Raw genomic sequence first — 115,343 nt, 5'->3', positions numbered from 1 at the left:
GGTGCCGTCCGGCAGGTGCCTGGTGTAGGTGTAGGCGGGCGGGGTCGGGCAGGCCGTCCTGGTCGCGGTGGCCTTCAGGACCGTCTCCACCACGGCGGGCGCGAGCTTCTTGCCGCCGTGCGCCCGGTCGGGCAGGCCGAACCTGCTGACGATCAGCGCGGCCACGCCCGCGGCGCGCGGTGAGGCCATCGAGGTGCCCTGCAGGTACTGGTAGTAGGCGCAGACGTCACCGCGGCAGCTCCGGACCACGTGGGCGACGTTGGGCGTGCCGTCGGCGTTGAGCTCGCCACGCTCCTCGGCCAGGGCCCTGGGGTAGGCCGACAGGGTGCCCTTGGTCACGTCACGGGTGTTCGCCGGGGTGTCGTAGACGTCACCGCCCGGGGAGGCGACGTCGATGTAGCCGTTGCCGTAGTTGGAGTAGTACGCCTTGCGCTTGCTGATGCCGGTCGAGGAGACCGAGACGACGTGCTTGCCCTCGGCCGGCATGGAGACGCAGCTCGGGGGGATCGTGCGGGTGTAGGGGCGCTCGCCGGGCACGCTGGCGAAGTCGGGGCTGGAGGAGTCGATGAGCTCCTTGGTGTAGTCGCTGGCGCCGTTGCCCGCGGCCGCCACCAGGGTCACGCCCTTGGCGTGCGCGTAGTTCAGCGCCCGCTGGGTGGCCTTGATGACGGTGGCCTGCTCCAGCTGGTCGGCCGGGGAGTCGGCGGGGTTGTCGACGCAGTTGAACAGCCACGGGTCGAGGTAGTAGCTCATGTTGACCACGTCGATGCCGTTGTCGGCGGCGTAGGTCAGCGCGTCGACGCTGGGCTGCAGGAAGAAGTAGCCGGAGTCCTGGCCCGCCCGCAGGTTCACGATCGAGACCTTGGGGGCCACGCCCGCGATGCCCAGCCCGTTGATGGGCGAGGCGATCGACGACGCCACGTGCGTGCCGTGGTCGTTCTCGTCGACGTCCGCGGCGTCGTTGCAGGAACGGTCGGCCTCGGCCTCGCAGGGACCGTCGACCTCGGCGCCGTTCGCGTCCACGGGGACGTCGACGGTGAAGTTGCGGCTCAGCCGGCTGTTGAAGTTCGGCGCGATGTCGGGGTGGGACCCGTCCACGCCGGTGTCGAGGATGCCGACCAGGACGCCGCGGTCACCCTGCTGGTAGCGGTAGGAGCCTTCCACGGTCGCGCGGATCTGCTTCATGTCCCACTGCAGGTCGGCCAGGGGCTCGGCGGCGGGGGCGGACTTGCCGGTGGCGGCGGCGGAGGTGGAGGCGGGCGCGCCGTGACCGTCCTTCTCCACGGCCTTGGCCTCGTTGGCCGTCCGGGTCGCGACACCCTTCCTGGCGGTGGGCACGCTGCCGATGGAGCGGTTGTGGGCGGCGCCCTCGATCGAGGCCGCACCGCGCATCGCCTCGGCGAAGCCGGTGTTCGTCGTGGTGACGGTGGCCAGGCCGACCGCGGTGTTCTCCTTGACGATGCTTCCGCCGGCCGCCTTGATGGCCTGCTGGGCGTCCGCGGGGTTCGCCCCCTCGCTGTACAGGACCACGTACTCGGTCTCCGCGCCCTGTGCGGCGACGGCCTGCCGAGCCTGCGCCGGTGGCACCAGCGCGGTCGCCGCGAGGGTGGCGACGGCCGCGGTGATGATGAAGCGTTTCACATATACCTCCGTATATCCGAAGTGCTCCTGGTTAATCTGATTTCAAACGCGCCAATTATCCAGGCGTAACAACAATCGCCGCCAAGGTGTAATAAAGGAGGGGATCCGGGGCCGCCCGCGCGGGGTGGGCCGCGCACCGGTCTCCGTCGGCCCGATTCACCGGCACGTTCCCACCGGAACCGTTGACGGTACGGAGTATCAGGTGGTCAGGGACGTGCGGCGGGGCGGACGGGCGAGGGACGCGGGCGGACGACGCGGGCGGGGCAGGGGGCCGGCCCGGTGGGCGAGGGACGCGGGATGGTGGCGGGGGCCGACCGAGCGGGGGCCGACCGGGCGGGGGTGACGAGGGCGGAAGGTCAGCCGGGCGGGCCGATCCGCTGCTGCCGGCCAGGGAGCGAGGTCACGTACGAGATGAGCGAGCGCAGCGGCGCCGACAGGGTGCCCTCGCTCGCGCGCACCGTGTGCACGCCGCTCTCGTCCTCGACGGTCAGCTCGTAGTCGAAACGGTCCGGGCGGGCGGTGACCGGGGGCGGCGGGGGCGGCTCGCCGGTCAGCCCGGCCCGCTCCACCCGGGCGCGCAGCTCGGCGACCTCCGGCCGCGACAGGGACGCGGAGTCGGCCGTGACGACCGTGACGAGGCCGGCGATGCCGCCGCCACGGACGATCGAGACCTTCATGGGCACGATCCTAGACGGCCCCGGACCGGTGCGGCCGGGCGCGGGGAGCCGTTCCCGGTCAGAGGACCCCGACCTGCCGCCACGCGTCGCGCACCTTCGCCTGCTCGTCCCCGCCCTCGCCGAACAGTTCCCCGGCGACCTCCACCGTCGCCTGGGCCGCCTCGGGGAAGTCCGAGCGCGAGCGGAGCCGTTCGGTGAGCGTGACGTACCAGATCCGGCCGGCGCGTTCCCAGGCGTGCCCGCCGATGGCGGTGGCGGCCAGGTAGAAGGCGTGGTTGGGGATGCCCGAGTTGATGTGCACGCCGCCGTGGTCGTTGGCGGGGTCGCCGTCGTCGGGCAGGTCCACGTAGTCGCGCATGTGCGCGGGCTGGCGGTCACGCCCCCCGCCGGAGGTGGACCAGGCGGTCCCGGGCGCCTTCATCGACCGCAGGGCCGTCCCGCGCAGGGCGCTGCCCAGGATGCCGTCACCGATCAGCCAGTCGGCCTGCTCGGCGGTCTGGCCCCGGCCGTACTGCTTGACGAGGGAGCCGAACACGTCGGAGAAGGACTCGTTGAGCGCCCCGGACTGCTTGCTGTAGAGCAGGTGCGCGGTGAACTGGGTGATGCCGTGGGTCAGCTCGTGGGCGACGATGTCGACGGCCCTGGTGAGCGACCCCCTGGTGAAGATCTGCCCGCTGCCGTCACCGTAGATCATCTGGAAGCCGGTCCAGGCGGCGTTGTCGTAGTCGGTCCCGTAGTGGACGGACGAGACGATCTCCAGCCCCCGCCCGTCGATGCCGTCGCGGCCCAGGACCGTCCGGTAGAAGTCGTAGGTGACGCCCGCGCCGTCGTAGGCGTCGTCGACCGCCGGGTCCCCCGAGGGCGGGTCGCCCTCCCCGCGGCGCCTGCGGCCGGGAAGGTCGAAGTCCCCGCCGTTCTCCACGTCGTAGACGGTGCGCACCATGCCGGGCGCGGGCGCGACGTCGGAGATGGTGAGGCCGAGCTGGCGCAGCACGCCGGCGACCGAGGCGCGCTGCGCCCGGGCCCTCTCCGACGTGGCCAGGGTCCTGAGCGCGGCCCGGCGCTCGGAGGGGTCGCCCTGCCCGGCCACCGCCTCCAGCAGGTCGGGAGGCGCGATGTGACAGGGCGGCGGGGGGTGGGGGACGGTCGTCCGTGCGGTGGTCATGGGTCCAGAATCGCCGCTCCGCCCGGCGGACGCACGGGTATCGTGCACTCGTACGCCGACCGGTATGGGTCACCTCGCGGGCCGTCTCCCGGGTCGTCCCGCGGGTGGTTCCGCAGCTGGTTCCGCGGCCGGTTCCAGAGGTCGTTCCACGGGTGGTTCCGCGGCGGGGCGGGGTGGGGCGGGGTGTGCCGCCGGGGGGCGGTCATGAGAGGGTTCCTTTGCCGGTGGATCGCTGATCCGTGACCGGCCCGGGGAAGTCGGGGAAGCGCGCTGGACGGAGGCGACGGTGCTCGTGGACGAGGGAACGCGCGGGGCGGGCGGGGCATGACGTCACTGCTGGCCATAAGCGACCTGCACATCGGCTACCAGGAGAACCGCCGCATCGTCGAGGAGCTGCGGCCCGTCTCCGCCTCCGACTGGTTGCTGGTCGCCGGCGACGTGTCCGAGAAGGTCTCCGACGTCGAGTGGGCCCTCGGCCTGCTCGCCGAGCGGTTCGAGAAGGTGGTGTGGGCGCCCGGCAACCACGAGCTGTGGACCCATCCCAGCGACCCGGTCCAGCTCCGCGGCGAGGAGCGCTACCGGCACCTGGTCGAGCTGTGCCGCGGCCTGGGGGTGACGACGCCCGAGGACCCGTACCTCACCTGGACCGGCCCCGAGGGCCCGGTCACCGTCGCCCCGCTGTTCGTGCTGTACGACTACACCTTCCGCATGCCCGGGGTGGCGACCAAGGAGGAGGCGCTGGCCATCGCCTACGACAAGGGCGTGGTCTGCACCGACGAGATGCTGCTGCACCCCGACCCCTACCCGACCCGCGACGCGTGGTGCGAGGCCAGGGTCGCCGAGACCGAGCGGCGCCTGGAGGCCAGGACGCCCGGCGTGCCGACGGTGCTGGTCAACCACTACCCGCTGGTCCGCGACCCCACGCTGGTGCTGTACCACCCCGAGTTCGCGATCTGGTGCGGCACCGAGCGCACCGCCGACTGGCACCTGCGCTTCGACGTCCACACGATGGTCTACGGCCACCTGCACATCCCCCGCACCACCTGGTACGACGGTGTCCGCTTCGAGGAGGTCTCCTTGGGCTACCCACGCGAATGGCGTCCCCGCTCCACCCCGCCCGGCAGGCTGCGGCACATCCTGCCCACCCCGCAGCCCGTCGCATGATCGAGAAGATCCTGCCGCCGTGGGTGGTGAGCGCGGAGGCGTTCGAGGACCCGCCGGACGTCGTGCTGTTCCCCGAGGAGGAGGCGGTCATCGCCCGCGCGGTGGAGAAGCGGCGGCGCGAGTTCGCCACCGCCCGCCACTGCGCCCGCCAGGCGCTGGCACGCCTCGGGGTGCCGCCGGCACCGATCCTGCCCGGTGAGCGCGGCGCCCCCGGCTGGCCGGACGGGGTCGCGGGCACCATGACCCACTGCGCCGGTTACCGCGCCGCGGCCGTCTCCCTCGAGGCGCTGACCGTCGGCATCGACGCCGAGCCCCACGAACCGCTCCCCGACGGCATCCTGCCCTCGATCTCGCTGGACGAGGAGCGGGCCGAGCTGGCGGGTCTCGGTGGCGGCGTGCACTGGGACAGATTGCTGTTCAGCGCCAAGGAGAGCGTCTACAAGGCGTGGTTCCCGCTGGCCAGGCGCTGGCTGGGGTTCGAGGAGGCCCGGCTGTCCTTCTCGCCGGACGGCACGTTCACCGCCCGCCTGCTGGTGCCCGGTCCCCGGGTGGACGGCCGGGAGGTGACCGGCTTCACGGGCCGCTGGCTGGTGGCCGACGGCCTGCTCGTCACCGCGATCGCCGTACCGGGAACGGGCGGGTCCGGGAACCCCGGGTAGCGCGGCACGACGGGGACCGGGGACCGGCCGCGATCGGGCGGCGGGCCCGGACACCGGACGGTGATCCCGAACGGCGGGCACCGGGGACCGCGCGGTGATCCCGACCGCCGGACACCGGACGGTGATCCCGGCGGGCACCGGCCGGTCGCCGGCGGGTCTCGTGAGCACCGGCCGGCGGCGGGTCTCAGTCCGGGTGGGTGAGGACGAGGTGCCGGGAGGGGACGAGCCCGGCGATCGGTTCCCTGCCGGTGACGATGATCCCGGTGAACCCGAGTGCCAGCAGCGGCTGCACCCGGCCGGTCGCCGATCCGTCCCAGCGGCCGTCCGCGTCGTCGGCCAGCAGCAGACACCGCCCGCCCGAGGCCGGGGACGCCGCCAGGCCGAGGCGTGCCAGCCGCAGGGCCGCGCGCAGCTCGCGGGGGTCGCGTCGGTCACGGCCCAGGTCGACGAAGAGCGCGTCCAGGCCCATCCGCTGGCGCAGCACGTGGGCGCACTGGGTGGCCAGGGTGGTCTTGCCGGTCCCGGCCGGGCCGGTGACGGTCACCACCGCGGGCCCTCCGCTGCAGGAGGCGATCATCACCGCGTCCTCGATCTCGCGCAGCAGCGGGAGGCGGCTCAGCGCGACGCTGTCGCTCACCGCGGGCAGCGCCCATTCCTCCGTCCTCTCCACTGCGACCCGCCCGGGGAACGAGGCCCGCTCCGGGAACGGAGCCCGCTCCGGAGCCGGGGTCCGGCCCGGGACCGGGAGCCGCTCCGGGGTCGGGGTCCGGCCCGGGACCGGGAGCCGCTCCGGGGTCGGGGTCCGGCCCGGGACCGGGAGCCGCTCCGGGAAGGAGGCCGGGACCGGCCGCCGCTCCGCGAAGCGACCGCGCCCCGGGAAGGGGACGCGCTCGGGGGACGGACCGCGTTCCGGAGAGAGGCCGCGTTCCGGGGACGGGGCGCGGTCCGGAAAGGAGCCGCGCTCCAAGGAGGGACCGCGCCCAGGGAAGGAACCGCGCTCGGGGAAGGAACCACGTTCCGGGGAGAGGCCGCGCTCGGGGAAGGGGACGACGCGCTCGGGGAAGGCGAGCACGTCCCGTTCCCCGAAGGGGAGCGCCGCGGGCGCTCCGGAGGGCGGCCCGGTCATCCCGGGAAGCGGCGCGAGCGGGCGGGGCTGCGGGGCCGCCTCGAAGGTCAGCCGATCCTCACCGGTCAGCTCCAGGGCGGTCGCCAGGCGGCGCACCGAGGTGCGGTGCGGGTAGCGGGTGCGGCCCCGTTCGAGATCGCGCAGGGTGCGCACGCTCAGGCGGGCGCGTTCGGCCAGCTCCTCCTGGGTCAGCCGGACCCGGCCGCGATGGGTGCGCAGCAACTGGGCGAACACCAGGCCCTCAGACGGCGATACAGACCTCACGTGAACCCCCCGGCGGCGACCAGATGCCGTCACGGTAGGAAAAGTCGGTCATCTCCCGCTCTCGTGTTGGTATCGCGCGGATATCGCCGGTCATTCCTCCTGGTCACCCCCGGTGGGCACGGGCAGCGTGGGACCCATGGCTGCCACCGGACGGACACGGCGGGCCCTGACGCGCCCGCTCCACGACCTCGACGACCTCGGGCCCCTCGGGGACCTCGGCGGTCCCGGTGACGCGGTCCCGGCCCGCCCGCACGGCGGGGAACCGCACCCCCTGCTGCGCCACCACCGCTGGATCGAGCTGGCCAGGATCGGTGAGTACGCCCGCATGGGGCTGCTCGGCCCGCAGACCGCGGAGCGGATCCGGCGCGCCGTGCTGGCCCTGTCCCTCGAACCGGCTACCGGTCCCGGGACGGCCGTGCTCCCCGATCCGCTGCCGGCCCTGGAGGCGTGCGTCCGGTCGCGCCTTCCCGACGACGCACGCGTATGGCACGCCGACCCGGTCCGTGACGACGTGCGGGCGTGCGCGCGGCTCATGCGGGGCAGGGAGCGGCTGCTGGCGACGGTGGCGGCGGTGAGCCGCCTGTCACGTACCTCGATGGAGGTCGCGGCCCGGCACAGCGGGTCGGTGATGCCGGGAAGCCCGCGGCGCGGGGACCGGCCCGCGCAGGCCATGACCTTCGGCTTCTACCTGGCCGCGCTCGCCGAGGCCACGGCCGGGGCCGCGGAGTCGCTGCAGGCGCTGTTCGACGCGGTCAACCTCTGCCCGCTGGGATCCGGCGCGATGACCGGGCTGGAGGCGCCGTGGGACCGGCACCGGCTCGCCGTCGCGCTGGGGTTCGACGGGCCGCAGCCGCACGCGCTGACCTCGGCCGCCTCCGGTGCCTGGGTGCTGCGCCCGGCCGGGGAGCTGTCGGTGCTCGGCACCACGCTGAACCGCTTCCTGAACGACCTGGTCCGGTGGAGCGGTCCCGGCCGCCGGTTCGTCGGCCTGCCGGACGAGCTCTCCGGCCCCTCCCCCGCCGGGACGCGCGCGCCGGTCCCGATGGTCCTGGAGGGCATCCGCGACATGACCCGCCACCTGGCCGGTCTCTCGTACGAGATCATGGCCGCCCAGCGCGACATCGGGTACGCCGACCCCGACGGGGCCGGCCGGGAGGGCGGCCACGACGGCCACGCGGCGGAGGAGCTGTTCTCGACCTGCGGCACGATGCTCGCGCTGCTCGACCGGGTGGTGGCGAACCTACGCTTCCACCCGGAGCGGGCGAGCCGCGCGGTACGGGAGGAACCGGTGGCCGTCCCGGTCGTCGCCGCGCACCTCACGCTGGAACACGGCGTACCGGACGGGACGGCGCGGGCCGTCGTCGACGCGTGGGCCTCGGCGTCCGGGGGTAAGGGCGGCCCGGCCGGGGCGCTCACCCCCGCCCGGCTCTCGGCGTCGGGCCTGGCCGCCGCCGGCGAGCGGTTCGGGATCGCGCTGAACGTCGGGGAGGCCGAGGTCCGCGAGCTGCTGGACCCGGAGGTGGGCGTGCGGCGCAAGAGGACCGCGGGCTCTACCGGCCCGGAACAGGTCCTCCTCCTCCTGGAGCAGGTCGGCGACCGGCTCGCCGCTGTCGACCGGGGCACCGCGCAGCGGTCCGGGTGGCTGCGGGAGGCCTGGGAGCACACCACCGGCACGAGGACGGGCGAGGCGTCGTGACCGTTCCGCCCCCGGAACCCGCCCTCGCGGCGAAGACGACCGAATCGCCTCCGGAACCCGCCCTCATGGCGGGGACGACCGATCCGTCTCCTGCATCCGCCCTCATGGCGAAGACGACCGATCCGGGCCCCGGAGCCGTCCCCGCACCGGCCGTGACCGGCCCGGACCCGGAATCCGCACGCGTACGCGCATCGGAGCGGGCATGAACCTGGTCTTCATCGGGTCCGGCGCCGACGGCCTCGGGACCCCGGCCTTCGCGAGGGCCGCCGCGCTGGGGTTCACCCCGGTGCTGGTCACCGCCGATCCGGCCCGCCGTACCGGGGCGCGGGCCGCCGGCGTGCGGGTCCTGGCCTGCGACCTCGACTCCCCCGCCGCCCTGGCCGGACGGCTGCGCCACGCCCTGGGGGAGATCGCCGGGGTCACCGCGGCCGACAGGGCGCACGCCGTCACGGCCGCCCGGGTCGCCGCCCGTCTCGGGCTGCCCGGCAACCCACCGGAGGCCGTCGCCACCTGCGCGGACAGGGTGCTGACGCGCCGCGCGCTGGTGGCGGCCCGGCTGCCCTCCCCCGCCTTCGAACCGGTCGGCCCGGACGACGACCTCGACGCGCGGGTGGTGGCCGCGCTCTCGCGCATCGCGCTGCCCTGCGTCGTCAGGCCCGCCCTCGACCTCACCGCCCTCGACCTCACCGGCCCCGCCCTCAGCGTCCCCGGCGTCCCCGGCTTTCTCGGCACCCCCGCCGCCCCCGGCACTCTCGGGCCCGGCACCGGATCCGGTGGGGCGCCCGGCCTCGTGCTCTGCTCCACCTACGGCGAGGTGACCGCGCACTGCCGCCGGATCGTCTCCCCCGCCGCCGGTACGGGGATCCCGGCCGGGACCGCCGTCATCGAGGGCCGCCTGCCGGGGCCGGGGTTCGGCGTCGAGACCGTCGGCGCCGGGGGGTTCCACCGGTGCGCCGGGATCACCGCCGGGCGGGTGACCGCCCCGCCGCATCTGGTGGAACGCGGACACGTCCCCGCGATGCCGCTGCCGCCCGACCGGGTCCGGACGCTCACCGCGACCGCGACGCGGGCCCTGGCCGCCGTGGGCCTCACCCACGGCGCCGCCCACGTCGAGATGAGGCTCGCCGGCGACCACGCCTACGTCGTGCGGATCGACGCCCACCCCGCGGACGGCGCGGTCCGTGCGTCCTTCGCGCGGGAGTGCGGGTTCGACCTGCTCGACGCCCACCTGAGGGCCGTGACCGGCCTGGACCAGCTCCCCCTGCCCGGCAGGCCCGTCACGGCGGGGAACCCCTTCCCGGGCGCGCACCCGTTCCCCGCTGCCTCACGCGCCCGCCGGGTGCGCCGCCTCGGGGCACCCGGCGCGGGAGCGGGGATACCGGCCGGGGATGCCGGTCGATGACCGATGCGATGCCGATGCGATTCCGCCTCGCCCTACGTTCGTCGCCGAAAGCAGCCGACACGAACGAACGAGGTGGAAAAGATGTCCCGGTGGATCACCTGGGCCGCGAAGGTCACCGCCACTGCCGCGCTCCTCACGCTCCCCATGGCCGCGAGCCACGCCGCGCTCGGCATGGCCTCGTCAGTCGCCTACACCGCCGGCGACAGCACGTGGACCTGACGCGTCCGCGGACACCCGCGACAGGACCGCCAGCCGGGCCCTGATCCGCCGGTCGTCCTCGGGGCCGGTGCCGGTACGGCAGTCCAGTGCACGGCTCAGCGCGTCGAAGGCCGCGGCCTCGTCCCCCTTGAGGAGGAACACCTCCCCCAGGGCGGACAGGGCCCGGAACCGCCACAGCCGGGTGTCCAGCTCGGTCGATATCTCCAGGGCCTGCAGCAGGTGGGTCACCGCCTCGTCGAACCGGCCGCACCGGGCGTGGAGCTGACCGAAGGCCAGGTGGATGCGCGCCTCCACGAAACGTTCGCGCACCCCCCGGGCGATGACGAGCGCCTCGCCGAGGCTCTCCGCCGCGGCCTCCTGCCGGTCCTGCCGGAGCTGGGCCTCCCCCAGCCCGCACAGGATGTACGCCTGCCCGATACCGTCCTGCCGGTCCCTGACCAGGGTGAGCGCGGTCCGGGCGATCTCCTCGGCCTCCTGTGGCCGGTCCTGACGCAGCAGGACCTCTCCCAGCCTGTTGAGGATCTGCGCCTGCCCCCGCTCGCTGCCGAGCTCGCGGAAGACCCCGAGGGCCTGCCTGAGCAGCGGTTCGGCGAGGTCGGTCCTGCCGCGGTCGGTGTGGACCTGCGCGATCCCGCCGAGCACGTGGGCCTCGGCGAAACGGTCCCCGAACTCCACGAAGATGCCCTTCGCGGTGTGGAACCTGTCGAGGGCCAGGTCGAAGCGGCCCGCGAGCCGGTCCAGCAGGGAGAGGTTGCGCAGCGTCAGCGCCAGCCCGTAGGAGTCCCCGAGCCGCTCGAACAGCTCGTGGGCCGCCCGCAGGCGCTCACCGGCCCTGTCCGGTTCCTGCTGGAAGAGGTACATGCTCCCCAGGGAGCACAGGACGGCGGCCTCCCCGCGCTCGTCGCCGCTCTCGCGGGCGAGGGTCAGGGCCGTCTCGTGGGTGGCGCGCCAGTCGTCGAAGTGGCTGCGCGCCTCGAACAGGGTGGTGGCGGTGACGGCGAGGTCCCAGCACAGCTCGGACGCGCCGAGGTGGGCGGCCTGGGAGATCGCGGCGACGAGGGCACCGCGCTCGGCCTCCAGCCAGTCGAGCGGCCGTTCCAGGAGCTCGTCCGCGTCCTCGGGCCGCCACCGGGGCACCGTGCCGTGCAGCTGGGTGAAGGCGCCGCCGTACTCCCGCTGGTGCGCCTCCTCGGCCAGCGCGAGCCAGCAGCCCAGCGCGCGGGCGACCGCGGCGTGGCGCTCCTCGGCCGTCTCCTCGGCGTGGGCCCGCTCCCTGGCGTACAACCGGACCAGGTCGTGGAAGCGGTAGCGGATCTGGTCGGCACCGTCGCGTCCCAGCACCTCGACGAGCTGTGCGTCCACCAGCCGGTCGATCAGGTCCTCGGCGTCGAGGGCGTCGATGCCGAGCAGCGCCGCGCCCGCCCAGGAGGCGAAGTCGGGCGCCTCCAGCAGGCCCAGCCTGCGGAACATCAGCGCCGCCTCCGGGCTCAGGTCGCGGTAACTCAGGGCGAAACCGGCCCGTACGGTCAGCTGGCCGTAGCTCAGCTCGTCCAGGCGGCGCCGTTCGTCGGCGAGCCGCCGGGCCAGCCGGGCCGGGGTCCAGTACGAGCGGGCGGTGAGGCGGGCGCCCACGATCCGCAGGGCCAGCGGCAGCCCGTCGCACAGCTCGCCCAGCAGTGCCGTGGACCCGGGGTCCTCCCCCATGACCACGGGGTCGGCCACCCCGCGCAGCAGGGCCGCGGAGTCGTCCGGCCCCAGCACCTCCAGGTGCATGACGCTGGCGCCCAGCGAGGGGGCCAGGTCCCCCAGCGGGTCCCTGCTGGTCACGATGACGCAGCAGGTGCCGGAACCCGGGAGCAGCGGCCTGACCTGCTCGACGGCGCGGGCGTTGTCCAGCACGAGCAGCAGCCTGCGCCTGCCGATGACGGTGCGCAGCAGGCCCGCGCGCTCGTCCAGGTCCTCGGGGATGCGCTCGCCGCCGATGCCGAAGGCGCGCAGGAAGCGGTCCATGACCGCGCCGGGGGCCAGGGGCGGCGCGTTGAGGTCGTACCCGCGCAGGTTCACGAAGAGCTGCCCGTCGGGGAAGCGGGAGGCGACCCGGTGCGCCCAGTGCACGGCCAGCCCCGACTTGCCGACCCCGGCGACCCCGGTGATGAGCGCGATGGTCAGCAGGCCCTGTCCGGTCCGCTCGTCCAGCAGGGCGTCCAGCTGGGCGATCTCGGCGGTCCTGCCGACGAAGTGCGGCACGTCCGCGGGAAGCTGCGCGGGGACCACCCCGTGCTCGCCCGGCGTCGAGGGTCCGGCGGGCGCGCGTCCCGCGGGTCCGGGGCCGGCCGGTGCCGGGGCACCGTTCCCGGGAACGGCCGGGGCGGGCGCGACGGGTGCGAGGACGAGGGACGCGGGACCCGCGGCTCCGGGTCCCGCGCCTCCGGGATTCGCGGGCACGGGCGGCGCGGGCGGTACGGGACCGGCGGGCGGGTGCGCGGCGGTCGCGAGGCCACCGGGTACGGGTCCGCCGGGCGCGTACCCGGCGGGCGGGGATCCGGTGGGCACGGGTCCGGTGAGTGCGGATTCTGCGGGCGCGTACCCGCCGGGCACGGATCCGGCGGGTGCGGGTGCGGGTGCGGTGGGCGCGGATCCGGTGAGCGCGGGTGCGGCGGGTGCGGGTGCCGCAGGCGGGTGATCCGCGGCCGGCCGCTCCGTCTCCGTGGCGCTCCCCCGGGCGGGGGGCGCGGACGGCGTGGCCAGCTCCGGGTCGTCGCGGAGGATGGCGTCGTGCAGGGCCTGCAGCTCGGTACCGGGCTCGATACCGAGCTCGTCGACCATCTGGGCCCGCCCGATCCGGTAGGTGTCGAGCGCCTCGGCCCGCCGCCCGCACCGGTATCGGGCCAGCATCAGCTGGGCGCGCAGCCGCTCGCGCAGCGGGTTGGCGTCGACGAAGACGGCGAGGTCGTCGATGAGTTCGCGGTGACGGCCCAGGGCCAGCTCCAGCTGGACGCGCTCCTCGGTCAGCGTCAGGTGCCGGTCGTCCAGCCGCCGCGCCTCGGCCTCGGCGAACGTGCTCTCGATACCGGCCAGGGCCGGGCCGCGCCACAGGCCGCACGCCTCGGCGAACCATCGGGCCGCACCGGTCAGGTCGCCCTCGGCCTCGGCGGCCCGCGCCTTCGCGGCGAGCCGCTCGGCGAGCAGGACGTCCACGTCGTCCGGACCGGCCTGCAGGACGTACCCGGGCGGGGACGTGACGAGCAGGTCCGGGGACGCGCCCGCCTCCTGGAAGGCACGGCGGAGCCCGGACACGCAGATGATCACCTGGCGGCGGGCGGTGGGTGGCGGATGCTCGCCCCAGATCGCCTCGGCGATCAGGTCGACGGGGACGACGCGTCCCGCGCGCAGGACGAGGGTGGCGAGGGTGATCCGCTGGCGCGCCCCTCCGATCGAGACTCGTCGCTCACCTACCAGGACTTCGAGTGGGCCGAGAACTCGAAACGACAGAGCAGTGTCCATGCGCCACCATCAGAAAGTGTTCGACTGCCCTCACGCAGGATTAATTGTTTTCACTAAAAACACCATTTGAGCAGTATTTAACGTGGCATGTCCAGTGCTAATTCGCGGGTCCGTGGGACGGCAGGTCACGCACGGGTTTTCCGGGACGCCCGGTGACCGGAGTCCGTATTCCCGTCTCACCGTACGGCATGTCGCGCTACGGCATGGCGTATCGGGAGGCGTCCGGGAAGGGCCGGGAGCGGGTCCGGCCCGGACCGGGGCGTGACCCGGCGCGCTCGTGCCCCCGGCCGGTTCGCCGCCGACCGGGGCGTGTCCCGGCCGGGCGGTGAACCGGCCGGGAAGCGCCTCCCGGCCGGGACGTGACCGGCCGGAAGGCGACGTGACCGGCCGGAAGGCGACGCGGCCTCTCGGGAGAACGCGCGGCCTGCCGGAAGGCGACGCGGCCGGAAAGGCGACCCTGGACCGGTCAGGGGATTCCCGGGACCGTCATCGGGTGATGGTGAAGGTGTCGACGTCGAACAGGAAGCCCGAGCCGCCGGTGAAGACCAGGAACACCGGGCCGCCGCCACTGCCGCTCAACGGGGCCGAGACGTTCTGGAAGGTGTCCCAGCTCCCGGTCACCGGCACGCTCACCGACCCCAGCAACGCCCCCGTCGCCGACCCGGCCCGCACCTGGATCGTGCCGCCCGAGCCCGCAGAGGAGACCCGCGCCGCGAACGTCCGCGCACCCGCCGCGCTCGTCGACGCATACCCCGCCCAGTCCCCGTTCTCGATGTAACCCGCCGTCGTCCCCCCGCTCGCCCCGGCATGACCGGCCGGCTGCACCCCCGAGGTCGAGGAGTACGCCTCCGCCTCCACCGTCGCCGGACCGGAGGTGGTGAAGGTGAAGGCGTCCAGGTCGAAGAGGTTGCCCTGGCCCGTCGGCCCGGTGAAGACGAAGTAGAGGGTGGTGGCTCCCGCCGGGGCGCCGGTCAGGGGGGCCGAGACCTCGACGAAGGTGTCCCAGCTTCCGGTGACCGGGACGGTCGCCGACCCGAGCAGCGTCCCGGTGGCCGATCCCGCGCGCACCTGGATCGTGCCGCCCGCACCGGCCGAGGAGACGCGCAGGGCGACCGAGGTCGCGTCGCGCAGCGCGTACGGCCGGAAGGAGATCCAGTCGCCGTTGTCGACGAACCCGACGGTCCTGGCCCCCTCCGCCGGGCCGTGCTCGGCGATCTGGACACCGGACTGGGCGCCGAAGTGCTCGGCCTGGCGGTGGCGGGGCTGCAGGGTGCGCCTGCTCTCGCCTGCCAGCCCGCCGGCGTCGGTGTAGCGGGCGACGAAGACGCCGTAGATGTTGGCGGCCTCGTCGTGCTCGCCGTCGCGGGGCACGGTCAGGGTGCCGGAGCAGCCGCTCCTGGCGGTGATCTCGTGCGCGTGGCTGTCGTGACCCAGCATGTAGACGACCCTGACCCTGGTGCAGTCGATCGAGGAGTCCTCGGGGTCGGTGACGGTCACCTGGAAGGGCACGGTGTCGCCGAAGGAGAACAGCTGCCCGTCCGCGGGCAGGGTGAGGTTCACCACGGGCGCGGTGTTGCCGACGGTGACGGTGACGTCGGCCGTGCCGGTCAGGCCGCCGGCGTCCCTGACGGTGAGCGTGGCGGTGTAGGTGCCGTTGGACGTGTAGGTGTGGGTGGGGTCGGCCGCGGTGGAGGTGGCGCCGTCACCGAAGGTCCAGCCGTAGGTCAGGGCCCCGCCCTCGGGGTCGGAGCTGCCGGCCGAGGAGAAGGTGACGGCCAGCGGCGCGGGTCCGGAGGTCCTGTTCGCGGCGGCCTTGGCGACGGGGTTGCGGTTGCCGCCGCCGATGTACTCGATCCGGAACAGCGTCTGGTTGCCCGAGCCGGTGCCGTAGTCGAGCACGTACAGGGCGCCGTCGGGCCCGAAGGTCAGGTCCATCACCTGGGTCCCGGTCCACGGGAAGGCGGCGATCTCGCCGGGCGCGCCGGAGGAGGTGACCTCGATGGCCTTGATCCAGCGGCGGCCGTACTCGGCGGCGAAGAACCGGCCGTTGAGCGAGGCGGGGAACTTGACCGAGGAGTTCAGGTCCGCGTCGTAGCGGTAGACCGGGCCGCCCATGGGCGACTCGGAGCCGCCGCCGAACTCCGGTGGCGAGCCGGCCTCCCCGCCGTAGCGGATCCAGCTGGGCTTGGCCGGGGGCAGGGTGGGCAGGCCGGTGTTGCGGAAGGAGTCGTTGGCCGGGCCGCCGGCGCAGTCGTACCTCGCCCCGGACGGGCCCGAGGGGAAGGTGTACTCGTTGTAGGTCTCGGCGGCGGTGTTGGTGCCGGTGCAGTACGGCCAGCCGTAGTTGCCCGGCCCGGTGACGCGGTTGAACTCCACCTGCCCGCCGGGGCCGCGCGCGGGGTCGGGCCCGCCCGCGTCGGGGCCGTAGTCGCCGAGGTAGACGATGCCGGTGGCCTTGTCGACCGACATGCGGAACGGGTTGCGGAAGCCCATCGCGTAGATCTCCGGACGTGTCCTGGCCGTCCCCGGGGCGAACATGTTGCCCGGCGGGATCGTGTAGGTGCCGTTCGCCTGGGGCTTGATGCGGAGGATCTTGCCGCGCAGGTCGTTGGTGTTGCCCGAGGAGCGCTGGGCGTCGAACTGCGGGTTGCGGTCGGCGCGCTCGTCGATGGGGGTGTAGGCGCCGGACTCGAACGGGTTGGTGTCGTCGCCGGTGGTCAGGTACAGGTTGCCGGAGGCGTCGAAGTCGATGTCGCCGCCCACGTGGCAGCACTGGCCCCGGTCGTTGGGCACCTGCAGCACGACCTTCTCGCTCGCCGTGTCCAGGGTGCCGTCCGCCCTGAGGGTGAACCTGGACAGGTTCAGGTGGCCCTTCCACTGCTCGAAGGTGGCCGCGGTGCCGGTCGTGGGGGCGTCGCCGGCCGGGGTGGACAGCCGGGGCGAGTAGTACACGTAGACGTACCGGTTGGTGGCGAAGCCCGGGTCGGCGGCGATGCCCTGCAGGCCCTCCTCGTCGTGGGTGTAGACGTCCAGCCTGCCCGCGACCGCGGTGTCACCGGCGGCGGTCGTACGGCGGATCGTGCCGTCGCGCGCGGTGTGCAGCACCGACCTGTCGGGCAGCACCGTCAGGGACATGGGCTCGCCCAGCTCGGCCGGGCCGGTGGCCAGGGAGACCTGCTGGTAGTCGGAGGGCGGGATGTCGGCCGCCGTACCGGAAGCGGTGGCACCCGCGGCGTTGGTCGTCGCGGTGGTCGTCGCGGTGGCCGTCGCGGTGGTGGGGAGGGCGGCGGCGTGGGCCGTGGCGGCCGGGGGCGCGGCACCGGCGAGGAGGAGCAGGACGGCGGCGAGCGGGCCGGCCCATGGGCGAGGACGGGGGGACATGGGGTCCTTTCCTGACATGGGGGAGGTCAGAGAAGACCGGGGAGGAGAAGGGGCCGGAAAGGGCGGGAACGGTGGATGGGAGCGGCCCCGGAGAACGAACAGTCCACTTTTTTCATGACTTGATCGTTCTTTTACTGGTTTTTAACACGCGGGTAACATGGTGTAAATGCCCTGTCAGGATTTCCCTGTCCGGTGTGGCCGCCCCCATGACGCCCCGTCCCGCCCCCCGTGACGCCTCGTTCTGTCGCCCGTGACAGCTCTCGTCATCCCCCTAGGAGCGGTCCGGAGCCTCCGGTCTCTCACCTCCCGTCCGCGGCTGGACGGCGCGGCCCGTTCCGGTCTCACGCCCGCCTCCCGGCGCCGAGTGGGCTCCGACCTCCCCGGGAGCGCCTGGCGGCCCGGGTGAGATCACGTAAAAACCGGGTAGATCCAGGCCGATGACGGAAGACAAGTGGTTTCTCGCCCCCGAGGAGCGCGGCAACCCGGCGTCCCGGATCGACACCCGGCGCGACGACGGGCTCGCCTGGTCGCGCGGCAACACCGTGCGCCCCATCCTGCACGGAGCCCCCTACTTCGCCGAGTTGCTCACCCGCGTCCGTGAACTGCGCGCCGGGGACCTGCTGCTGTTCACCGACTGGCGCGGCGACCCCGGGGAGCGGCTCGACGGCCCCGGCACCGAGGTCGCGCACGTGTTCGCGGACGCCGCCCGGCGCGGCGTCGTGGTCAAGGGCCTGCTCTGGCGCTCGCACTGGGACCGCCTGTTCTTCAGCGCCGAGGAGAACCGCCACCTCGGCGACGCCATCGAGGCCGCCGGCGGGGAGTGCCTGCGCGACATGCGCGTCCCGGTCGGAGGTTCGCACCACCAGAAGCTCGTGGTGCTGCGCCACCGCGACGACCCCCGGCGCGACATCGCGTTCGTCGGCGGCATCGACCTGTGCTGGAGCCGCCGCGACGACGCCTCCCACAGCGGTGACGTCCAGGCCGCGCCCATGGCCAAGGTCTACGGCGACCGCCCGCCCTGGCACGACGTGCAGGCCGCGATCCAGGGCCCGGCCGTCGGCGACGTCGAGGCCGTCTTCCGCGAGCGCTGGGACGACCCGCAGCCACTGACCCGCAACCCCGTGCACCGCGTCGCCGACCTGATACGGCACGAGGACACCCTGGCCGACCCGATGCCCCCGCAGACCGCCGACCCGCCCGCCTGCGGCCCGCACGCCGTACAGCTGCTGCGCACCTACGCCCACCGCAGGACCCGTTACGCGTTCGCGCCGCAGGGGGAGCGCAGCATCGCCCGCGGCTACCTCAAGGCGCTGCGCCGCGCCCGCGGCCTGATCTACATCGAGGACCAGTACCTGTGGTCACCGGAGGTCGCCAAGTCCTTCGCCGAGGCGCTGACGGCCAACCCCGACCTGAGAATGATCAGCGTGCTGCCGCTCCACCCCGACCAGGACGGCCCGATCGGCGGCGTCCCGCAGATCCTGGGGCGCAACCAGGCCCTGGACGTCCTCAAGCGCGCGGGCGGCGACCGGGTCGCGGTCTACGGGCTGGAGAACCGGGAGGGCACGCCGGTCTACGTGCACGCGAAGGTGTGCGTCGTCGACGACGTGTGGGCGACCATCGGCTCGGACAACTTCAACCGGCGCTCGTGGACCTACGACTCCGAGCTGACCTGCGCGATCCTGGACGAGACCCGCGACGACCGGGAGCCGGCCGACCCCGGCGGCCTGGGGGACGGCGCCCGCCGCCTGGCCCGGGACCTGCGGCTGACGCTGGCCCGCGAGCACCTGGAACGGACCGGCGACTCCGACGTGGACCTGCTCGACCCGGTCTCCTTCTTCGACGCCTTCGCCTCCTGCGCCGCCGCCCTGGAACGCTGGCACGCCGGGGGCCGCCGCGGTCCGCGTCCACCGGGACGGCTGCGCACGTACCGGCCGGCACCGATGTCCCCCTGGACCGCGGCCTGGGCCACGCCCTTCTACCGCATCGTCTGCGACCCCGACGGGCGCCCCCGCACGATGCGGCGGGCCGGGCGCTACTGAGCCGTCCCCCTGCCCCGGCCCTTCCCCGCCCCTGTCCGGGACCGTCCCGGTCCCGGCCCGTGCGGGCCTCCTCTCAGCTCGACCCGGTGGACGCGAACGGGATCGACGCGGGCTCGTGCGCGCCCGCCGCCGCGGGGTGCTCCCACAGGCCGCGCCCGCGCAGGATCGGCAGCACCCCCTCGCCGAACCAGTACGCCTCCTCCACGTGCGGGTGACCGGACATGACGAACTCGGTGATGCCGCGGCCGCCCGAGTGACGCTGGAAGGTGGCGCCCATCTGCGCGGCCAGGGTCGGCGTGACGAGGCCGGGCCGGAACGCGACCAGGAACTTCAGCCGTTCGGTGGTCTCGGTGAGCATGGCCGTGGTCAGCCAGGCGTCCTCGCACCACGCGCCGGTCGGCGTCAGCGCGCCGACGAAACCGAGGTGCTCGGCGGCGTGCACGATCTGCCGCAGGTAGGCCGGCGTGGCCGGGCGCGCGCCACCGGCCGCGCCCGGGGGCAGGCCGTGACCGCCGCCGACGATGTCGCGGCTGTCGCCGTAGGTGGGCAGGAACCAGTGGAACGTCAGGTGTGTCATGGCACTTCCGTGGTCGGTCGCCGGTCGGTCACCGGCCGGTCGTCGGTCGCCGCCGGCCGGTCGTTCCGGCGGGTCGCCGGCCGGTCGTCGGGGCGGCGGGATGCGTTAGAGCAGGCCGTGGCGCGGTGGGAGTCGCCCGTTGAGCGCGTAGCGGCCGATGTGCTGGACCTTCCAGCGGGCCGGGTCGTGCAGCGTGTGCGTCCTGGCATTGCGCCAGTGACGGTGGAGGTTGAGCCCGTCCAGGGCGGCGCGGGTGCCGCCCAGCTCGAAGATCGCGCCGCCCAGCTCGACCGCGACCGGATCGACGTAGGCCTTCGCGGTGGCCACCGCGATGGAGGCCGCGGCCGCGGACTCCTCCGTCAGGTCCGCCGCCGCCGCGTCCACCTGGCGGCCCGCCACGGCCAGCAGCGCCTCCGCGGCCCGCACCTTGATCGTCAGCTCGCCCGCCCGCTGGACGGTCAGCGGGTCCTCCGCAGCGCTGTCCAGCCCGCTCTCGAACCAGGGCCTGGCCCGGGTGCGGACGAAGTCCAGCGCCTCGGCCAGTGCCCCGCCGGCGATGCCCACGTCGATCGCGGCGTGCAGGAGCTGGGCGACGGCGCCGTGGAGCTGCGGCCCGGTGAACGTCAGGTGGTGCGGCACCACGCGGTCGGCGGGCACGCGCACGTCGTCGAGGCGCACGGTGCCGCTGGCCGTGGTCCGCCGGCCCATCCCGGCCCAGTCGTCGACCACCGTCAGTCCGTCGGCACGTACGCCACGTGCAACGTCTCGTCCTCGCGCCGGGCCAGCACCGGGATCCAGTGCGCGAACAGCGCGCCGGTGCTGTAGTGCTTGACCCCGCGCAGCAGGAAGCCGTCCTCGCCGTCGGGCACCAGCCGGGTGCGGTAGTCCTGCACGTGCCTGGTTCCGGCCTCGGACTGCGCGTTGCCGAGCCTGGCACCGGCGAGCACCTCGCCGAAGAAGAACTTCTGCTGCTCGGGGGGGCCCTGGCGGCGCAGCACGTTGACGTAGACGAAGTGGCTCTGCGGGATCTGCGCGATGTTCGGGTCGGCGGCGGCCAGCAGGCGTACCACCTCGGCAAGGGTCTCCGCGCGCACGTCGGCGCCGCCGAACGCGCACGGCACCGTGATCGCGAGCAGCCCGCTCACGGAGAGCCGGTCCAGCTCGGCGACGGGCAGCAGCCGTTCGGCGTCCCGCTCGGCGGCGCCGGTCGCGAACTCGGCCGCCAGCGCGCCGGCCGTGGCGATCGCCTCCGCGTCGTCGGCGATCACGTGCGCCCCGGGCCGGTCGGGGATCTGGGACGCCGTGCCGATGATGCTCATGCCGGTGTCCGTTCTCCCTGTCGCATGAGATCACCCTAATCCCTATATAAACAGTAGGCAATACCTGATTTACGACATTCCTGCCGAACCGGACGGTCGGCGCGGGGGCGTACGGCGCGGTGGCGTACGGCACGGCCCACCGCTCGGGCCCGTGCGACGGGGCCCGAAGCGGCTCAGGCCGCGCGGGACGGGAGCGGTCAGCGCATCAGGTCGGGCCTGTTGGTGATGATGCCGTCCACCCGGTAGGAGGTCATGCGCCGCATGACCGCCGGATCGTCCACCGTCCAGGTGAAGACCTCCATGCCGTGGCGGTGGACGCGTCCGACGTACTCCGGGGTGACGTCGCGGTACGGCGGGTTGATCTGGTCGGCGAACCTCGCCAGCGCCGGGAGCTCCGCGACCGCCGGTGTGCCGAGCAGGCCGATCGCGACCTGGGGCATGGCCCGGTGGAACGTGCGCATCGAGTTCCAGTCGAACGACTGCACCGCGAGCCTGCCGGGAGCCAGCCACGAAGGATGGCGCCGCAGCTCGGCGGCGACACGGGCCTCGATGCCCGGGTAGAGCCGTGGCGCCTTGATCTCCAGCAACAGGCCGAGCCTGCTCTCCCCCATCGCGCGCAGCGCCTCCCCGAGCGTGGGCACCGGCTCGCCCCTGTACTCCGCGTCGAACCACGAGCCCGCGTCCAGCCTGCGGATCTCCGCGAGTGTGAGGTCGCCGACCCTCCAGGGGGCCCGGTCCGGGAAGACCCTCTCGGCGTCGGTGGTGCGGGCCAGGGTCGTGTCGTGCATCAGGACCAGCCTGTGGTCCCTCGTCTCCTGGACGTCGAGCTCGAACATGTCGGCGCCCTGCTCGCGCGCCAGCTCGAAGGCCGCGACGGTGTTCTCCGGCGCGTACGCGGACGCCCCGCGGTGGGCGACGTTGAGGGGTGTCGAGGACTGCGCCGCGGCGGCCGGGGAGACGGGCACCACCGGCGTGGCCAGCATCGCCAGCGCGGTCGTGAGCGCGATACCGAGTCGTCGGAACATGGGTCTCCTCAGAGGTGGAGAATGTTCTGTGACCCGAACCTGACAGGTCTTCATGACATCCGGTCGACGGTTCAGTGGTTCGCCGATGCCCGGCAGGTGAGCAATCGCCGCGACACCGCCGTACCGCGATCGCGGCCGACGTGGCCGACCCGGCGAGCGGCCGGACGTCGCCCCGGCCGCCCCCGCGTCCCGGCAGGCGGGCTCGGCTAGGGCAGGCCGTTCCTGCGCTTGTAGTCGTTCCAGACCCGCACGCAGTAGGCGTACCGCCAGTCACCCGGGGGCAGGTGGCGGCACGCGTAGGCGGCGCTGATACCCGTGGCCGGTCGCCCGCCACCGGTGGCCTGCGGGGACGGCGACCTGGGCGCGCGGGACCGCGCCCCGTCCCCCGCCGGTCCGCTTCCCGGCGGCCCGGTCCGCGGCCGTCCCGTCCTGGTGGTCCGTGGTCTCTCGCCCCCGTTCCGGCCGGAACCCGCGCTCTCCGGCGCACCCGCCCCCTTCCGCGGCCCGGCACCCCCGCCTCCCCCGGAGGCGCCGTCCGGACGGCTCGTCCCGCCGCTCCGCGAACCGGCATCACCCCGCGAACCGGCGTCGCTCCGCGGACCGGCGTCGCTTCGCGGACCGGCGTCACCCCGCGGACCGGTGCCGCCCCGCGGACCGGTGCCGCCCCGCGGACCGTTCGTCGCGGAACCGGCCCCCGGGGGACCGTGTCCCCCGCCGGAGCGTCCGGCCCGCTCGTTCGCCCCCATCCGCCGGACCCACCCGTTCCCGTCGGGTTCCGCGGCCCGGGAGCCGGCCCGGGAGCCGGCACCGGACAGGGCGCGCCCGGACGGCAGCGCCCGGTCCCGTGGTGAGGCCTCGTCCCGGCCCGCTCGCCCCTCCCCCGCGCCGGGCTCGCCGTCCGCTGCGGGTTCCCCCTCCTTCGCGGGAGGCGCCTGCGGCCCGCCGGTCGTGGCCGGGGCCGACGGCGGGACGGTCCGCGTTTCGTGACCTGCCAGGACACGCCCCCCGGTGGGCGCGGACGTCGTACCGGAGAGCGGCGTCCCGGTCCACGGTGACCAGCCGGAGGACCAGACGCCGACCCCCGCGGCGGCGAGGAACCCGGCGATCAGCGCCGGTCGCAGCAGCCGGTCGCGGGAGAACCGCGACCAGGGCCGGTGCCACGGGCCGGGCGGCGGGGGCATGGAGAACGGCCGGCTGTCGAGATACGTCCAGGCGCGCGCCGCCGCACGCTCGTCGGCCGCCACCTCCTCCGCGACCTCTCCCCCGCCCGGAAGGACCTCCGGGGACGGGGACGGCCGCGGGGACGGGGGCGGCTGTGGGGACGGGGGCGGCTGTGGGGACGGGGACGAGGGCCGTCCGGGCGGCGGGTCGCCGTACGGCATGCGACCCCGCGGCCTTCTCGGGCCGTGGCCGTGGGTCCGGTCGTGCCCATCGAGCATCTCGCCTCCCGTATCGCGTCCGACCACCCCAGCCTGGCAAAAGTCACCCAGTGTATGCGGGCCATGACAGTACGGTCTTACCGATCTGTTATCAGCACCGGCCCGCAAAGAGGGGGAAATGAGGGGAAGACCGGCTTCATCCGGTGCGGACAGGAGCCACGAAGCCCGGGATGCCTGGAACACCCTCCCGCCGCACGGTCACGTCTCCATGGGTCCCGCGTTCTCGGTGCGCGGGCGCCCTTCCTCATCGTGAGTCTCATAGACCATGCCCTTTACATTGTAGATTCACTATGTCGTCCTTTCCCGTCACGGGCTTCCGCGAGCCGGAATCGGAACGCTCTGATCAGCACCGGGAGCGCTCCCAGCGATGATCGATGGTTAGGCAGGTCAGCGAGGGTAGTTACCTGGACGTAATACTTCAGCGACCGTTCGGATCCTGGTCGACGTACCGGTAGCCCCCCGGCGACGACATGGACGCACATGGGGGGATCGACGTGAGAACCAGCAGCCGAGCACAGTGGCCGATCACGAGCGACCTGACCGGCCTGCGCAGGCGGCTCGCTCGCTACGCCGACCAGGTGGGGCTGACCGGCAGGCGACGCGACGACCTGCTGCTGGCCGCTCACGAGGCCACCATCAACGTCCTGGAGCACGGTGGCGCGTCGGGCACGGTGAGCGTCTGGCAGGACGAGGAGACCCTGACCGTCGACGTCGCCGACGACGTCGGCCGCCTCGCCCCCGGCGACGCCCGCCGCGACCGCCCCTCGCCCCGCGCGACCCGCGGGTTCGGGTTGTGGCTGATGGGCCAGATATGCGATGAGTTCACCATCCGCCAGGCCGACGGGCGCTCCCACGTGCGGCTGCGGATGAAGCTGACCAGCGGCGCCCGCTGACCGGCCCCGGCACGCCGATCCCCGGTCGCCGGTCGGCCGAGCAGGGGCCCTGATCTCGTCGTCCCGGCCCGGGGCGTCGGCCGGGCCGACGCGCCCGGCGGCGTGGCACCCCAGAGCCGGTCCTGCCCTCGGGGCCGGTCCTCACCCCCGGTCGGGGACGGCCAGGTGCCAGCCGAACCATTCGACGACGTTCTTGACGAAGGTCGCCCGGTTGACCGGCTGCCGGATCTCGTGCCCCTCGTCCTCGAACAGCAGCAGCTCGCAGGGCACGTCGCGGGCCCGCGCCGCCCGCAGGGCCTGCTCGGCCTCGTACAGCGGGACGTTGGTGTCCTGGGCGCCGTGCACGATCAGCAGCGGGGCCCGCAGCCGGTCGAAGGAGTGCAGGGGCGACAGGGCCCGCAGCAGTTCGCGGTCGGTGACGGGGTGGCCGTACTCGCTGACGGCCGCCGCGGCGATCCACGGCTCGGTCCGCTCGTAGAAGGTCTCGAAGTCGGCCATCCCGCAGACGTCGACACCGGCGCGGAAGAGATCCGGATGGGTGACCAGGGCGGCCAACGTCAGGTAACCGCCGTAGGAACGGCCCATGCAGGCGATCCTGCCGGGGTCGGCGACGCCCGTACGCGCCAGCTCCACGGCGCAGTCGGCCACGTCGTGGATCGCGTCGAAGCGGAGCGCGTGGTTGTCCGCGTTGCGGAAGGCCCGGCCGAAACCCGACGAGCCCCGGACGTTCGCCGCGAGCACCCCGATCCCGGCGGCCAGCAGGTTCTGGAACAGCGGGTTGAAGGTGGGCCGCTCCTGGCTCTCCGGGCCGCCGTGCAGGTAGATGACGCAGGGCGTCGGGCCGGACGCGTCCGGGACCCGGTAGAGCCAGCCGGTCAGCTCCATGCCGTCGCGCGCCTGGAAGCGCATCAGCTCGGCCCCGGCCGCCTCGGCGATCCGTCCCGACCCCGCGACCCGCCGGTAGCCGCCGGTCTCCAGCTTGCACAGCAGCACGTGCGGGGGCCGGTCGGGTCCCTCGGCCGCGAGCACCGCCAGGCGGCCGTCCAGGGAGATCCTGATCGAGGTGACCACCTCGGCGGGCGGTGGCGGCAACGGCCGGGTCAGGCCGGTGTCGAGCTCCATCACCTCCATCTCGGAGCGGCCGTCGACGTTCCAGACCAGGACGACGCGGTGACCGTCGGCGCTCAGCGCGAACTGGTCCAGCTCGGCGTCCCGGCGCTCGGCCAGCACCTCCGGAACGCCGTCCTCGTCCACCGCGACCAGCGCGGCCCGGTCGCGGCCGACGTCGGAGAGCAGGTAGGCGGTCATCCCGTCGGGCGAGAGGATGCCGTAGTCGGTGGTGCCGGTCAGCCCGGCCAGCAGCGGTCGTTCCCCGGGGCCGGGCAGATCGCCCGCGGCCTCGTCGGGCAGCCCGGCCGGAAGGCCGGGCGGCACGTCGGCGAGATGACCGGCCGGCGGTTCCGAGCGGAGCCCGGCGGGCGGCAGCGGCGAGGGGAGGGACCCGGCCCCCGGGACGAGATCGTCGGGAAGGCCGGGAAGGCCGGGACCGGGAAGCGCGGGCGGGCCGGGGAGAAGGTGCTCGGGGCCGGGAAGGGCCGCGGCCAGCCCCGTGGTCCCGGGAACGGGCAGGGCGCCGGCCCCCTCGGGGCTCCCGCCGTTCCCGTTGGTACCGCCGCTCCCGTTGGCGCCGTTGGTTCCCACGGTCTCGGCCGGCCAGGCGGGGTGGGCGAAGGGGAAGTCCTCGTCGTGCCCGATCGGCGGGACGGCCGGGAGCCCTCCGGGAAAGGCGTGCAGGTCGGCCACGTACATCCTGCGCACGCCGCGCGGGCCGCGCCGCAGCAGCATCCGCCGGTGGTCGCGGCTGACCGACGCCGGGTGCATCAGCGCGCCGCCGGCGATGACCTCCCGGCCGCCGGAGCCCGCGTCGATCAGCACCGCCTCGGTACGCCCGGAGGCGGTCACCTCGGCGACGAGGAGGATCTCCCCCTGCCCGGTCCAGCGGACGAACGAGGCCGACCCGCCCTCCGGTGCCGACAGCGGCCGCAGGTCACCGCCCTCGGGCCGGACCGTCCAGACCTGGCCGTGCTCCCCGCCGCCGGGGACGATCAGGACGGCCAGCCGCCTGGCGTCGGGGGACCAGCTCACGTCGGCGACGGGCTCGGAGCCGGTGTCGACCGGCCAGGCCCCCCTGCCGGGCGGCGTCTCGGGCCCGTCCTCCCCTGGCGTCCACTCCTCCAGGTCCGCCCCCAGGGGCTGGATCCAGACGCGCGGCGAGCCGTCCCTGTCGTCGATGAAGGCCACCGCGCTCACGTCGGGCGCCAGAGCGGGTGCCCGGCAACTCCGAGCCGTCAGGCCCGTTCCCATCGAGGGACGGGAACGGGCACCGAGGATTTCGACCATCAGACTCCTTGTGCCTGCAACCACAGCTCCAGGAGTCCGAGTTGCCACAACGCGTTCGCACCCAGGGTAGTGCGATGTTCGTCCGGCGCCGTCAAGAGCTTCTCGACGTAGGTCTGCTCGAACAGCCCCCGCGAGCGGGCGGCCTCGGAGGTGAGCGCGTCGGCGACCATCTCCAGGAACGGTCCGTGCAGGTGCCGGATGGCCGGGACCGGGAAGTACCCCTTGGGCCGGTCGATCACCTCGGCGGGCAGCAACCCCCTGGCGACGTCCTTGAGCACTCCCTTGCCGCCGGAGGCGAGCTTGAGCTCGGGCGGGCAGGCCGCCGCCAGCTCGACCAGCTCGTGGTCCAGGAACGGGGTCCTGGCCTCCAGCCCGAAGGCCATGGTCATGTTGTCCACCCGCTTGACCGGGTCGTCGACGAGCATGACCTCGGTGTCCAGCCGCAGGGCCGCGTCCAGGGCCGTGTCGGCGCCGGGCCCGGCCAGGTGACGCCGGACGAACTCCCCGCTGACGTCCCCGTCCGGCATGTACTCGGGCGTGAGGATCCCGGCCAGCGTGTCGTGCGGGCGGTCGAAGAACTCCCGGGCGTAGACCTCGGCGGCGCGCTCGCGCGGGACGCCGGCCAGCGGCGGGTACCAGCTGTACCCGGCGAACACCTCGTCGGCGCCCTGGCCGGACTGGACGACCTTGACGTGCCGGGAGACCTCCTCCGACAGCAGGTGGAAGGCGACGCAGTCGTGGCTGACCATGGGTTCGCTCATGGCCCCGACGGACCGCTCCAGGGCGGGCAGCAGGCGCGCGTCGTCGATCGGGATGCGGTGGTGGTCGGTGCCGAACTCGGCGGCGATCAGGTCGGAGTAGCCGAACTCGTCGCCCTGCTCGCCGCCCGCCGGGGCGAACCCGATGCTGAACGTCGACAGGCCCGTCTGCCCCTCCTCGGCCAGCAGCGCGACGATCAGGCTGGAGTCCAGGCCGCCGGAGAGCAGCACCCCCACCGGCACGTCCGCGACCATGCGGCGGCGTACGGCCGTGCGCAGCCGGTCCAGCACGGCCTCGCGCCACTCCGCGGGGCTCGCTCCGGCCAGGTCCGGCAGGGCCGAGCGGGTGTAGGACGGCCGCCAGTAGCGGTGGTCGGTGACGCTCCCGTCGGGCTCGACGGTGCGCACGGTGGCCGGGGGGAGCTTGCGCACCCCGGTCAGGACGGTGCGCTCGCCCGGGACCACCGAGTGGAAGGTCATGTAGTGGTGCAGGGCCGTCCGGTCGATGCCGGTGTCCACCTCCCCGCCCGCCAGCAGGGCGGGCAGCGTCGAGGCGAACCGGAGCCGGTCGGCGTCGTGGGAGAGGTAGAGGGGCTTGATGCCCAGGCGGTCGCGGCCGAGCGTCAGCCGCCCGGTGTCCCGCTCGGCCACGGCGAAGGCGAACATGCCCGCGAAGTGGTCGACGCAGCCAGCCCCCCAGCGGTGGAACGCCTTCACCAGCACCTCGGTGTCGGAGCTGGAGAAGAAGCGGTACCCGTACCCCTGCAGTTCCTCGCGGAGCTCGCGGTAGTTGTACAGGCAGCCGTTGAACACCGCCGTCAGGCCGAGGTCGGCGTCCGTGATCGGCTGGGCGCCCCGCTCGGACAGGTCGATGATCTTCAGTCGCCGGTGGCCGAAGGTGATCGGCCCCTGCGACCACAGGCCCGCCCCGTCGGGCCCCCGGTCGCACATCGTCTCGCTCATCCGGGTCACGGCGGCGACGTCCGCCGGACGTCCGTCGAACCGGAACTCACCGCTGAGGCCGCACATCGGCATCCCCCCTCAGAAGCCACGTGTCCTTGGATCCGCCTCCCTGGGACGAGTTGACGATCATGCTTCCGGCCGGCGCGACGCGGGTCAGCGCCGTCGGCGGCACGGTCGCGGTCTCGCCGAAGCAGACGAAGGCCCGCAGGTCCACCACGCGCGGGCTCAGCCGCTCGCCGTCGAAGCTCGGGTGCGTCGACAGGTGGACCGTCTCCTGGGCGACCCAGCCCTCGGGCGCGGCGATGATCGTCTCCCTGACCCGGTCCAGTTCCTCGGCAGAGGCGTCGGGGCCGACCACCACGCCCTGGCCGCCGAAGCCGTCCACCGGCTTGACCACCAGCTCGGGGAGCCGGTCCAGCACCTGCTCGCGGTCGTCGGCGTCCCGGCACAGGTAGGTGGTGACGTTGTCGATGAGCGGCTGCTCGCCGAGGTAGTACTCGATGAGGCGCGGCACGTACCGGTACAGGCACTTGTCGTCGGCCAGCCCGTTGCCCGGGGCGTTGGCCAGGACGAGCGCGGACCGCTCGACGGCGTCCATGATCTCCAGCCCGAGCGTCCCCGCCAGCAGGTCGTCCTCGTCGATCCGCCGGTAGAGCACCGTGATCCGGCGCCCGGCGACCTCGAGGTGGCCGTTCCTGAAGGACAGCTCGGACGGGAGCACCAGGGGTACGCCCATCTCCTCGGCGAGCATCCGGTGCTCGTAGTGGGCGGAGTCCCCGGGACCGCCGGTGACCACGGCCAGCCTCTCCGGGTCGCCTCCGGCCGCGGCCAGGAGCGCCTCCCGGAGCGTGTGCAGGCCCTCGGCGGGGTCGAAGGCGGCGTCACCGGGCAGGAGCTCCGGCAGCACCTCGGCCATCAGCCGCCTGTTGGTCACGGAGTACCCCAGGCCCGAGGGCACCCGGAGGTTGTCCTCCAGCACCGCCCAGCGGCCGACGCTGTCGCGGACCAGGTCCAGCCCGGCCACGGTGCAGCGCACGGTGCCGTTCGGCACCCTGCGGCCGGACTTGTGGTACCCGGGGGACTCGTCGACCACCCAGGCGGGGATCGCGCCGTCCCGGATGATCCTGCGCTCGCCGTAGGCGTCGTGCAGGAACGCCTCCAGCGCCCGGATCCGTTGCGGCAGCGCCCGCTGGACCTCGGTCCACTCGTCGGCCGGCACCAGCCTGGGGACCAGGTCGAAGGGGAAGATCCGGCTCTCGCCGCCGCCCTCCACCTGGAAGGTCATGCCGTGGCTGCGCTGGTGGTCGTCGCGGCGCCGCTCGGTCTCGCGCAGGCCGTCGGCGCCCATCCGGTCCAGGACGCTCAGGATCGACTGGTAGGACTCGCGGACGGTGCCCTCGATGATCGCCTCGTCGCCGGGGGCCTCGTAGCCGTCCAGGAGGCTGGTGTGCATCCTGGGCATCGGCCCGCCGAAGGCGGTCTCCCACTCCTCGGAGCGCGTCTCGGCGACGACCAGGTCGACCACGTCGGCCAGCCTGCCGCTCCGGGCGAACGCCTGGCGCTGGCGGGCCGCGGAGCTGCCCCTGGCCAGCGACTCCCGGGCCAGGGAGGTGACGAGCTCCCAGTCGCCGCACTCCTCCAGCTGCGGCCGCAGGCCGTTGATCATCCGCCGGACCACCTCGGAGGCGGGGCCGGGGGTGCCCTCGATCGGGTCGACGAGCTCGCCCTCCAGCCCGGAGCGGGCCGCCCTCCAGGACGCGGCGCGGACCATCTCCAGCCGGACCGTACGCTCCGGGCCGTTCTGGACGGCGTCCAGCTCCCGGGCCACCAGCGCCCGGAACAGCCCGGCGATCAGCACGATGTCGCCCACCCGGGGGCAGGCGTCGCAGACCCGCAGCTCGATGGTGGGCAGGTGGTCCGAGGGCCGGATGTCGAAGTAGATCATGCCCGGGTCGGTGATCACGCCGGAGGCGATGAGGTCCTGCACCACCCGGTCGTACTCCGCGGCCGACTCGAAGCGGGGAACCGGGCCCGCCGTGGGCCAGCGCTGCCACAGCAGCGGGCGGTAGCTGGCGTAGCCGGTGTCGGAGCCCAGCCAGTACGGCGAGCTGGAGCTCAGCGCGAGCAGCGGGGGCAGCCAGGGGGCCAGCCGGTGCGCGACGGCGACGGCCAGGTCGCGGTCCTCGACGTCGGCGTGCACCTGCGTCCCGCAGATGAGCTGCTCGCGGGTGAGCAGCTGGTAGTCGGCGAGCATCTGCTCGTAGCGGGGGTCGGGGGAGATCTTCAGCGCCTCCAGGTCGACCAGCGGCACGCTCCCGGCCGCCACGATCCCCAGGCCGAGGTCGTCGGCCGCGTGGATCACGGTGCGGCGCAGCGCGGTCAGGTCGTGGCCGAGGTCCTCCAGGCGCACGAACGGCCTGCTGTTGGCCTCCACCACCGAACGCTGCAGCTCGTGGGTGAACCGGTCGGCCGGTAACTGCTCCAGCAGTACGCCGGCCCGTGGAACGAGGTGCCGGGTCTCCACATCGACGACGTGAAACTCCTCTTCGACGCCGACTGCGATCGGCCCCGCCAGACCCGCCATTTCATCACTCCAGAAGTAAGCCGGTTCATCGGGATTTTTTGTTCTTTGCCCGAAAAAAGAGGTTCCGCACTTCACGGGCCACTTCTGGGAGAAGTGAGGCGATCGGCTCACGCAGCGTGGTCGGACGCGTCCACCTCTCCGGCTCGGGCGGTCATGGCACCTGCCCTCACCAGAAAACTCTACGCGTCGGCAGATATCCGATCTTGGGTGGGTTCGTCCCCAGGAGTCGGATCGGAGCAGGTCAGGGCGTGAATCGGCGCGGGGACGGGGGCGGAGCCAGGCGCGGGCCGGGGCCGGGGCCGTAGCGTTGACGGGAGCTCGCGCCGGGCCGGGCCCGGGGTGGTGCCGTCCGGTGGGTGAGGGGCCGGGTCCGCTACGGCGACGGCGGTGCCGCCCGGCCTTCGGTGCCGGTCGCCTCTTCCCGTCCGGTCGCGTCTTCCGGACCGGACGCATCTCCCGGGCCGGACGCGTCTTCCGGACCGGTCCTCTCCTGCGCGCCGGTCCCGTCTTCCAGGACGGCGGCGTCCTGCGCGCCGGTCGTGTCCTCCGCGCCGATGGCGTCCGCCCAGACGCTCGCGCCTCCCGGACCGGCCGTCTCGTCGGGACCGGCGGCCCCGGGATCCTCCGGCGGGTCCAGCAGGTGACGTACCGGCGGGCTGTCCAGGAACGTGGAGACGGCGCCGGCCACTCCCTCCCCCAGGGGGCGGAAGGCGTCCACCACCGCCTGGGCCGGCGGGCCCAGGCGGGCCTCCACCTCGTGCAGGAGATTCTCCAGGACCTGCGGGAACGGCGGCACCGGCAGGGAGCGCACGGGTTTGGACTGCACCTTCTCCGGCGGCGTCCAGCGCATCGAGTCGTCGCTCATGGCGAGCCACTCGTCGACGGCACCGTCGATGGAGTCGAGCACGTGATCGGAATCGTCTGGCATGGCGGCTTCCCCTCATGACCGGGACCCGATAAGACGACGGTACCTCGCCTCGCCGCCGCCGGGCAGGGGCCGGGACGATCCGAGTTCCGCGACTCCGGGTGATCGAGAAGATACTCTCGGCGAACGGGGAGATCGCGTACCGGAACGGGTATGGGCGGATGGTCGGGCGAGTCGTCGCACCGGTCGTCACGTGGCCCGGGTGGTCCGGGTGGTCTGGGTGGCCGGGGCGCGGGCGTGCGGGCGTGCGGGCGTCGTTCCGGTCGTCGGGAGAGGATGCGTCATGGCTGTGACCCGGGGCGGGTCGGGGGTGTTCCGCCGGAAACCGATCGAGGACATCGAGGAGGGCGAGGAGGGCCAGGCCGGCCGGCTCACCCGCGTGCTGGGGCTCTGGCAGCTCACCGCCATCGGGGTGGGCGGCATCATCGGCGCGGGCATCTTCACGCTGGCCGGGACCGTGGCCAACGGGGTGGCGGGGCCCGCCGTCGTGGTGTCGTTCCTGATCGCCGGGGTGGCGAGCGCCGCGGCGGCGCTCTCCTACGCGGAGTTCGCCGGCCTCATCCCCAAGGCCGGATCGGCCTACACCTACGGGTACGCGGTGCTGGGCGAGCTGGTGGGCTGGTTCATCGGCTGGGACCTGCTGCTGGAGTACACCGCGATCGTCGCGGTCGTGGCCATCGGCATCTCCGGCTACTTCTCCTTCCTCCTGACCGACCTGGGGCTGCAGCTGCCCGCCTGGATGCTGGGGGCGCCGGGCACCGGTGCCGGGCACCGGGTGGACCTGTTCGCCGCCGTGCTCTGCCTGCTGATCGCCGGCCTGCTCAACCTCGGCATGCGCAGCGCGGCCCGTTTCGAGATGGCCGTCGTCATCCTCAAGGTCGCCGTCGTGGTGGTGGTCATCGCCGTCGGCGCCTTCTATGTCAGGTCCGCCAACTACACGCCGTTCTTCCCGTACGGCATCGGCGGTGCCTTCACCGGAGCGGCCACGGTCTTCTTCGCGGTCTTCGGCTACGACGCGATGAGCACGGCCGCGGAGGAGTCCAAGGACGCGAGGCGCCACATGCCCCGGGCGATCGTCTACTCCCTGGCCATCTCGATGGTGCTCTACGTGCTGGCCTGCCTGGTGCTGACCGGCATGCAGAAGTACACCGAGATCGACCCCGAGAGCGGGTTCTCCACGGCGTTCCAGTCGGTGGGCCTGAGGGTGCTGGCGGACCTGATCGCCGTGGGGGCCATCATCGGCATCCTGACCGTCATGTTCACGTTCATGCTCGGCGTGACCCGGGTGTGGTTCTCGATGAGCCGGGACGGCCTGTTGCCGAAGTGGTTCGCCAGGACGCACCCGACGCGGCACGTGCCGACGCGCGTGACCTGGATCGCCGGCGTCATCTCCGCGATCATCGCCGGGTTCCTGCCCATCGCGGAGGCGGCCGAGCTGACCAACATCGGCATCCTGCTCGCCTTCGTGGTCGTGTGCGCGGCGGTGATCATGCTCAGGCGGCGGCGCCCCGACCTGCCCCGGACCTTCCGCTGTCCCGGGATGCCCGTGGTGCCCGCGGTGGGAATCCTCTTCTCGGTCTGGCTGATCACCTTCCTGCAGTGGCAGACCTGGATACGATTCCTGACGTGGTTCCTGATCGGCCTGGTCGTGTACTTCGCCTACTCCTACCGGCACTCCGCGCTCGCCGGATCGTCGTCGTCCCGGGGCGCGACGCCGCCCGAGGACGACGGTCCGCGAGGCGTCCGGTGATCCGTGCGGCCCTGACGCCCAGGTCCGGCGCGGGTGGCCCGGACCACTCCATCAAAGCCCGTTGAAACTGGCATAACCCTCTCAACTGGGGGAATGAGCTGGCGATGCTGTCTGAAACTCGTCCCGCCGGTGGTGACACGCTCACCTTCCTCGGCGCGATCATGCGTAATCCCCAGCAGCTGGGAGCGATCGCGCCCAGCTCGAAGGCCATCGCCCGCCTCGCGGCGTCAATCGTCCCGGACAGCCCCGGCGCCGTGGTCGTCGAACTCGGTGCCGGAGGCGGAGTGATCAGTGACGCCATCCGCGACCGGATGCCCCCGGGCGGACGGCAGCTCGCCCTGGAGATCAACGAGGGCATGGTGCGTCATCTCCGGCGCACCCGGCCCTGGCTGGAAGTGATCACCGGTGACGCCGGCGACCTGGGCAAGATCCTGAGGGAGGCAGGCCTCTCGCACGCCGACGCGATCGTCTCCTCGCTCCCCTGGACCCTGTTCGACGACGCGCAGCAGAGGCTCATCCTGGAGGAGATCGCGTCCTCGCTGGCCCCCGGCGGCAGGTTCAGCACGGTCACCACGCTGACCGTGATGCCGTTCCAGCGGTTCCGGAACTTCCGCGGGCTGATGCACTCCACGTTCGCGACCGTGGGCACCCTCGGCCCGGTGTGGCGCAACGTTCCTCCCGCCCTGATCTACACCGGTGTACGGTCACCCGACCTGCTGGCCGAGGACGCGTCCGGCGAGACGGAGTAGCGGTACCGGTCCCGGGCCGGGGTTCCCGGTCCGGGACCGTCCCGACGGAGAAGCCGGGGGGCGAAATAAACCCCCGGCCCACCGGGTTGCCGCCTTCATGGCTCAAGACGACATCCGCGGGACGGCCCGCGGCTCCAGTGAGGTCCCCCTGTCGATCCTGGAGCTGGCCGTCGTCGGCGCGGGGATCACACCCACCGAGACGCTGAGGGCGAGCACCGAGCTGGCCAGGCGGGCGGAGGGGTGGGGGTACCACCGGATCTGGGTGGCCGAGCATCACGGGATGCCCTCGGTGGCCAGCTCGTCCCCGGCCGTGCTGATCGCCCATCTGGCCGCGGCGACCACGTCCATCCGGCTCGGTTCCGGCGGTGTCATGCTGCCCAACCACGCCCCGCTGATCGTCGCCGAGCAGTTCGGCACCCTGCACGCCCTGCACCCCGGCCGCATCGACCTCGGCCTGGGCCGGGCCCCGGGCACCGATCCCGCCACCGCGCGGGCACTTCGCCGGCACGGCCCGGACGCCGACGACTTCCCCGAGCAGCTGGCCGAGCTGACCGCCTTCCTGGACGGCGCCTTCCCCGCGGGGCACCCGCTGGAGCGGGTCGTCGCCACCCCCCGCTCCCCCGAGTCGGGCCGCCCGCCGATCTGGCTGCTGGGCTCCAGCGGCTTCAGCGCGCGGCTCGCCGGCATGCTCGGCCTTCCGTTCGCGTTCGCGCACCACTTCAGCGCGGGCAACACCGTCCCGGCCCTGGAGCTCTACCGGTCCTCGTTCCAGCCCTCGGCCGTCCTCGACCGGCCCTACGCGATGATCGGCGTCTCGGCGGTCGCCGCGGACACGTCCGATCAGGCTCTGCGGCTGGCCCGTTCCGGCGGCCTGTCCATGCTGCGGCTGCGCCGCGGCGCCCCGCAGCCGGTCCCCACGCCCGAGGAGGCCGAGAACCACCCCTACAGCCCGATCGAGAGGGACTTCCTCGACGACTACCTGTCCAAGGTGGTGCTCGGGGACGCCGGCGAGGTTCGCCACGGGCTGGAGGACCTGCGCAAGCGGACCGAGGCCGACGAGCTGATGATCATGACGATGGTCCACGACCCCGCCGACCGGATCCGTTCCTACGAGCTGGTCGCCCAGGCCTACGACCTCACCCGGGAGCGCTGACCGCCACGGCGGACCCGCAAGAGGGGCGATCCGCCCGCGTCTGCGCGGATAAACGTCATGATCTTCACGGAAACTGCACGGGTTGTCGTTACCCTCCCGATACATGATCAGATCGAGATGGGTGAGCGTACCGGTCTGGCTGGCGGTGCTGCCGTGCGCGGTGTGGGCGGTGCTGAGGGCCGGCGGCTGGACCCCGGTGTGGCAGTGGGTCCCCCTGGTGGCGTTCACGCCGTACGTGGCGGCGGCCTCGGTGCTGCCCCTGCTGATCGCGCTGGGGCTGCGCCGCCGGGCCGCCGCGGCCCTCGCCCTGGTCGCGAGCGTGGTCCTGGCGGCCACCGTGCTCCCCCGCCACTTCGGTGACACCGCCGGCCCCGCCTCGGACGGACGGCTCCGGGTGCTCGCCGCGAACCTGGCCGTCGGCGCGGGGGACACCGACACGCTGATGAGGCTCGTACGCTCCCTCGACCCGGACGTGCTGGCCCTCCAGGAGATCACCCCCGCGGCGCGCGGGCGCCTGGAGAAGGCCGGCCTGCGCGAGAGCATGCCGCACGTCGTGGACCGCGCGGTCGAGGGGGTGCGGGGCTCGGCCGTCTACTCCAGGCACCCCGTCACCGAAAGCCCCCTGATCGAGCTGGGCGGCTTCCGGCAGGCGCGAGGGGTGATCAGGCATCCGAGCGGCCACGAGATCGAGATCGTCTCGGTCCACCCCTGCGCGCCCCGGTTCGACCACAAAATCCCGTGCTGGGACGCGGGGCTGCGGGCGCTGCCCCGGGCGGGCGGCCGGTTGCGGGTGCTGGCCGGCGACTTCAACGCCACCCTCGACCACCGGCAGGTACGCGACCTGCTCGGCAGCGGCTACCGGGACGCGGCCGACGTCACCGGGCACGGCCTGACGCCCACCTGGCCGCAGCAGGGCTGGTCACCGGTCCCCGGTGTGACGATCGACCACGTGCTCGCCGACTCGCGCATGGCGGTGCGGGCCTTCGGCGTCCACGCCCTGGCGAACACCGACCACCGCCCGGTCTTCGCCGAGCTGGGCCTGCCCCGCCCCGCCGGCCGCTGACGCGGCCCGGCGGCCCCGCCGTGACGAGGTGACCGGGGACGGACCCCGGCCACCTCGTCGTGGCGTCAGGAACGTTCGGGCTTCCGGTAGATGCCCTTCCGGAGGCCGATCTCCCATATCTTCCCGAGGTGCCTGGCGAGCTCGTCGGAGAGGTCCTGCGGATTCGCCGGGTTGAGGTGGATCTCGCCGGTGTGCTTGTCCAGCACGGCCACGATCTTGTGCGGCGGGACCATGTGCACGACGGTCTCCATCTCGGCGATGTCGATGTTCCCGAGCTGGTTCGGCATGGCGTAGCCGTAGCCGTCTTTGATCACCGACATGTACCGGTCGGTCATGTCGAACGCCGGCCCCTCGTCGTCCCCCCAGACCGCGACGTGACAGGCACCGTAGAAGGCGTCGTCCGTCCTCTCCCGTGCGACGGTGCGTCCCTGGTGCCTCCGCAGGTCGAAGTCGTCGCCCGGAGCGGGCATGCCGTCGCGGAACAGCACCTCGGGCGGCACGCCGTGCGTGCGGTAGAGCCTCTCCAGGCGGCCGGGACTGCACGGGATGCCGTACCTGTCGACGGCCGTCCACGTCGCCTCGCCCGCCCACGGGTCCGCCGGTTCCTTGCGCGACCGGTCGTCCGGAGCCGTGACGGGAACCGAGGCCGGGGCCGGGGTGGCGGGCGTGGTGGCCTGCGGGGGCGCGGCCGGTGACAGGTACTCGCTCAGGAAGGAGACGGTGTTGCCGATCAGTTCGGCCAGGCCGAACCCCGGCGGGCGTACGCCGGTCCCGTACGAGCGCACGGTGATCCTCTGAGGGGTCACCCCGGTGATCATCCTGCGGGTGGCGTGCCCCCGGATCGTCTCCCTGCCGATCACCCGCGCAGAGGGCGTCAGCAGCGTCAGGATGCTCATGCCGTGGCCTTCAGCAGCGTGCCCACCGCGGTGACCTTCGCGCCGAGCGCCCTGGTGACCGCCGAGCGCAGCACCTCGCGCTGCCCGGCCGGCACCGCCACGAGCTCGCCCTCGAGTTCGATGAGCACGTCCTGATCGTCGGCCGCGCCGACGAAGAGGCTCTCGGCCAGCGAGGAGGAGATCAGGTCGACCGCCCGCAGCGGTTCCAGCGCCCGGAGTTCGGGACGCTCGGCCAGCGCCTGCTGGAACGACGGCAGTCCGATGACATCGACGATCTTGGCGGCGGCGGTGTCCAGTGTCGTGCCGCTCGCGTTGATCGCGGCGACGGTGGCCTTCATCTCCTGGGTACCGGTGGAGGCCGGGGCGGAATGGGACATCGCAGTCCTTCTCTTCTCTTCTGGAAGGGGTGGAGCTCCACCGTGCGTCTTTCCGGGTGGGCGGCTCCGGGATGACCGAAGTCTCCACCGCCGTCATCGACAGGGGATTGCAGGGCGATTACACGGCCCGGGAGTCCCCCGACGGCCGTCCGGGCGGCCGGTGCCCGAGGGGCCGGCGATGCCGTCGAGGCCGTCGAGGCCGCGTCCGGGCCCGGAGGGGACCCGACTTTCGTCAGGGGTGGTCGTGGCCGATCGTCGGATTCCCCCGGGGCCGCGGGTTCCTAGGTTCTTCGTCATGAAACGCACGCTCATCGGCTTGGCGGTGGCGATCGGCACGGTCGTCCTCCCCCTCGCCGTGTCCCCCGCCGCGCGGGCCGTCGCCCCCTCCACCACCCCCTCCACCACACCGTCCGTCGCAGCGTCCGCCGCACCGCCCGCCGAGCCGGCCCCGGCCGCCGTCGACGCCTACCTCGGCGCGGTCATGGAGTCCACCGGCCTGCCGGGGATGTCCGTCGTCGTGACCCACGGGGACAGGATCGTGCACGCCGCCGGATACGGGCGCGACTCGAAGGGCGAGCCGGTCACCGAGCGGACCCCGATGCGCGTCGCCTCGATCAGCAAGTCCTTCACCGCCATGGCCGTCATGACGCTGGTCGAGGACGGCAGGATCTCCCTGGACGAACCGGTCGCCGGGCGACTGCCGGAGTTCCGGATGGCCGACCCCCGCGCCGCCCGCATCACCGTGCGCCAGCTGCTCAACCAGACCTCGGGCCTGTCCGACACCACCGTCGACATCGGCGCGGCACAGGCGGCGGGATCCCTGGCCGCCTACGTGTCCACGCTGGCCACCGGCACCCTGGCCTCCGACCCCGGTACGCGCTGGGCGTACTGCAACGTCAACTACGACCTGGCCGCCCGGCTGGTCGAGGTCGCCGGGGGGCGCGCCTTCGGCGACCACCTGAGGGAGCGCGTCCTCGGCCCGCTCGGCATGACCGGCAGCGCCGTCGGCGACCGGGCCGTCACACCGTCCGAAGGGTTCAACTCCCTGTACGGCGCCTGGGTGGCGCGCCCCGAGCTGCCCGCCTTCCGAGACGGCGGCAGTGGCGGCCTCGTCACCACCGCGGCCGACATGGGCCGGTGGCTGATCGGCCAGACCGGTGGCGGCGGGCGGCCGGTGACGCCGGAGAGCCTGAAGACCATGCACGCGCCCTCCGCGGTGGGCGACTACGGCATGGGCTGGGGCGAGGAGAGGCTGAACGGCACCAGGCTCCTCGTGCACTCGGGCAACCTGTTCACCTACACCGCGGTGCAGGCGATCGTCCCGGAGACGGGGTACGGGTTCGCGGTCATGACCAACAGCGCCGCCCTCCACGACGACACCTACAACGTGCTCGCCGGTCTCGTCGCGATGAGCGAGGGCCGGCCCCCCGAGGTGCCGGGCGGTGAACGGCAGACGTTCGAGCTGGTCCTGGGCCTGATCGCACTGGCCGCGACGGGGCTGGGCGTGCTGGGCGTGCTGCGGGCCCGCCGCTGGGCGAGCGGCCGGGCCGGGAGCCCCCGCTGGTGGATCGGGGCGCGGCTGCTGCCCGTGCTGCTGCCGGTGCCGCTGTTCGCCCTCTATCCGGACCTGATCTCCTTCCTCACGAACGGCCGGACGGTCACCTGGGAGCAGCTCGTCTACTTCGCCGCACCGCTGACGATCACCTTCGCGGTCGTGGCCGCGGCCGGGGCCGTCACCACCGCGGTACGGCTGGTCAGGTTGCGATCGGTAGTGTCGGGCAGGTGAGAAACGGTGTGATCCTGGCGGTGATCGCGGGATCGGCCCTGCTCAACGGGCTGTACCTCGACCACGTCCCGCTGTGGCGGCAGCTGTTCCTCGTGCTGCTCGTCGTGGCCGCCTACCTGCACGGACGCCACCTGCCGGTACGGCGGGGCTGGGAGGTCCTGGCCGCCGTCGCGCTGCCCGGGGTCGTCGCCGGCGCGCTGGACCCCTCGGTCGGGGCCGGTGCCCTGCTGGTGCTGGCGCTGTTCGCGGTGCTGCCGTGGCTGGCGGGCCGCTTCCGGCGCCAGCAGGCCGACCTGGTGGAGGCGGGCCGGGAGCGGATCGCCCGGCTCAGCCGGGAGCGGGAGTTCATCGCCGAACGCGTCGCGCTGCGCGAACGCGCCCGGATCGCCGCGGACCTGCACGACTCGCTGGGCCACGAGCTGGCGCTGATCGCGTTGCGCGCCGGGGCCCTGGAACTGGCCGCGGACATGACCGAGGAGAACCGGCAGGCCGCGGCCCGGCTGCGGGCCTCCGCGGTCACCGCGACCGACGAGCTCCGCCACACCCTCGGCGCGCTGCGCGAGAGCGGCACCGCCTCGACCGAGCCGCCGGACGAGTCCGTCGAGGCGCTGGTGGACCGCGCGCGCGGCGCCGGGATGGCGGTCGCCCTCCGTCGCACCGGCGAGCGGACTCCCCTGCCGCCGCTGGTGGACAGGGCGGCGCACCGGGTGGTGCGGGAGGCGCTGACCAACGCCGCCCGCCACGCCCCCGGGACGGACGTGCTCGTCCGCGTCCAGCGGACCCGCGACACGGTCACCGTCATCGTGTCCAACCCCGTCCCCGTGCCCGTCGCACCGCCCGCCGGCCCCGGCCCCGTGACCGGTGCCGTACCCGGTTCCGCGTCCGGTGCCGTGCCGGTGCCGCCGGGCGGCGGGAGCGGGATAGCGGGCCTGCGCGAGCGGGTGCGGCTGCTCGGCGGCACGCTGCGGGCCGGTCCGGGCGACGGAGCGTTCACCGTGACGGCGCGGCTGCCGTACGACCGCGCAGGGGTTCCGTCCGGCCGGGGCGCACCCTCCTCCGGTGAGGGTTCGCCCGAGGACCGGGAAGGAGGCGGGGAGAGCCGATGATCAGGGTGGTGCTGGCCGACGACGAGGCCATGATCCGGGCGGGGGTGAGGGCGATCCTGGCCACCGACGAAGGCGTCGAGGTGGTCGCCGAGGCCCGCGACGGGCGCGAGGCGGTCGAGCTGACGCGCGCCCACCGGCCGGACGTCGTGCTGCTGGACATCCGGATGCCCCGCCTGGACGGCCTGTCGGCCGCGGCCGAGGTGCGTGCCGCCATGCCGGAGGTCGCGGTCGTCATGCTGACCACGTTCGACGAGGACGAGTACGTCGCCAGGGCCCTCGACGAGGGCGCGAGCGGGTTCCTGCTGAAGGCGGCCGACCCCCGCGAACTGATCATCGGGGTGCGGGCGGTCGCCGACGGCGGGGCGTACCTGTCACCGAGGATCGCGCGGAAGGTCATCGCGCGGCTGGGCGGCAGGCTCGCCAGGGCGGGCACCGCGCGCGGGCGGGTGGAGTCGCTGACCCCGCGCGAGCGCGAGGTGCTGGCGCTCATCGGCCGGGGCATGCCCAACCAGGACATCGGCCGCGCGCTGTTCCTGTCGGAGGGCACCGTCAAGGCCCACGTCAGCGCGATACTGCAGCGTCTCGGCGTGAACAACCGCGTCCAGGCGGCGATCATCGCCTACGAGGCGGGCCTGGTGGACACGGACGCCTGACGTCCGGGGGCCCGGGGTCCGGGGCCGGGTGACAGGGGCCGAGCGGGACGGGATGCGCCGGAGCCGGTGAGGGCCGTCCCGAGGCTCCGGTGGGCCCCGGGCCCGGGACGGCTCGTGAGCACGCGCCCGTGATCCGGTCGTCGCGGGAAGAGCCGGGCCGTCACGGTGACGACGCAGGGAGATCATCAGGGCCCCGGCCGCATCGGGAACGCCCTCAGGGAAGACTCTCCTGTCGGCCAGGTGTGTTCGATCGCCCGCAGGTTAGGGAAGCCCTTCCGGGGTATCGGGAGGATGTCATGATCATCGTCCGGCGAGAGGTCACCACCACCCCTGCGGTCCTGCTCGCGGGGGTGGCGCTGCTGTACCTCACCGCCCAGCTCCTCATCCCCACCCTCGGCATGGGGATCGGCTGGGACGAGGCCGTCTACGCCTCCCAGTACGCCGCCCACGCGCCGCCCGCCGTCTACTCCGCCCCGCGCGCCCAGGGAGTGCCGCTCCTCGTCGCGCCGATCGTGGCGATCACCGACGAGGTGGTCGTGCTGCGGATCTGGCTGACCCTGGTCTCCTCCGCCGCCCTCTTCGGCGCCTTCGCCGTCTGGTTGCGGGTCAGGAACCACTGGGTCGTGCCGCTGGCCGCCCTGCTGCTGGCCGGATGCTGGTTGTCCCTCTTCTACGGCAACCAGGCGATGCCCAACCTCTACGTCGCGCTGGGCGCGGTCGCAGCCACCGGCTTCCTGCTGACCGGGACGCCACTGGGCCTGGGCGCCTCCATGGTGCTCGTCTCGCTCATGCGGCCGACCGACGCGCTGGTGCTGGCGGTGCCGCTGGCCGCCTACGCCCTGTGGCAGCGGCGGTTCCGGGAGCTGGCGGCGCTGGCCGCGGGGCTGGCGATCGGCTGGGGCCAGTGGACGGCCGAGGCGATCGCCCGGTTCGGCGGGGTCACCGAACGCCTCGGGGCGGCCGGGGAGCACAACGACACCGGGCTGACCGTCACCCTGGACGAGCACGCCCGCGCCCTCGACGGGCCGACGTTGTGCCGCTTCGGGGTCGAGTGCGGCGGCGTGTCCCCCGTCCTGCTCATCTGGTGGATCGCGATCCCGCTGGCCGCGGGCGCGGGCCTGTGGGCGGCTCGGAACACCCCGTGGTTCCGCGCCCTCGCGCTGGCGACGGCGACGGCCGTGGCGATGGCGCTGCCGTACTTCTTCTACGTCGACTACGCCGCCCCTCGCTTCCTGCTCCCGGCGTACGCCCTGCTGGCCCTCCCCGTCGCGACCGTCGCGAGGTCGGCCCCCGTACCGATGGTCCTGGCCGGGGTGGCCGCTCACCTGATCCTCCAGGGCACCGTCGCCGTCGCCATGTCGTCGGGTGTCCGCGCCGACCGCGACGTCATGAACGCCGCCGCCGAGGAGCTCAGACCCCGGATCAAGGGGCCGTGCGTGATCTACGGGCAGGGCGGCGCCCAGCTCGGCTACCTGCTGGGCTGCGAGTCACAGGCCATCGCCCAGCGGTTCGGCGACACCATGCCCCGGCGCATCCAGAAATTCCGGGAACGCGGCCACGACATCATCGTGACCTACCGGGGCGTCAGGCCCCCGTCCTACACCGACGACTGGGAACGGCAGGACCTGCCCGGGCCGTGGCGGGCACGGTTCGGCGAAACCTCCTGACGTCCGGTCTCCCGGGCCCGGTACTCCGGCATCGGCGCGTAACGCCCGATCCGAGGGACCGGGCGCCGGGAGACCGCGGGTCAGGAGGACGCCCGGCCGGTCAGGCGTCAGTCACCGCCCGGTCCCGCGGGCGAGGGCCGGCTTCCCCGTCCCGAGGCGTCCGCGCCGGGCCGGGCGGCCCTCCGCGAGCGGGTCCCGGTGACCAGGAGCATCAGGGCCAGGGCCGCGTACGGCACCGCCGAGGCGGCGAAGATCGCGTCATGGCCGGCGAACGTCGAGGCCGCGGCGTAGCCCCCGTAGACCAGGACGGCGCCCAGCTCGGTGCCCAGCCCGGCCAGCGAGGTCACGGTGGCGCGGGCGGGGCCGGTGATGCTCTCCTGGAGCCGTACGTCGGCGAGCACGCTCGCCACCTGGAAGGCGCAGAAGGCCGCCGCGACCGCGACGAAGCCCGCCACGTTCCCGCTCATGGCCCCCGCCCCGAGCGCCAGCGCCCCGGCCGCCAGGATCCCGGCGAGTCCCCGGTCCCCGGCGCCGCGCGCGAAGGTCACGAGCACACCTCCGGCCGCGATGCCCACGGCGACCAGCAGCACCAGGAGCGGTACGACGTGCGTGGCCACGCCGACGCCGAGCGCGAGCAGCGGGGTGTACTCCTCCAGCGAGCCCCAGAGCGCGGTCACCACCGGCACCAGCAGCAGGGCCCGCCGCGTCGTCCGGTCGGTGCGCGCCAGCCGCAGTCCCTCGCGCAGGATCGCGGCGTAGCCGCCCGGCGCCTCCTTCTCGGGGGCGTCGCGATCGATGCCCCGGGCGGGTGCCGGGACGTCGTCGTCGCGGCCGGGCTCGTCCCGCGGCGCGGTCCGTCCGCGGTGCTCGGGGAAGGTCAGCGCGACCGCCGCCGCGAGCAGGCAGGCCAGGACGCTGCCGATCGCGACCAGGGGGTAGCCGCCCAGCGCGAACACCGGGGCCGCCACGGCCATGGACGCCATGGCCGCGCCCGTGCCGATCGCACGGGCACGTCCCATCACCGCGCCGTAGCGACCGGCGGCGCCGAGCCGGTCCAGCTCGGTGTAGACCAGCGCCTCGAGCGCCCCCGACTGCAGGGCACCGGAGAGGCCCCACAGGACGAAGCCGACGGCGAACAACCAGTAGGAGGAGGAGACGGCCAGCAGCGTGAAACCGGCCGCGGCCGGCAGTGGCGCGAGGGCGAGCAGCAGGCGCCGCGAGACGGCGTCGGCCAGCACCCCCGAGGGGACCTCCATCACGACGGAGGTGATCGACCAGATCGCCATCAGCGAGGAGATCTCGGCGGTCGACAGGCCCGTCTCCACGAACAGCAGCGCGTAGAACGGGTACAGCAGGACGAACTCGTCAAGGAAGGCGTAGGCGTAGAGCGTCGCGGCCAGGCGCCTCGCGCGCTCGGCGGGCACGCCGGACGTGCGTGAAGAGAAAGTGGTCATGGGGTCCTTCTCGCGGAAACCGTACGGACTCGGGATGCTCGGCATCTCCGGGGGTCCGCGGCAGCGCGTGCCGGACCGACCTCGTGTTCAGGATCAATGTCGCCAGGTCATGTCGCCGACCCTACAACCATGCGGCTCGCCGTCGCCTCCCCTTTTCTCGCGGCGCTCCGCCGTCCCCGCAGAGATCCCGCGGCCCGGGTAAAACCAGGGTCGCCGGCGGAGTCATCAGGTCGCCTGACCTGGTGGTTACGGGATGGGAACCGTCAAATCAGTTGCCGCCCCCGCGGCACGGAACGGAGACTGGAGGTTCGCCCGTGCCGTACGGGCGACGGTGATCCGGCGGGGCGGCCACCGGCGGCGGTGGCACGGGTGAGATCCGGCTGACAGAACACGGGGTTCCGGCGCGCCATGCCCTGAACGGTCACCGTCCCGGTGAACACCGTAAGGAGCGTGTCATCTGCCGATGCCCCCTGATACCGGAGCCACCGAAACGACCGACGCCGACACCGACGCCACCGACGCCACCGACACCACCGACACCGACACCGACACCGGGTCTCGCACCCCGCGCGCCCCGCGGCAGGCGGCCCGGCCCGGTGGCAGGGCCGCCTCCCTGTGGAGGCTGAAGTCCTATCTCCGCCCCTATGCCGTCCGCCTCGTCCTCATCTGGGTCCCGGCCTTCGCCGCGGTCGGGATCGGCATCGTCATCCCGCTGATCGGCCGGGAGATCATCGACGGCCCCGTCGCCCGCGGCGACAGCACTGGCGTGCTCCCCCTGGCCCTGCTGGCCCTGGTCCTGGGCGTGATCGAGGCGGTGCTCGTCTTCCTGAGGCGGTGGATGCTCGCCGAGGCCGTCCTGGGCCTGGAGACCAGGATCCGCGACGACCTCTACGCCCACCTGCAGCGGCTGCCGATGGGCTTCCACGCCGCCTGGCAGTCGGGCCAGCTGCTCTCCCGCGCCACGACCGACCTGTCGGCGATCCGCCGCTTCCTCGGCTTCGGCCTGCTCTTCCTGGTCCTGATCGCCGTCCAGATCGTCACGGTGACCGGGTTGCTGCTGCACATGTACTGGCCGCTCGGCCTGCTCGTGGTCGTCTCGGCGGTGCCCATCATGGTGACCTCGCTGCGCTTCGAGCGCCGGTACATCACCATCTCCCGCCGGGTCCAGGACGAGCAGGGCGACCTGGCCACGGTCGTCGAGGAGTCCGCGGCCGGTATCCGGACCATCAAGTCCTTCGGCCGCGGCCGGTACGTCTCCGGGATCTTCGAGGAGGGGGCCAGGAAGGTGTACGGGACCTCGATGGAGAAGGTGGGCCTGTCGGCCAGGTTCTTCACCTTCCTGGAGGTGATCCCGAACATCACGCTCGCGCTCGTCCTGCTGCTCGGTGCCCTCGCGGTCGGCTCGGGCACCCTCACGCTGGGCACGCTGGTGGCCTTCGCCACCCTGATGCTCCAGCTGGTCTGGCCCATCTCTGCGCTCGGCTTCATCCTCACGATGGGCCAGGAGGCGATGACCGCGGCCGACCGGGTGATGGAGGTCCTCGACACCGAACCGGAGATCGTCGGCGGGGACCGCGCGATCGAGCGTCCCCGCGGGCACCTGCGCTTCGAGGGCGCGGAGTTCCGCTTCCCCGGTGCCGCCGAGCCGGTGCTGCGCGACGTCCGGCTGGAGGTGCGGCCGGGTGAGACGGTGGCCGTCGTGGGCGCGACGGGCTCGGGCAAGACCACGCTGGTCTCCCTGGTCCCCCGGCTCTACGACGTCAGCGCCGGGCGGATCACCATCGACGGCGTGGACGTGCGCGACCTGCCGCTGCCCACGCTGCGCTCGATGGTCGCCACCGCCTTCGAGGAGCCGACGCTGTTCTCGATGAGCGTCAGGGAGAACCTCACGCTGGGACGGCACGACGCGAGCGAGGAGGAGATCACCGAGGCGCTCCGGGTCGCCCAGGCGGGGTTCGTGTACCGGCTGCCGTGGGGGCTGGAGACCAGGATCGGCGAGCAGGGCATGTCACTGTCCGGCGGTCAGCGGCAGCGGCTCGCGCTGGCCCGCGCGGTCCTCAGCCGTCCCAGGATCCTGGTTCTGGACGACACCCTGTCGGCGCTGGACGTCGAGACCGAGGCCCTGGTCGAGGAGGCGCTGCGGCACGTGCTGCGCGAGGCCACCGGGATCGTCGTCGCCCACCGGGCCTCCACCGTGCTGCTCGCCGACCGGGTGGCGCTGCTGCTGGACGGCACGATCGCGCACGTGGGCCGCCATCACGAGCTGATGGCGAGCGTGCCCGAGTACCGCGCGCTGTTGTCGGCCGACCAGGACGCGCAGGACGCGCAGGAGGTGCTGCGATGAGCAGGAGCGAACCGGCCGAGCGGACCGGGACCCGTACGGAGCCGGAGGCGGTCACGACGACCGAACCGGCCGCACCGGCCCGCCCCGTGGGGACCGGGCCCGCGGACGGGACGACCGGGCCCGCCCCCGGGACCGCGACCGCGACCGGGAACGGGAACGGGAACGGGAACGGGAACGGGAACGGAGGCGGGGAAGGGGACGGGAACGGCGACGGGACGCGGGAGTGGCGCGGGGTCGCCGCCGAGGACCAGGACGAGCTGTCGGAGCAGGTGTCGTTCCTGCTGCGCGACAGGTCCCGTCGGCTGCTCGGCGACCTGCTCAGCCCGTACCGCAGGCAGATCATCGTGCTCGTCGCGATCATCGTGACCTGCAACGTCGCCTCGCTCTCCATCCCCTACCTGGTCAAGGTGGGCATCGACGCGGGCATCCCGCCGATGCTGGCGGGGTCCGGCCCGGGGACGCTGGTGACGGTCGTGGCGGCGATCCTGGTGGCCGCGGCCGTCCAGCTGGTGACCCGGCAGGTGTTCCTCAGGATGGCCGGGCGCATCGGCCAGGGCATCCTGCTGGAGCTGCGGCGGCGCGTCTTCGACCACTTCCAGCGGCTCTCGCTCTCCTTCCACGACGGCTACACCTCGGGCCGGGTCGTCTCCCGGCTCACCTCGGACATCGACGCGATCTCCGAGATGCTCCAGTCGGGGTTCGACGACCTCGTCACCGCCGTGCTGACCCTGGTGGGCACGGCCGTGCTGCTGCTGGCGCTGGACGTCCACCTCGGCCTGGTGGCGCTGCTGCCGCTGCCGGTGCTCGCACTGTTCACCCGCTGGTTCCGGCGGCAGTCGAGCATCGTCTACCGCAGGACCAGGGAGACGGTGGCCCTGGTGATCGTGCACTTCGTGGAGTCGATGACCGGCATGCGCGCGGTGCAGGCGTTCCGCAGAGAGCCGCGCAACCAGGCGATCTTCTCCCGGCTCAACACCGACTACCGGGACGCCAACATGCGGAGCATGCGGCTGATCGCCGTCTTCTCGCCGGGCGTCAAGCTCATCGGGAACGTGACGATCGCGGCCGTGCTGCTGTACGGCGGCACGCTGGCCGTCCAGGGCGAGGTCACCGTCGGCGTGCTGGCCGCGTTCCTGCTCTACCTGCGCCAGTTCTACGAGCCCATGCAGGAGATCAGCCAGTTCTATAACACGTTCCAGTCGGCAGGGGCGGCGCTGGAGAAGCTCTCCGGCGTGCTGGAGGAGCGCCCGGACGTGGCCGAACCGGCCGACCCGGTGGCGCTGGACGATCCCCGCGGCAGGATCGAGTTTCGCGACGTGGAGTTCTCCTACCTGGACGGCACCCCGGTGCTGCCCCGGCTGAACCTGGTCGTCCCGGCCGGGCAGACGGTGGCGCTGGTCGGCACCACCGGGGCGGGCAAGACCACGCTGGCCAAGCTCGTCTCCCGGTTCTACGACCCGGTGGCCGGGCGGGTGCTGCTGGACGGGGTCGACCTGCGCGACCTCGGCGAGGAGACGCGGCACGCCGCGATCGTCCTGGTGACCCAGGAGAACTTCCTGTTCAGCGGCACCGTCGCGGACAACATCAGGTTCGGGCGGCCGGACGCGAGCATGGCCGACGTGGTGGCCGCGGCCCGCGCGATCGGCGCGGACACGTTCGTCTCGGCGCTCCCGGAGGGGTACGACACCCAGGTCGGCAAGCACGGCGGCCGGCTGTCGGCCGGGCAGCGCCAGCTCGTGGCGTTCGCCAGGGCGTTCCTGGCCGACCCCGCGGTGCTGATCCTCGACGAGGCGACGTCCAGCCTGGACGTCTCCAGCGAGCGGCTGGTGCAGCGGGCCATGCAGACCGTCCTGACGGACCGGACGGCCCTGATCATCGCGCACCGCCTGTCGACCGTCGAGATCGCCGACCGGGTGCTGGTGATGGACGGCGGCAGGATCGTCGAGGACGGCCCGCCCGCCGAGCTGATCGGCGGTACCGGCCGCTTCGCCGGCCTGCATCGCGCCTGGCTGGACAGCATCTCCGAACACGGCTGATCCGCTCACCGGCCGGGCCGGTACAGGGCCGGACCGGGCACCCCGGAGCACCGTCCGGAGATCTCGCGGCACGATCTCCCGCGGAGCCTGAACCACCGCGGCGAAGGCCGCGTATCTCACGGTGGAACGGCACGAACGATCCTTCCCACCCGTACGAAAGGGGCAGTGATCACGATGAGCACCCGGCGGTCGCGCAGACGACGGTCCCTGACCGCCACCCTGCTGGTCTCCGCCATGCTGACCGCCGGGTGCTCGTCGGTGGCCGCGGCGCCGCCTCCCGTCCAGGCGATGGGGGTGGGCTCGGACCGGGGCGACGCGGACGTGCGGTTCTCCCAGGAGATGATCTCCCACCACCGCTGCACCATCCGGCTCGCCGGCCTGGTGAAGGACAGGACCGACGACCCGTACGTGCGCGGCCTGGCCGCCGCCCTCGTCCGCAGCGAGACGGCCGACATCGACCTGATGACCGGCTGGCTGCGGTCGTGGAAGGCCGAGGTGCCCGCCGAGCGCGACCCGGACGACCACGGGGCCCACGGCATGCCGGGCATGGTGTCGGCCGCGCAGTTCTCGTCCCTGGAGAGACGTTCGGGAGCCGACTTCGACAGGAGGTGGCTGACCGTGCTGGGCAGGCACCTCGACAGCGGCGTCCGGATGTCCCAGGTGGTCATCGCCCTGGGCAGGCACCGTCCCACGGCCCGGATGGCCGGCAGGCTCGTCACCGAGCAGCGGGCCCGGATCAAGGAGATCGGCGGGAAGCTCACCTGAACATCGGGCAAACCTTATATTTCAGACATCCAATGCCCGGTATAGGCTGAGGGAGAAGAACCACGAGACCCTTCAGGGACCCCGTGTTCCCCCGGCGAGGCGGTGATGGGTGCAGTGGTGCGCCAGGTCAGGGACGTGAGACCCGGTGATCATCTCTATTCGGCGTTCTCGCACGAGAGCGAGCAGCGCGAGGTGGTCACGGCCTTCGTCGGCGACGGGCTGGAGTCCGGGGAGCGGGTGCTGTACCTCACCGACGATCCTGCGGGCGAGCGGGTGCGCCGCTGGCTGGGGAGCGCCGGGATCGACACGGCCGCGGCGACCCGGACCGGCCGGCTCACCCTGAGGTCCGCCGAGGACGGCTACCTGCCCTCGGGCCGCTTCGACGTCGACGCGACGATCGCCATGCTGAGGCGGGAGGTGGACTCCTGCCTCGCCGCGGGGTTCACCGGGTTCCGGGTCAGCGGGGAGATGGGCTGGGCACTGCGCGGCGCCCCGGGGACCGAACTGCTCGACACCTACGAACGCCGCGTCACCGCCCTGTTCGACGAGGGCCTGTCCGCGGCGATCTGCCAGTACGACACCCGCCTGTTCCCCTCCGGGCGCCTGGACGCCCTGGTCGGCTGCCACCACGACGGCGTGCAGGCGAACGCGCTGTTCCACGACGGCCGGTTGCGCATCACCCCGGGCTCCGCCCCCTCGGGCGCCCCGCTGCTGCGGGTGGCCGGCATCGTGGACCAGGACAACATCGCCGCCCTGCGCACGGCCCTGGAGGCCCTCCTGCGCGACGGCCCGGACGACGACGTACGGCTGGACATGGCGGACCTGGAGTTCATCGACGTGGCCGGGCTGCGCGACCTGGCGAGCACGGCCGCGCTCCTTCCCCGGGGACGGCACCTGCGGATGCTGAACCTGGCCCCCATGCTGGGCGAGGTGGTCCGCCTGGTGGGCTGGGACCGGACCCCCGGCCTGATCCTCGACCCGGAGGTCGTCCCCGCATGAGCACCCTCACCGACGACGCGACCGCGCCCGGGCTCGTCCACCAGGCGCTGATCTACGACGACGACCGGGCCTTCCTCGCGGCGACCACCGGTTTCTGCCTGGACGGCCTGGCCGGCGGCGACCGGGTCCTGGCCGTGACCACCGAGGCCAACGCCGGGCTCCTGCGCACCGCCCTGGGCGGCGCGGCGGACGAGGTGGAGTTCGCCGTCGCGCGGGACTGGTACGACGCGCCGGGACGGACCCTGGCCGCCTACAACGCCTACGTCGAGACCCACTGCGCCGCCCACCGGCGGATCCGCGTCATCGGCGAGCCGGTCTGGCACGGCCGCGACGGGCGGCAGGAGGCCGAGTGGACGCGGTACGAGTCGGTGATCAACGTCGCCTTCGCCGACAGCCCGGCCTGGATCCTGTGCCCCTACGACACGCGGACGGTCCCCGGGCGCGTCGTCGCGGACGCCCGGCGCACCCACCCTGAGCTGCTGGACGGCTCCGGCGCGCACCGCAGCGACGCCTACGCCGATCCGGCGTCCTTCACCCACGCCGCCGACCGCCTCCCCCTGCCGCCCCCTCCCCCGGGAGCCGGGGTGACCGTCCGGTTCGGCGCCGACCTGGCCCGGATGCGGGAGCGGGTGGCCGCCTGGGCGGGGACGCTGGGCCTTCCCGCCGATCGGGTCGAGCGGCTGGTCCTCGCGGTCAACGAGGTCGCCACCAACGCGGTCGAGCACGGCGGCGGGCACGGCGAGATCCGGCTGTGGGCCGACGCCGGAGCCGTCCACTGCGACGTCACCGACCCCGGGTCGATGGACGCGCCCTTCCCCGGCCATCTCCCGCCCGCCCTCCCCGGGGGGCGGGGCCACGGTCTCTGGGTGGTCCGCCAGGTCTGCGACCTGCTGGAGATCCGTACCGGCCGGCCGGGCACGCAGGTCCGCCTGCGCCTGACGCGCGGCTGAGCCCGGCGCGCCGGACTCCCCTGCCCTCCCCGGCCGCCCTCCCGGTCCCGGCTCTCGCGTACCCGATCCGGCCCGGACACCCTCGAGGCCGCCCGGACACCCCTCGGGGCCGCCCGGACACCCCTCGGGGCCGCCCGGACACGCGAACGCCCCCTCGCCGAGGCGAGGGGGCGTTCCGGACGGGGTGACGGATCTCCCGGCCGGACTGTCAGCCGATCGTGCCCGCGGTCTCCTGCTCGGCGGCGCGGCGCCGCTCCTCGGCCTCGATCGCCTCGGCCGTCTCGTTGTCGCGGTCGCGGCGGTACTCGCGCACCGAGTAGGCGATGGCCGCGGCCCAGATGACGGCGATGGTGATGTACGCGATCGCCTGGATGCTCCCGGAGGCGTCGATCCAGTCGCTGCGCAGCAGGGTGCGCACGTTGGTCAGGATGATGACGCCGCCGACCGCGGAGCCCAGGATGCGCGGCGGGATGTGCCGGACCAGCCAGGCGGCGATGGGGGCCGCGATGACGCCGCCGATCAGCAGGACGGCCACCCAGGAGAAGTCGATGTTCTCCGAGCCGATGCCGAAGAAGAAGCCGACGCTGGCGGCGATGGCGACCAGGAACTCGCTGGCGTCGATGGAGCCGATCACCTTGCGCGGGGCCAGGCGGCCGCTGGCCAGGATCGCCGGGGTGCCGACCGGGCCCCAGCCGCCACCGCCGGTGGCGTCGACGAACCCGGCCACCAGGCCGAGGGGGGCGAGGAAGCGCTTGCGCAGCGGCTTGCCCAGGTTGCCGCGCGGGAGCCCGAACGCGGTGAAGCGGATCAGGACGTACAGACCCAGCACGAGCAGGATGATCGACATGATCGGGGCGGCGACCTCGGTGGAGAGGCCGGACAGGAAGGTGGCTCCCGCGAACGCGCCGATCGCGCCGGGGATACCGATCTTGGCGACGACCTTCCAGTCGATGTTGTTGAACCGCCAGTGAGAGACACCGGAGGCGAGGGTGGTGCCGATCTCGGCGAGGTGAACGGTGGCCGAGGCGGCGGCGGGGTTGGTGCCGATGGCCAGGAGCAGCGTCGTCGAGGTGACACCGTAGGCCATGCCCAGGCTGCCGTCGACGAGCTGCGCGGCGAAGCCGACAAGACCTAAGAGGATGAGCGCACGCACGACGCCCCCCTTCCTGTTTTTCCTACTGTGCTGATAGGGATTATGGTGATTGAAGGGTACGGCGCCGTCAAGTCACGTTTCAAGCAGGCGTCTCAGCCCATGGACACCCCGTCTCGGCGGCGACGGCCGTGGACGGGGGGCGGGGACGAGGGGCGGGGGCGGCCGACGACCGGACGGATCCGGCCGAAGACCCGGCGGGGCCGGGGATGCAGGTCCGCGGGCCCTTCCCGCGCGGGTCCCGGGCCGTCGGCGTGACGCGCGGACGGGTCCTGCGGAGGCGGCCGTCAGGTGATCGGCAGGCGGTTCGCAAGCGGCCCGCAACCGGGCCCCCCTAGAAAAGGTCCCGTTCCCGTATGGTCGTCGGGCGATTCCCCGCGAGGAGCCGTCCGTACCGACCCGTCAGCGAACCAACCGCCCGGCGCCGCCTCTCCCCCGCCGGCCGGGTACGCCCGTCCCGGGGGGAGACAGTGAGAGAGACATGCCCAGCCCTGCCCCCCTGCTCGCCGGTGCGATGATCCTGTTCGCGGCCCTGCCCTCCGGGCCCGCGTCCCCGCTGCGGACCTCGGACGCGGCCGGTGCCGTCCGCGTCGCTCACACCGCCGTCCACACCGCCGTCCACGCGGCCGGCCCCGCGGCTCCCGCCGCCCAGGGCGCGCCCGCCACCCGGTCCGCGGGCGCCGGGGCGCCGTGCAGGCCGGGCAGCGGCCCCAGGCTGGCCGGCAGGAACCTCACCCGGGCCACGCTGCCCGCCGACCTGTCCTGCGCCGACCTGCGAGGGGCCCGGCTGGACGGGGCGGTCGTGCGCAGCGTGCTGACCAGGGCCGACCTGCGGGGCGCCTCGCTCAAGGGCACCCGGCTCGGGCATGCCGAGATGGCCGGGGCCAGGCTGGGCAAAGCCGACCTGACCGAGGCCGAGCTGTACTACGCGAACCTGCGCGGCGCCGACCTGCGCGGGGCGGTCATGGACGACTCCCTGCCGTACGGCGCCCACTTCGAGGAGGCCGACCTGAGCGGCGCCACGATGGTGCGCGCCAAGACCTACGGCGCCCAGTTCGACGACGCGAAACTGGTGGGCGTCGACCTGAGCGACGCCGACGTCTACGGCGCGGACATGCGCCGGGCCGACCTCACCGGTCTCAAGGCGGCCAAGGCCCGCATGTACGGCGCCACGCTGCTGCGGGCCGTGTTCCGGGACGCCGACCTGCGCGGCACGCAACTGCGCCAGTCGGCGATGAACGGCGCGACGTTCAAGGGCGCCGACCTCGGCGGGGCCGACCTCGGCGACGTCACGGGGGCGCGGCTGGAGGGCAGCAAGGGCATGCCCAAGACCCTGCCGGCCCCCGACCCGGCGTGCGAGCCGGGCAGCGGGCCGCGGTTCGCGGGCTGGGACCTCACCAAGGTCGCCGAGTTCCCCCGCGACCTGAGCTGCGCCGACCTGACCGGCGCCAGGCTGGAGGGGGTCGACCTGGGCTCGGTCAAGCTGGACCGGGCGATCCTGCGTGACATCGTGGCCACCGGGGCCACGATCCGCTACGCCAAGGGGGCCGACCTGCGCGGCGCCCTGCTGGAGCACGCCAACTTCGGCAGCGCCGAGCTCATGGGCGCCGACCTGAGCGGGGCCCGCATGTCCGGGGCCCGCTTCGGCAGCGCCAAGCTCGCCGGGGCGAACCTCGCGAAGGCGGAGCTGTCGGGGGCGTCGTTCGGCAGCGCCGACCTGACCGGGGCCCGGCTGGGCGGCGCCGACCTGCGCGACACCGAGTTCGGCAGCGCCAGGGCCGACCGGGCCGACTTCACCGGCGCCAGGATGGAGCGGGCCGACCTGTCCAGCGGCGAGTTCCGCGACGCGGTCTTCCGGGGGGCGACGCTGAGCGGCGCCGACGCGGGGTTCACCGAGCTGCGGGGAGCCGTCTTCGCGGGCGCCGAGGTCACCGGCCTGGACACCGGCGGCGCCGAGGGCGCCGACCTGTCGGGGTCGTCCAGCAGGATGGCGTTCGGCTGGGTGGTCTTCCTGTCCGTGACGGGACTGGTGGTCCTCTGGGTGGTGTTCAAGACGGTCGCGCGCGCCCGGCGCCGGGTGAGGCTCACCAAGGCCGAGACGGCCGAGCAGGCGGTCCGCTTCGAGGAGGCCCGGGGGGTCCAGGAGGAGAACGTGACGCGGCTCGGCGAGAAGATCGACCGCCTGGCCGACGGGGGTGGCGGGGACGCGATCGACTGGAACCGGGCCCTGGACTGCTACGACGCCGCCAAGGAGGCGCTGGCGACCGCGCAGGACCTCGGGGACCTCAAGGCGGTGGACGTCATCGTGGCCCGGGGCCACAACGCCCTGACCCGTCCCGATCGCCGGACCGGGAAGTGAGGCGGGCCGGACGAACGGGCCGGACGAACGGGGTGGACGAACGGGGTGGACGAACGGCACGGCGGATCCCGGCCCGTGGTCCGCGATGATTTCCGGGAGCCGCCCGGGTTGTAGTCCTGACCGATGACGGCGACCCGGAAGGACCGTACCGACCGATGACGACCGATGACGAGCAGATCCGCACCCTGATCCGGCGATGGGCCGAGGCGGTCGACGACGGCGACCTCGACGGCGTCCTCGCCGACCACGACGACGACATCGTGATGTTCGACGTGCCGCCCCCGTACGAGGGCGTGCGCGGCATCGACGCCTACCGCGAGACCTGGCCGTCCTTCCTGCGGTGGCAGACGCAGAAGGGCGTGTTCGAGATCGAGACGCTGGACGTCACCGCCGGTGACGACGTCGCCTTCGCCCACGCCCTGGTGCGCTGCGGCGAGAAGGAGCGGCTCACCGAGGAGCCGCGGGCACGCCTGCGGCTGACGCTGGGCCTGCGCAGGCGGCAGGGCAGGTGGGTCGTCGCCCACGAGCACCACTCGTTCCCCCTCGTCGAACCGGCCCCCGCTCCGGAGGTCACCGCCGGCGGCAAGGTCGGCGCGGACGGCGAGGGCACCGCGGAGGACCGGGCCGGCGCGGACGACCGGGGCACCGTGAACGACGCGGAGGACCGGGTCGGCGCGGACGGCGGGGGCACCGTGAACGACGGGGTGACCGGGGGCTGAATTTGTGACGGGACGGCGGCTCGCCCATGATCTGAGGAAGACCCATCGTGAGCGGGCCCGCCGTTCTCGACGAAGAGAGGCGATATGACACTTCACCGGAACCTCGATCCCGGCCTCGCCGCCGCCGTACGGGAGGGCAGGCTGCCCGCTCTCGACCTCGGCTCGGTGCGGGTGGAGGACCTGCCCGGAATGCGCCTGCAGATGAGCGAGGCGCTCGCCGCCATGGAGCCGCTCCCGCGGGACGAGCGGGTGACGATCGAGGACCGGACGGTCCCCGGCCCCGACGGCGACCCCGACGTCCGGCTGCGGATCTACCGCCCGGCCTCCCCTACCGGGACGATCCCCGCCCTGTACTGGATCCACGGCGGCGGCATGATCTTCGGCCAGGTCGAGATGGAGGACCCGGTCCTCACCGAGTACGTCGTCGCGCTGGGGTGCGCGGTCGTCTCGGTGAACTACCGTCTGGCCCCCGAGCATCCGGACCCCGCACCGGTCGAGGACTGCTACGCCGGGCTGGTGTGGACCGCCAAGAACGCCGCCGAGCTCGGCATCGACCCGGCGCGCATCGCGGTCGGGGGGATCAGCGCCGGGGGCGGCCTCGCCGCGGGGACCGTGCTGCTGGCCCGTGACCGGGGCGGCCCGGCCGTGGCGTTCCAGCTGCTGATCTGCCCGATGCTGGACGACCGCAACGTCACCCCGTCCAGCAGGGAGTTCACCGACGCCGTCGTGTGGAACCGGGCCGCGAACCTGCTGGGCTGGAAGGCGCTGCTGGGCGAGCGGGCCGGTGGCGAGGACGTCTCGGTGTACGCGGCCCCGGCCAGGGCGGCCGACCTGTCGGGCCTGCCGCCGGCCTACGTCGACGTCGGCGAGCTGGAGGTGTTCAGGGACGAGTGCGCCGAGTACGCCCTGCGGCTGGCGCAGGCGGGCGTCTCCACCGAGTTCCACCTCTACCCGGGGGCCTTCCACGGCTTCGAGGGGCTGGTCCCGGAGGCGGAGATCAGCCGCCGGGCCGCCGCGGAGCGGGTGGTCGCGCTGCGCCGGGCCCTGTTCGACTGACGGGCACGGACGGGCCCTGTTCGACTGACGGGCACGGCCGACGGGCACGGCCGGGCGGTCCGCGGAGCGCGGGCCGCCCGGTCCCGCGGTCACCAGCGGTCGTGGACCTGCGGGCGGATCAGCTCGTCGTAGATCTCCCGTACGCCCCGGAGGGTGGCCTCGGGCAGCGGGACGGCCTCGGCGGCGGCCGCGTTGGCGCGGGCCTGCTCCGGGTTGCGGGCGCCGGGGATGACCACCGAGACGCCGGGCTGGTCGATGATCCAGCGCAGTGCGAACTGCGCCATGGTCATGCCGGGCGGCACCAGGGGCGCCAGGCGGCGCACCGCCTCCAGGCCGGTGGCGAAGTCGACCCCGGAGAAGGTCTCGCCGACGTCGAAGGACTCGCCGTGCCGGTTGTAGGTGCGGTGGTCGTCGGCGGCGAAGACGGTGGACTCGTCGTACTTGCCCGACAGCAGGCCGCTGGCCAGCGGGACGCGGGCGATGATGCCGACCCCGGCCTCCACGGCTGCGGGGAGCACCTTCTCCAGCGGCTTGAGCCGGAAGGCGTTGAGGATGATCTGCACGGTGGCCACGCCCGGCCGGGCGATGGCGGTCAGCGCCTCGGCGCAGGTCTCCACGCTCACCCCGTAGGAGGCCACCCGGCCCTCCTGGACCAGCGTGTCGAGGGCGTCGAAGACCTCGTCGGAGGAGTAGACCGGGGTCGGGGGGCAGTGCAGCTGCACCAGGTCGAGGGTGTCGACGCCGAGGTTGGCGCGGGAGCGGTCGGTCCAGGCCCGGAAGTTGTCCAGGGTGTAGGCCGAGGGCTCCTGGGCGACGCGGCGGCCCATCTTGGTGGCCACGGTCAGGCCGGGCCTGTCCTTGATCAGCCGCGCGACGAGCTGCTCGCTGCGCCCGTCGCCGTACACGTCGGCGGTGTCGACGAAGGTCACCCCCGCGTCCACCGCGGCGCCGAGGGTGGCCAGCGCCTCGTCCTCGCCGACCTCACCCCAGTCGGCCCCCAGCTGCCAGGCGCCGAGTCCGACGACGCCGATGTGCCTTCCGGTCCTGCCCAGTTCACGCTTGTCCACATCGGTGATGGTAGTCCGCGTGGCGCTCCCGGACGGCACCGCCCCGGCCCGGGGCCGCAGTAGGGTCGATCGCGTCGGATCCGCCCGGCTCGGAGTCCCCCTCGCGAGCCGACACTTCAGGCAGTGAGGCCATGCACGCGCTCGACGTTCTCGGCGATCCGGTCCGGCGCCGGATCCTGGAGTTGCTCGCCGACGGTGAGCGGGCGGCAGGCGAGATCAGCGCCGTGGTGCAGGAGGAGTTCGGGATCTCCCAGCCCGGCGTCTCGCAGCACCTGCGCGTCCTGCGCGAGAACGGGTTCACCACCGTGCGCGCCCAGGGCACCCGGCGCCTGTACGCCGTCGATCCCGCCCCGCTGCGGGAGGTGGACCTCTGGCTCGACCGCTACCGGCACTTCTGGACCCAGCGTCTCGACGCCCTGGGCACCGAGATCGCGCGCGGGCGACGGGCACGGCGCGCCGCCCAGGCCGCGGACCCGCCCCCCGGCGACGCCCGCGAAGCCCGTGACGTCAGTGACGACGTGCGCGACGACGCCCCGGCCTCCCTGACGTCCTCGTCCTCCGACGGCCCCGCCGGCGACGCCGCGACCTCCGGCGCGTCCGCGGGCGAGGCCCCCGACGACACCCGGTCGTAACGTAGCGCGAGACAGCGTCTCTATTGACGGAATGTCAGGCGCGGTCTAGCGTGGTGGGACAACCACGAGCCGCAGGAGAACGCCATGACCCAGGAAGCCGTGCCAGGCTCCGGGTCCGTCCTGTCCGGCCGCGGGGACTCGATGCGGGTCGACCCGCCGCGCAAGGGCCTGCGCCCAGGTACCGCCGCCGGGGATCCGCAGACCCCCTTCTGACTCCGGCGCGGCGGCGGGTGCCGCCGCGCGGACGTCCGCGCGACCTCTCCCGCCGTCTCCGGCCGGAATCACGCACCGCCCAGGCGGGCCCTTCCTGAGACGACCCCGAGCATTCGGAGCGCATCGACCATGACCACAGACATCTCCATGTCCCCCATCACCGGACCCTCCGCCTGGCGCGGCGACGAGCTGGCCGGATCCACCGAGTGGATCTACGTTCTCAGCGACGCCGAGCGCGAGGAGCTGGAGGCCGTGGGCCGCCGGTTCGTCGAGGACGACCCCGACCTGCGGACCGTGTCCGCCGGGAGCTACCCGCTCTCGGTCTCCCACGCCATGATCGACGAGTGCGCGCGGCAGATGGACTCCGGCCGCGGCTTCGTGCTGGTGCGGGGCCTGCGCACCGACGAGTACGGCGACACGCTGGCCGGCGCGATCTTCTTCCTGATGGGCCTGCACCTGGGCACGCCGATGGAGCAGAACCAGCTCGGCGACGTGCTCGACCACGTCATCGCCACCTCCAACAAGACGCTCGACGACGCGGGCGCGCTGCCGTCGCGGGTGCGCGACCGGCTGCCCTTCCACTCCGACAGCTCCGACGTGGTCGCGCTGATGTGCCTGCGCGCGTCCAAGGAGGGCGGCTCCAGCAGCCTGGTGAGCGGCACGACGATCTACAACGAGATCCTGCGCCGCCGCCCCGACCTGGCGCCCCTGCTCTTCGAGCCGTGGCACTGGGACTGGCGGGGCCAGGACCCCGACGCCCCCGCCGACACCTACGTCTCCCCGATCTGCAGCTACGTCGAGGGGACCTTCAGCACCTACGCGGGCAGCTCGATGATCTTCTCCGCGCAGAAGTACCCCGGCGTGCCGCAGCTGACCGACGCCCAGGTCGAGCTGCTGCACCTGTACGACGAGATCACCCAGGAGCCGGGACTCGCGCTGGACATGGACTTCCAGCCCGGTGACGTCCAGTGGCTGCTGAACTACGCCGCCCTGCACTCGCGCACCGGTTACGTCGACTGGCCCGAGCCCGAGCGCCGCAGGCACCTGCTGCGCCTGTGGCTCAAGCGCGACGTGGGCCGCCCGCTGGTGGAGGGGTTCGGCAAGAACGTGGTGAAGGAGCGCGGCGAGGAGGCGGCGCAGCCGCTGCCCGGCGGCAACTTCAGGATCACCGAGGCGGTCGTGCCCAACATGGACTGGGGCAACTGACCCGAAAGTGCACACGAAAGGCCGGCGGGGACTTCCCCGCCGGCCTTTTCCGTGTCGTCCGGTGGACACCCGTGCCGTCCGGCGGGATGACGCTCCTCCACGGCGGCCGGAGCCCACCGGGCCGTCTCCGTGCCGGCCGGTGGGCATCGGGCCTTCTCAGGCCGAGGGGTCGAGCTGCCGCCGCACCTCGCCGCTGTCCCAGTAGTCGACGCGGTGGGCGATCAGGCCGTCGGGGCCGACCCGGAACCGGAACACCCCGCGCACCCGCACCGTCCCGGCCCCGGGCACGGCGGGCCGGAACGACATCAGGTACGCCAGGGCCGCCCGGTCGTCCTCGACCACGAGGTCCTCGACGTCGTAGCGCAGGTCCGCGAAGTCGGCCAGGAAGACCGTGAGGTTGGCGCGGTAGTTCGCCCTGCCGGTGACGTCGCGCCCCATCGCCGAGGTGTGCTCGTTGACGAAGTCCTCGCTCACCCGGGCCGCGATCGCGTCGGCGTCGTGCGCGTTGAGCGCCTCGACGTACCCGAGGACCGCGGCCCGGGTGAGGCCGGCGTCGGGGCCGGCGTTCAGGAGGGGGTCGCCCACAGCCTGCGTACCGTGTTGAAGACCTGCTGGTTGTGGGAGATCTCGACGACGTTGCCGTCGGGGTCCTTGAGCGCGCAGATGTAGCCGACCGGGTCGGGCATGTCGCGCGGCTCCCAGTGCAGGCAGCCCAGCTCGCGCGCCCGGTCGGCGATGCCGTCCACGTCGGCGCGCTCGGGCACCTCGATGCCCAGGTGCGCGAACGGCGTCAGCAGCCCCAGCTGCCCGCCCTTGTCCTTGTTGAACGAGACCAGGACCAGGACCATCGGGGTCTCGGCCTGCTTGTCGTTGGAGAGCCAGGCGCTCTCGCCGTCGGCGTCCCGGAACCGCTCGACCACCACCAGGGGGGTCAGCGAGGTGTAGAACGCGATGGCCTTGTCGAGGTCGCCGGTGGGCAGCGCGACGTGCGTCCAGCGAGCCTGGGTGAGATCACTCATGGTTCCTCCATTTGTTCTATTCATACCTGTATGACCGAGAAAGTCCATATATGTGCCGTCAGGTGGAACCTCGTTCGAAGGGCTGGCCCAGTGCCCTGGGTTCGCGGTGCTGGTTGGCGAAGATCAGCATCGCCAGCAGGGCGAGCAGGTAGGGGGCCACCACCAGCAGCTGGGAGTTGAGCGTCAGGCCCAGCGCGGGCAGCGCCAGGCGCATGGCGTCGGCCAGGCCGAACAGCGCGCAGCCGAGCAGGGTCCGGCCCAGCCGCCAGGCACCGAAGATCACCGCTGCGATGACGATGTACCCGCGCCCCGCGGTCATGTTCTGGTTGAACGAGCCGACCTCGCCCACCGCCAGGTACGCGCCGCCGAGCCCGGCCAGCGCGCCGCACCACAGCAGCGCCTGGCGGCGGCGCAGGTTCACCCGGATGCCGGTGACGTCGGCCGCCTGCGGCTGTTCCCCGACCGCCCGCAGTTCCAGGCCCCACCTGCTGCGTTCGACCAGCCACCAGGTCAGCGGGATGATCACGATCAGCAGGTACACCGGCCAGCGCTCCACGAACAGGGGCTGCCCGATCAGCGGGATGTCGCGCAGCCAGGGGATGCTGACCTGCGCGACCTGGTGGGAGTCGAAGGAGCTGATCGTGATCAGGTAGCTGGTCAGCCCGAGCACGAGGGCGTTGAGCACCAGGCCGACCACGAAGGTGTTGATCGCCAGCCGGTGCGAGAGGTTGCCGTGCACGAGGCCGATCCCCAGGCCGATCACCACGCCGGCCACCAGCCCGGCGGTGGCGCTGCCGGTCGCGCTGGCCACGGCGATCGAGCCGAACGCGGCGCTCAGCATCATCGCCTCAAGGGAGATGTTCATGGCACCGGCCCGCTCGGCGAGGTACTCCCCGCACGCGGCGAAGGCCAGCGGCACGGTGAGCCGGATCCCGCTGGACAGGATGGTGGAGATGTCCTCTGTGGCGATCACAGGGCGGCCCCCTCTGCGACGGGCGCGGGCCGCTGCTCGGCGCGCGCGGTACGGAGTCCGGACCGCCTGCGCCGAAGGGCGGCGACGACGACGGGCGGGGCGACGAAGGCCAGCACGAGCAGGGCCTTGACCACGTCCACCAGGAAGGGGGGCACGCCGGTCGCGGCCAGGAAGCCGCCGCCGGAGCGCAGCACGCCGAACAGCAGGGCGACGGGGATGGTCAGCAGCGGGCGGTTGCGCGCGACCAGGGCGACCAGCAGGCCGTCCCAGCCGATGTTCATCGCGACGCCCGGCTGCAGCCGGTGCACGCCCACCGGGCTGGCCAGCAGCACGGCCCCGGCCAGGCCGGCGAAGGCGCCGGAGATGGCCAGTGCCACCCCGCCCAGCGCGTCGACGCGCACCCCGGCGTGCCGGGCGGTGAGCGGGTTGAGCCCGAGCATGGTGAGCCGGAAGCCCCACCGGGTGCGGGCGATCGCCACCGCGACCACCACGGCGCCGACCAGCGCGAGCACCAGCCCGCCGTTGAGCTGGAGGTTCGGGTACTCCCCCATGGAGACGAGCAGCGCGTTCGCGGGCAGCGGGTTGGACTGCGGGGAGACGACCGCGTCGCCGACCCGTGACTCCTGCAGCAGCCAGGAGGTGTTCACCGAGAACGCGACGAGCTGCTGGGCGATGAAGATCATCAGCAGTGTGCTGACGACGATGTTGACCCCGCGGAAGCGGTACATCAACGCGCTGAGGGCGGCCCAGGCGCCTCCGGCCAGCGCGGCGGTGACCAGCACGACCACCAGCAGCAGCGGGCCGGGGAGCGCCAGGCGCAGCCCCACCCAGGCGCCGAACAGGGCGCCGACGAGGACCTGGCCCTCCTGGCCGATGTTGAACACGCCCGACCGGGCGCTGACGCACGCGCCGACGGCGACGAGCAGCAGCGGTGCCGCGTACAGCAGCGTGGAGGTCCAGGCCGTCCAGTCGGCCATGCTGCCCTGGAAGAGGGCCTGCACCGAGGCGAGCGGGGACCCGCCGGTCGCGGCGATCAGCAGCGAGGACAGGGCCAGCGCCACGACCACGGCGAAGGCGGTGGCCAGGGCGGTCTGGCGGCCGACCGGCCCGGGGGTGAGGAGGGTGAGCAGACGGCGGCCGGAGGCGTCCGGAACGAGGGTACGGGCTTCGTTCACGCGGCCACCCCGCCCACCAGCATCCCGAGCCGCTCGGCCGTGGCCTGCCCGGTGGGGAGCACCCCGGTGATCCGTCCCGAGGAGATGACCGCGATCCGCGAGGCCAGGGCCATGACCTCCTCCAGCTCGGTGGATATCAGCAGCACGGCCACCCCTTTCGACGCGACGTCGCGCAGTCGCACGTACATGTCCTCGATGGCTCCCACGTCCAGCCCGTGGGTGGGCTGCGCCGCGACCAGGACGGCCGGGTGGGCCGACAGCTCGCGGGCCAGCACGACCCGCTGCTGGTTGCCGCCCGACAGGCTGCGCACCGGCGCGTCCACCGACGGGGTGACGATGTTGAACTCGGCCACCAGGCGGCGGGCGACGGCGTGCGCCTTCCTGCGGCTGAGGAAGCCCCGGCCGCTGACCGCGTCCAGGGACTTCATGACCAGGTTGTCGGCGACGCTCATGTCCAGCACCACGCCCGAGCTGTGCCGGTCCTCCGGCACGATGCCCAGCCCGGCCGCGTGCAGCGCGCCCGGGCGGTTCAGGTCGACCGGGACGCCGGAGACCTCGACCGAGCCCGAGTCCGGGGGCAGCAGCCCCGACAGCAGGTCGCCCAGGGTGGCCTGGCCGTTGCCCTCGACCCCGTACAGGCCGACGATCTCACCGGGTGCCACGTCCAGGCTGAGGTCCGACAGCACCCGCACGCCGTCGAGGGTGACGGTCAGGTCGCGCAGCCGCAGCGCGGGCGCCTCCTGTTCCGCGGTCCCGGACGGCTCCGGCCGTACGTCCCCGGGGGTCTCGACCGGCAGCAGGCCCAGCGCCGCGGCCTCGGCGCCCAGGGAGACCTCCCTGCCGACCATCCGCCTGGCCAGCTCCTGCGGGCCGGTCTCGGCGGTGGCGCTGTGGAAGACGACCCTGCCCCTGCGCAGCACGGTCACCCGGTCGGTGGCCGCGGTGATCTCCGCCAGCTTGTGGCTGATCAGGATGACCGCGCGGTTCTCCGAGCGGACCACCCGGCGCAGCACGCCGAACAGCTCCGCCGACTCCGCCTGGGTCAGCACCGACGTCGGCTCGTCCAGGATCAGCACCGAGGGGTCGCGGCGCAGGCACTTGATGAGCTCGACCCGCTGGCGCTCCCCGGCCGAGAGCCGCGCGACCCTGGCCGTCGGGTCGATCGGCAGGCCGTAGCGGGCGGAGACCTCCCGGACCTGCTCGCAGGCGGCGGCCCTGTCGATCCTCCCGGTGTCGCCCAGGATGACGTTCTCCCAGACCGTCAGCGGGTCGATCAGGCTGAAGTGCTGGTGCACCATGCCGATGCCGAGCGCCACGGCCTCCTGCGGGCTGGTGATGTCCACGGGCCCGTCGTGGTGCAGGATGCTCCCGGCGTCCCGGTGGACCAGGCCCAGCAGGATCTTCATGAGCGTCGACTTGCCGGCCCCGTTCTCCCCGAGCAGGCCGTGGATCTCGCCCTGGTGCACGGCGAGGTCCACGGCGTCGCAGGCGACGACCGGGCCGTAGCTCTTGCTGATTCCCCGCAGCCGCAGCGCGGGCGCCGATGGCGGGGTGAGCCCCCTCGCCCGTTCGTCGTCCGTCATCTCAGGAACCGAGCCTCTTCACTTCCGCCTTGGTGTCGATCTTCTTGCTGCCCACGTCGGCGATGAAGGTGTCCAGCTTCTCCTTCTGCTCGGGGGTGGGCTTGCAGATCTTCACGGTGGGGAAGGGGTCGACGCCGAGCGTCCAGACCTTCTCCACGCCCATCTGCAGCTTGGCCTCGGAGAAGTCCTCCAGGGCGGCCCTGAAGTAGTCGCCGGGGCTGAACAGCACCGAGATGTCGAAGGTCGGCCTGGTGGAGGCGCAGCGGTCGGTGCCCGGGGTGAGGGTGAGCACCTTCTTGCTGTTGGCCAGCTCCGCCGAGGCGTCGGTGGCGCCCCCCAGGTAGGGGTAGATGACCTTGACGCCCTGGCTGATCTGGGCCTGGGTGGCCTCCTTGGCCTTGGCCGAGTCGTTGAGGTCGCCGGTGTAGGTCGTCACCACGGTGCCGTCCGGGACCACCAGCTTGATGCCCGCCTTGAACGCGGCGGCCGCGCCGGTGGTGAAGTCGGCCTCGGGGCCGGTGACGAAGCCGGCCTTGGTGTGGCCCGCGTCCTTCATGATCAGGCCGGCCGCGTACCCGGCGGCGAGCATGCTCTGGTCCGCCTCGTCGGTGGAGAGCACGATCTTCGGGGTCTGCGGGATGTTGTCGGACGAGGGCACGTACCAGGCGGTCTTCGCGCAGACCGGCTCCTCCGAGGCCGGGATCGCGTCCCGCAGCTCCGAGGCTCCCAGCGCGACCATGTCGACCTTCTGCTGGCACAGCGCCCGCGCGGCGTTGAGCGCCTCGCTGGTGTTGACGCTGCCGCGCTTGATGATCGTCCAGCCCTGCGCGGTGGCGAACTCCTGCGCGGTGTCGACGAAGCTCTGGTAGTAGCCCTTGTCGTTGATGTCGCCGGGGCTCAGCACCCCGATGACGACCTTGCCGTCACCGTTGACGTCGGGCTGGCCCGCGAGCACGGTGCCGCCGTCGGTCTTGGCGCCCGCGTCGCTCGGGGCTGCGGCCGGGGCCGGTGCCGTGGCGTCGTTGCTCGCGCAGCCGGCCAGCGCCAGCGCGCCGAGACAGGCGGTCAGTGCGGCCGTGGCCCGGCCCCTTCGATAGTATGCGGCCATGACGATCCTCTCGATCTGATGCACGCGCGCCGCCCGACGGCGCGCAAGGGGGGAACGAATCTTGGTCGCCGGCGGGGGTCCGGGCTTTGCCGAGCCCCTCCCCCGCCCGCGAGGCGGGTCAGGCGAGCACCTCCTCATCGCCGGAGCGCAGGTCGGCGTAGGCGACGCGCTCCTGGTGGAAGACCGTCTCCTCGGTCGCCGCGACGAACCAGGGGAAGCCCATCCGCCCGACGGCGTGCACCCTGGTGGGGTCGATCCGGCCGGGGGAGGACATGATCGACTCGTCCGCGGTGATGCAGACCACCTCGGCGAACACGATGTGCACCCCCGAGAAGCAGGAGGTGGGGTCGCCGCGGTCGATGACCTCGCGCACCCGGCACTCCAGGTGGGCGGGGCTGTCGGCCAGCGAGGGCGGCGCCACGACCTGTGACGGCACGGTCCGCCAGCCGACGAGGCCGGCCTCGTCCACGCCGGCCGGGTACTCCCTGGCCACCGTCTCGATGTGCTCGGCCAGGGCCGTGGTGGTGACGTTGATGACGAACTCGCCCGAGGCGCTGAGGTTCACCCAGCTGTCCTTGGGCTCGTCGGTCGCCTCCCTGACCGTGCCGATGGTGACCGCGACGAGCGGGGGCTCGCCGCAGATCGGCATGTAGTAGCTGAACGGGGCGACGTTCACGCCGCCCTGCGCGTCCAGCGTCGTGATCATCGCGATCGGACGCGGTACCACGAGCTGGGAGAGCAGCCCCTGCTTCTGCGCCGGCGTCCGGCCGGCGAGGTCGATGATCATCCGCGTACTCCCTGGACGTGTTCCTCCGCGGGCACGGTCCGCCAGCGGTGCGGGACCTCGATGCCGGTCCGGGCGAGCAGCGCGGCGGAACGTTCCCGCGCCTGCCCGGCCAGGTCGTCGAGGTCGACGGTGGTGATCCGGCCGTCGCGCACGACCACCCGGCCGTCGACGAGGACGTCGCGGACGGTGTGGCTGGGCGCGCCCCAGACGAGGTGGGTGGCGAGGTCCCCGCGGGGGATCCAGGCGGGGTCGCGGGCGTCCATCACCACGAGGTCTGCGGCCTTGCCGACCTCGATCGAGCCGACCAGGTCCCCCAGCCCGACCGCGGCGGCCCCGTCGATCGTGGCCAGCGCGAACGCCCGGCCGGCGCCGAGGACCGGACGGGTGTCGCGGTCGCGCTCCAGCGCGGCCAGCAGCCGGGCGGCGCCCAGCAGGTCCGGGACGTCCCCGGCGTTGTGCGAGTCGCACCCCAGGGCGAGCCTGCCGCCGCGGTGGACCAGCTCGGCGTGCCGGCCGGCGCGGGCGTAGCCCTGGCCCAGGCGCAGGTACGCCCCGGGGCAGGAGGCCACCGCGGTCCGCGTCTCGACGAGGGCGTCGAGCTCGGCGTCGTCCAGCCAGACGGCGTGGCCGAGGACCAGGTCGGGGCCCAGCACCCCGAGGTCGCGCAGGTGCAGCACCGGCCGGGTCCCGGCCCGGCGGGCGTAGGCGTGGACGTCGGCCTCTCCCGGCGAGATGTGCCAGGTCAGACCGACCCCCAGCCGCGCGGCCAGCTCGGCGGCGCCGGTGAACAGCTCGTCGCTCGCCAGGTCGTGGCCGACCAGGGTGACCCAGCCGGTGACGGTCCCGCCGGGCGGCAGCGCCCGTACGGTCTCCTCCTGCAGGGCCAGGGTCTCGGCGGCGGGCAGCGCGTGCACGGCGCCGGGCACGTCCCAGCCCCAGCGGCCGACCCGGGCGCGGACACCGGCCGAGCGCAGGCCCGCGGCGACCCGCAGCGGGTGGGCGACCGTGCCCGGCTCCAGCAGGGTGGTGACCCCGAGCAGCAGCGACTCGGCGGCGGTCAGGGTGGCCGACAGCTCGTCGTCGTCGCCGGTGACCTTGCCGTGCAGCGGGACGATCCAGTCGAAGATGGACTCCTGGGAGCCGATGTCGTCCGGGATCATGCTGCGGACCAGCGGGTCGGCGGTGACGTGCTGGTGGGCGTTGACCAGGCCGGGGATGACGACGCAGCCGGTCGCGTCCAGCTCGGGGGTGCCGGGGAACGCCTCCCGCAGCACGGCGGCGGGGCCGATCGCGGCGATGCGCCCCGCGGCGACGGCGACGGTGGCGCCGGTGACCACCTCGCGGCGCGGCGACATCGTCACCACGTCCCCCCCGACGATCAGCAGGTCGGCGGCGGTCCCGCCCGGGGTTCCCGGGCCGTCCGGGATGCCGGGGCCGTGCTGAGCGCCGGAGCCGTCCGGGGTGCCGAGGCCGTGCGGGGTGCCGGGGCCGTCCGGCCGGGGGCCCGGGTACGCGCGCGGCCCGGTCACGGCCGCACCAGCACCCTGCCGACCAGGTCGCGCGAGCGCTCCAGGTCGAAGGTCTCGTACAGCTCCTCCAGGCCGCACTCGGCGGCGCGCACGGTGCGCAGGCCACCGGCGAAGTAGGCGCCGAGCATGGCGGAGAAGTCGGCGGGGGTGTACGCGCCGGCGCCCAGCAGGCGGATCCCGCGGTGGTAGATCTCGGCCAGGGAGAGCGAGACCTGGTCGCCGCCGGTGTTGCCGAACGTCACCAGCCGGCCGCCGATCCGCAGGCAGTCCAGGGACCGCCGCCAGGTGGCGGCGCCCACGTGGTCCAGGACGACGTCGGCGCCCCGGCCGCCGGTGTGCTCGCGGACGGCGTCGGCCAGCGGCTCGTCGTTGCGCACCAGCAGCTCGGCGCCGAGCCCGGCCGCCACCGCGAGCTTCTCGTCGCTGCCGGCCACCGCCACCACCCGGGCACCGGCCCGCCTGGCCAGCTGGACGGCGGCGATGCTCACCGAGCCCGCGGCTCCCTGGATCACCACGAGGTCGCCGGCGCCCACCTCGGCGACGGCGTGCACGGCGTGCCAGGCGGTGCTCCACGGCGTGGGCAGACAGGCGGCCTCGTCCAGGTCGACGTGATCGGGCACCGGGTGCGCCAGGTGGGCGGGGACCGCCACGAACTCGGCGTAGCCGCCCGGGACGTTCCCGCCGATCACCCGCAGCGAGGCGCAGTGGCCGCTGTCGCCGGCCAGGCAGTGCGGGCAGGCGCCGCAGCCCACCGTGGGGTCGACCACGACCCGGTCGCCGGTCCGCAGGGTGGTGACCGCGCTCCCGGTCGCCGCCACCCTTCCGGCGATGTCCATGCCCGCGATGTGCGGGAGGCTGAAGCCGGGCAGCACTCCGGGGCCGCGGCGCTGGAGCATGTCGAGCCGGTTCAGGGCGCAGCCGCCGACCTGGACGACCACGTCGAGCGGGCCGGGCTCGGGGTCGGCGACCCGCTGGACGCTCACCGCCTCCGGACCGCCGAAGGCCGTCTGGACCAGTGCTCGCACGCTACCCCTCCAAGCGATCGTAATTCACGATGGCGTCTCGCATTGTGATTCTGGGTCGCAATGCGTCGTACTCTGCCCCCGCTCCGGGGGCCTGTCAATGCCTCCGGAGCCAAGAGCCCCGCGCGTCACACGCTTGTTACACGAGCGTCGCTCACACTAAATATCCGCAGGTTGGAACGCTCCCGTCCCATGATGAGGGGGTCGGGGGGGTGCTTCGGCGCGGGGGAATCCGGCCGGGGGACGCGCCGTCACGCGAGCGCCCGCCCCGGAGGGGCACCTCACCGCGGGGACGTCCGGCCGGGAAGAAGGCCTCACGACGGGAGCGCCCGGCCGGGGAGGACGCCTCACGACGGGGGCGTCCGCCCCGGAGGGGCACCTCACCGCGGGGGCGTCCGGTCGAGCAGGCGGACGGCGACCGCCTTCTCCTGGGTGTACTCCCGCATCGCCGCGTACCCGCCGCCCCGGCTGAACCCGCTGTCCCGCTGCATGTTGAAGGGGAAGCCGATGACCCCGGCGTCGGCGAACTGGTTGACCGACACCTGGCCGGAGCGCACCTGTTGGGCCAGGCGCAGCGCCCGGGAGACGTCGCCGGTCCAGATGCAGGCGAGCAGCCCGAAGTCGGTGTCGTTCATCATCTCCAGCGCCTGCCGGTCGCCGGAGAACTCCTGGACCGCCAGCACCGGCCCGAAGACCTCCTGCCGGGACAGCCGGGAGCGCGGGTCCACGCCGTCGAAGAGCGAGGGCTCGACGAACCAGCCGCCCCCCTCCCCCTCGGCGGCCGGGCCGCCCCCGGTGACCAGGCGGGCCCCCTCGGCCGGGGCGCTCTCCAGGAAGCCGAGCACCCGGCGGTACTGCGCCTCGTTGACCAGGGGCCCCATGTCGAGATCGGCGTCCCAGGGGCCGATCCGGACGGCCTTCATCAGCTCGGCCACCCGTTCCACGACCTCGCCGGCGACGGAGGACTCCACCAGAAGTCTGGAGCCCGCGTAGCAGTTCTGCCCGGCGTTCTCGGTGATGGAGCCCACGATCGCCGGGATCGCGACGTCGAGGTCGGCGTCGGCGAACAGCACGTTGGGCGACTTGCCGCCCAGCTCCAGCTTGACCGGGACGAGGTTCTCGGCCGCGGCCCGCATGATCGCGCGGCCGGTGGTCGTGGAGCCGACGAAGCTGATGTGGTCCACGCCGGGGTGGGAGGTGAGCGCGGCGCCGGTGTCGGCGCCGATCCCGGCGAGCACGTTGAGCACGCCGGGAGGGAACCCGGCCCTGCGGGCCAGCTCGGCGAGGGCGAACGGCGCCAGCGGGGCCACCTCCGACGGCTTGAGCACCACCGTGTTGCCCGCGGCCAGGGCCGGCGCCACGTTGGCCGCGGTGAGCACCGCGGGAACGTTCCAGGGGATGATGACCGCGCAGACGCCGTACGGCTCCTGCAGGGTGTATCCGAGGTAGTCGGGGGTCCGGGTGGGCAGCGTGACACCGGTGAGCTTGTCGGCGGCGCCGGCGAAGTACTCCACGATGCCCTGGGCGATGAAGACGTTCGTCCGCCCGCCCGACAGCGGCTTGCCGACGTCCCTGGCCTCCAGCCGGGCCAGCTCCTCCACGTGCTCGCCGATCAGCTCCGACCAGCGGCGCAGCAGCCTGCCGCGCTCGGAGGCCGAGGTCGCGGCCCAGCCGGGGAAGGCCCGCCGGGCCGCCGCGCCGGCGTCGTCGACGTCGCCGGCGCCGGCGCGGGCCACCGTCTGGATGGTCCGGCCGGTGGCGGGGTCGACGACGGGCAGTTCCCCGGAGTCCCGGGCCGCCGTCCACTCGCCGTCGATCAGCTGCTGGGCGGGAGGGATGAAGAGTTCGGCCATGGTTGGAATCCTTGACCCCTTCCGTTCTGCATGTCAAGATGCCATCTCATTTTATGAAAACAGTTGGGGGATCCGTGCGCATCACCGCCGCCGTTCTGGAGACCGCCGGGGGCCCCTTCGTCCTCCGGGACGTCGACCTGGCCGAGCCCAGGCCCGACGAGGTGCTGGTGCGCGTGGTCGCCACCGGTATCTGCGGCACCGACCTGGAGTTCGCAGGCTTCTTCCCCACCCCGGCCGTGCTGGGCCACGAGGGCGCCGGGATCGTCGAGCGGGTCGGCTCACGGGTCACGTCGGTCTCCCCCGGTGACCACGTGGCGATGAGCTTCACCTCCTGCGGGGCCTGTCCGGCCTGCCTGACCGGTTCCCCGGCCTACTGCCGCGACTTCGACGCCCTCAACTTCGGCGGACACCGGGCCGACGGCTCCTCGGCGCTCTCGCTGGACGGCGCGCCGGTCAACGGCCACTTCCTGGGGCAGTCCTCCTTCGCCACCCACGTCGTGGCGCCCGAGCGGGCCGTCGTGCCGGTGGACGCGAGCCTGGACCTGACCCGCATCGGCCCGTTCGGCTGCGGCGTCCAGACCGGCGCGGGCGGGGTGTTCAACGTGCTGCGCCCCGGGCCCGGCTCCTCCATCGCCGTCTTCGGGGCCGGCGCGGTGGGCGTGGCGGCGATCATCGCGGCCTCCCTCAGCGGCTGCTCGGTCGTGGCCGCGGTCGACGTCAACCCGGCCAAGCTGGAGGCGGCCCGCTCCTACGGGGCCACGCACACGATCGACTCCTCCGCCGGCGACCCGGCCACGGCACTGCGCGAGATCGCGCCCCACGGTTTCGGGTTCACCGTCGACACCACCGGCCGCCAGGAGGTGCTGCGCACCGCCGTGGAGGCACTGGCCCCGCTCGGCCGGTGCGGCGTGATCGGCGTGGGCCCCAGCCAGGACATCAGCCTCGACTGGCGCAGCGTCCTCAACGGCCGCACCGTCACCGGCATCATCGCCGGCTCCAGCCTGCCGCAGGTCTTCCTGCCCCGGCTGCTGGACCTGTACGCCGCGGGCCGCTTCCCGGTCGACCGGATGATGACCCCCTACCCCTTCGAGCGGATCGGCGACGCGATCGCCGATCTGCGCGCCGGCAGGACCGCCAAGGCCGTCCTGACCTTCTGACCTCGGTGTCCTTGTTCGCGGGGGCGTGATGTCGCCGCGACATGCGAGACATTGTCTCGTGATCCGCACCGGGTTAGACTTCCCGGACCCAGACACCCAGTGGCGCGGCTGGGCAACACCGCGCATCGTTCGTATGGATATGGGGCCTGTGCGCCATGACCCAGCAGACTGAGTTCGACCACCACTCCGCGGCCTGCACCGCCGATCCGGTCGACTACTACCGGTCCTTCCGCGAGCAGTGCCCGGTCGGCAGGACCGAGGCCCACGGCGGATTCGTCTACACCACCCGTTACGCCGACGTGGCCAGGATCGCCCGCGACGACGACACCTTCTCCTCCTCCCGGGCCTCCTCGGGCGTCGACCGGGTCGCGATCGTCATCCCCAGCGGCCCCGGCCTGGAGCAGTACCCGATCGAGCTGGACCCTCCGGAGTCCACCGGGTACCGCGACCTGATCAACCCGCTGCTCACCCCGGACGCCGTCGAGTCGCTCCGGCCGATGATCGCCCGTCACGCGACGCGCGTCGTCGACGCGTTCATCGAGCACGGCTCGGCCGACCTCGTCCGCGACCTGACCAACCCGCTGCCCGCGGCGGTCACCCTGGACTGGCTGGGCTTCCCCGAACAGGACTGGGCCCGGCTGGCGGGCCCGATCCACGACATCTTCGCCGCGCCCGCCGACAGCGACCGGGCCCGCCGGGGCGCCGAGGGCCTGGCCTACATGGAACGGCGGATCCGCGAGATCATCCGGGAGCGCCGGGCCGAGCCCACCTCGGACGCGACCAGCGTCCTGGCCGCGCAGACCGGCCCCGACGGCCTCCCGTACGGCGAGGACGAGCTGGTCTCGGTGATCGGGCTGCTCATCGCGGGCGGCGTGGACACCACCACCTCGCTGACCGGCTCGGTGCTGGTGCACCTGAGCCGCCACCCCGACCAGCTCCGGCGCCTGATCGACTCGCCCGACCTGCTCGACTCGGCGACCGAGGAGTTCCTGCGGGCGTTCGCCCCCTCGCAGTCCATGGCGCGCACCGCGCGCGCCGACACCGAGATCGGCGGCTGCCCGGTACGGGCCGGTGAGCGCGTGCTGATCCCGTGGGTGGCCGCCAACCACGACCCGGCCGTCTTCCCCGACCCGGCCGAGGTGCGCCTGGACCGGGACGCCGCCCGGCACCTGAGCTTCGGCATCGGCACGCACCGCTGCGCCGGGGCGCACCTGGCGCGTGCCATGTTCCGCGAGATGATCACCCAGGTGCTGACCCGGCTGCCCGGTTTCCGGGTCCTGGAGGAGGGGCTCGTCGCCTATCCCACCCGGGGCAACCAGTCCGGCTGGGACGCGATCCCCGCCGTCTTCCCGCCGGGGCCCCGGCTCGGCTCCGGCACACGGTCCGCGGTGTCGCCCTTCGGGCAGGCCCTCTCCTTCGAGGTCGTCGTCGCCGGGGCCGAACCGGTCGCCGACGGCGTGCTGGCGCTGACCCTGACCAGGGCCGGCGGCGGGGACCTGCCCTCCTGGGAGCCCGGCGCGCACCTGGAGTTCCGGCTGCCCTCGGGACGCGTCCGGCAGTACTCCCTGTGCGGGGACCCGGCCGAACGGGACCGCTACCGGGTGGCGGTGCTGCGCGAGGAGAACGGCCGGGGCGGTTCCGCCGAGGTGCACGAGATCGCCCGCGAGGGCGTCGTCGTCGGCGTGCGGGGACCGCGCAACCACTTCCCGCTGGTGCCCGCCGACGACTACCTGTTCGTCGCCGGGGGCATCGGCGTCACGCCGATCCTGGCCATGGCGCGGGCCGTGGCCCGGCGGGGCGGCGCGTTCCGCGTCCTGTACGGCGGGCGCTCCCGCGCCACCATGGCCTTCCGCGACGAGCTGGCCGGGTACGCGGGCGGGAACGCCGAGCTGGTCCCCCAGGACGAGTTCGGCCTGCCCGACCTGGACGCCCTCCTGGGCTCGGCGGGCCCGTCCACCGCGATCTACTGCTGCGGCCCGGCCGGGATGATCGAGGCGGTCGAGCGGGTCTGCGAGCGGCTGGGCGTCTCGGACCGGCTGCACGTGGAGCGCTTCGGCGCCGGGGACGACCTGGAGGCGGTCTTCGACCCGGCGGCCAACGCCGCCTTCGACGTGCATCTGGCCCGGACCGGCAGGACCGTGCGGGTCCGGCCCGACCAGCGGCTCATCGAGGCGGTCCGCGAGGCGGTCCCGGGCCTGTCGTACGACTGCGAGAAGGGGTACTGCGGGGCGTGCGAGACGCGGGTGCTCGCGGGCACCCCCGAGCACCGCGACTCGCTGCTCACCGCCGAGGAGCGGGAGGCCGGGCGGACGATGATGATCTGCGTCGGCCGCTCCTGCTCACCGCGCCTGGTCCTGGACCTGTGAGAGGCCGGTCCGCGATCTGTACGCCCGGCAGGAGACGTCATACGATGCCGCCATGCCGAATCTGGGACCGATCGAGCTCCTGCTCCTCCTCCTGATCGTCGCGATCTGCGTCGGCCTGGTGATGACCCTCAGGAGGGGGTCGCGCGGGTCCTCCGGGGCGCCGACGCCGTCGGCGAAGACGGCACCGGCCCCGGCGGACCTGCGCGAGCTGGTCACCCGGCTGACCCGCCAGGGGAAGAAGATCGAGGCGATCAGGGAGCTGCGCCGGCACACCTCCCTCGGCCTGGCCGAGGCCAAGGCGGTCGCCGACGCGGTGGACGCGGGGCACGACATGTGGGGTCATCCCCTGATGGCCCGGTTCCGGCCGGTGAACCCCATGGTCACGCCCGCCGCCGGCGCGAACGGGGCCGGTGACCTGGCGAGCCGGGTGCGCGCGCTCAAGGCCGCCGGACGCGCCGAGCAGGCGGTCCACCTGGTACGCGGCGAGACCGGCATGGGCGAGCGCGAGGCCGTGCTGTTCGTCGAGGCGATCTGAGGCCGGGCCTCCGCAGAACGAGCGAGGCCGTCGTCCGGAGACGAGCGAGGCCGTCGCCCGGCGTCCGTCGTGGGGACGGAGGCGGACGACGGCCCCGGTGGGCCCACGGTCGTTCAGTCGTTCAGCGGCTCGACGTAGCGGCCGTCGAGGTGGAGCGTGCTCCGGACGGCGAGGCCGCTGTAGGAGTACTCGACCCCCACCAGCGCCACGTGCTCGCCCACCTTGAACTCCAGGGACTTCTTGCTCATCAGCAGGCGACTCTCCTCCACGACCTGGCCGTCGAGCTTCACCACGATCTTGCCGGTCATGGTGCTGTGCTCGACCTCGATGTCGCGTTCCTGCCCATCGACGTCCAGCCGCCAGACGTTGCTCGCCTCACTCATGCTCGCTCCCTGTTCTCGCTCGATTACGGTCATGACCGCGACCTGCTTTTGAACAGGCTCTTACCATTTTTGCGGCGTATATACCTTCGATCAGGCGGAGCGTCTCCGCGGCGGGCCGGTCAGGCGGCCGTGCCGAGCATCCCGTTCGGGTCGAGGACGAACTTGGACGCCGCGCCCTGGTCGAAGTCCTCGTACCCCTTGGGCGCCTGCTCCAGCGGGATCGGCACGGCGTTGACCGCCTTGGCGATCTGCACCCTGTCGTGCAGGATCGCCTGCATCAGCCACCGGTTGTAGCGCATGACCGGGGTCTGGCCGGTGGTGAAGGAGAGCGACTTGGCCCAGCCCAGGCCGAGCCGCAGGGAGAGCGACCCCTGCTTGGACGCCTCGTCGTGGGCCCCGGGGTCGCCGGTCACGTACAGGCCGGGAATGCCGAGCGCCCCGCCGGCGCGGGTGACCTGCATGAGCGAGTTGAGCACCGCGGCGGGCTGCTCCTCGCCGGATCCGGCGCCGTGACCGCGCGCCTCGAAACCGACGGCGTCGACGGCGCAGTCGACCTCCGGCTCGCCGAGGATCTGCTCGATCTGGTCCTGGGGCTCCCCCTGGGACACGTCCACGGTCTCGCAGCCGAAGCTGCGGGCCTGCTCCAGGCGCTCCTTGTTCAGGTCACCGACGATCACCGCGGCGGCCCCCAGCAGGAACGCCGAGACGGCCGCGGCCAGCCCGACCGGTCCGGCACCCGCGATGTAGACGGTCGATCCCGGCTTCACCCCGGCGGTGACACAGCCGTGGAAACCGGTCGGGAAGATGTCGGTGAGCATGGTCAGGTCGAGGATCTTCTCCATCGCCCGGTCCCGGTCGGGGAACTTCAGCAGGTTCCAGTCGGCGTAGGGCACCAGGACGTACTGGGCCTGCCCGCCGACCCAGCCGCCCATGTCGACGTAGCCGTACGCCGAGCCGGGCCGGTCGGGATTGACGTTCTCGCAGATCCCGGTCTTGCCCTCCTTGCAGTTGCGGCAGCGGCCGCAGGCGATGTTGAAGGGCACCGAGACGAGATCGCCCACCGAGACGAACTCCACCCCCGGGCCGACCTCGACGACCTCGCCGGTGATCTCGTGGCCGAGGATCAGCCCGTGCGGCGCGGTGGTGCGGCCCCGGACCATGTGCTGGTCGCTGCCGCAGATGTTCGTCGCGACCGTCTTGACGATCGCGCCGTGCGGGACCTTGCGTCCCACGTTGGCCGGGTTCACCCCGGGCCCGTCCTTGAGCTCGAACTCCGGGTAGTCGATGGTCTCCACCGTCACCTTGCCCGGCCCCTGGTACGAGACGGCCCTGTTGCTCGGCATGACGTCCTCCCTTTCCCTCGTGGTGCCCTTCCGTGCGCGGTCGCTGCCTGCGGGGGTGGGAGGGGGGTCGTGACGACCGGGTGTTCGAGCCGGAACGATCGGTTCTCCAGGCGTGGCGCTCCACGCAGGTTCTTCCCGCTCTCTCCTTTTTCCACCATATACCTGGGGGTCCTCCTGAACCGTCCGGCTCTCAGGAGGTCCGGCACCGCCGGTGGACGCCGTCGAGCCGCTCGGTGAACCCTCCCCGGTCGAGGTGTTCCAGGAGCGGCACCGCGACCCTGCGGCTGGTGCCGAGGGCCTGCCTGGCCTGGCTGACCGTGAACGGCTGCGGCAGCCGGGCGAGCACCCGGGCCGCCAGGGCGTCCGCGCCGGGCAGCAGCACGATCCCCTCGGCCACCCGCAGCAGCGCCCCCGCCCGTACGGCCGCCGCCACCTCGCGGGGGCCCAGCCCCAGCGCGGCCAGGCGGTCCGCCTCCGGCGCCTGGAAGGGACGGGCGGCCAGGTCGGCGCCGAGCCGTCCGACGGCGCGGGCGACCGGCGCGGGCAGCCCGCTCCGCCCGGTCACGATCCTGCCCTCGGCCAGGGTGAGCGGCGGCCGGACCAGCGCCGCGACCAGCCGCCGTTCGGGCAGGCCGAGCTCGTGGCGGGCCGCCTCCACCGGCATCCCGGGCTCCAGCGGATGATCGGCCGCGTACCGCCGCACCGTCTCGGGCAGCCGCTTCCCCAGCCCCGACCAGTACTCCGGATCGGCGTGCCAGTCGGCGCAGACCGGTCCGGTGCCAGGGACGCGTCCCAGGGCGCGCAGCTCACCGGCGCGCAGCAGCAGGTGGGTACGGAGCAGCGAGGCCGCGTCCGGGGCGGCCCCGGCCAGCTCGGCCGCCCGCTCCCGGGCCGCGCCCCGGCGGCGCAGCTCGGGCGGGCGGGGGTCGAGCACGCGGGCCCCGGCCAGCACCCGCACCTCACCGCGGCTGCGGCCGGGATCGCGCAGCAGCAGCACGTCACCCGCGTGCAGGGGCAGCGGCCGGGCCAGCCGGAGCCGGGCGATCCGCCCGCCGAGCGGCCGCACGGTGCAGACGACCGAGGCGGAGCCGAGATGCGCGGTCAGCCGCCCCGGCAGGTCCGCGGCCCCCCACTCCTCGCCGTGGCGGGCGGCGGCGCCCTCCCCCGGGCGCCCCGCCGGTTCCCCCTCGGAAGGGACGGCGCGCCCGGCCGGGCTCAACCGCACGTCGACCAGGTCGGTGCGGGTCCACGCGCCCGGGGTGACCAGGGCCGTGCCGCGCTCGGCGGGACCCTGGAGGCGCAGGTTGAGCGCGACCCTGGCCACGCCGTTCACCGAGGTCACCGGCTCCTTGAGGCACTCCAGCGCCCGGACGCGCGCGGGGACGTCGCCGAGGAGCAGCTCGTCCCCCGCGGCGACGGTGCCCACGGGCAGCGTGCCGGTCACCACCGTCCCGCTGCCGCGCACGGTGAACGCGCGGTCGATCCAGAGCCGTACCGGCGCGGCGGGGTCGGCCGGGGGCAGGGCCGCCACCAGCCGGTCCAGCGCCCGGCGCAGCTCGTCGAGCCCCTGCCCGGTACGGCCGCTCACGGCCAGCGTCTCGACCCCGGCCAGACCGCCCGCGGCCAGCCGGTCCCGTGCCGTACGGGCGGCGGGGGCGGGGTCGGCGAGGTCGGCGCGGGTCACCACGAGCAGGCCGTGCCGCACGCCCAGCGCCTCCAGCGCCACCAGGTGCTCCTCCGACTGCGGCATCCACCCGCCGTCCGCCGCGACCACGAACATGACCGCGGGGGCCGGACCGGCCCCGGCCAGCATGGTGGCCAGGAAGCGCTCGTGGCCGGGCACGTCGACGAAGGCCAGCCGCTCCCCCGAGGGCAGCGTCGTCCAGACGTGGCCGAGCTCGATGGTCAGGCCCCGCCGCCGTTCCTCCTCCAGGCGGTCGGGCTCCATCCCGGTCAGCGCCCGTACCAGCGTGGACTTGCCGTGGTCGACGTGGCCGGCGGTGGCGACGACGTGCATCAGAGATCCGCCCCCAGGACCGCCCGCACCACGTCGCCGTCGGTCCCGGCGGGCACGCCGCGCAGGTCCAGCAGGAGGCGGTGCCCCTCCACCCGGCCCACGACCGCGGGGTCCCCGGTCCGCAGCGGCCCGGCGAACCGCTCGGGCAGGCTGACCGCGGCGCTCGGCAGCGTCACCCCGGGTGCTCCGCCGCCGCCCACCGCGGCCTCGCTGGGCACGGCGCGAGCGTCGATCCCGGCCTCGGCCAGCCTGCGGGCGAGCGCGGCGGCGCGCTCGCCCAGCACCGCGGGATCGGCGTGCAGCGCCTGGGCGACCGGGGGTTCGGGGCCGCGCAGGGTGGCCTCCAGCGCGGCCAGCGTCAGCTTGTCCACCCGGAGCGCGCGGGCGAGGGGGTGTCTCCTGCACGTCTCGACCAGGTCGCGGCGGCCCAGCAGCAGCCCGGCCTGCGGGCCGCCGAGCAGCTTGTCGCCGCTGGCCGTGACCAGCGCGGCCCCGGCCTCCAGGGCGCTCGCCGCGTCGGGTTCGTCGGGCAGCAGCGGCTCGCGCGCGAGCAGGCCGGAGCCGATGTCGGCGACCACGGGCACGCCGAGCCCGGACAGCTCGGCGATCCCGGCCGAGCCGGTGAAGCCCTCGATCCGGAAGTTCGACGGGTGCACCTTGAGGACGAACCCGGTCTCGGGGCCCACGGCCGCGCGGTAGTCGGCGTAGGAGGTGCGGTTGGTGGTGCCCACCTCGCGCAGCCTGGCCCCGGTGGAGACGAGCAGGTCGGGGATGCGGAACCCGTCGCCGATCTCCACCAGCTCGCCCCTGCTGACCACGATCTCCCGTCCGGCGGCGAGCGCGGTGGCCACCAGGACGAGCGCGGCGGCGTTGTTGTTGACCACGTGCGCGTCCTCCGCGGCGGGCACGGCCCGGGCGAGCGCGTCCAGCGCGCCCCGTCCCCGGCGGGCGCGGACACCGGTGGCCAGGTCGAACTCCACGTCGGTGTGACCGGCCGCGGCCAGGGCCGCCGTCCGCGCGGCCTCCGACAGGGGCGCCCGGCCGAGGTTGGTGTGGACCAGCACCCCGGTCATGTTGATCACCGTCCGCAGGCTCGCCGGGTACGGCGGCAGCGCCGCCACGGCCGCGTCCGCCACCTCCCGCGGGTCGAGCCCGCCCTGCCGTACGCGCTGCTGGGCCAGCGTGACCGCCTCCTTGACGACGGCACGGCCGAGCCGCCCCACCGCCGCGACGAGCCGGGGGTCGGCGAGGACGGCATCGGTGCGCGGTACGAGCCTTCGTGAGTCCACCCCTCGAAAATAGAGCGGGGACGTACCGGAATCGAAGCCACCGGGCCGCGGGATCCGGCCCGGCCGGTTCCTCGGACACACCGCCGGGACCGACGGTTCCGGGGGTGCACGACCGGCCGGCCCGATCTCCAGGGGTTTGGTCCGCTCGCGACCAGGTATCTCCTCGACCTCATGGGTGTTCCCGACATGGACCGGTGTCGAAAGGCCAGGCGTGTGATGAACGATCCTTCGCGTGTCCTCGTTCTGGGCGGGACCGGCAAGACCGGCAGCCGGGTCGCCTCCGCGCTGCGCCGCCGCGGCGCCGACCCCGCCGTGGCCTCGCGCCGGGGCCCGGTCCGCTTCGACTGGGCCGACCGCTCGACGTGGGGACCGGCCCTGGACGGCGTCGACGCCGTGTACGTGGTCGACTCCCAGGGGCCGGACGCGCCGGAGGAGGTCCGCGCGTTCGCGGCTCTCGCCGCCGGCGCCGGGGTACGGCGCCTGGTCCTGCTCTCCTCCCGCACCCTCGGCGAGATGGGCGAGGACCTCCTCGCCACCGAGCGGGCCGTCAAGGAGTCCGGTGTGCGGTGGACGATCCTGCGCCCGACCTGGTTCGCCCAGAACTTCACCGAGCTGGACTTCATCGCCTCCCCGCTGGACGACACCGGCGAGCTGCGGCTGCCCACCGGCGACGGCCGGGAGGCGTTCATCGACCTGGAGGACCTCGCCGAGGTGGCGGCGGTGGCGCTGACCGAGGACGGGCACGCGGGGCGCACGTACGTCCTGTCCGGCCCGCGATCCCTCAGCTTCGCCGAGGCGGTCGGCGAGATCGCCCGCGCGTCGGGCCGTGCGCTGCGTTTCGTCCCGGTCAGCGAGGAGGAGTACCGTGCCGAGCTCGCCGCCGCGGGACGCCCGGACGCCGTGGCCGAGGAGATGATCGCCGTTCTCCGCCATGTCCGCCTGGAGCGCGGCTGGGAGCCGACCGACGGGGTCCTGCGGGCGCTGGGCCGCCCGCCCCGTGACTTCGCCGACTACGTCGCCCGGACCGACTTCGGCACCGGCTGACCGGCGGACGCACAAAGTAGTCTCACAAAAAATAGTCTGTAACAAATCCATCTGCTACGGTCTCTTCTGTTCCCTTCCGGAGCGGGAGACGGTCACGGTGCGCACCGCGCCTTCCCCGACCCGACCCGGCCCGGCCCGGCCCGGCACCGTCACCTCCCGGTCGCGCCGGCCGACGCCCACCGGCCCGGCCGCCGCGATGCCGGTGACGGTCTCGGGGGGCGGCATCGCGACCGTGTCGATGCCGGCGGTCCGCTCCGGGACCGCCCGACCGTCACACGCGGCCCGACGAGACACCGTGCAGACAGGAATCGATGAAGATGACCGAGCCGACCGCCACGAACGAGAACGACCAGGTCTCCGGCCCCGCGCCGCGGGCCCTGACCGACCAGGAACTGGTGAACCTGCTCGGCGAGCAGCAGTTCGGCGTGCTGGCGACCGTGGGGCGCAGCGGCCACCCCCACCTGTCCACCGTCCTCTACCACTGGGATCCCGACGAGCGGGTCGTACGGATCTCCACGACGAACGACCGCCTCAAGGCACGCCGGCTGCGCGACGATCCCCGTCTCGCCCTGCACGTGAACGGGCCGGACGTCTGGTCGTTCGCCGTCGCCGAGGGCGATGCGGAGGTGTCGGAGATGACGACCACGCCCGGGGACGCGATCGGCAGGGAGTTGCTGGCCCTCACCCCGGGCTTCGAGGACCCGGCGCAGGAGGCGGCGTTCCTCGGACAGGCGGTGAGGGAACGACGCGTGGTGATCAGGCTGCGGGTGTCACGCCTGTACGGCACCGCCCTGGACATTCCCACCGGGGACCGGTAGGGCGGGTGGTGGATCGCGCCCGTCCGGTGAGCCCCGGTGTGACGACCGTGCCCGGCACGTGTCCGGGCATGGCCCCCGTCTCGCCGCGTCCCGGGAGGCGGGTCAGGGTGCCGGGAACCGGCGCAGCGTCGGGCTGAGCACCGTACCCGCCGCGACGAGGGCCAGGCCGGCCGCGCAGACCAGCACGGCGGTCGAGCCGCCGGCCGTCATGAGGAGACCGCCGACCATCGGGCCCAGTGCGGCGGCCCCGCCGGAGAAGAGCCCGGCGATGCCGGAGAGACGGCCGCGCAGGCGGTCGGGGGTGACCGTGAGCTGGTAGGTGAGGACCGTGGTGTTCGCGACCGGGGCGAGGAACGCGGCCCCGCCGAGGAGCACCCCGAGGAGGATGCCGCTCGGCACTACCGCCATCAGCGCGGTCATCACGGCCGCCACGAGCGGGAAGCCGACGATGAAGAGGAACGGCGGGAGGGCCGCGTGCAGGCGGGCCGCGGACAGGGCTCCCAGCAGGCCGCCCGCGCCGATGCACGCCATCGTCAGGCCCACCTCACCCGGGCTCACCCCCTCCCCCGTCATCGCCAGGACGATGATGACGAGCGCGCCGAAGACGAGGTTGGACAGTCCCATCCACACCAGCGTCATCCTGATGACCCGGTGTCCCGCCACCCAGCGGAACCCCTCGGCGACACCGCTCCCGGTCACCCGTGCCCGAGGTGACCCCGCCGTGGCCGCCTGTCGCGGCAGGCGCAGGAACAGCAGCGTGACGAAGGAGGCCGCGAGCATGATCGCGTCAGCGCCGAAGGGCGCCGTGTGGTGCAGGGCGAACAGGAAGCCCGCCAGGGCCGGTCCGAGCAGGGTGGCGATGAAGGGCCGCGCGGTGTTGCGGGCGATCGCCAGCGGTAGCTGTGACTCGGGTACCACCTGCGGGAGCGCGGCCTGCTCGGCCGGCTGGAACACCGAGCTGAGGAACCCTTCGACGGCGGCGACCAGCAGGATGTGAGGGAAGCTGTACACGCCCATCAGCAGCGCCACGGCCACGCTGCCCATCGCGAGGGCACGGGCGCCGTGGCACAGCAGCATGACCTTCTTGCGGTCCCACCGGTCGGCGACCACCCCGGCCGGCACGTTCGCCACCATGTGGGCCGTCGCGAGCACCGACGAGACCAGGCCCATGTCCAGCGGTGAGCCCGACATTGCCAGGATGAGCAGCGGGAAGGAGACGAAGGTGATCTCGCTGCCCAGCTCGGAGAAGAGCTGGCCGGTCCACAGGATGTTGTAGTCCCGGTTGCGGGACAGGCGGACCGGCCCGCCTCCGCCCGCGTTCCCCTCCGGCGCCCGTACGCTCCCCATGGCGGACGTCACCCCCCCGCGCCGGAAGCGCCGGGGGCGACGGGGGCGACGGGGGCGACGGGGGCGCTGTCGCCGTCACGCGCCCGCCTGGCCAGCCGGCCGGCGACCTGGACGAGATCGACCTCCCCCGTCCCGGGGTCGCGCAGGAACCGGCCGGTGTAGGTGGTACGCCCCCCGGCGGGTTCCCGCATCGTGAAGCGCAGGCCCTCGAAGAGGGTCAGCTCGAACCGCTCCGCCGCGTTCGTCGTCAGGCCGAGCCCGCCGGCGCCGTCGGCGACGACCGTGAACTCCATCTCCCCGTTGACGTACCGGCCCGCGCACTCCGGCGGCCCCGGCGCCCGCGGTCCCGGATCGGCGGGCCGCGACAGGCCCCGGCCTCCCACGGCCCGTCCCCCCGGGCGGAGCTCTTCCAGCAGGTCCTCCCAGAGCGCCGGTCCGGTGGCGGCGTTCGTGGTCAGCGCGACCACGGTCCCGCCGGCCTGCTCGAACCGCAGGTGGCAGGAGGTTCCCTCGCCCGTGCCGTCGTGTCCGAACCAGTCGGGCCCGGCGTCGCGGTATATCGCCCAGCCGAGCCCCCAGGAGTCGGCCATGCCGAACGGCCCGGCCGTCACGCCCGCGAGCTGGTCGCGGCGCATCTCACGGGCGGAGTCACGGTCGATCACCGCCTGGAGCGAGGGGGCACCGAGGTGCATCAGCGCGAACGTGACCAGGTCGGCGGCGCCGAGGGCGAGCCCGGCGCTCGGCGCCGCCACCTTCGGCAGGGTCTGCCCGGTGACCGGCAGCATCCGGTCACGAGCCCGCTGCACGGTGTGCCCGGTCACCACCGGCCGGAATCCCGAGGGCGGGCCGACGACGAACGCGGGCGCGATGTCCAGCGGCCTCAGGATGATCGCCTCCGTCGCCTCCCACCAGCTCATCCCGGTGATCACCTCGACGAGGTGCCCGGCCAGGATGTAGCCGATGTTGGAGTAGGAGAAGAGAGTCCCCGGCGGGTGTACGGCATCGGACTCGCGGCAGTGCCGGGCCACCCACCGGCGCCGGACCTCGGAGTGGTCTCCGCCCTCGTCGATGTTGGAGGCCAGCCCGCCGGTGTGGCTGAGCAGCCGCCGCGCCGTCATCCTCCCACCGCCCCCCACCTCGGGCACGTACTCGGCCAGCGGCGCGTCGAGGTCGATGTCCCCGCCGGCCGCCAGAGCCATCACCAGCGTCGCGGTGAAGGGCTTGGTGAGCGAGCCGAGCGGGAAGGCCGACCGGCGGGTCACCGGCCCGCCGGTCCCACAGGTCTCCTCGCCGGTCTCGGCGGTCACGGTCTCGCCCGCGTGGTGCACGGCCAGCTGCGCCCCCGGTACGCGATGCTCGCGGGCCAGCCCGGCCAGCAGCGAGGGAAGGTGGACGTCCATGCTCACTCCCCTTCCGCGCGGCCGGCGGCCGGGTCGAGGTGCGCGGCGACGGCGCGCAGCGCGGCCAGGAGGTCCTCCGCCAGGCCCGCGACCGTGGCGCCGTCGTAGGCGCCCGCCGCGTGGCTCCAGTCGAACCTCAGCCTGCCGTCCGCCACCGAAGCGGTGATCTCCAGGGCGCGGGCACCCGGCGCGCCGGTGGGCGGCACCGCGCGGAACGAGCGGTAGAGGAGGCTATCGCCCGGGTCCGGCGGCTCGTGGAAGGCGAAGGCCACCCGTGGCCGGTTCCTCCCGGGCGGTTCCGGGGCCGGCGAGCCCGGCGGGGTGAGGTGGCGCAGCGCTCCGTAGCCGAGGCCGCCGCCCGGAACGGCGCGGAGACGCGCGCGGACGGCCCTGACGATCGCCGGCCAGTCGGCCGTCTCCTCGCCGGGCGCGCCGAGCACGGCGGGGAACGCGGTGGCGAACCGGCCGACGGTGCGGGAGAGGTCGGCCTCGTCGAAGATCTCCTCCCTGCCGTGGCCCTCCAGCTCGATCAGCACGCTGTCACCGCCCGTCCAGCGGCACAGCACCCGCACCAGCGCGCCGAGCAGCACGTCCCCGGTCCCGGCGCGGAACGCCGCGGGCGCCGCGCGCAGGAGCAGCCCGCTCTCGCGTTCCTCCAGGGAGACGGACACGCGCCCGGAAACGGCCGCGGCCGACGGCGCGGGAGCGGGCGGCGGTACGGTCTCGGGCAGCGTCGTCCAGTACGCCGCCTCCTCGGCGAATCCTCCCTCGGCGGCGTACCCGGCCAGCAGTCCGGCCCAGCGCCGGAAGGAGAAGGGCTCCGGCCCCGGGTCCGTCGGCGTCCCGGCCTCCCACCGCCGATAGGCCCGCTCCAGGTCGTCGAGCAGGATGCGCCAGGAACGCGCGTCGACCGCCAGCGGGTGGACGGTGAGGCAGAGCCAGGGCCGTCTTCCCCGGCCGAGGTCGAGCAGCGAGGCCCGTAGCGGCGCCCCGTCCGGATCGAGGCCGCGGGCGGCCTCGCCGGCCGCGAACCGGTCCACGACCTCTTCCACGTCCGCGACCGCCCGCGCACCGGGGCTTCCGGCCTCCCGCGCGCCGGGTTTCCCCGCCTCCCGTGTCACGGGCCCCACGGCGCCGGACAGGTCGTACCGGCGTAGCGGGTCGCCGGTGGCCGCCGGTGGCGCGGCGTGCTGCTCCCAGGAGCCGTCCGCGTGCCCGAAGCGCGAGCGCAGCGCGTCGTGCCGTGCCACCAGCGCGGCCAGGGCCGCGCGCAGTCCCTCCTCGGTGGTGTCCTCGGCCAGTTCGACGAGCACGGGCCGGGCGAGGCGGTGCGGGGACGACCCGTACGTCTCGACGAACCCGCGCTGGGCGGGGGTCAGGGGCACCGGGCCGGACGTGCCCGGGCCGGCCGTCCCCACCGGTCCCGTCGCGCTCGCGAGGCGCGCCACGGTCTGGTTCAGGAACAGGTCCTTCGGCGAGACGCGCAGCCCGGCCCGCCTGGCCCGGTGGACGACCTGCATGCTCAGCAGCGAGTCGCCGCCGAGGTCGAAGAAGTTGTCCTCCACACCGATCCGGTCCGTCTCGACACCGAGGACCTCGGCCCAGATCCCGGCCAGCAGCAGCTCGGCCGCGTCACGCGGAGCGACGCGACCGGCGCCCGTGGCCGTGCCCTCGGGCGCGGGCAGCGCGTTCCTGTCCGCCTTCCCGCTCGGCGTCAGCGGGAGCTCGTCCAGCGGGACGAAGAAGGCGGGCACCATGTAACCGGGCAGGGATCGCCCGGTGTGCTCGCGCAGCTCGGCGGTGGTCGGCGCGGTGTCCCCGGCGGGCACCAGGTACGCCACCAGCCGTCGGTCGCCCGGCCTGTCCTCCCTGACCGTCACCACCGCGGACGCGACACCCGGGTGGGCGAGCAGGACGCTCTCGATCTCACCGGGCTCGATCCGGAACCCCCGGATCTTCACCTGGTCGTCGACCCTGCCCACGTACACGAGCACGCCGTCGGCCCGCCACCGGACCACGTCGCCCGTACGGTACATCCGCGCGCCGGCGGGGCCGAACGGGTCGGCCACGAACCGCTCCGCGGTCAGTGCGGGACGGCCCAGGTAGCCTCGGGCCACGCCGTCCCCCGCGATGTACAGCTCCCCCGGGACGCCGGGGGGCACCGGCTGGCAGAAGCGGTCCAGCACGTACACCCTGGTGTTGGCGATCGGCACGCCGATGGGGGGTGCCACCGCGTCTACGGCCTCCACCATCGCCGCGGTGGACCAGATCGTGGTCTCCGTCGGCCCGTACAGGTTGGTCACCGACCGCGCCGCCTCCGCCAGCGTTCCCGCCAGGTCCGCCGGCAGCGCCTCGCCGCCGACGAGGACGCGCACGCCCGCGAGGACCTGACCGGTCTCCTCGGCGACCGCCCGCCACAGGCTGGGCGTGGCCTGTACGACCGTCACCGACTCCTCGGCGACGACCCGCCGCAGCCGCCGCGGGTCGTGGACCAGTTCGCGCCCGGCCAGGACCACGGCCGCGCCGCTGATCAGCGGCACGAACAACTCCAGGCCCGCGATGTCGAACCCGACCGTCGTCATCGCCAGCAGGCGGTCGCGGGAACCGAGGCCGAACCGGTCCCGCATGTCCACCAGGAAGTTGCGCAGGTTGCCCCGGGAGACCACCACGCCCTTGGGCCTGCCGGTGGAACCGGAGGTGTAGATGGTGTAGGCCGCGCTGTCCGGGTGGAACTCGGGGTGGGACCCGCCGTCCCGGCCGGCGGGGCAGGCGTCCAGCGCGGCGAGGACCTCGGGGTCGTCGAGGGAGATCCGGGGCACCGCCTCGAAGACGTCCGCCAGCGCCTCGGCCTGCGCGCCGCCGGTCAGCAGCAGCGCCGGGGCGGCGTCACCGAGCACGAACGCCACGCGCTCACGCGGGTGCTCGAGGTCCAGCGGCAGGTAGGCCGCGCCCGTCTTGAGCACCGCGAGCATCGCCACCACCAGGTCCGCCGTCCGGGGGAACGCCAGGCCCACCAGGGTCTCGGGACCGGCGCCGCGCGAGCGCAGGTGACGGGCGAGCCGGTCGGCGCGCCCGTCCAGATCCGCGTACGTGAGCGTGACGTCCTCGCAGACCAGCGCGGTCGCGTCCGGGGTGGCCGCGGCCTGGTCCTCGAAGAGCCGGGACGGGCCGGCGGGAGGCAGGTCGCGGCCGGTGTCGTTCCACTTCACCAGCGACCGCTCGCGCTCGGCGCTGGTCAGCAGGCGCACCTCCGACAGCCGGCGTCCAGGGTCGGCCGCGACGGCGCCGAGGAGCATCGTCAGGTGCCTGGTCATGCGCTCGATCGTGGTCTCGTCGAACAAGGCCGTGCTGTAGGCGACGGCCACGGTCAGCGCGCCCCGGTGCTCGTAGAAGTTCACGATCAGGTCGTGGCTGACCTCGCCGCTCGTGACGGGCAGCGCCTCGACACGGATTCCCGGCAGGTCCATGTCCCGCGCCGGGGTGTTCTCCAGCACCACCATGACCTCGACCAGGGGGGTGCGGCTGGGGTCCCGCTCGGGCCGCAGGGCCTCCACGAGGCGCTCGAACGGGACGTCGTCGTGGGTGAACGCCTCCAGCACCGTCGCGCGGACCTGCGAGAGCAGGTCCGCGAAGGAGGAGGACTCCTCCACCCGGGACCGCAGCACCACGGTGTTGACGAAGAACCCGACCAGTCCCTCCAGCTCGGTCCTGTTACGGCCGGACGTCGCCGTGCCCACCGCGACGTCCCGCTGGCCGCAGTAGCGCGCGAGCAGCACCTGCGTGGCGGCGACCAGGACCATGAACAGGGTGGCGTCGTGGCCGCGCGCGACGGCCCGCAGCCGGTCCACGACCTCGGGCGGCATCTCCGTCGTGTGCGTCGCACCCGCGGTGGCGCGCACGACGGGCCGCGGCCGGTCCACGGGCAGGGCCAGCGGGGCCATCCCGTCGAGCCGCCGCCTCCAGTAGCCGAGGTGCTCGTCGAGTGCCGGGCCCTCCAGCAGCTCCCGCTGCCAGGCGGCGAAATCCGCGTACCGCAGGGGAAGCGGTGCCGGCTCCCGCCGCCCGCCGCCGCCCGCCCCGTCGGGGCCGTTCACCTCGAGGGAGTAGAAGGCGGCGAAGTCCTCGGCGAGCACCCCCATGGACCAGCCGTCGGTCACGATGTGGTGCATGAGCAGCGCCAGTACCTGGTCGGCGTCGTCGAGACGGATCAGCACGGCCCGGAACAGCGGGCCGTGCCGCAGGTCGAAGGGGCGGGAGGCCTCCTCCTCCAGGCACCGCCACATCCCGGCCTCGCGCTCCTGCGCGGGCGTCCCGCGAAGGTCGATCGATTCGAGGATCGCCTCCGCGTCCGTCGTCGAGGTCGCCTCGGAGAGCGGGTGGATCGTCTGGGAGCCTCGGCCCTCGGCGTCGCCGAACGTGGTGCGCAGCGACTCGTGCCGCCGCACCAGGCTCCGCAGGGCGGCCGACGCCGCGCCGGTGTCGAGCACACCGCGGAGCCGCAGCGCGAGGGCCGTGTTGTATCCGGTGCCTCCGGGGTCGAACGCGTCGAGGAACCACAGGCGCTGCTGGGCGAACGACAGCGGGAGGTCGTCGTCGCGGTCCACCACCCCGATCGCGGCCGGCCCCCCGCCGGGACCGCCGCCGCGGAGCAGCGGGGCGAGCGTCGCGACGGTGGGCGTGTCGAAGAGCTGCCGGGGCGGCGGTGCCGAGCCGAAGGCGGCCCGGACCCGCGAGATGATCTGGATGCTGAGGATCGAGTCGCCGCCGAGGTCGAAGAAGCTGTCGTCCATCCCGACCCGGGCGACGTCCACCTGGAGCACCTCGGCCCAGATGGCGGCCAGCGCGCGTTCGGTCGCGTCGCGCGGGGCGACGTACACCGTGCCGGTGTCGGCGGCCCTGCCGGGGTCGGGCAGCGCGCGGCGGTTCACCGTCCCGCTCGGGTTCAGCGGCAGCGCGTCCAGGGTCACGAACGCGGACGGCACCGCGTGCGCCGGAAGGACCCCGGCCAGGAACGCCTTGAGCTCCGCCGCGTCCACCGCCTCGCCCGAGGGCACCGCGTAGCCGGTCAGCCGGGTGCGTCCCGGGGCGTCCTCCCAGGCGGCGACCGCGGCGGCGGCGATACGGGGGTGGCGGGCCAGGGCCGACTCGATCTCTCCCAGCTCCACACGGAAGCCCCTGATCTTGACCTGGTCGTCGGCCCGGCCCAGGAACTCCAGGTTCCCGTCGGCGCGCCGGCGCACCAGGTCCCCGGTACGGTACATCCGGCCCTCGCCGCCGGGGGCGAACGGATCCTTCAGGAACCGCTCCGCGGACAGTTCCGCGCGGTTCCAGTAGCCCCGCGCCACCCCGCCGCCGCCGATGTAGAGCTCTCCGGTGACACCGAGCGGCACCGGGCGCCCCTGCCCGTCCAGCACGTAGACGGTGGTGTTGACCAGCGGGCGCCCGATGGGCACGAAGGCCGCGTCCCCCACGGGGTCGCCGCCGAGCTGGAAGACCGTGGAGTCCACGGTCGTCTCGGTGGCGCCGTAGGCGTTGACGACCATGGTGTCCCGGCCCACCCCGCGCAGCACCTCCTCGGAGTCGCCCGCGGGCCAGCCCTCGGAGCCGACCATGAGGACGCGCAGCGAGTCGAGCCGCACGCCGCGCCGCCCGGCCTCCTGGACCAGTGCCCTGGCCAGCGACGGGACCGTCACCAGGATCTCCGCCCCGGTACGGGCAAGGATGTCCAGCAGGACGGGCGGGTCCGCCACCGCCTCGGCCGGGCACACCTCCATCGTCCCGCCGAACAGGGCGGACAGCAGGAAGTCGCCGAAGAACAGGTCCACCGACAGGCTCGACACCGACAGGGAGCGTGGCCGCGTACCGGACAGGCCGTAGCGGGCGTCCCAGGCGCGCACCATGTGGTGAACGTTGCGATGCTCGACCATCACGCCCTTCGGGCGGCCGGTGGATCCCGAGGTGTAGACGACGTAGGCCAGGTCGGCCGGTGTCACGGCGACGTCCGGCGGCGACGCGGGCAGCCGGTCGAGGGCGGGCCGGTCCCGGTCCAGGAACACGACGGAGACCGGGGGCGTCCCGGACGAGGCGGACGGCGCGACCCGGTCCAGCAGCCGTTCCTGGGTCACCACCACCGGCGCCGACGCGTCCTGCAGCATCGTCGCCAGCATCGCGGGCGGGTAGTCGGGGTCGAGCGGCACGAACGCACCGCCCGCCTTCAACACCCCCAGCAGCGCGACCATCGCGTCCACGCCGCGCTCGACGCACACCCCCACCAGCACGCCGGGAACCACCCCCAGCTCCACCAGGCGGTGTGCCAGCCGGTTGGCCCGCTCCTCCAGCCCGGCGAAGGTCAGCGCGTCCTCGCCGCAGCTGACGGCGACGGCGTCCGGGGTGAGCCCGGCCTGCGCGGTGAACAGCTCGTGGACGCACCCGGCGGGCGGGAACTCCACGACGGGGCCGTTCCACTCCCCCAGGAAGCGTTCCCGCTCGGACGCGGTGAGCAGGGGCAGGTCCGCCACCGGGCTCGCCGGGGTCGCGGCGATCGCGCCGAGGATCGTCTCCAGGTGCCCGGCCATGCGTTCCACGGTCGGCTCGTCGAACAGGGCGGGGTCGTACCCCAGCGCCAGGGTCAGCTCCCGCGCCGCGTGGGCGGTGAGGGTGAGCGGGTAGTTGGTCTGCTCGTCGCCCCGGTGGTCGCGCACGCGAAGCCCGTGCCTGGCCGCCGCGTCGGGGTCGTACGGGTAGTTCTCGAACACCACGACGCTGTCGAACAGGTTGGTGCCCCTGGGCACCTCGGCGCACGCGTGGATCTGCGCCATCGACAGGTACTCGTACTCGCGGGACCCGGCCTGCGCCTCCTGGAGGCGCCGCAGCCACGACGTCACCGGCTCGGCACCGTCCACGTCGATCCTGACGGGCACGACGTCGACGAACAACCCGATGATCGACTCCGAGCCGGGAAGCCCGGCGGGACGGCCGGAGACCGTCGCCCCGAAGCAGACGTCCCGCTCCCCGCCGTAGCGGGACAGCAGCAGCGCCCACGCGCCCTGCACCAGGGTGTTGACGGTCAGCCGGGCGTTCCTGGCGCACTCGTACAGCCTGCCGGACAGCTCCCCCGGCAGCCGCGACCGGATCTCCCTGGAGGAGCGCGCCCCGTGTGCCCGCACCACCGGCCGGTCGAACGGCAGCGGGGTCGGCGCGGTCATGCCCGCGAGCACCCCCCGCCAGTACCTCTCCGCCTCGGCCCGGTCCTGGCGCGCCAGCCACCCGACGTAGTCCCGGTACGGCGGGCGAGGCGTCACCGCGCCCGCGTGCCCGCCGGTGAGGGCCGCGTACTGCTCGAACACCTCCGACAGCACGTGCGAGGAGCTCCAGCCGTCCAGCATCATGTGGTGCGCCGCCCACAGGAGCTGCACCTCGCTGTCCGACAGCCGCACGAGGTCCAGCCGGGTCAGCGGCGCGACGCCCAGGTCCAGCCGCCGCTCGGCCCGGCTCTCCCACAGCCTCCGCACCGCCTCCTCCCGCTCCGGTTCCGGCAGGTCACGCAGGTCGTGGTGGGTGACGGGGACCCGCACCCCCCGGCGGACGACCTGCACGGGCTCGGGGACGCCCTCCCAGATCACCGCCGTACGCAGGGCGGGCGTGCGGTCGACGACCCGCTGCCACGCCTCGGCCAGCGTCTCCGCGTCGGTGACCCCCTCCAGCACCATCGAGAAGTGGCCGGCGTAGATGTCGGCGCCGGGCTCGGCCAGCGAGTGGAAGAGCATGCCGCTCTGCATGGGTGTCAGCGGGTAGATGTCCTCCACGGACCGGCCGTCCCCGGCCAGCCTGTCCACCGTGGCCTGGTCGAGCGCGGCGAGCGGGAAGTCGGAGGGGGTGCAGCCGCCCGCACCCGGTTCCGCGCAGTGCGCGGCGATCCCTTCCAGGGCGGACGTCATCCGCGCCGCCAGGGCCTCGACGGTCTCCTCGTGGTGGACGGCGGCGGAGTACGCCCAGCGGAACTCGAGCTCGTCGCCGTCGACGAACCCGGTGATCTCCAGCAAGTGCCGCCTGGCCTGCCCGGGGCTGCGCTCCGCACCGGGGTGGGGAAGCCGCCCGGCGACGAGCCCGCCGCGCCCGCCGGATCCGGCGTCGAGCCGCCCGAGGTAGTTGAACCCCACCTCCGGATGCCTGCTGGCGCCCGGAGCGCGGCCGGGCGCGCCGAGATGGCGCAGCGCGCCGTACCCCAGCCCGTCACCCGGCACCGCGCGGAGCTGCTCCTTGACCGACATGAGCGTCTCCCTCCAGCCGGGCACGGGCGGGAGGCTCAGCGCGACGGGGAAGACGGTGGTGAACCAGCCGACGGTCCGCGAGAGGTCGACGTCGGGGAACAGGTCGACGCGACCGTGTCCCTCCACCTCGACCAGGGCGACGTCCTCGCCGGTCCACTCGCACAGCACCCTGCCCAGCGCCGCGAGCAGCACGTCGTTGATCCGGGTCCGGTAGACCTCCGGCACGTCGCGCAGCAGCGCCCGGGTGCTCTGCGCGCCCAGGCGTGCGGTCACGGTACGCATGGACGCGACCGTGTTCCCGGCGTGCCCGGCGTGCCCGGCGTGCCCGGCGTGCCCGGCATTCCGGTCAGGCCCGTCGTGCCGGTCGTGCCGGTCGGCGATGTCCACCGGCAGCGCGGCGACCTTGGCCGCGGTCTCGTCCAGGCGGGTCCAGTGGTCCAGCTCGTGGTCGAGGGCACCGGCCGCCACGTGGTCGGCCAGACGCCGCGCCCACTCCTGGAAGGAGGTCGTCTTGGCGGGGAGCCGGACGTCGCGGCCCGCCGCGGCCTGCCGGTAGGCGTCCTCCAGGTCGGGCAGCAGGATCTGCCAGGAGACGGCGTCGACCACGAGATGGTGGGCCACCAGGAACAGCCGGGGACGGCGCCCCTCGCCGAGCACGAAGAGCAGCGCCCTGAACAGGGGGCCGGTCTCCAGCCGGAACCCCTCCTGCGCGGCCAGCACGGCCTCGCGCATCCGCGCCTCCCGGTCGGCGTCGCCGGTTCCCGACAGGTCGATCCGCCGCAGCGGGTCGCCGCCCTCCGCGGCGGCGTTGTGCTGCCGCCACTCCCCGCCCTCGCGCCCGGCGCGCAGGCGCAGGGCGTCGTGGTGGGCGAGCAGCGCGGCCAGGGCGGCGCGCAGCGCCTCCTCGTCGGGCTCCTGTGCGAGTTCGAGGAACACCGCCTGGTTGAACCGGTCCACGCTGTCCATGAAGTTCTCGAAGAACCAGTGCTGGACGGGGGTGAGCGGCACCTCCCCCGACACGGCCCGCTGCTCGGCACGCCGCGGTTCCTCCGCGACCGCCTCCGCGGCCAGTTCGGCGACGGTCTGGCGCAGGAAGGTCTGCTTGGCCGTCACGCGCAACCCGGCCTCGCGGGCGCGGGCCACGACCCGCAGGCCCAGGATGGAGTCGCCGCCGAGGTCGAAGAAGTTGTCGTCCACGCCCACCCGGTCCACGCCGAGCAGCTCGGACCAGACCTCGGCGAGGATCCGCTCGGCGGGCGTGCGGGGCTCGACGTAGCGCGTCCCGGCCTCACGGTCCCCCGTGGGCGCGGGCAGCGCCCGCCTGTCCACCTTGCCGTTGACGGTCAGCGGCAGGCGTTCCAGCACGACGAACGCCGAGGGCACCATGTGCTCGGGCAACGTGGCACGCAGGAAGGCGCGCAGCTCCGCCAGGGCGGGGGCGCCGGAGTCCGCGGGAACGAGGTAGGCGACCAGACGCCGGTCGCCCCGGGCGCCGGTCCTGACCGCCACCGCGGCCTCGTCCACGGCGGGGTGCCCGGCCAGGGCCGCCTCGACCTCGCCGAGTTCGACCCGGAATCCTCTGATCTTGACCTGGTCGTCGGCGCGGCCCGCGTACTCCAGCTCGCCGCCGGGCAGCCGGCGTGCGCGGTCGCCGGTGCGGTACATGCGGGTGCCGGGCGGGCCGTAGGGGTCGGCGACGAAACGTTCGCCGGTCAGCCCGGGACGGCGCAGGTACCCGCGGGCCAGCCGGGGTCCGGCGAGGTAGAGCTCGCCGGGAACCCCGACGGGCGCCGGGCGCAGCCGCTCGTCCAGCACGTAGGCGCGGACGCTGCGGAACGGGCGGCCGATGGGCACCGCCGCGGTGCGGCCGTCGTCGGGGGTCAGCGCCTGGGTCATGGTGGCGCCGATCGTGGACTCGGTCGGCCCGTAGCCGTTGAACATCCGCCGTCCGGCCGACCAGGTCCGCACCAGCCCGGGAGGGCAGGCCTCGCCCGCGACGACCAGGACCGTCCCTTCGGGCACGGCGTCGGCGGGCAGCACGGTCAGCGCGGTCGGGGGCAGGGTGAGGTGGGTGAGCCCCTCCCTGTCGATCAACTCGGCCAGCGGAGGTCCGGGCGCCCGCTCCTCGGAGGTGGCGACGACCAGCGTGCCGCCGGACAGGAGGGCGAGCATCAACTCCCAGAAGGCCCCGTCGAAACTGAAGGAGGCGAACTGCAGCACCCGCGTCCCCGGGCCCGCGCCCAGCCGCTCCCGCTGGGTGAGCACCATGTCGTACAGGCCCGTGTGAGGGACCACGACCGCCTTGGGGCGGCCGGTGGAACCGGAGGTGTAGATCACGTAGGCGGGATGCGCGGGGTCCTGGCGGGCCGCCTCCACCGGGCCGTCGTCCGCAGGGCCGTCGTCCGCAGGGCCGTCGTCCGCAGGGCCGTCGTCCGCAGGGCCGTCAGGGGCGGCTTCCGCCGGGGCGAGGGCGGCGGCGGTGTCCGGCGCGTCCAGCACGAGGAGGGGAATCCCCGCCGGCAGCCGGTCCGCCTCCTCCGCGGTGGTCAGGGTGAGGATCGGCTCGGCGTCCCCGACCATCGCCCGGACGCGTTCCTCGGGGTAGTCCAGGTCCAGCGGCAGGTACGCGGCACCGCTCTTCAGGACGGCGAGGATCGCGACGACGGTCTCGGCCGACCGGGGGACGGCCACCGCGACGATCCGTTCGGGTCCGGCGCCCCGGCCTGCCAGCAACCGGGCCAGCCGGTCCGCCCGCTCGTCCAGCTCGCCATAGGTGAGGCTCCGCCCGGCGTGGACGAGGGCGACGGCCGAGGGGTCGGCCGCGACCTGCTCGGCGAACATCTCGGGGACCGTACGAGGCTCGGGGCCGCCGCCCTCACCGCACCACGTGTCGGTCAGCAGGCGGTACTCGGCGGCGCTCAGCAGGGGAAGGTCGGCGATCGGCCGGTCGGGGGCGTCCGCGATCGCCGTCAGGAGCGTCAGCAGGTGACCGGCCACGCGCTCGGCGGTGGCCGCCTCGAACAGGTCCGTGCCGTAGCCGAGGTGGGTGACGAGCGCACCGTCGCGCTCGTAGAAGTCGAACGAGAGGTCCATGGGCGCCACCAGCACCGGCGGGCGGATCTCCTCGACCCGTACGCCGGGCAGCTCGACCCTCCCCCCTGGCGCGTTCTGCAGGTTGACCGCGACCTCGGCGAGCGGGAGCCGGCTGGGGTCGCGCTCGGGCCGCAGGGCCTCCACGAGCCGCTGGAAGGGCACCTCGTCGTTGTCGAAGGCGTCCAGCACGGTGGAGCGGGCCGTGCCGAGGAAGGCGGTGAACGGCACGGACTCGTCGACCTGGCAGCGCAGCACCAGGGTGTTGACGAAGAAACCGATCAGCCTCTCCAGTTCGACCCGGTTGCGGCCGCTGGTCGCGGTGGCGACCGCGACGTCCCGCTGTCCCGAGTAGCGCGCGAGCAGGATCTGCACCGCGGCGACCAGGGTCATGAACAGGGTGGCGCCGTGCTCGCGGCCCACCTCCCTCAGCCGCGACACCACCTCGGGGGGCACCTCGAAGACGTGGACCGCGCCCGCGGAGGACCTGATCGGCGGTCGCGGCCGGTCGGTGGGCAGGTCGAGCGGGGCCAGCCCGTCGAGCCGCTCACGCCAGTGGGCGAGCCGGTCGTCGAGCGCCGTGCCCGACACACGGTCCCGCTGCCAGGAGGCGAAGTCGGCGTAGCGCAGCGGCAGCGGCGGCAGCGGCGACGGCTCGCCCCGGACGCCGGCCGCGTACAGGGCGTTCAGCTCGTCGGCGAACACCCCCATGGACCAGCCGTCGGTGACGATGTGGTGCGTGCTGAAGGCCAGCACGTGCTCGCCGGGGCCGAGCCTGAGCAGGCCGGCCCGGAACACCGGCCCCCGGCGCAGGTCGAAGGGGCGCGCCGCCTCCCGCAGGAGCCACCCGCGCAGCGTGGCCTCGCGGTCGCCGCCGGGAGGCACGTGCGCCTCGGTGACCTGGATCGGCACCTCCGTGGCGGGGTGCACGGTCTGCACGCCCAGGCCGTTCACCGAGTCGAAGGTGGTGCGCAGCGACTCGTGCCGGTCCACCAGGCGGTTCACGGCGAGCGTGAGCACGCCGACGTCCAGGTCACCGGTCAGCCGCAGTACCAGGGGGACGATGTACTCGGCGCTGTCCGGATCCATCTCGTACCTGAACCAGAGCCGCTGCTGGGCGGGCGACTGCGGCGACGTCCCCCCCGGAGGGGTGCGCGGGATCTCCTCCGCCTCCGGGGAGGCCGGGCTCTCACCGGCCAGCCGCCGTCGCATCGCCTCGCGCAGGTGCGCGGGCAGGGCGGCCATGCGGCCGTCGCGCGAAGAGGGGGCGTTCATGGCGTTCTCCCGTTCGGGGTCGGCTGGCCTGTTCACGAGTTCCGGCCCTGGACGATCTCTTCGAAGGACGCCAGGATCTTGTCCTGCAGGACCTCCGCCAGGGCGCCGACGGTCGGGGCGGCGAAGAGCTCCCTCGGGGAGATCTCGACATCGAACGCGCGCCGCACCCTGGAGGCCACCCGCAGGCTGGTGATGGAGTCACCGCCCAGTTCGAAGAAGTCGTCGTGCGCCCCGACCCGCTCGACCGCGAGCACCTCCGCCCAGATCCGGCCGAGAGCCTCCTCGGTCGGGTTGCGCGGGGCCACGTAACCGGCGCGCGCGACCGGCCTGGACTCCGGCTCCGGCAGCGCCCGGCGGTCCACCTTGCCGTTGGCGTTCAGCGGCAGCCGGTCCAGGGTCACGAACACGGAGGGGACCGCGTAGGAGGGGAGCCGCTCGGCCAGCGCCTCGGCCAGCTCGGCCGGTGACGGCGGGGCGTGTCCCGTGGCCGGCACCAGGTAGCCCACGAGATACCTGCGCCCGGCGGCCTCCTCGCGGGCGACGACCACCGCCTCGGCCACGTCGGGGCGGGCGTGCAGCGCGGCCTCGACCTCGCCCGTCTCGATGCGGAAGCCGCGGATCTTCACCTGGTCGTCGGCCCGGCCGAGGAACTCGATGTCCCAGCCGCCCTCGCCGCCGTCGCCGCCGGCGCTCCAGCGGACCCTGTCGCCGGTGCGGTACAGCAGGCCCCCGGCACCGAACGGGTCGGCGACGAACCGCTCGGCGGTGAGCGCGGGCCGGCCGAGATACCCTCTGGCCAGACCGCTTCCCGCCAGGTACAGCTCGCCGGGGGCGCCGGGCGGCACGGGCGCGAGGTTGTGGTCCAGCACGTAGACGCGCGTGTTGTCCATCGGCCGGCCGATCGGCACGACACCCGCACCGGCGAGCCGCGGCGTCATCTCGCGGCAGGTGGCGAAGGTGGTGCTCTCCGTGGGGCCGTAGACGTGGTGGACCGCCGTTCCCGGGCAGTGCTCCATCACCCGCAGGAACGCCGCCGGTGAGGCGGCCTCGCCTCCCGTCCACACCTCGCGCAGGCCGGCGAAGCATCCGGGCTGCTCCTCGGCGAAGAGGTTGAACAGCGCCGTGGTGAGGAACATCCCGGTGACGCCGTGCGCGGTGACCAGCCGCCGTACGCTCTCCGCGTTCAGCTCGCCCTCCGCGATCACGACCCGGCCACCGGCCAGCAGGGGGACCCACATCTCGTAGGTGGCGGCGTCGAAGGCGTGCGGGGAGTGGAACAGGACACGCTCGTGCCCTCCCGATCGCCACCGCCGGTCCGCTGCCAGGCTCACGATGTTGCGGTGGGTGACCGCCACGCCCTTGGGCACCCCGGTCGAACCGGAGGTGTACATCACGTACGCCAGCCGGTCGGGGTCCGCGACGGCCTGGCCGCCGGGCGGGGGTCCGTCCAGGACCTCGTCGCCGTCCACCACGACCAACGGGACCAACGGGACCAACGGCACCTCCTCGCCGCCCGCGGCCCCCGGGGTTGCGACCCCGGCGTCCCCGGTGACCACGGCGACCCCGGCGACCCCGGAGATCCGCGGGAGCGCCGCCCGGTCCGTCAGCACCGCCACCGCCTCGGTGTCCCGCAGGATCCAGCTCAGACGGTCGGGCGGGTAGCTCGGGTGCAACGGGACGTAGGCGCCTCCCGCCTTGAGCACGGCGAGCATCGAGACCAGCGCGTCGGCGGAGCGGGCCTGGAACACCGCCACCCGCGACTCCGCGGCCACTCCCAGCGACACCAGGTGGCGCGCCAGCCTGTCGGAGCGCTCGTCCAGGTCCGCGTACGTGAGGCTCTCGCCCTCCGACACCACGGCCACCTCGCCGGGGACGGCGCGCGCCCGGTCGGCGAACAGCCGGTGCACGCACAGGCCCGGGACGTCCGTGGCCGTGTCGTTCCACTCCACCAGCATCCGGTGGCGCTCGCGCGGGGGCAGCGAGGGCAGTGACCGGATGCTCCGTTCCGGGTCGGCGGCGATCTCCTCCAGCAACGCGGTCAGGTTCTCCCCGAAGCGCCGCACCGTCGGGGGGTCGAACAGCGCCTCGTCGTGGAGCAGCACGAAGGACAGTTCCTCGCCCGGGTAGACGACCAGGTTGAGGGGATGGCCGTTCACCTCGGCGGCGTCGACGTCGCGCAGCCGCACTCCGGCGGCGGCCGGGGCGTGGTCGATCGGGTAGTTCTCGAAGACCACGATGCTGTCGAAGAGCCCCGCGCCGGGCGGCAGCTCGCTCCAGGACCGCACCTGGGGCAGCGACACGGCGTCGTGCTCGCGTGCCCGAGCCTGGTCCTCCTGCAGTTCGCGCAGCCACGGCACGAGGTGCGCGCCCTCGTCCACGACGACCCGGACCGGCAGCGTCTCGATGAAGATACCGATCATGGACTCAGCGCCCGCCAGGTCCGCGGGACGGCCGGAGACCGTCGCACCGAAACAGACGTCGCGGGCGCCGCCGTATCGGGACAGCAGGATCCCCCAGGCGCCCTGCACCAGGGTGTTCAGCGTGATCCCCGCGCGCCTGGCGTGTTCGGTGAGCCGTCGCGAGGCGGCGGCCGGCAGCCTCACGCTCACCCGCCCGGCCGCGCGGGGCCGGTGATCGGGGGCCGGTGGGCGGTCGTACGGCAGGGACGTCGGCTCGGTGAACCCGGCGAGCGCCTTCCGCCAGTACGTCTCGGCGACCGTCGCATCCCGGCCGAGCAGCCACTCGACGTGGTCGCGGAAGGGCCGGCGGGTCTCGGGCCGCCAGGCGCGTCCCTCGGTGTGCGCGGCGTAGCAGGAGAGCACGTCCGCGAGCAGCCGGTGGACGCTCCACCCGTCCAGCAGGATGTGGTGCAGGGTCCACAGGACCCGTACCCGGGTGTCGTCGAGCCGGATGATCGCCAGCCGGGTGAGCGGGGGCGTGGTGAGGTCCACCCCGGTCTCCCTGTCGAGGGCGAGCAGCCGCTCCAGCTCCGGCCGCCGCTCCGCCTCGGGCAGGTCGCGCCAGTCGTGGTGGGCGACCGGAAGTCCCGCGCGCCGGTGGACGATCTGGAGCGGGTGGTCGAGTCCCTCCCAGGCGACGGAGGTGCGCAGGACCTCGGTCCGCTCCGCGACGAGTCGCCAGGCCTCGCCGAGCGCCTCGGGGTCGGCGACTCCCTCGATCACCATCTCGAACCGGGCCGTGTAGACGTCCGAGTCCGGCGTCATCAGGCTGTCGAAGAGCATGCCGCTCTGGGTCGGGGTCAGGGGGTAGACGTCCGTCACGGTCCGGCCGTCGCCGACCAGCGCGTCGAGGCTCGCCTGGTCGAGCCGGGCCAGCGGGAAGTCCGAGGGGGTGCGCCCGCCCGCGCCCGGCTCGGCGCAGTGCCGGACGATCCGCTCCACGGTCGCGGCGAACTCGTGGGCCAGCCGCTCGACGGTGGCGGGCCGGTGCAGGTCGGGCGAGTAGTACCAGGTGACCTGGAGCCGCCCGGACCTGACGGAGCCGACGACGTCGAGCACGTGCGGGCGGTTGTCGCGCGGGTCCTGGAACAGCTCGATGCCGGAGATCTCGCGGTAGAGGTCCCCGTCGCCGGCCTCGGTGTCGAACCGGCCGAGGTAGTTGAGGCAGATCTGGGGGACGGGGTCTCCCGCGAGCGGGGAACCGTCCCGGTAACGTAGCGCGCCGTACCCCAGGCCGCGCCGCGGGACCGCCCGCACCTGCTCCTTGATCGCCTTGAGGAGGACGCCCGGCTCGTCGTCGCCGGGGACCTCCAGCAGCAGGGGGAAGTAGCTGGTGAACCACCCGACGGTGCGCGTGAGGTCCACGTCGGGGAAGATCTCCTCGCGCCCGTGGCCCTCCAGCCCGAGCAGGAGGCGGTCGCGCCCGGCCCATCCGGACACGACACGGGCGAGGGCGGCCAGCAGCACGTCGGTGATCTCGGTGCGGTAGACGTCGGGGACCTCGCGCAGCAGGGCCCGGGTGGTGGGCTCGTCCAGCTCGACGGAGACCTCGCGGGTGGTCCGCACGGCGTTGGGGAGCCCGCCCGAAGGTTCTTCCCGCGCCTCGCCGGGGCGCCCGCCGAGGCGCTCGCGGAAGGACTCGCCGAGAGGCCCGTCGAGAGGCAGCACCGCCGCGCCCGCCGCGCCGCTCACACCGGCCCAGTGGTCCAGCTCGTCGTCGAAGCCCCCGGCCCGGACATGCCCGGCCAGCCGCAGGCTCCAGTCCTGGAACGAGGTCGTCGCGGGGCCGAGGTCGACGCTCTCGCCCCGGACCAGTCGTCCGTACGCGGTGCGCAGGTCCTCCAGCAGGATGCGCCACGACACACCGTCCACCACGAGGTGGTGGGCGGTCAGCAGCAACCGCGGCCCGCGCCCGGTCCTGAACAGCACGGCGGCGACCAGCGGCCCGTCCGCGAAGTCGACACGGGCCTGCGCGGACGCCGTCTCCCGCTCCATCGCGGCGTCAAGCTCCGCGCCGGCGAGGCCGGACAGGTCCGCCAGGCGCAGGATCTCGCCGTCCTCGGACGGGACGACGCGCTGCGACGGTCCGCCCCCGCCTCCCCCGCCTCCCCCGAAGGTCCCTGCGGTCTCTGCGATCTCGAAACGAGACCGCAGCGCGTCGTGCCGCTCGACCAGCGCCGCGATCGCCGCCCGGAGGGCCGCCTCGTCGACGTCGGCGGCGAGTTCGACGGTGACGAACTGGTTGAACACCTCGGGGACGGTGAACCTGTCGAAGAGGAAGTGCTGGATGGGCGTCAGCGGTGCCCGCCCGCCCGCGGCGTCCGGCGTGCTCCCGGGACCGCCGATGGCCGCGGTGCCGCGCGCCTCGGTCACGTGGGGGCTCAGCGCGGCGATCGTCTGCCAGCGGAACAGGTCCCTGGAGGTGAGCCGCAGCCCGGCCGCGCGTGCCCTCGACACGAGCTGGATGGCGAGGATGGAGTCGCCGCCGAGGGCGAAGAAGCCGTCCTCGACGCCGACCCTCTCGACGCCCAGCACCTCGGCCCAGATCCGGGCCAGCTCCCGCTGCACGGGATCGCCCGGCGGGACGTAGCCGCCGTCCGGGCCGCCGGCCGCGCCGGGCTCCGGCAGGGCCGCGCGGTCCACCTTCCCGCGCGCGGTCAGCGGGAACTCCTCCAGGACGACGATCGCGGCGGGCACCATGTGGTCCGGCAGGACCGTGGCCGCGAAGGCGCGCAGGTCGTCCGGGCCGGGCCGGGCGCCGACCGCGGGGACCACGTATCCCGTCAGCGCCAGGCGCTCGTGGCCCGGCCTGGCCGCGGTGGCCACGACGACGGCCTCGGCCACGCCGGGGTGGCCCTGCAGCGCGCTCTCGATCTCCCCGGGCTCCACCCGGAAACCCCGGATCTTCACCTGCTGGTCGGTACGGCCGAGGTACTCCAGCTCGCCCCCGGGCAACCGGCGGACGAGGTCCCCGGTACGGTACATCCGGCCGCCGGGGACCCCGAAGGGGTCGGCGACGAACCGCTCGGCGGTCAGGTCGGGCCGGTTCAGGTAGCCCCTGGCCAGTCCGGCGCCCGCTAGGTAAAGTTCGCCCGCCACCCCCACGGGCACCGGGTTGGCGTCACCGTCCAGGACGTACGCGGCGGTGTTGGCGACGGGCGACCCGATGGGGGGCAGCGCCCCGGCCCGCCCGGCGTCGTGCCACGCGACGTCACCCGCGGTGGCCACGACCGTGGCCTCGGTGGGGCCGTAGTTGTTGACCAGCCGGTACGTCGTCCCCCGGCGCGGGCGGCGGCGGAGCACGTCCCCGCCGGTCAGGATCGCGCGCAGCCGGGTGCCCGCGAAGGCGGGCTCGTCCAGGACGGCGTCCAGCCGGGGCGTGGGCAGGAAGCAGATCGTGGTGCCCATCCGGGCGAACCACTCCACCAGCGCGGCCGAGTCGTCCAGCGTGTCCCGGTCCGGCAGCGCGACCCTGGCCCCGGCGCAGAGGTAGGGCCACAGCTCCCACACGGCGGCGTCGAATCCCAGCGACGCGACCTGGGAGGCGCGGTCCTCGGGGACCACCTCGAACGCCTCGTTGTGCCAGGCGCACAGGTCGGCCAGATTGCGGTGCTCGACCATCACGCCCTTGGGACGGCCGGAGGAGCCCGAGGTGTAGACGATGTAGGCCAGGTCCGCGCCGTCCACCACGGTGTCGGGCTCGGTGTCGGGCTCGGTGTCGGGCTCGGTGACCGGGCCCGGCACCGCCCGGCCGGTGTCGCCCGGCCCGCCGGCGCGCGGTCGCGCCGCGAGGACGTCCAGCGGCACGGTCACGACGTTCAGGCCGGAGGCCGTGGCCGCCATGGCCGCCGTGGCCGCCGTGGCGCGGTCGGTCAGCACGACCGGCGCGCCGGTGTCGGCCACCACGTAGGCCAGCCGCGCGGCCGGGGTCTCCGGGTCGAGCGGCACGTACGCGCCACCGGCCTTCAGCACGCCGAGGAGGCCCGCGACCAGCTCGGGGCCGCGCTCGGCGCACACCACGACGGGCACGCCGGGACCCACCCCGAGCGCGCGCAGGCGGCGGGCCACCCGGCCGGCGCGCCCGTCCAGCTCGGCGTAGGTCAGCGTCCCGTCCCGGTGCTCCAGCGCGACGGCGTCCGGCGCCAGCCGCACCCGTTCGGCGAACGCGCGGTGGACGGGGAGGGCTGCGCCGCGATCCCTGACCGCGCCGTTCCATCCGGCCAGAGCCCGCCGCTCGGCCTCGGTCAGCAGCGGCAGCCGGGCGAGTGGCCGGTCGGGATCCTCGGTCACGGCGGCCAGCAGGACCTCCAGGTGGCCGGCCATGCGCTCGATGGTCACGCGGTCGAACAGGTCGGTGCTGTACTCGACCATCACGTCCAGGGCGCCCTCGCGCTCGACGAACTCCAGCGTGAGATCGAAGATCGACGACACGTGCGGGAGGCGGAAGCTCTCGGTGCGCACGCCGGTGAACGTCAGCGGCCTCTCCGGTACGTTCTGCAGCGCCACCATCGCCTGTACAAGGGGGGTACGGCTCGGGTCGCGCCCGTCGCTCAGCTCGTCCACCAGGCGCTCGAACGGGACGTCCTGGTTGCCGAAGGCGCCGAGCACCGTCTCGCGCACCCGGCCGAGGAACTCGGTGAAGGACGCCCGCCCGTCGACCTCCGACCGGAGCACCAGGGTGTTGATGAAGCATCCGACGAGCGGTTCCAGCTCGGGGCGGTCCCGTCCGGATATGGGGGTGCCGACCGCGATGTCCCGCTGGGAGGAATGGCGGGCGAGCAGCACCTTGCAGGCGGCGGTCAACGTCATGAACAGCGTGGCGTCGTTGCGCGCGGCGAGCCTGTTGAGCGCGGCGGTGAGCTCGGCGGACAGGGTGAAGTGGTGGGCCGCTCCGGCGGAGGACCGTACCGGCGGACGTGGCCGGTCGGTGGGCAGTTCGAGGGGGGACAGCCCGGCCAGCTGCTCCCGCCAGTAGTCGAGCTGCCCGCGGAGGGCCTCGTCGGTCCACCGTTCCCGCTGCCAGACGGCGTAGTCGGCGTACTGGACGGTCAGCGGCACCGGTCCGGCCCGGCCCGTGTCCGCGGCGCCGTCTCCGGTCCCGTCCCCGGCGGCGTCCCTGGCGGCGTCGTACAGCATGCTCAGCTCGTCGGCGAGCAGGCCCATCGACCAGGCGTCGATCACCGAGTGGTGCACGGTCAGCACCAGCAGGTGCTCGTGCTCGGCCCGGCGCAGCAGGGCCGTCCGGAGCACGGGCCCGCGCGCCAGGTCGAAGGGCCGGCTCACCTCCTGGCGCAGCAGGCGCTCCAGTTCCTCCTCCCTGAGCCCCGAGGCGTCCATCGTGACCAGCGGGGCCTCGATACGCCCGACGGGGTGGACCACCTGGAACGGCTCGCCGCCGGTCGAGGAGATGGTCGTGCGCAGCGACTCGTGCCGTGCGACGAACCCGCGCAGGGCCGTCTCGAGCGCGGCGGGATCCAGCTCGCCGAGCAGCCGGTAGCCGAACCGGACATTGTACTCGGTGGCGTCGGGGTCGAATTCGTGGAAGAACCAGAACCGCCGCTGGGGGAAGGACAGCGGCAGCTCCCGGTCGCGGGACACCGGGACGACGGAGCCGTCCGTCCCGCCGGCGCCACCCGTTTCGTCCCCTCCCGGGGTGACCGACGCCGCCAGCGCGGCGATCGTCCGCATCTTGAACAGGGCGCGGGCGGGAAGGTCGGCGCCGAGGGCCGCCCTGATCCGCGGGAGCACCCGGAAGGCGAGCAGGGAATTGCCGCCGAGCTCGAAGAAGTCGTCCTCGACGCCGACCTGGTCGATGCCGAGGACCTCGGCCCAGATCTCGGCGATCGCCTTCTCCGCGTCGTTGCGCGGGGCGCCGTAGCCGGCGTCGGTGCTGTCCCGCCGCGTCGGCGCGGGCAGTGCCGCGCGGTCGAGCTTGCCGCTGGCCGCCAGCGGCAGCCGGTCCAGGGCGAGGAACGCCGAGGGGATCATGTGCTCCGGAAGGGTCCGTGCCAGGAACTCGCGCAGCTCCGCCGCGGGGACCGTCTCACCCGAAGGGACGAAGTAGGCCAGCAGCCGCGTGTCCCGCGAGCCCTCCCGCGAGGGCACCACGGCGACCTGGGCGACCCCGGGGTGCCCGGCCAGCACCGACTCGACCTCGCCGGGCTCGACGCGGTGGCCCCGGATCTTCACCTGGTCGTCGGTGCGCCCCAGGTACTCCAGGTCCTCGTCGGGCAGGCGCCGCACCAGGTCGCCGGTGCGGTACATCCGCTCGCCCGGCCCGCCGTACGGGTCGGCGACGAACCGCTCGGCGGTCGCGCCGGGCCTGCCGTGGTAGCCGCGGGCCAGCCCCGCACCGGCCACGTACAGTTCTCCGGGCACACCCTCGGGGACGGGCCGCAGGGAGCGGTCGAGCACGTAGGCGCGCGTGCCGCGCATCGGCCTGCCGATCGCGACGGGGCCGGACAGCGGCCCGGCCCCGGGCTCGACCCTGAAGGAGACGCAGCCGACGGTCGCCTCGGTGGGGCCGTACTCGTTGACCACCGTCACGCCGGGATGCCGCGCCCGCCACCGGTCGAGCACCTCGCCGCGCAGCGCCTCCCCGCCGATCACCAGTTCCGCGGTCGGTGAGCGATCCTCGGGCAGGCTCTCCAGGATCGGCAGGTGACTGGGGGTGATCTTCAGGAACGACGGCCGCTCCCGGGCCTCGCCGGGACGTCCGCCGTCCAGCTCGCCCGCCTCGACCCGGCCGCCCGCCGCGAGAGGGCCCCACAGCGCGGTCACCGTCAGGTCGAACGACGTCGACGTGTGCAGCAGGGCGGTACCCGCCAGCCCCGGGTAGTCGCGCTCGCAGCACGCCAGGTAGCTCGCGAGCTGCCGGCGCTCGACCAGCACGCCCTTGGGGCGGCCGGTGGAACCGGAGGTGTAGATCGCGTACGCCAGGTTCGCCGGGCCCGCCTGGTGGCCGGGCGCGGTGACCGGCTCGCACGCGATCAGCGGCCCGTCACCGTCCAGGCAGACCACCCGCGCGGAGGTCGCGGGCAGCCGATCCCGCAGGTGCGCCTGGGTCACGACGGCGGCGGCGCCCGCGTCGGTGAGGGCGAACTCCAGGCGGCCGACCGGATTGTCCGGGTCCAGCGGCACGTAGGCACCGCCCGCCTTGAGCACGCCCAGCAGCGCCACGACGAGTTCCACACCGCGCTCCGCGAAGACGCCGACGAGCGTGTCAGGGCCGACGCCACGGGCGCGGAGGTGGTGTGCGAGCTGGTTGGCGCGGGCGTCGAGCCGCCCGTAGTCGAGCGACTCCCCGCCCGAGACGACGGCCGTCGCCCCGGGGGCGCGGCGCACCCGCTCGGCGAACAGTTCGAGCAGGTCCCGGTCCCGGGGCTGCCCGGCGGTGTCCGGGAACGGGTGTGCGGCGGCGCCCTCGGGCGCGCGTACGGACGATGCGTCGTGAGTCACGCTGACTCCTGCCTTCGAAGACGTGTCCGGTGGATCGGCGGCGGTCCGTCGGCGGTGCGGGTAACGGTCCCGCGGTGGCCCGGTGACGGGAGGCCGGGTCAGTAGATGACGCGGGAGGAGGCGTTCAGCCTGAACTCCCGGGATTTGCGCAGGTCCCTCGTCACGTTCAGGCGGCGCAGCCAGCGGTCCGTCCCGTCGAAACGCGCACTGAAGGGCTTACGCCCGTGGACGGCCTTGTAGTTGTCGATGAGGCAGATGTCGCCGGGTTCGAGAACGACACCGGTCATCGTGGAATCGATCGCCGCGCCGAACGCCTCGAGCGCTTTCCTCGCGTCCTCGTCCTGAACCCCTTCCATATAGTGCGGGTCGATACGGATGTACGGCTCTTCGGGGTCGCCGAAAAGGACCGCCACCGGATCCGGGGTGTCCAGCGCCCGATCGACCTGGCGATAACTCCGGTTCCGCAGGGCTGCGACCCTCTCGTCGTCGTCGGTCACCGGGGATCGATTGGCGGGACGGTGGGAGTCGTCCGGAAGAATGTAGAAGCGTTCCTGCGAGAGAACGGCGCGGACGTCGTCGTCGATACGCACGTCGGAGACATCGGCATAGGTCGTCTCGACCCTGTCGGGATTGCGCAGGCACATCAGCGCGAGATAGTCGGTGCGCAGCGGGTGGAACGCGTCCTCGGTGTGCCACACGAGTGTCTCCTCGCTGCTCCAGCCGATCTGCTCGTGCTCGTACCCCTTGATCGGGAAGACGTCGTGCATGATGTAGCCACCCTGCTGCGTGGCCCACCCGATGGGGTCTCCCAGCAGGGACGCGATGAGGAAGAACGCGATGTCGTGCTCGATGGTGGGCGAGGGAACCGGCTTGTTCTTCCAGTCGGCGGGGGTCGGGCCGATCCCCGCGTCGTCCACCGGGAACCCGGAGATCACCAGGATTCCCGAAGGCTCGGTGAGACGAAAATCGTTGAGCGCGGCGCGAAGGTTCCGGGGAAGCTCCTCGGCGTACGTCCGGCTCTCACGCTGGAAATCGACGGACTCGACCGTCTCGTAACGCCGGGAGAGTTCGCGGACGACGTGTTCGATCGCCATTACGTCGTCGTTCCGCAGTTGTAATGTCAGCACAAGCGACTCCCTCTGCCAACGGTAATCGTCTGTTGCGAATCACCGCGCCCGGCGACGGTTGTTCGTCACCGGCCCGATTCGAGCCTCCATCGCCGCGGGGCCCGGGTTCAACGTCTTTGACTTGGAGGCTAAACAGCACAGTCAGCGCGGGCCGCGTGCTACCTTCTTGGAAGGTTCTATTCTCCGGACCGGCCTTCGCCCACGTCGCCGTGCTTTCGATCCGCCGGCGCGGAACAACGGAGACCATGTCTCTCCGGATGTAAGGTCGCCGCCTTTTCGGCCAGCCGTTTCCGGGACGCCACCGGCATGACGAGGAGAGTCACAGTGCGCCTGTCGGGTTTGACGCGGGTGACCAGCGCCGCCGCGCATCTGCAGGTATTCGCGATATCCGGGATCAGCGCGGTGCTGCTGACCAGGGCCTATCTCCAGCAGGCCGGGTATCCCCAGCTCGGCGGGGGGAGCCTGCACATCGCGCACGTCCTGTGGGGCGGCCTGCTGATGATGGTGGGCCTGGGCGTCACGCTCGCCTTCCTCGGCCAGGGGGCGCGGACGTGGGGCGCGGTCGTCGGCGGAGTCGGGTTCGGGCTGTTCATCGACGAGGTCGGCAAGTTCGTCACCCAGACGACCGACTACTTCTACCGGCCGGCCGCGGGCATCATCTACCTGGTCTTCGCCACCCTGGTCACCCTCTCCCGGTGGCTGGAGGGCCGGACCGACTTCTCGCCGCGAGAGCGCACGGCCAACGCCGTCCACGCGGCGCTCATCGGGGCGACCTCCGGGCTGACCGTGGAGCAGCGGCAGGCCGCCGTACGGCTGGTCCAGGGCTCCGACGACGCGCTCGACGCGGCGGTGGTCCGGCTGCTCGGCATGGTGCCGGCCCGGAAGACCACTCCCGGATGGTTCCGGACCTGGTCGGCCCGCGCCCGCGCCACCCTCGACGGCCTCACCCGCCGCCCCCTGCTCGTCGCCCTCGTGGTGGTCTATCTCGTCGTCCAGGCGCTCCTTCCCCTGGTGGGTCTCGCCCTGGAGAACGCGCACGACTCGCTCGGCGGCGAGCGGGAGTGGGGGGCGGTGATCGGCATGGCCGTCGCCGCGGCGACCACGGGGGTGCTGGCGATGTGGGGGACGGTGCGGCTGCGCGGGGACCGCGCGGCCGCCTTTCGGCTGTTCGGCACCGCGATGCTGGTCGATGTCCTCTTCGGCCAGGCTTTCGCGTTCGTCGTGAACCAGTTCTCCGCGCTGCCCGGCCTGGCGTCCGACCTGCTGATCCTGGCGGTCGTCTCCGCCGAGTCGCGGCGGCTGCGCACCCTGGACTGACGGGCCGGGCGGGCGACCGGAGGGCCGGCCGCGGGCCGGTCCGACGCCGGCGGCTCGGCGGGGAGGCCGCTCACGCCCGAGGCCGCAATCGGAAAGCCGGTCCCGGGCCGGTTCGACCGGACCGGGACCGGACTCGGAGGCAGGACGCCCTGGTCTGGTCGGCGGGTGCGAGCGGGAGGTCCGGCCGTCAGGCCGAGGACGGCTCCGCCATCGCCACGGCGATCTTCCGCGGACCCGTGAAGGGCTCGCGGCCGTGCGAGGCCAGCATGTTGTCGACGACCAGCAGGTCGTCACGGCGGTAGTCGAACCGTACGGACGCCGCCCGGTAGCGGTCCCTCAGGTGCTCGGCGACGTCGTCGGGGATCGTCCCGCCGTCACCGTAGTAGGTGTTGCTCGGCAGGTTCTCCTCCCCGCACATCTCCAGCAGTCCCAGCCGGACTCCCTCGGGGAGGGTGCTGATGTGGAAGAAGGTGGCGTGGTTGAACCAGACCGGCGCTCCCGTGACCGGGTGGCGGTGCACGGCCCGCCGGACCGCCCTGGTCCGCAGCCGGTCGCCGTCGAGCCACTCGGCCTGCACGCCGTTGCGCCGGCAGTAGTCCGTGACCTCGTCCCGGCTGTCGGTGTTGAACACCTGGCGCCACGACATGCCGAGCTCGTCACCGTAGTTGCGGACCACCATCCACCCGCGCCGCTCGAACTCCTCGCGGATCCGCGGGTCCATCGTGTCGTGGACGGCGCGGGTGGAGGCCAGCGGCGTGGCCCCCTGGGACGTCGGCGGCTCCAGGCAGTAGAAGTAGAGCACCATCGGCCAGGTCGCCTGGTAGGAGTTCTCGTTGTGCAGGAAGATCTCCTCCTGCGGCGGGTAGTCGGTGGAGGTGTAGACGTTGCCCTTGATCACGCTGCGCGGGGAGGAGCGCTCCTCGTAGGTCAGCGGCGCCCCGGACAGCTCGCGTACGACCTCGGCGAAGCCGTCGACGCCGCCGACCTCGAAGCCGCGGAACAGCACGGCTCCGTGCGTGGTGAGGTTCTTGCGGATCTGCTGCCGGTCGGCTCTCACCCGGTCGGAGACCCGGGTGCCGTCCCCCTCGATGACGAGGGGCAGTTCATGGCCGGTCATGCCCGCTCCCGCATCGCCTCGGCCAGCGACCTCGGGCGCATGTCGGTCCAGTTCGCGGCGATGTGGTCCAGGGCCGCCTGCCGGTCCGTCTCGGGCAGGGCGATCGTCCACCCCGCGGGCACGTCGACGAACGAGGGCCACAGGGAGTACTGCCCCTCGTCGTTGACCAGCACGAGGTAGGTACCTTCCGGATCCTCGAAGGGGTTCGAGCTCATGATGCTCTCCTTTCCGGAGATTCTCCGTCTGCGGGGTGCCGTCGGAGGGGACGCGAAGGGCGGGAGACGGCACCGGGGATCAGTTGCGCTGGGGCTGGGGGGCCATGAAGGGCTCCCCGTGCAACAGCGCCATGCCCAGGGAGGTCAGGGTGTGCAGGGCCGTGTTGCGGTTGCGGGCGGTGGTGATCAGGCCGGCCTTGCGCAGTACGGTGGCGTGCTTGCTGGCCCCCGCCAGGGAGATCCCGAGACGTTCGGAGAGCCCTCCGGTGGTGCAGCTCTCGGTGAGCGCCTGGAGCGCGGCGGCCCTGGTGTGCCCGACCAGGGCGGCGAGCGCCTCGTCGTCGGACGTCGGCGTCTCCGTCAGGTCGGACAGGATGGCCGAGGTGCACGGCGCCGAGACCACCAGGGCGGGTAACCCCGTCTCGTGCTCCCTGTCGAGGAAGAGATGGTTCCTGCCCTGCAGGAACAGTGAGGGGCTCAGCAGGAGGCCGCGTCCGCGCAGGTGGACGTCGTGGTCCTCCGTGTCGGAGACCTCCAGCACCGGCGGGTTCCAGCACAGCCTGGGGTGCAGCGTCTCCAGCAGGCACTCGACGCCGTTGGTGATCGTTATCCGGCCGTACGTGTCGCGTTCCGACTCCAGGTGCCCGCGCACCTTGCTCCAGTACGGCAGGACGGCCACCTGGCAGAATCCCAGCACGGTCGCGGTGACGCGCCTGCTGACCCACTCCTCGGCCGGCGGGCGCGGCACGGCGCGGTCCGCCGAGCGTGCGGCCATCTCGAGCAGTTCCACCGGGGTCCGGCGTTCGCGGACCAGCTGCTCCACGTTGCCGACGCCCTCCCCGAGGCGGTCACGCACGTGCCTGCGCCACGTGTTGAAGGACGCGCCGCCGTTGCGTCCGAAGAGATCGAGCGCGAACACGCTCTCGGCCACCGGTCCGAGACTCGCGACCATGCGCAGTCTCGCCAGATCCTCGACCGTGAAATGAATCCTCAACACCGCGGCCCCCAGCGTTGTTCAGAAAGATTGGTTGTTCTGTGTGTCGGAAAACGAGCTGCACTCGTGAAAGGACGCTGCCGGGCAATGGCTCCGACGCCCCCGAGACCGGCCCGCTCCGGTCTGGCCGGGCACCGGACGGCACCAGACCACCTGTGAGAATCCAGCCGGAAACCGAGAGTGACATTAACACCACTCCCCGTGGGCCCATTAACAACCCCGTAGGCCCATTGACAACCTAACTCTGGCGCTGATCGAAAGTCAACTTTCGTTGGCGAAAAAGCGAGGTTCCATACACGTCCGCTTATGAATCTCGGTCCGCCACCGCCGGGCGGTGCGCTCCAAGGCGAGTCAGAGGCACCCTGACCAGGCATTTCACGCCGAGATCGCGCATTCGGACCCCATGAGAGAAACGGACAAAACACTAATGGAACGAGTCATTGAGCACGTCGGCCCCTTGTCGCGGTGAGCGCGCCAGAAGGCGGCGGGCAGGAGACGATACGCCCTTCCGATTCGCCCGCCGGCCCACCACGCAGCGTCCGGAATGCCGCCTGACCGCTCTGTTTAGCTACCGAGTCAATGATGTGGAGACCGCCCGCTCTTTCGGTGCAAGCTTTTCGCAAGGCTGGGGAGGGTAACGCCATCGGGCCAAATGTTCCACACACCCCGGCGTCTCGCTGTGTTCTCCCGATGTTCCATTCTCACGCTCAGGGATAAGGGTTAAAAATGGTCAGAAGCGTAGTTATCGTCGGAGGTGGGACGGCGGGCTGGATGACCGCCTCGTACCTGCGGGCGGCATTCGGCGACCGGATCGACGTGACGCTGGTCGAGTCGAAGAACGTTCCCAGCATCGGGGTCGGCGAGGCGACCTTCAGCACGATCCGCCACTTCTTCGACTATCTGGGCCTGGACGAGCGCGAGTGGATGCCGGAGTGTCAGGCCACCTACAAGCTGGCGATCCGGTTCGAGAACTGGCGCGCCCAGGGCCACCACTTCTACCACCCGTTCGAGCGTCTGCGCACGGTGAACGGCTTCCCGATCACCGACTGGTGGCTGAACGAGGGCTCCGGTGACCGCTTCGACAAGGACTGCTTCCTCATCGCCTCGCTCTGCGACGCGAAGAAGTCCCCCCGCTATCTCTCCGGTGCCCTGTTCGAGCAGGACTTCACCGAGGCCGTCGGCGATCGCGGCTACCGCACCACGCTGACCGAGCAGAGCACCCAGTTCCCCTACGCCTACCACTTCGACGCCACACTGCTGGCGCGGTACCTCACGAAGTACGGCACCGACCGCGGCGTCCGTCACGTCCTCGACGACGTCGTGGACGTGAACCTCGACGAGCGTGGCTGGATCAGCGGCGTCGCCACCAAGGAGAACGGCGCGCTGCAGGGGGACCTGTTCATCGACTGCACCGGCTTCCGCGGGATGCTGCTGAACAAGGCGCTCTCCGTGCCCTTCAAGTCCTACCAGGACAGCCTGCCCAACGACAGGGCGGTGGCGCTGCGGGTGCCGGTGAACATGGCCGAGCGGGGCATCCGCCCCTGCACCACGGCCACCGCACAGGACGCGGGATGGATCTGGACGATCCCGCTGTTCGGCCGTATCGGCACCGGTTACGTCTACGCCGGCGACTACTGCACGCCCGACGAGGCCGAGCGGACCCTCCGCGAGTTCGTCGGCCCGGCCGCGGACGACCTGGAGGCCAACCACATCCGGATGCGGATCGGCCGGAGCGAGAACTCCTGGGTGAACAACTGCGTCGCCGTCGGGCTGTCGAGCGGGTTCGTCGAGCCGCTGGAGTCGACGGGCATCTTCTTCATCCAGAACGCCATCGAGCAGCTGGTCAAGCACTTCCCCGGCGAGCGGTGGGACGACCGGCTGCGCCGGTCGTACAACCGCCAGGTCGCCAACGTGATGGACGGCGTGCGGGAGTTCCTGGTGCTGCACTACCACGCCGCGGCACGCGCCGACAACGACTACTGGAAGGACACCACGACCCGGCCGGTCCCCGACGGGCTGGCCGAACGCCTGGAGCAGTGGCAGGCCAAACTGCCCGACTCCGAGTCGATCTTCCCTGGCTACCACGGGTTCGAGCCCTACTCCTACACCGCCATGCTCCTCGGGCTGGGCGGCCTCCCCGTACAGGCCCCCCCGGCGCTGAAGCTCTTCGACCGCACCGCCGCCTCCAGGGAACTGCGGCTGGTCCGCGAGCAGGCCAGGGAACTCGTCGAGAAACTGCCCAGCCAGTACGAGTACTTCGCGCACCTGCGCGACCTGTCGCCCGAGGGGCACGCCGCGTTCAGCACGGCGTGACGCGCCTCGCCGCGGCGGGCGGCCGGACACACCGGTCCGGCGCGTCGCCGTCCGCGGCCCACGAGCCGCGGGCCGCCCACGCGGTCCGCGGCCACACCGCGTGCGGCGGCCGACGCGATCGGCGCCGGTGATCACGACCGTGACCGGTCGTCGTGCGCCCTGATCGAGCGAACTACGAGGCGCCGGGTCCCGAGGGCACCGGCCGCCGGGAAAGGAGTGCCGCGGTGAAAGACCCGATCCTCGGCTTTTCTCCCTTCGACATCCCTTTCGATCCTCCCTTGGACACCCCGATCGCGCCTCCCACCGCGACACCGGCGGTCGAGCCCGCGCTGTTCAGGTCGCTGATGTCGGCCTTCCCCAGCGGGGTCGCCATCCTGACGACGGTGGAACCCGGCGGCCGGCCGTGGGGGATGACCTGCTCCTCGATGTGCAGCGTCGCGCTGGACCCGCCGACGCTGCTCGTGTGCGTCCGCAGGAAGAGCCCGACGCTGGAGGCGATGCTGAAGCTGTCGACCTTCACCGTGAACCTCCTGCACGACCACGCGCGGTACGCCGCGGAACTCTTCGCCTCGGGGGCGGCCGACCGCTTCGAACGGGTCCGGTGGCGCGCGGAGCCCTCCTTCGGCGGGCCGCACCTCGTGGACGAGGCTCATGCGTTCGCGGACTGCCGGGTCACGCGCACGGTCGAGGTGAGCGACCACACGGTGGTGTTCGGTGAGGTGTTCCGGGTGGAACAACGGACGCGGGCGGTGCCACTGCTGTACGGGCTCAGGCAGTACTCCTCCTGGTCGCCCGCCCCCCGCCCCGAGGAGCCGCGGCCGTCCGGTGGCATGCTCACGTGAGGCGCCGCAGGGGGGCGCGCCGGGCGTCCGGGACGCTCTCCACGGCGAGCGGCGGGGGGGGGGGGGGGGGGGGGGGGGGGGGGGGGGGGGGGGGGGGGGGGGGGGGGGGGGGGGGGGGGGGGGGGGGGGGGGGGGGAGGGGGGGGGGG

75 protein-coding genes (1 of these 75 running past the window's edge) are annotated in these 115,343 nt (G+C 73.5%); 34 read left to right on the top strand and 41 right to left on the bottom strand.

What is annotated here, in order from left to right:
* The 3 genes from ACZ6RT_RS05470 to ACZ6RT_RS05460 all read right to left on the bottom strand — a co-directional run.
* Positions 1–1,641 carry the 5' portion of a S8 family serine peptidase gene (locus tag ACZ6RT_RS05470; RefSeq protein ID WP_470152342.1) on the bottom strand. The gene continues 93 nt to the left of window position 1, outside the view, so the window shows 1,641 of its 1,734 coding nt (coding positions 1–1,641); it begins with the start codon at positions 1,639–1,641; its stop codon lies beyond the left edge, outside the window.
* A 356-nt stretch (positions 1,642–1,997) separates the two neighbouring features.
* Positions 1,998–2,318 carry a protealysin inhibitor emfourin gene (locus ACZ6RT_RS05465; RefSeq protein ID WP_470152341.1) on the bottom strand — a complete coding sequence of 107 codons (321 nt, stop codon included), beginning with the start codon at positions 2,316–2,318 and terminating at the stop codon, positions 1,998–2,000.
* A 58-nt stretch (positions 2,319–2,376) separates the two neighbouring features.
* The gene (locus ACZ6RT_RS05460) at positions 2,377–3,483 is read right to left on the bottom strand and encodes a M4 family metallopeptidase (RefSeq protein ID WP_470152340.1); all 1,107 of its coding nucleotides are present in this window, start codon (positions 3,481–3,483) and stop codon (positions 2,377–2,379) included.
* 324 nt (positions 3,484–3,807) lie between these two features.
* Here ACZ6RT_RS05460 and ACZ6RT_RS05455 point away from each other — a divergent pair, with 324 nt between their 5' ends.
* Both ACZ6RT_RS05455 and ACZ6RT_RS05450 read left to right on the top strand, forming a co-directional pair.
* The gene (locus tag ACZ6RT_RS05455) at positions 3,808–4,647 is read left to right on the top strand and encodes a metallophosphoesterase family protein (RefSeq protein WP_399194526.1); all 840 of its coding nucleotides are present in this window, start codon (positions 3,808–3,810) and stop codon (positions 4,645–4,647) included.
* Positions 4,644–5,306 carry a 4'-phosphopantetheinyl transferase family protein gene (locus tag ACZ6RT_RS05450; protein ID WP_470152339.1) on the top strand — a complete coding sequence of 221 codons (663 nt, stop codon included), beginning with the start codon at positions 4,644–4,646 and terminating at the stop codon, positions 5,304–5,306. The genes ACZ6RT_RS05455 and ACZ6RT_RS05450 overlap by 4 nt, the downstream gene beginning before the upstream one ends.
* Before the next feature lie 184 nt (positions 5,307–5,490).
* On the opposite strand, the gene ACZ6RT_RS05445 is transcribed toward ACZ6RT_RS05450, so the two are convergent.
* On the bottom strand, positions 5,491–6,696 hold the full coding sequence (locus tag ACZ6RT_RS05445) for a helix-turn-helix domain-containing protein (protein WP_470152338.1): 1,206 nt from the start codon (positions 6,694–6,696) through the stop codon (positions 5,491–5,493).
* Between the two features lie 136 nt (positions 6,697–6,832).
* Between ACZ6RT_RS05445 and ACZ6RT_RS05440 the strand changes: the two genes are divergently transcribed.
* The 3 genes from ACZ6RT_RS05440 (at position 6,833) to ACZ6RT_RS05430 (ending at position 10,013) form a co-directional block, all read left to right on the top strand.
* A complete protein-coding gene (locus ACZ6RT_RS05440) occupies positions 6,833–8,392 on the top strand; it encodes a lyase family protein (RefSeq protein WP_470152337.1) in 1,560 nt (519 codons plus the stop codon).
* Positions 8,393–8,594: 202 nt separating this feature from the next.
* Complete coding sequence (locus ACZ6RT_RS05435; RefSeq protein ID WP_470152336.1) at positions 8,595–9,794, top strand: ATP-grasp domain-containing protein; 1,200 nt, start codon at positions 8,595–8,597, stop codon at positions 9,792–9,794.
* An 81-nt stretch (positions 9,795–9,875) separates the two neighbouring features.
* On the top strand, positions 9,876–10,013 hold the full coding sequence (locus ACZ6RT_RS05430) for a hypothetical protein (RefSeq protein ID WP_344887910.1): 138 nt from the start codon (positions 9,876–9,878) through the stop codon (positions 10,011–10,013).
* On the opposite strand, the gene ACZ6RT_RS05425 is transcribed toward ACZ6RT_RS05430, so the two are convergent.
* Positions 9,975–13,517, bottom strand: coding sequence for an AfsR/SARP family transcriptional regulator (locus ACZ6RT_RS05425; protein WP_470152335.1), 3,543 nt, complete (start codon positions 13,515–13,517; stop codon positions 9,975–9,977). The two genes, ACZ6RT_RS05430 and ACZ6RT_RS05425, sit on opposite strands and share 39 nt — an antisense overlap.
* Positions 13,518–14,003: 486 nt before the next feature.
* On the bottom strand, positions 14,004–16,898 hold the full coding sequence (locus ACZ6RT_RS05420; RefSeq protein WP_470152334.1) for a carbohydrate-binding protein: 2,895 nt from the start codon (positions 16,896–16,898) through the stop codon (positions 14,004–14,006).
* 437 nt (positions 16,899–17,335) lie between these two features.
* Here ACZ6RT_RS05420 and ACZ6RT_RS05415 point away from each other — a divergent pair, with 437 nt between their 5' ends.
* Positions 17,336–18,937, top strand: a complete 1,602-nt coding sequence (locus ACZ6RT_RS05415) for a phospholipase D family protein (RefSeq protein ID WP_470152333.1) — start codon at positions 17,336–17,338, stop codon at positions 18,935–18,937.
* Positions 18,938–19,010: 73 nt separating this feature from the next.
* On the opposite strand, the gene ACZ6RT_RS05410 is transcribed toward ACZ6RT_RS05415, so the two are convergent.
* The 4 genes from ACZ6RT_RS05410 to ACZ6RT_RS05395 all read right to left on the bottom strand — a co-directional run bounded on the left by ACZ6RT_RS05410 (position 19,011) and on the right by ACZ6RT_RS05395 (position 21,858).
* Positions 19,011–19,514 (bottom strand): LLM class flavin-dependent oxidoreductase, encoded by a 504-nt coding sequence (locus ACZ6RT_RS05410; protein WP_399194510.1) that lies wholly within the window; start codon positions 19,512–19,514, stop codon positions 19,011–19,013.
* Positions 19,515–19,619: 105 nt separating this feature from the next.
* The gene (locus tag ACZ6RT_RS05405) at positions 19,620–20,243 is read right to left on the bottom strand and encodes an acyl-CoA dehydrogenase family protein (protein WP_470152332.1); all 624 of its coding nucleotides are present in this window, start codon (positions 20,241–20,243) and stop codon (positions 19,620–19,622) included.
* A gap of 2 nt (positions 20,244–20,245) precedes the next feature.
* Entirely contained in the window at positions 20,246–20,833 is a 588-nt protein-coding gene (locus ACZ6RT_RS05400; protein ID WP_470152331.1) for an acyl-CoA dehydrogenase family protein, read from the bottom strand.
* A gap of 197 nt (positions 20,834–21,030) precedes the next feature.
* Entirely contained in the window at positions 21,031–21,858 is an 828-nt protein-coding gene (locus tag ACZ6RT_RS05395) for a glycerophosphodiester phosphodiesterase (RefSeq protein ID WP_470152330.1), read from the bottom strand.
* Between the two features lie 1,933 nt (positions 21,859–23,791).
* On the opposite strand from ACZ6RT_RS05395, the gene ACZ6RT_RS05390 reads away from it, so the two are divergent.
* On the top strand, positions 23,792–24,190 hold the full coding sequence (locus ACZ6RT_RS05390) for an ATP-binding protein (protein ID WP_470152329.1): 399 nt from the start codon (positions 23,792–23,794) through the stop codon (positions 24,188–24,190).
* Positions 24,191–24,331: 141 nt separating this feature from the next.
* Here ACZ6RT_RS05390 and ACZ6RT_RS05385 read toward each other — a convergent pair whose 3' ends face one another.
* From ACZ6RT_RS05385 to ACZ6RT_RS05370, 4 genes are all read right to left on the bottom strand, one after another.
* Positions 24,332–26,590: a S9 family peptidase gene (locus tag ACZ6RT_RS05385; protein ID WP_470152328.1), complete on the bottom strand. Its 2,259-nt coding sequence runs from the start codon at positions 26,588–26,590 to the stop codon at positions 24,332–24,334.
* Positions 26,590–28,377, bottom strand: coding sequence for an N-acetylglutaminylglutamine amidotransferase (locus ACZ6RT_RS05380; RefSeq protein ID WP_399194498.1), 1,788 nt, complete (start codon positions 28,375–28,377; stop codon positions 26,590–26,592). Before ACZ6RT_RS05380 ends, ACZ6RT_RS05385 begins: the two co-directional genes overlap by 1 nt.
* Complete coding sequence (locus ACZ6RT_RS05375) at positions 28,358–30,895, bottom strand: glutamate--cysteine ligase (RefSeq protein WP_470152327.1); 2,538 nt, start codon at positions 30,893–30,895, stop codon at positions 28,358–28,360. Before ACZ6RT_RS05375 ends, ACZ6RT_RS05380 begins: the two co-directional genes overlap by 20 nt.
* A 373-nt stretch (positions 30,896–31,268) precedes the next feature.
* Complete coding sequence (locus tag ACZ6RT_RS05370) at positions 31,269–31,823, bottom strand: hypothetical protein (protein ID WP_470152326.1); 555 nt, start codon at positions 31,821–31,823, stop codon at positions 31,269–31,271.
* A 280-nt stretch (positions 31,824–32,103) separates the two neighbouring features.
* Here ACZ6RT_RS05370 and ACZ6RT_RS05365 point away from each other — a divergent pair, with 280 nt between their 5' ends.
* From ACZ6RT_RS05365 to ACZ6RT_RS05350, 4 genes are all read left to right on the top strand, one after another.
* Positions 32,104–33,570 (top strand): amino acid permease, encoded by a 1,467-nt coding sequence (locus ACZ6RT_RS05365; protein WP_399194492.1) that lies wholly within the window; start codon positions 32,104–32,106, stop codon positions 33,568–33,570.
* Positions 33,571–33,674: 104 nt separating this feature from the next.
* Positions 33,675–34,319: a class I SAM-dependent methyltransferase gene (locus ACZ6RT_RS05360; protein WP_399194490.1), complete on the top strand. Its 645-nt coding sequence runs from the start codon at positions 33,675–33,677 to the stop codon at positions 34,317–34,319.
* A 97-nt stretch (positions 34,320–34,416) separates the two neighbouring features.
* On the top strand, positions 34,417–35,472 hold the full coding sequence (locus ACZ6RT_RS05355) for an LLM class flavin-dependent oxidoreductase (RefSeq protein ID WP_470152325.1): 1,056 nt from the start codon (positions 34,417–34,419) through the stop codon (positions 35,470–35,472).
* Positions 35,473–35,575: 103 nt separating this feature from the next.
* Complete coding sequence (locus tag ACZ6RT_RS05350; protein ID WP_470152324.1) at positions 35,576–36,535, top strand: endonuclease/exonuclease/phosphatase family protein; 960 nt, start codon at positions 35,576–35,578, stop codon at positions 36,533–36,535.
* A gap of 65 nt (positions 36,536–36,600) precedes the next feature.
* On the opposite strand, the gene ACZ6RT_RS05345 is transcribed toward ACZ6RT_RS05350, so the two are convergent.
* Complete coding sequence (locus ACZ6RT_RS05345; RefSeq protein ID WP_470152323.1) at positions 36,601–37,431, bottom strand: hypothetical protein; 831 nt, start codon at positions 37,429–37,431, stop codon at positions 36,601–36,603.
* Positions 37,428–37,808, bottom strand: coding sequence for a hypothetical protein (locus ACZ6RT_RS05340; RefSeq protein WP_344907165.1), 381 nt, complete (start codon positions 37,806–37,808; stop codon positions 37,428–37,430). Before ACZ6RT_RS05340 ends, ACZ6RT_RS05345 begins: the two co-directional genes overlap by 4 nt.
* Before the next feature lie 295 nt (positions 37,809–38,103).
* Here ACZ6RT_RS05340 and ACZ6RT_RS05335 point away from each other — a divergent pair, with 295 nt between their 5' ends.
* From ACZ6RT_RS05335 to ACZ6RT_RS05320, 4 genes are all read left to right on the top strand, one after another.
* Positions 38,104–39,594, top strand: coding sequence for a serine hydrolase domain-containing protein (locus ACZ6RT_RS05335; protein WP_470152322.1), 1,491 nt, complete (start codon positions 38,104–38,106; stop codon positions 39,592–39,594).
* The gene (locus tag ACZ6RT_RS05330; protein WP_470152321.1) at positions 39,591–40,700 is read left to right on the top strand and encodes a sensor histidine kinase; all 1,110 of its coding nucleotides are present in this window, start codon (positions 39,591–39,593) and stop codon (positions 40,698–40,700) included. The genes ACZ6RT_RS05335 and ACZ6RT_RS05330 overlap by 4 nt, the downstream gene beginning before the upstream one ends.
* Positions 40,697–41,353, top strand: coding sequence for a response regulator (locus ACZ6RT_RS05325; RefSeq protein ID WP_399194478.1), 657 nt, complete (start codon positions 40,697–40,699; stop codon positions 41,351–41,353). Before ACZ6RT_RS05330 ends, ACZ6RT_RS05325 begins: the two co-directional genes overlap by 4 nt.
* A 296-nt stretch (positions 41,354–41,649) precedes the next feature.
* On the top strand, positions 41,650–43,020 hold the full coding sequence (locus tag ACZ6RT_RS05320) for a hypothetical protein (protein ID WP_399194476.1): 1,371 nt from the start codon (positions 41,650–41,652) through the stop codon (positions 43,018–43,020).
* A 107-nt stretch (positions 43,021–43,127) separates the two neighbouring features.
* Here the strand turns inward: ACZ6RT_RS05320 and ACZ6RT_RS05315 are convergent, their stop codons facing one another.
* Positions 43,128–44,474 (bottom strand): MFS transporter, encoded by a 1,347-nt coding sequence (locus ACZ6RT_RS05315; protein ID WP_470152320.1) that lies wholly within the window; start codon positions 44,472–44,474, stop codon positions 43,128–43,130.
* A 463-nt stretch (positions 44,475–44,937) separates the two neighbouring features.
* Between ACZ6RT_RS05315 and ACZ6RT_RS05310 the strand changes: the two genes are divergently transcribed.
* The 5 genes from ACZ6RT_RS05310 to ACZ6RT_RS05290 all read left to right on the top strand — a co-directional run bounded on the left by ACZ6RT_RS05310 (position 44,938) and on the right by ACZ6RT_RS05290 (position 51,568).
* A complete protein-coding gene (locus tag ACZ6RT_RS05310; protein WP_470152319.1) occupies positions 44,938–46,818 on the top strand; it encodes an ABC transporter ATP-binding protein in 1,881 nt (626 codons plus the stop codon).
* On the top strand, positions 46,815–48,854 hold the full coding sequence (locus tag ACZ6RT_RS05305) for an ABC transporter ATP-binding protein (protein WP_470152318.1): 2,040 nt from the start codon (positions 46,815–46,817) through the stop codon (positions 48,852–48,854). The genes ACZ6RT_RS05310 and ACZ6RT_RS05305 overlap by 4 nt, the downstream gene beginning before the upstream one ends.
* A gap of 174 nt (positions 48,855–49,028) precedes the next feature.
* A complete protein-coding gene (locus ACZ6RT_RS05300) occupies positions 49,029–49,619 on the top strand; it encodes a DUF305 domain-containing protein (RefSeq protein ID WP_470152453.1) in 591 nt (196 codons plus the stop codon).
* A gap of 105 nt (positions 49,620–49,724) precedes the next feature.
* The gene (locus ACZ6RT_RS05295; protein ID WP_399194465.1) at positions 49,725–50,618 is read left to right on the top strand and encodes an MEDS domain-containing protein; all 894 of its coding nucleotides are present in this window, start codon (positions 49,725–49,727) and stop codon (positions 50,616–50,618) included.
* Entirely contained in the window at positions 50,615–51,568 is a 954-nt protein-coding gene (locus ACZ6RT_RS05290; protein WP_470152317.1) for an anti-sigma factor RsbA family regulatory protein, read from the top strand. The genes ACZ6RT_RS05295 and ACZ6RT_RS05290 overlap by 4 nt, the downstream gene beginning before the upstream one ends.
* A 208-nt stretch (positions 51,569–51,776) precedes the next feature.
* On the opposite strand, the gene ACZ6RT_RS05285 is transcribed toward ACZ6RT_RS05290, so the two are convergent.
* Positions 51,777–52,721, bottom strand: a complete 945-nt coding sequence (locus ACZ6RT_RS05285) for a sulfite exporter TauE/SafE family protein (RefSeq protein ID WP_470152316.1) — start codon at positions 52,719–52,721, stop codon at positions 51,777–51,779.
* 478 nt (positions 52,722–53,199) lie between these two features.
* Here ACZ6RT_RS05285 and ACZ6RT_RS05280 point away from each other — a divergent pair, with 478 nt between their 5' ends.
* The 3 genes from ACZ6RT_RS05280 to ACZ6RT_RS05270 all read left to right on the top strand — a co-directional run bounded on the left by ACZ6RT_RS05280 (position 53,200) and on the right by ACZ6RT_RS05270 (position 56,852).
* Complete coding sequence (locus ACZ6RT_RS05280; RefSeq protein WP_470152315.1) at positions 53,200–55,077, top strand: pentapeptide repeat-containing protein; 1,878 nt, start codon at positions 53,200–53,202, stop codon at positions 55,075–55,077.
* Between the two features lie 155 nt (positions 55,078–55,232).
* On the top strand, positions 55,233–55,796 hold the full coding sequence (locus ACZ6RT_RS05275; protein WP_399194457.1) for a YybH family protein: 564 nt from the start codon (positions 55,233–55,235) through the stop codon (positions 55,794–55,796).
* 84 nt (positions 55,797–55,880) lie between these two features.
* Entirely contained in the window at positions 55,881–56,852 is a 972-nt protein-coding gene (locus ACZ6RT_RS05270; protein WP_399194455.1) for an alpha/beta hydrolase, read from the top strand.
* A gap of 89 nt (positions 56,853–56,941) precedes the next feature.
* On the opposite strand, the gene ACZ6RT_RS05265 is transcribed toward ACZ6RT_RS05270, so the two are convergent.
* Complete coding sequence (locus ACZ6RT_RS05265) at positions 56,942–57,919, bottom strand: aldo/keto reductase (RefSeq protein WP_399194453.1); 978 nt, start codon at positions 57,917–57,919, stop codon at positions 56,942–56,944.
* A 131-nt stretch (positions 57,920–58,050) separates the two neighbouring features.
* On the opposite strand from ACZ6RT_RS05265, the gene ACZ6RT_RS05260 reads away from it, so the two are divergent.
* The 3 genes from ACZ6RT_RS05260 to ACZ6RT_RS05250 all read left to right on the top strand — a co-directional run bounded on the left by ACZ6RT_RS05260 (position 58,051) and on the right by ACZ6RT_RS05250 (position 59,970).
* Complete coding sequence (locus tag ACZ6RT_RS05260) at positions 58,051–58,551, top strand: ArsR/SmtB family transcription factor (protein ID WP_470152314.1); 501 nt, start codon at positions 58,051–58,053, stop codon at positions 58,549–58,551.
* An 84-nt stretch (positions 58,552–58,635) separates the two neighbouring features.
* Positions 58,636–58,764 carry a hypothetical protein gene (locus ACZ6RT_RS05255; protein ID WP_344907219.1) on the top strand — a complete coding sequence of 43 codons (129 nt, stop codon included), beginning with the start codon at positions 58,636–58,638 and terminating at the stop codon, positions 58,762–58,764.
* Between the two features lie 129 nt (positions 58,765–58,893).
* Positions 58,894–59,970 carry a TauD/TfdA family dioxygenase gene (locus ACZ6RT_RS05250; protein ID WP_399194449.1) on the top strand — a complete coding sequence of 359 codons (1,077 nt, stop codon included), beginning with the start codon at positions 58,894–58,896 and terminating at the stop codon, positions 59,968–59,970.
* Between the two features lie 156 nt (positions 59,971–60,126).
* Here the strand turns inward: ACZ6RT_RS05250 and ACZ6RT_RS05245 are convergent, their stop codons facing one another.
* The 10 genes from ACZ6RT_RS05245 to ACZ6RT_RS05200 form a co-directional block, all read right to left on the bottom strand.
* Positions 60,127–60,555 carry an ester cyclase gene (locus ACZ6RT_RS05245; RefSeq protein ID WP_399194447.1) on the bottom strand — a complete coding sequence of 143 codons (429 nt, stop codon included), beginning with the start codon at positions 60,553–60,555 and terminating at the stop codon, positions 60,127–60,129.
* Complete coding sequence (locus ACZ6RT_RS05240) at positions 60,537–60,989, bottom strand: VOC family protein (protein WP_399194445.1); 453 nt, start codon at positions 60,987–60,989, stop codon at positions 60,537–60,539. Before ACZ6RT_RS05240 ends, ACZ6RT_RS05245 begins: the two co-directional genes overlap by 19 nt.
* A gap of 58 nt (positions 60,990–61,047) precedes the next feature.
* The gene (locus tag ACZ6RT_RS05235; RefSeq protein WP_344907232.1) at positions 61,048–61,962 is read right to left on the bottom strand and encodes an ABC transporter permease; all 915 of its coding nucleotides are present in this window, start codon (positions 61,960–61,962) and stop codon (positions 61,048–61,050) included.
* Positions 61,959–63,137, bottom strand: a complete 1,179-nt coding sequence (locus ACZ6RT_RS05230; protein ID WP_399194443.1) for an ABC transporter permease — start codon at positions 63,135–63,137, stop codon at positions 61,959–61,961. The genes ACZ6RT_RS05235 and ACZ6RT_RS05230 overlap by 4 nt, the downstream gene beginning before the upstream one ends.
* Entirely contained in the window at positions 63,134–64,720 is a 1,587-nt protein-coding gene (locus tag ACZ6RT_RS05225) for an ABC transporter ATP-binding protein (protein ID WP_399194441.1), read from the bottom strand. Before ACZ6RT_RS05225 ends, ACZ6RT_RS05230 begins: the two co-directional genes overlap by 4 nt.
* Before the next feature lies 1 nt (position 64,721).
* Positions 64,722–65,828, bottom strand: a complete 1,107-nt coding sequence (locus ACZ6RT_RS05220; protein WP_470152313.1) for a BMP family ABC transporter substrate-binding protein — start codon at positions 65,826–65,828, stop codon at positions 64,722–64,724.
* 118 nt (positions 65,829–65,946) lie between these two features.
* Positions 65,947–66,615, bottom strand: a complete 669-nt coding sequence (locus ACZ6RT_RS05215; protein ID WP_470152312.1) for a flavin reductase family protein — start codon at positions 66,613–66,615, stop codon at positions 65,947–65,949.
* Positions 66,612–68,144: an amidohydrolase family protein gene (locus ACZ6RT_RS05210; RefSeq protein ID WP_470152311.1), complete on the bottom strand. Its 1,533-nt coding sequence runs from the start codon at positions 68,142–68,144 to the stop codon at positions 66,612–66,614. The genes ACZ6RT_RS05215 and ACZ6RT_RS05210 overlap by 4 nt, the downstream gene beginning before the upstream one ends.
* Positions 68,141–69,169, bottom strand: a complete 1,029-nt coding sequence (locus tag ACZ6RT_RS05205; RefSeq protein ID WP_399194433.1) for a zinc-binding dehydrogenase — start codon at positions 69,167–69,169, stop codon at positions 68,141–68,143. Before ACZ6RT_RS05205 ends, ACZ6RT_RS05210 begins: the two co-directional genes overlap by 4 nt.
* Before the next feature lie 377 nt (positions 69,170–69,546).
* Positions 69,547–71,019, bottom strand: a complete 1,473-nt coding sequence (locus ACZ6RT_RS05200; protein ID WP_470152310.1) for an aldehyde dehydrogenase family protein — start codon at positions 71,017–71,019, stop codon at positions 69,547–69,549.
* A gap of 74 nt (positions 71,020–71,093) precedes the next feature.
* On the opposite strand from ACZ6RT_RS05200, the gene ACZ6RT_RS05195 reads away from it, so the two are divergent.
* From ACZ6RT_RS05195 to ACZ6RT_RS05185, 3 genes are all read left to right on the top strand, one after another.
* Entirely contained in the window at positions 71,094–72,176 is a 1,083-nt protein-coding gene (locus ACZ6RT_RS05195; RefSeq protein ID WP_470152309.1) for an NAD(P)-dependent alcohol dehydrogenase, read from the top strand.
* A gap of 155 nt (positions 72,177–72,331) precedes the next feature.
* Complete coding sequence (locus ACZ6RT_RS05190; protein ID WP_470152308.1) at positions 72,332–74,542, top strand: cytochrome P450/oxidoreductase; 2,211 nt, start codon at positions 72,332–72,334, stop codon at positions 74,540–74,542.
* A 52-nt stretch (positions 74,543–74,594) separates the two neighbouring features.
* A complete protein-coding gene (locus ACZ6RT_RS05185; protein WP_470152307.1) occupies positions 74,595–75,077 on the top strand; it encodes a hypothetical protein in 483 nt (160 codons plus the stop codon).
* A gap of 113 nt (positions 75,078–75,190) precedes the next feature.
* Here ACZ6RT_RS05185 and ACZ6RT_RS05180 read toward each other — a convergent pair whose 3' ends face one another.
* The 4 genes from ACZ6RT_RS05180 to selA all read right to left on the bottom strand — a co-directional run bounded on the left by ACZ6RT_RS05180 (position 75,191) and on the right by selA (position 80,109).
* The gene (locus ACZ6RT_RS05180) at positions 75,191–75,460 is read right to left on the bottom strand and encodes a hypothetical protein (protein ID WP_344907264.1); all 270 of its coding nucleotides are present in this window, start codon (positions 75,458–75,460) and stop codon (positions 75,191–75,193) included.
* A 119-nt stretch (positions 75,461–75,579) separates the two neighbouring features.
* A complete protein-coding gene (gene fdhA, locus ACZ6RT_RS05175) occupies positions 75,580–76,803 on the bottom strand; it encodes a formaldehyde dehydrogenase, glutathione-independent (protein WP_399194423.1) in 1,224 nt (407 codons plus the stop codon).
* 190 nt (positions 76,804–76,993) lie between these two features.
* Positions 76,994–78,820, bottom strand: a complete 1,827-nt coding sequence (locus ACZ6RT_RS05170; RefSeq protein ID WP_470152306.1) for a SelB domain-containing protein — start codon at positions 78,818–78,820, stop codon at positions 76,994–76,996.
* Positions 78,820–80,109: an L-seryl-tRNA(Sec) selenium transferase gene (selA, locus tag ACZ6RT_RS05165; RefSeq protein WP_470152305.1), complete on the bottom strand. Its 1,290-nt coding sequence runs from the start codon at positions 80,107–80,109 to the stop codon at positions 78,820–78,822. The genes ACZ6RT_RS05170 and selA overlap by 1 nt, the downstream gene beginning before the upstream one ends.
* Positions 80,110–80,325: 216 nt before the next feature.
* Between selA and ACZ6RT_RS05160 the strand changes: the two genes are divergently transcribed.
* Positions 80,326–81,153 (top strand): NAD(P)H-binding protein, encoded by an 828-nt coding sequence (locus ACZ6RT_RS05160; RefSeq protein WP_470152304.1) that lies wholly within the window; start codon positions 80,326–80,328, stop codon positions 81,151–81,153.
* Between the two features lie 317 nt (positions 81,154–81,470).
* A complete protein-coding gene (locus ACZ6RT_RS05155) occupies positions 81,471–81,971 on the top strand; it encodes a TIGR03618 family F420-dependent PPOX class oxidoreductase (RefSeq protein ID WP_399194415.1) in 501 nt (166 codons plus the stop codon).
* Positions 81,972–82,073: 102 nt separating this feature from the next.
* Here the strand turns inward: ACZ6RT_RS05155 and ACZ6RT_RS05150 are convergent, their stop codons facing one another.
* The 5 genes from ACZ6RT_RS05150 to gntD all read right to left on the bottom strand — a co-directional run bounded on the left by ACZ6RT_RS05150 (position 82,074) and on the right by gntD (position 108,397).
* Entirely contained in the window at positions 82,074–83,318 is a 1,245-nt protein-coding gene (locus tag ACZ6RT_RS05150; protein ID WP_470152303.1) for an MFS transporter, read from the bottom strand.
* Positions 83,319–83,326: 8 nt separating this feature from the next.
* A complete protein-coding gene (locus ACZ6RT_RS05145; protein WP_470152302.1) occupies positions 83,327–84,718 on the bottom strand; it encodes a serine hydrolase domain-containing protein in 1,392 nt (463 codons plus the stop codon).
* A 2-nt stretch (positions 84,719–84,720) separates the two neighbouring features.
* Positions 84,721–97,353 (bottom strand): amino acid adenylation domain-containing protein, encoded by a 12,633-nt coding sequence (locus ACZ6RT_RS05140; RefSeq protein ID WP_470152301.1) that lies wholly within the window; start codon positions 97,351–97,353, stop codon positions 84,721–84,723.
* Positions 97,354–97,385: 32 nt separating this feature from the next.
* A complete protein-coding gene (locus ACZ6RT_RS05135) occupies positions 97,386–107,270 on the bottom strand; it encodes an amino acid adenylation domain-containing protein (RefSeq protein WP_470152300.1) in 9,885 nt (3,294 codons plus the stop codon).
* A gap of 98 nt (positions 107,271–107,368) precedes the next feature.
* On the bottom strand, positions 107,369–108,397 hold the full coding sequence (gntD, locus tag ACZ6RT_RS05130) for a guanitoxin biosynthesis L-enduracididine beta-hydroxylase GntD (protein WP_399188944.1): 1,029 nt from the start codon (positions 108,395–108,397) through the stop codon (positions 107,369–107,371).
* A gap of 324 nt (positions 108,398–108,721) precedes the next feature.
* Here gntD and ACZ6RT_RS05125 point away from each other — a divergent pair, with 324 nt between their 5' ends.
* Complete coding sequence (locus ACZ6RT_RS05125; RefSeq protein WP_399188946.1) at positions 108,722–109,714, top strand: hypothetical protein; 993 nt, start codon at positions 108,722–108,724, stop codon at positions 109,712–109,714.
* 187 nt (positions 109,715–109,901) lie between these two features.
* Here the strand turns inward: ACZ6RT_RS05125 and ACZ6RT_RS05120 are convergent, their stop codons facing one another.
* The 3 genes from ACZ6RT_RS05120 to ACZ6RT_RS05110 all read right to left on the bottom strand — a co-directional run bounded on the left by ACZ6RT_RS05120 (position 109,902) and on the right by ACZ6RT_RS05110 (position 112,043).
* Positions 109,902–110,831 (bottom strand): TauD/TfdA family dioxygenase, encoded by a 930-nt coding sequence (locus ACZ6RT_RS05120; protein ID WP_399188948.1) that lies wholly within the window; start codon positions 110,829–110,831, stop codon positions 109,902–109,904.
* A complete protein-coding gene (locus tag ACZ6RT_RS05115; protein ID WP_399188950.1) occupies positions 110,828–111,046 on the bottom strand; it encodes an MbtH family protein in 219 nt (72 codons plus the stop codon). Before ACZ6RT_RS05115 ends, ACZ6RT_RS05120 begins: the two co-directional genes overlap by 4 nt.
* A 79-nt stretch (positions 111,047–111,125) precedes the next feature.
* Positions 111,126–112,043, bottom strand: a complete 918-nt coding sequence (locus ACZ6RT_RS05110) for an ArsR/SmtB family transcription factor (protein ID WP_470152299.1) — start codon at positions 112,041–112,043, stop codon at positions 111,126–111,128.
* Positions 112,044–112,766: 723 nt separating this feature from the next.
* On the opposite strand from ACZ6RT_RS05110, the gene ACZ6RT_RS05105 reads away from it, so the two are divergent.
* Both ACZ6RT_RS05105 and ACZ6RT_RS05100 read left to right on the top strand, forming a co-directional pair.
* Positions 112,767–114,353 (top strand): tryptophan halogenase family protein, encoded by a 1,587-nt coding sequence (locus tag ACZ6RT_RS05105; RefSeq protein WP_470152298.1) that lies wholly within the window; start codon positions 112,767–112,769, stop codon positions 114,351–114,353.
* Positions 114,354–114,631: 278 nt separating this feature from the next.
* Entirely contained in the window at positions 114,632–115,195 is a 564-nt protein-coding gene (locus ACZ6RT_RS05100; RefSeq protein WP_399188956.1) for a flavin reductase family protein, read from the top strand.
* Positions 115,196–115,343 lie beyond the last annotated feature (148 nt).

It is taken from the genome of Streptosporangium sp. NPDC050148 (assembly GCF_055586505.1).
This window is presented reverse-complemented; position numbering and strand designations above follow the sequence as displayed.

Coding starts and splice junctions, on each gene's coding strand:
- ACZ6RT_RS05170 (WP_470152306.1), bottom strand. CDS start 78,820: ATGCACGTCGTCGCCACCGCCGGCCACGTCGACCACGGCAAGTCCACG.
- ACZ6RT_RS05360 (WP_399194490.1), top strand. CDS start 33,675: ATGCTGTCTGAAACTCGTCCCGCCGGTGGTGACACGCTCACCTTCCTC.
- ACZ6RT_RS05430 (WP_344887910.1), top strand. CDS start 9,876: ATGTCCCGGTGGATCACCTGGGCCGCGAAGGTCACCGCCACTGCCGCG.
- ACZ6RT_RS05335 (WP_470152322.1), top strand. CDS start 38,104: ATGAAACGCACGCTCATCGGCTTGGCGGTGGCGATCGGCACGGTCGTC.
- ACZ6RT_RS05370 (WP_470152326.1), bottom strand. CDS start 31,823: ATGCCAGACGATTCCGATCACGTGCTCGACTCCATCGACGGTGCCGTC.
- ACZ6RT_RS05250 (WP_399194449.1), top strand. CDS start 58,894: ATGACCACAGACATCTCCATGTCCCCCATCACCGGACCCTCCGCCTGG.
- ACZ6RT_RS05145 (WP_470152302.1), bottom strand. CDS start 84,718: ATGGACGTCCACCTTCCCTCGCTGCTGGCCGGGCTGGCCCGCGAGCAT.
- ACZ6RT_RS05455 (WP_399194526.1), top strand. CDS start 3,808: ATGACGTCACTGCTGGCCATAAGCGACCTGCACATCGGCTACCAGGAG.
- ACZ6RT_RS05120 (WP_399188948.1), bottom strand. CDS start 110,831: ATGACCGGCCATGAACTGCCCCTCGTCATCGAGGGGGACGGCACCCGG.
- ACZ6RT_RS05190 (WP_470152308.1), top strand. CDS start 72,332: ATGACCCAGCAGACTGAGTTCGACCACCACTCCGCGGCCTGCACCGCC.
- ACZ6RT_RS05355 (WP_470152325.1), top strand. CDS start 34,417: ATGGCTCAAGACGACATCCGCGGGACGGCCCGCGGCTCCAGTGAGGTC.
- ACZ6RT_RS05450 (WP_470152339.1), top strand. CDS start 4,644: ATGATCGAGAAGATCCTGCCGCCGTGGGTGGTGAGCGCGGAGGCGTTC.
- ACZ6RT_RS05150 (WP_470152303.1), bottom strand. CDS start 83,318: ATGGGGAGCGTACGGGCGCCGGAGGGGAACGCGGGCGGAGGCGGGCCG.
- ACZ6RT_RS05300 (WP_470152453.1), top strand. CDS start 49,029: ATGAGCACCCGGCGGTCGCGCAGACGACGGTCCCTGACCGCCACCCTG.
- ACZ6RT_RS05435 (WP_470152336.1), top strand. CDS start 8,595: ATGAACCTGGTCTTCATCGGGTCCGGCGCCGACGGCCTCGGGACCCCG.
- ACZ6RT_RS05255 (WP_344907219.1), top strand. CDS start 58,636: ATGACCCAGGAAGCCGTGCCAGGCTCCGGGTCCGTCCTGTCCGGCCGC.
- ACZ6RT_RS05375 (WP_470152327.1), bottom strand. CDS start 30,895: ATGGCGGGTCTGGCGGGGCCGATCGCAGTCGGCGTCGAAGAGGAGTTT.
- ACZ6RT_RS05115 (WP_399188950.1), bottom strand. CDS start 111,046: ATGAGCTCGAACCCCTTCGAGGATCCGGAAGGTACCTACCTCGTGCTG.
- ACZ6RT_RS05385 (WP_470152328.1), bottom strand. CDS start 26,590: ATGGTCGAAATCCTCGGTGCCCGTTCCCGTCCCTCGATGGGAACGGGC.
- ACZ6RT_RS05315 (WP_470152320.1), bottom strand. CDS start 44,474: ATGACCACTTTCTCTTCACGCACGTCCGGCGTGCCCGCCGAGCGCGCG.
- fdhA (WP_399194423.1), bottom strand. CDS start 76,803: ATGCCGAGCAACAGGGCCGTCTCGTACCAGGGGCCGGGCAAGGTGACG.
- ACZ6RT_RS05185 (WP_470152307.1), top strand. CDS start 74,595: ATGCCGAATCTGGGACCGATCGAGCTCCTGCTCCTCCTCCTGATCGTC.
- ACZ6RT_RS05340 (WP_344907165.1), bottom strand. CDS start 37,808: ATGTCCCATTCCGCCCCGGCCTCCACCGGTACCCAGGAGATGAAGGCC.
- ACZ6RT_RS05365 (WP_399194492.1), top strand. CDS start 32,104: ATGGCTGTGACCCGGGGCGGGTCGGGGGTGTTCCGCCGGAAACCGATC.
- ACZ6RT_RS05260 (WP_470152314.1), top strand. CDS start 58,051: ATGCACGCGCTCGACGTTCTCGGCGATCCGGTCCGGCGCCGGATCCTG.
- ACZ6RT_RS05305 (WP_470152318.1), top strand. CDS start 46,815: ATGAGCAGGAGCGAACCGGCCGAGCGGACCGGGACCCGTACGGAGCCG.
- ACZ6RT_RS05155 (WP_399194415.1), top strand. CDS start 81,471: ATGACCGAGCCGACCGCCACGAACGAGAACGACCAGGTCTCCGGCCCC.
- ACZ6RT_RS05160 (WP_470152304.1), top strand. CDS start 80,326: ATGAACGATCCTTCGCGTGTCCTCGTTCTGGGCGGGACCGGCAAGACC.
- ACZ6RT_RS05215 (WP_470152312.1), bottom strand. CDS start 66,615: ATGATCATCGACCTCGCCGGCCGGACGCCGGCGCAGAAGCAGGGGCTG.
- ACZ6RT_RS05220 (WP_470152313.1), bottom strand. CDS start 65,828: ATGGCCGCATACTATCGAAGGGGCCGGGCCACGGCCGCACTGACCGCC.
- ACZ6RT_RS05415 (WP_470152333.1), top strand. CDS start 17,336: ATGACGGAAGACAAGTGGTTTCTCGCCCCCGAGGAGCGCGGCAACCCG.
- ACZ6RT_RS05290 (WP_470152317.1), top strand. CDS start 50,615: ATGAGCACCCTCACCGACGACGCGACCGCGCCCGGGCTCGTCCACCAG.
- ACZ6RT_RS05275 (WP_399194457.1), top strand. CDS start 55,233: ATGACGACCGATGACGAGCAGATCCGCACCCTGATCCGGCGATGGGCC.
- ACZ6RT_RS05320 (WP_399194476.1), top strand. CDS start 41,650: ATGATCATCGTCCGGCGAGAGGTCACCACCACCCCTGCGGTCCTGCTC.
- ACZ6RT_RS05410 (WP_399194510.1), bottom strand. CDS start 19,514: ATGACACACCTGACGTTCCACTGGTTCCTGCCCACCTACGGCGACAGC.
- ACZ6RT_RS05240 (WP_399194445.1), bottom strand. CDS start 60,989: ATGAGTGATCTCACCCAGGCTCGCTGGACGCACGTCGCGCTGCCCACC.
- ACZ6RT_RS05270 (WP_399194455.1), top strand. CDS start 55,881: ATGACACTTCACCGGAACCTCGATCCCGGCCTCGCCGCCGCCGTACGG.
- ACZ6RT_RS05350 (WP_470152324.1), top strand. CDS start 35,576: ATGATCAGATCGAGATGGGTGAGCGTACCGGTCTGGCTGGCGGTGCTG.
- ACZ6RT_RS05280 (WP_470152315.1), top strand. CDS start 53,200: ATGCCCAGCCCTGCCCCCCTGCTCGCCGGTGCGATGATCCTGTTCGCG.
- ACZ6RT_RS05425 (WP_470152335.1), bottom strand. CDS start 13,517: ATGGACACTGCTCTGTCGTTTCGAGTTCTCGGCCCACTCGAAGTCCTG.
- ACZ6RT_RS05345 (WP_470152323.1), bottom strand. CDS start 37,431: ATGAGCATCCTGACGCTGCTGACGCCCTCTGCGCGGGTGATCGGCAGG.
- ACZ6RT_RS05180 (WP_344907264.1), bottom strand. CDS start 75,460: ATGAGTGAGGCGAGCAACGTCTGGCGGCTGGACGTCGATGGGCAGGAA.
- ACZ6RT_RS05225 (WP_399194441.1), bottom strand. CDS start 64,720: ATGACGGACGACGAACGGGCGAGGGGGCTCACCCCGCCATCGGCGCCC.
- ACZ6RT_RS05140 (WP_470152301.1), bottom strand. CDS start 97,353: ATGAACGCCCCCTCTTCGCGCGACGGCCGCATGGCCGCCCTGCCCGCG.
- ACZ6RT_RS05400 (WP_470152331.1), bottom strand. CDS start 20,833: ATGAGCATCATCGGCACGGCGTCCCAGATCCCCGACCGGCCCGGGGCG.
- ACZ6RT_RS05440 (WP_470152337.1), top strand. CDS start 6,833: ATGGCTGCCACCGGACGGACACGGCGGGCCCTGACGCGCCCGCTCCAC.
- ACZ6RT_RS05395 (WP_470152330.1), bottom strand. CDS start 21,858: ATGTTCCGACGACTCGGTATCGCGCTCACGACCGCGCTGGCGATGCTG.
- ACZ6RT_RS05465 (WP_470152341.1), bottom strand. CDS start 2,318: ATGAAGGTCTCGATCGTCCGTGGCGGCGGCATCGCCGGCCTCGTCACG.
- ACZ6RT_RS05460 (WP_470152340.1), bottom strand. CDS start 3,483: ATGACCACCGCACGGACGACCGTCCCCCACCCCCCGCCGCCCTGTCAC.
- ACZ6RT_RS05310 (WP_470152319.1), top strand. CDS start 44,938: ATGCCCCCTGATACCGGAGCCACCGAAACGACCGACGCCGACACCGAC.
- ACZ6RT_RS05295 (WP_399194465.1), top strand. CDS start 49,725: ATGGGTGCAGTGGTGCGCCAGGTCAGGGACGTGAGACCCGGTGATCAT.
- ACZ6RT_RS05420 (WP_470152334.1), bottom strand. CDS start 16,898: ATGTCCCCCCGTCCTCGCCCATGGGCCGGCCCGCTCGCCGCCGTCCTG.
- ACZ6RT_RS05105 (WP_470152298.1), top strand. CDS start 112,767: ATGGTCAGAAGCGTAGTTATCGTCGGAGGTGGGACGGCGGGCTGGATG.
- ACZ6RT_RS05325 (WP_399194478.1), top strand. CDS start 40,697: ATGATCAGGGTGGTGCTGGCCGACGACGAGGCCATGATCCGGGCGGGG.
- ACZ6RT_RS05200 (WP_470152310.1), bottom strand. CDS start 71,019: ATGGCCGAACTCTTCATCCCTCCCGCCCAGCAGCTGATCGACGGCGAG.
- ACZ6RT_RS05380 (WP_399194498.1), bottom strand. CDS start 28,377: ATGTGCGGCCTCAGCGGTGAGTTCCGGTTCGACGGACGTCCGGCGGAC.